We start from the raw sequence: 111,706 nt of genomic DNA, 5'->3' as shown, positions 1-111,706 counted from the left end.
GCGGAAGGTCGGGCGGAGGACCCGTGCGGGAGCCGGGCGGAGGGTCGGCCGAGGGGGCCGCGCGGGAAGTGGAGGAGGCCGTCGTCGCCGGGTTCCTCCTCGCGCTCGGGGCGATGGGGGTACGGGAGCGGGTCGCGTACCTCCTGCACGACGGGTTCGGGCTGGCGCCCGGGGAGACCGCCCGGGTCATGGGCGGCACCCCGGACGGGGCCGCCCGCCGCGCGCGCGGGGCCCGGCGGCGGCTGCGCGGCGGTGCCGGTGGCGACGGGGCGGACGGGGGCGCGCGGCGGACGGCGGAAGCGTTCCTGCGGGCGGCCCGCGCGCGGGACGCCGTCGCGCTCGCCCGGCTGCTGGATCCGGAGGCGGTGGCGTACGGCGCGCGGGGCCCGGTGCACGGGGCGCCTGCCGCGGCCCTCGCCGCGGCCGGCTTCGCCCGGCGGGCGGCGCGGCTGCGGCCCGCGCTGCTGGCGGGCGGGGTCGGGGCGGTGGCCTTCGAGGACGGGCGGCCGGTCGCGGCGGTGGCCCTCGGGTTCCGCGGGGCGCGGATCGTCCGGCTGGAGTTCACCACCGGCGAGGAGCACGTCCGCGCCCTGGCGCCGGTCTTCCCCGACCGGTGAACCGACCGGTGAACCGTCCGGGGAGTCGTCCGGGGAGTCGTCCGGTCAGCGGCGGACCGCGCGCAGCACCACGAACTTCGGGTCGCTCGCGACCAGTTCGGAGTTGCCGAAGATCCGGCGGAGGGTGGCGTGGTAGCCGAGGTGGCGGTTGCCGACGACCCACAGTTCGCCGCCGGGGCTCAGGGCGCGGCGGGCGTCGGCGAACATCCGGCGGGCGGTGCGGTCGGTGGTCGCCTGGTGGCTGTGGAAGGGCGGGTTGTTGAGGACGAGGTCGAGGGAGCTCTCGGGGACGTCCGCGAGCCCGTCGCCGACGGTGAACCGCGCCGGGCGGCCGGCGCCCAGGTGGGCGCGGAAGTTGGCCTCGGCGGAGGCGACGGCCTGGTACGACTCGTCGGTGAAGAGGAGTTCGGCGTCGGGTTCGGCGAGGGCGACCGCGAGGCCGACGACGCCGTTGCCGCAGCCGAGGTCGGCGACGCGGGCCGCGCCGAGGCCGCGGGGCAGGTGGCCGAGGAGGAAGCGGGTGCCGATGTCGAGGCGGTCGGCGCAGAAGACGCCCGCGTGGTTGGTGACGGTGCGGCCGGCGAGGGCGCGGGCCGGGGTGTCGCCGGGCAGGTCGTAGCGGTACGGCCACGGGTTCGGGCCGGGCGCGGCGGCCGGGTCGGGGGTGGTGTGGATCAGCCGGGCCTTCTTCACCGCGAGGGAGGTGCGGGTGGGGCCGAGGATCCGCTCGAAGAGGCGGAGGGTGGAGGTGTGGATCTCCTTCACCATGCCGGTGCCGGCGACGACGGTGCCGGGGTGGACGGCGGGCGCGAGCCGGTGGAGCTGGTCCTCCAGGAGCGCGAGGCTCTTGGGGACGCGGACGAGGAGGACGTCGATCCGGTCGGGCGGCGGGTCCTGGGTGGTGAGCAGCCGGACGGCGCCGGGGGCGGCGCCCGCGCGGGCGAGGTTGGCCCGGGTGGCCTCCCGGCCCAGGTACGAGTCGGAGATCTGGACGAGGCCGCCGGCCCCGGCCGCGTGCAGGGCGGTGGCCAGGGCGCCCCAGCGGTCGCCGAGGACGGCGACGGTGCCGGAGAGGTCGGTGCCGGCCTCGGCCAGGTGGTTCAGCAGGTACTCGTCGGCCGCGTCCCAGGCGCGCAGCGGATCGCGCGGGTCCTCGGGGTGGCGGGTGAGCGGGTGGGTGCCCCATGACGTGGTCAGACGGTTCATCGTGCTCTCAGGCTAGCCGGTCGGACCGGACCGGCACGCCGCCCCGGGGACCGGCCCCGGGCGCGTACGCCCCCGGTGCGCACGTGCCCCTTTGCCCGTACGGCCCCGGCGGCGGGGTCAGCGCAGGGCCGGGGCGTCGAGGTGGAGGTGCCAGGCGCCGGGGCGGCCGACGAGGGTGACGGTGGAGAGGGGGCGGACGTCGACGCTCCAGTAGGTGGCGGGAGCGGCCCGGAGGGCGTAGACGAGGGCGGCGCGGACGACGGCGGGCTCGGCGACGGCGACGACGGTGACGTCACCGGCGGCGGTGTCCTCGGCGGGGCGGGTGTCGAGCCAGAGTCCGATGCGGGTGATGAAGGCGAGCAGGGGTTCGCCGCCGTGCGGGGCGGAGCGGGCGTCGGAGAGCCAGGCGTCGACGGCGGCCGGTTCGAGGGCGGCGACCTCGGCGAGGGTGAGGCCGCGCCAGCGGCCCATGTCGCAGTCGCGCAGGGCGGGCTGGGCGAGCGGGGCGTAGCCGAGGGCGGTGCCGGTGGCACGGCTGCGGAGGGTCGGGGAGCAGTAGCGGAGTTCGGCCGAGCCGAGCGGCAGGAGCGCGGGCGCGGCCTGCTGCACCTCGTACCAGCCGGCCTCGTCGAGGGGCCGGTCGTCGTCGAAGCGTTCGGCGAGCAGGGAGGAGCTGCGCGCCGCGGCGACCAGCGTGACCCGAACACCCATGGCCGCGATCGTGGGGCCGGTGGCGCGCCGGGTCAAGGGGTGGTGCGGAGGGGGCCGGGAGGCCCGGGTTCACTGCTGCCCGAGAGCCATCCACTTGTCCGGATTTCGCAGTGGCGTGAATCCGACCTTCTCGTAGACGCCGTGGGCGTCGGCGGTGGCGAGCATGATCCGGCGCAGCCCGTACGGCTCCAGGTGGTCGCGGACGGCGGTGGCGAGGGCGGTGCCGAGTCCGGTGCCGCGGGCCGGCCGGTCGACGTAGACGTCGCAGAGCCAGGCGAAGGTGGCGTAGTCGGTGACCACGCGCGCGTACGCCGCCATCGCGCCGGTCTCGCGGTGGTACGCGCCGAAGTTGAGCGACCCCGCGATGGCCAGGTCCTGCTTCTCCCGAGGTCGGCCGTGGGCCCAGTACGCGTCGGTGGAGAGCCAGTGGTGGACGCGGGCGGCGTCGAGGCGGGCCGGGTCGGCCGAGATCTCGTACGTCCCGTGGACGGCGGCGGGCACGGGGAGGGGGGTCTCGCTCATGGGCGAAGGATGTCAGGGGGCGGGGAGGGTGTCAGGCGCGTTTCGCCTGCCGGACGGCCGCCGGGCCGGGGCGGCCGGGCGCCGGGCCGGGCCGCCCCGGGTCACGGAAGGAGTTCGTCCACCGCGGTCCGCAGCCGGCGCACGCCCTCGGCGATCTCCGTGGGCCCGGCGACACCCGCGAAACTCAGCCGGATGTGGCCGGCCGGGGGCTCGGCGCAGAAGTAGGGGCGGCCGGGGGCGGCGGCGGCCCCGGCCCGCAGGGCGGCGGCGAGGAGCGCGGCCTCGGGCAGGGCGTCGGGGAGCCGCAGCCAGAGGTGGTGGCCGCCGGAGGGGACGTGCGGCAGGGCGAGGGCGGGCAGGTGGCGGGCGACGGCGGCGGCGAGGGTGTCGCGGCGGGCGCGCAGCTCCTGGGAGACGGTCCGCAGGTGGCGGGGCCAGGCCGGGGAGCCGACGAGTTCGAGGGCGGCCTCCTGGAGGGGGCGGGGGACGAAGAAGCTGTCGACGACCTGGATGGCGCGGAGCCGTTCGAGGACGGGGCCCCGGGCGGCGAGCGCGCCGACCCGGAGGCTGGGCGAGGTGATCTTGGTGAGGGAGCAGACGTGGACGACGACGCCGTCGGGGTCGTCGGCGGCGAGGGTGGGCGGCAGCGGTCCGGCGTCCTCGTGGGCGAGGCGGCGGGCGAAGTCGTCCTCGACGACGAAGGCGCCGGCGGCGCGGGCGATGCGGACGACCTCGCGGCGGCGGGCGGGCGGGAGGGCGGTGCCGGTCGGGTTCTGGAAGAGGGGCTGGCAGACGAGGGCGCGGGCACCGGTGGCGCGGAAGGCGGCTTCGAGGAGGTCGGTGCGGATGCCGTCGGCGTCGGTGGGGACGGGGACCGGGCGCAGTCCGGCGGCGCGGGCGACGGCGAGCATGCCGGGGTAGGTCGGGGACTCGACGAGGACCGGGGTGCCGGGGGCAGCGAGGGCGCGCAGGGCGGTGGTGAGGGCGGACTGGCCGCCGGCGGTGATGAGGACCTCGGCGCCGGTGACGCCGCCGCCGATCTCGCGGGCGAACCAGGCGCGCAGTTCGGCGAGGCCGTCGGTGGGCGGGCGGCCCCAGGCGCCGGGGCGGCGGCCGGCGCGGGCGAGGGCGGCGGAGAGGGCGCGCTCGGGCTGGAGGGAGGGGTGGAGGTAGCCGCCGTTGAACTCGACGACGCCGGGCGGGGGCGCGGCGAGGGTGGCGAGGACGCCGGAGGCGTCGACGGCGCGGGGGCCGACCCCGGCGGCGGCGTCGGCGCTGAGGGCGAGCTCCTGCCAGGAGGTGTCGCCTGCGGTGGCGGGCGCGGGGGCGTCGGCCTTGAAGGCGCCCGCGCCGGGGCGGGTGACGACGAGGCCCTCGGCGGCGAGCCGGGCGAGGGCGCGGGTGACGGTGACCGGGGAGACGCGGTAGCGCTCGACGAGGACCCGGCTCGACGGGAGCTTTCCACCAGGAGAGTAGCGGTCGAGCTCGCTCTTCAGCGATTTCACCAGTTCCGCGACACTGCTACTCTCGTTCATGAGAGCACACGATAGCGCTACTGCCCCGACGACGATAGCGGTCGCCCCCGCACCGGCCGCCGTCCCGGCCCCTCCCGCCCCCGCACCGGCTCCCTCTCCGGCCGCCTCCGCGGACCCGGGCCCGGCTGCCGTCCTCGCCTCCTCCCCCGCCCCCGCACCGGCCCCCGGCCGGGCCGGGCGGCAGGGCGTCCTGCTCGCCGCGCTCGGCGTGGTGGCCTTCTCGCTGACCTTCCCCTCGACCGTCTGGGGCCTGGAGAGCTTCGGCCCCTGGTCGCTGGTGGCGGTGCGCTCCGTCCTCGCCGCGCTGATCGCCGGCGCCTTCCTGCTCGCGGGCCGGGTGCCGCTGCCCGACCGCCGCCACCTGCCCGGACTCGCGGTGGTCGCGGGCGGGGTGGTGATCGGCTTCCCGCTGCTGACCACGCTGGCGCTGCGGACCTCGACGACCTCGCACGCGGCCGTCGTCGTCGGCCTGCTGCCGCTCACCACGGCCGTCCTCGCGGCGCTGCGGACCGGCCGCCGCCCGTCCCGCGCCTTCTGGGCCGCCGCCGTGGCGGGCGCCGCAGTGGTGCTCGCCTTCACCGTCCAGCAGAGCGGCGGCGCCCTCTCCGCCGGTGACCTGTACCTCTTCGGGGCCCTGCTGGTCTGCGCGGCCGGCTACACCGAGGGCGGGCGGCTGGCCCGGCTGATGCCGGGCTGGCAGGTGATCGGCTGGGCGCTGGTGCTCTGCCTGCCGCTGACGCTCCCCGCCTCGGCCGCGGCGCTCGCCCTCGAACCGGTGCGGCTCACCGCCCACGGCGTCGTCGGCCTGGTCTGGGTGGCCGCCGGCTCGACCTTCTTCGGCCTGTACGTCTGGTACCGGGGGATGGCCGCCATCGGCATCCCCCGGGCCAGCCAGCTCCAGCTCGCCCAGCCGCTGCTGACCCTGGTCTGGGCGGTCCTCGTGCTGGGCGAGTCGCTGCCGGCCGCCGCGCCGCTCGCCGCCGTCGGCGTCCTCGTCTGCATCGCGGCGACCCAGCGCGCGAAGGACTGACCCGGCCACCGGCACGGCACCCCCGGGTGACCTGCGCCACAATGGGAGACGGAGCCCTGACGATGGAGCCCTTACGGGGGACGAGGAGGTCACCCGATGCAGGCGAGCGTGGGCGACACACTGCTGGTGCACGGCCGGACCGTCGGTCAGCACGACCGCACGGCCCAGGTCGTCCAGGTGCTCGGGGAGCACGGCGCTCCCCCGTACCGCGTGAAGTTCGAGGACGACGGCCACGAGGCGCTGATGTCGCCCGGCCCCGACACCGTCGTCCGCCACCGCGAGGACCCGGCGCGCTGAGCCCTCCCGCCCGCCGCCCGCCCCACCGGCGCGGCGGGCGCCCCCGGCCGTCCGCGCGGCGGGCGGCCCCGGCCATCGGCGCGAAGGGCCGGGCCGTCACGCGTAGTGGTCCTCCACCAGCCGGGCGAAGGCGCCGATCCGGTCCTTCGCCACGTCCTGCGCCGCGAAGAAGCAGTGCCCGTCGACGGCGGTCCGCCGCTCGGCGAGCGCGAGGTGCCGGGAGAGCTCCGCCGGGTCCCGCCAGGCCGCCGCCTGCGCCGGGTCGCCCGCCTTGTAGAGCGCCTCGCCGATCCGCAGGCCGACGCCGGTCCCCCGTACCGTCGCGTTCCACCAGTCCAGGAGCACCGCGTAGTCGGCGCCCGGCTGGCCGATGTGCCAGTACAGCTGCGGCACGATGTGGTCAATCCAGCGCTCCTGGACCCACTTGCGGGTGTCGGCGTAGAGGTCGTCGTAGGTGCCCACCCCGGCGCGGGTGTCGGAGCCCCGCGGGTCGGCGGAGCGGTTGCGCCACACCCCGAAGGGGCTGATGCCGAACTCCACCCGCGGCTTGACCGCCTTGATCCGGGCGCCCATCTCGGAGACCAGGAGGTCGGTGTTGTGCCGCCGCCAGTCGCTCCGGTCGGCGAAGCCCCCGCCGTGCTCCGCGTACGCCGCGTCGTCGTCGAAGCGCTGCCCGGCGACGGGGTACGGGTAGAAGTAGTCGTCCCAGTGGACCGCGTCGACGTCGTAGCGGCGGACCGCGTCGAGCATGGCGTCCTGGACGAAGCGCCGGACCTCGGGCAGGCCCGGGTTGTAGTAGAGCTTCCCGCCGTGGGTCACGGTCCACTCCGGGTGGAGCCGGGCCGGGTGGCCGGGCGCGAGCCGGGCCGGGTCGGCGTGGGTGGCGACCCGGTACGGGTTGAACCAGGCGTGCAGCGCGAGGCCACGGGCGTGCGCCTCCTCCACGGCGGTGCCCAGCGGGTCCCAGCCCGGATCGCGCCCCTGGGTGCCGGTGAGGCACTGCGCCCAGGGCTCGTACCGCGAGGGCCAGAGCGCGTCGGCGGTGGGCCGCACCTGGAGGACGACCGCGTTGAGCCGGCGGGCGGCGGCCCGGTCGAGGTGGCCGAGGAGCTCGGCCCGCTGCTGCCCGGCGGTGAGGCCGGGACGGGACGGCCAGTCCCGGTTGGCGACGGTCGCCACCCACACGCCCCGGAAGCCTTCCGCGCGTCCGGGCCACCCGCGCGCCGGACGGCGGTCGACCGCTCCGGAGACGTCCGCTCCCAGGAGGGCGAATGCCGCTCCCGTTGCGGTCGTCACGAACCCTCTTCTCCCGATAGGCCGCACTTGTACCCCTCTGCTGTCGGATACGTCACATCCCCCGGGCCAGCATGCACCCTCTCCCCGATCGATCATCGCGTGATTCGGAGTACCGTCGGGGGGTCGAGGCGGACGTACCGGAATCACACGGGGGCCCGCCGCCAGCAAAGAGCGAAAGGCACGAGGTGACGGACTCCATGGCCGACATTGAGCGCGTCGGAGTGGTGGGCTGCGGGCAGATGGGCGCGGGCATCGCCGAAGTGTGTGCCCGCAGCGGCCTTGAGGTGAGGGTCGCCGAGACCACCGGCGAGGCGCTGGAGATCGGCCGCACCCGGCTGCTCAACTCGCTGACCAAGGCCGCCGAACGCGGCAAGATCAGCGAGGAGGAGCGCGACGCGGCGCTGGCCCGCCTCAGCTTCACCACCGACCTGGGCGAGTTCGCCGACCGCGACCTCGTCATCGAGGCGGTCGTGGAGAACGAGCAGGTCAAGACCGAGATCTTCCAGGTGCTCGACCAGGTCCTCACCCGGCCCGACGCCATCCTGGCCTCGAACACCTCCTCCATCCCGCTGGTGAAGCTGGCCGTGGCGACCTCCCGCCCCGACCACGTCATCGGCATCCACTTCTTCAACCCGGCCCCGGTGCAGAAGCTGGTCGAGCTGATCCCCGCCCTCACCACCTCCGAGGGCACGATCAGCCGGGCGCAGGGCTTCGCCGAGAAGCTGCTCGGCAAGCACGCGATCCGCGCCCAGGACCGCTCCGGCTTCGTGGTGAACGCGCTGCTGGTTCCGTACCTGCTCTCCGCGATCCGGATGTTCGAGTCCGGCATCGCGAGCCGCGAGGACATCGACAACGGCATGGAGTACGGCTGCGCCCACCCGATGGGCCCGCTGAAGCTCTCCGACCTCATCGGCCTCGACACGATCGCCTCGATCGCGGACTCGATGTACTCCGAGTTCAAGGAGCCGCTGTACGCCGCTCCCCCGCTGCTCCAGCGGATGGTCGACGCGGGCCGGCTCGGCCGCAAGTCCGGCTCGGGCTTCTACGTCTACCCCTGACGCGCCCCCTTCCGTACGGCCCGCCCTCCCGCCCCGGGAGCGCGGGCCGTACGGCTGCTCAGCCGAGCCGCAGGTGGTGGAGGAGGAGCAGGCCGGCCGCCGTGTTCGCGGCCGGGACCTCGCCCCGGGCGATCAGCTCCGGGACCTCCTTGAGCGGCACCCAGGCGCGCCGGGAGGACTCGAAGGCGTCGGCCGGCGGGCCGATCCTGACCGCCCGGTCGGTCCAGTACAGGTGGTGGCGGGCGTCGCTGAGCCCGTTGGAGGGCTCGACGGTGAGCAGCGGGCGGAGCGGGCCGGGCCGCCAGCCGGTCTCCTCCTCCATCTCGCGGGCGGCGGCCGCTTCGAGGCCCTCGCCGTCCTCGACGACGCCGGCCGCCAGCTCCCAGCCCCAGCTGTCGGTGATGAAGCGGTGGCGCCAGAGCAGCAGGACCTCGTCGGCGTCGTTGACGGCGGTCGCGGCGGCGACGGGGCGGAGGCGGATCAGATAGTGGTCGAGGCGGCGGCCGTCCGGGAGTTCGACGTCCGCGAGGTTCACCCGGAACCAGCGGTTCTCATAGACAGGGCGCTCACTTCTTTTCGTCCACTGCACGTTTTTGCCACCTTCCGACTGATCGGAGTGCATTCGGTGGCCATATCGCAGCAGGCAAACGGTCACAACGGAACGCGCAACGCCCCGTCGATCAGCTCCGCCGCCTCCCGCGCCTCCCCCGCGTCGCAGGCCAGCAGCTCCTCCCGGGCCTCCCGCAGCCGCTCCCGCAGCCGCCGCGACTCCATCCCGCGCGCCCGCTCCGTCATCTCCACCGCCGTCCGGGCCGCCGCGTCGGCCTCGCCCCGGCCCAGCTCCACCCGGCAGAGCAGCGCCAGCCGGTGCACCCGGCCCCGGTCGTGCGACGGCGCCCCGACCGCCCGCGCCGCGTGCTCGTACGCCCCCGGGAGATCACCCATACTGAGGAGGGCCTCCGCCACCTGCACGTTGACGAGACCCGGCTGCACGTACCCCGTCTCGGCCGGTTCCGCCGCCGGCACGATCCGCTCCGCCGCCGTCTCCGCCCGCCGGATCCGCTCCAGCGCCGCCGACCCGTCCCCCAGCCGCGCGTACGCCTTCGCCTGCATCGCCGTCAGATCGGCCGCCAGCGCCGGACTGATCGTCCCGTCCGCCGCCCGCAGCGCCGCCTCCGCGAACGCCACCGCCTGCCGGAACTCCCCCAGGAACAGCGACTGGTTGACCATCAGCGCGATCACATAGGCGCCGAACGCCCGGTCCCCGCTCGCCTTCGCCAGCCGCAGCGCCTGGTGGAAGTAGCGCTGCGCCAGTCCGTGCGCGTCCGCGTCGTAGGCGCAGATCCCCGCCACCGCCACCAGCCCGCCGGTCGCCCGGTGCAGCGCCCGCCCCAGCGCGTCGCTGTACGAGCCGCGCAGCCGGGGCGCCGCCTCGGTGGTGAGGAAGCCGACGATCCGGGCGCGCGTGGCGATGCCGCCCGTCCTCCGGTACATCTGCTCGTAGTGCGTCCGGGCCGCGCCGAGCAGGGCGATGTCCGCGGGGCCCACCCGGGCGGGACCGGACCGGGACACGTCCGCGTCCTCCGGCGGGTTCTCCCACTCCCACACCGGGATGACGGCCGGCGTGCCGGTCACCGCCGGCGCCGCCGCCAGGTACGGGCGCTGCTGCTCGTCGGAGCGCCACAGCGCGGTCGCCCGGTCCACGAAGCCGGAGAGCGGAGTGCCGGGCGCGGGCGGCGCGCCGCCGGGCACTCCGAGCCCGACGTCGTCGAGGGTGACCGGCCGGCGCAGCCGCTCCGCGAGCACCTCGCAGAGCAGGTCCGGCACCTGGCCGCGCGGCCGCTGCCCCTTCAGCCACCGGGCCACGGCGGTGTGTTCGTACCGCAGGGCGAGTCCCCTGGCCCGCCCGGCCCGGTTCACCCGGTCGGCGAGCCCCGCGTGCGAGACGCCCGCCTCGTCCAGGAGGGCGTCGAGCAGGGTGTTGGGCTGCATGGCCCCTCCGGTCACTCGGTGGACTCAGCGTAGCGGGGGGTTCGCGGGCACTCGGGCCGTTTTCGCACGGGGTGTGAACCGAGTACCCGTTCTTCCGGTCCGCGCACGCTGCCGCCGCCCGCCCGGCACCGGTTGACTGAACTCCTCGCCGGTCAGGCGAGGAAGACCGGGCCGCCGGCTCCCCCCTCGAAACAGTGCGGCCGCCCGGTCCGCGCCGCCCGCCCCGCCGATCTGCCCGACGCTCCGTGGCGGGACGGGCGGCGCCGCACCCCGGACCCTCCGCTCAGCAGTGGGTGGAGGGAGCGGGCCGGGGACGGCGCAGCCCGGGTTCGGCGGGCTGCGCCGGCACCCGGACCCGGTCGTTGCGGAGCGCGAGCAGCGCCACGTCGTCGGCGAGCCGGCCGCCGGTGTGCCGCAGCAGCGCCTCGTGCACCTGCCGGACCAGCGCCGCGGGCGCCCGCTCCCCGCCCCGGGCGAGCGCCGCCTCCAGGGCGAAGAAGCGGCCCCGCCGGTCCCGGGCCTCCTCCGCCCCGTCCGTGTACAGCACCAGCGTCTCGCCGGGCAGCAGCCGGGCGCCGGTGTCCGGGACGAGCGCGGCCGGCAGCGGCAGCACCCCCAGCGGCGGCAGCGGCTCGCCCACCGCCAGCCGCTCCACCCGGTCGCCGAGCCGGTACGGCTCCGGATGACCGCAGTTGAGGACGGCCAGCCGCCCGTCCGGCCGGACCTCCAGGAGCAGCAGCGTCACGAACTCCTCCGCGACCGGATGGGCCGGCGCGCCACCGCCCGCCGCCGGGTGCTCGTCGCGTGCCCGCTCCCGCAGGTGCCGCTGGAGCGCCCGCTCCAACCGCCGCAGCACCCCGCCGAGTTCGGCCTCGTCGTGGGCGGCCTCCCGGAAGCTCCCCAGCACCGCGACGACCGCGCCCAGGGCGGCCAGCCCGTGCCCCCGTACGTCCCCGATCACCACGCGCACCCCGTACGGCGTCGCCACCGCCTCGTACAGGTCGCCGCCCACGGTGGCGCCGCGCGAGGCCGACAACTGCCCGGCGGCCAGGGCGAGTCCGTCGAGCCGGGCGGGCGGCGGGCGGAGCAGCACCTGCTGGGTCGCCTCCGCGACCGCCCGCACCCCGGCCAGCTCGCGGCGCAGCCGCCGCCGCGCCACGAGCAGCAGCCCGGCGCCCACGGCCAGGAAGACGGCGCTGGTGAGGATCCGCACCGGCATCTCCGGCTGCCGGGCCAGCGGACAGCCGAACTTCCACGCCACGGCCAGGACCCCCCACCCGACCGGAAGCCCGTACGGGGCCACCCCGCGGAACCGGGACGCGCCGGGGAGGTGCGCCGGACGACGGACGGCCCGGCTGATACGGCTGGTACGGATCATGTACGGCCCTTCCCGAGCCCCGACAGCACCCGAAGGCCCTGCGGCACACAGGCCCGCTCCTGTGGCCGGGACGATTGTGCCGACCACCCCGTCCGCCACGGAACACCCCCCGGCGATCTCACCCGAAGGAGTGAGCGCCCTCCCTCCGCCGCCCTCCGCCAGGGCCGCGCCACGGGCACATCATTGGCGTCCTCGCGCGTGCGAACGAATCCCGGGCACCCCGGAGTCCTCTCCGAGCGGGCTCGGGATCAGCGTGTCCACGCCTGCCGCATGTGGTCCCTGCTCTCTCCCGGCGCCTCTATCCGATCGAACTCGTGCGCGTTCATCCGGTACAGGACGTCGATGCCGTAGCGGTGCAGAAGCGCCACGTCGGAATCGACGGGCCTGCTCGGGAAGAGCGCGCTGAGGCGCTCGACCTCCTCCGGCCCGTGCGGGGCGTAGTCGAGGAGCTGTCCCAGGGCCATGCGCACGTGGCGGTGGTCGCTGTCGCTCTTGGCCTCGATGAGTTCGGGGCCCTCGCCTCCGACGACGTACAGGTCGGTGATGCCGGCGGGCGTCTTCAGCCGGCTCACGTCGAGATCGCCGAGGGTCTCCTTGTATTCGGTGACCAGCAGGGACTCGGCACGGCGCACCACTATCTCGCGCTCTTCCCTGCGGTAGGTGGTCTTCTCCGTGTGCACGCCCTCCACGGGCACGATCTTCCCCTTGGAGATGAGCTGTGCCACCTCCTTGTCACGGGCGAGCGCGCGCCGGTTCTCGCCGATGGTCCTGATGCCCAGCCCGTCCAGGATTTCCTCGGCCTTCTCCCCGCGCAGAACACGAAGTCCCATGAAGTTGTCACCGGCGTTGAAACTGGGAAGAGCCCAGATCTCCTCGTACGGAATATCGACGGGCCTGAAGGAAAGCAGGCTGTACACGTTCAGCCAGCTTCCGTTCTTCGGGTCCTTCTCCCACATAGCGTCGGCGAAGCCCGCGTTCCTGAACGTGACTCCGATCTCTCCGATGCCACGCACCTTCTTCTGCCCCGTGAAAAGAACCACGTCTCCGGACCCGAGCAGCGACATGTTCCTGTCCTGCGCGGCCGTCGCACCCCAGAAGCGGGCCCGGTCCGACGAGTGCGCGTTCAGGAGCCTCGCATGCTCCTCTTCGGTCAGGGCCTTTCCGCACTTCCCCCTGCCGAACTCCACCTCCTGATCCAAGGTGTCCCGCCAGTGCCGCCTGGCCGCCGGATTTCCGTAAGACGGCTGGATCGCAACGTGCAGCATTCCGCTTTCCCTCTCATGAATCCGATAACCATTCACATCGACGCGTGAACATCGATGCTGCCACATGGACGTCCGGGACGGAGAAATGGTTGTACGACAGCGGAAGAAGTTCTTCCGCAAAGCGGAGGGCCGCCCCGGAAGTGATTCCGGGGCGGCCCTCCGTGGGTGGTGCCGGGGTGTCAGGCGCCGCGCAGGGCGGCGCCGGTGTGCTCGGCGGCCAGGGCGACCGCGGCGTCGCGGGCGGCGGTGGCCTCCTCGACGGTGAGGGTGCGGTCCGCGGCGCGGAACCTCAGCGCGTACGCCAGGGACTTCTTGCCCGCGCCGACCTGGTCGCCGGTGTAGACGTCGAACAGGCGGATGGACTCCAGGAGTTCGCCCGCGCCCTCGGTCAGGTACCGCTCGACGTCGGCGGACGGGACGCTCGCGTCGACGACGAGGGCGACGTCCTGGGTGGCGACCGGGAAGGAGGAGATGCGGGGGGCCTTGACCGGGCCCTCGCTCGCCGCCTCCAGGACGTCCAGGTCCAGCTCCATCGCGCAGGAGCGGGCCGGCAGGCCCAGCGCCTTCACGACGCGCGGGTGCAGCTCGCCGCCATGGCCGGCGAGGGTCGCGACCCCGTCGACCTCCACGTGGAAGGCGGCGCAACGGCCCGGGTGCCACGGGGCGTGCTGGTCGGCGCTGATGATCAGCTCGGCGCCGGCCTCGGCGGCGATCAGGCGGGCGGCCTGGATCGCGTCGGCCCAGTCGGACGGACGGCCCTTGCCCCACCAGCCGGCCTGCTCGCGGGCGCCGGCGAGGACGACGGCGGCGCGGCGCGGCTGCCGGGGCAGCGCGGCGTTGACGCCGGCGATCTCCTCGCCGGTGGGACGGCGGTCGACCGGGAGGCGGACCGCGACCTTCGGCTCGCCCTCGGGCCGGAAGACGAGACCGGTCTCGAAGAGGGCCAGGTCGTGGCTGCCGCGGCTGTCGTTGCGGCGCAGCGCGGCGAGCAGGCCGGGGAGCAGCGTGGTGCGGAGCGCGGGCTCCTCGTCGGAGAGCGGGTTGACGAGGGTGACGACCCGGCGGCGGGCGTCGTCCGCGTCGAGGCCGAGCTGGTCGAGGGCCTGCTGCCCCAGGAAGGGGTAGTTCAGCGCCTCGACGTAGCCGGCGCCGGCGAGCGCGCGGCCGACCCGGCGGTGGACGCGCTGGCGCTCGGTGAGGCCGCGGCCGGCCGGGGGCTTCGGCAGCGTGGAGGGCAGGTTCTCGTAGCCCTCCAGCCGGATGACCTCCTCGGCGAGGTCGTTCGGCTCGTTCAGGTCGGGGCGCCACGAGGGCACCGTGACGATCAGCTCGTCCTGGCCGTAGACGTCGCAGCCGACCTCCTGGAGGCGGCGGACGACGGTCTCGCGGCCGTACGCCACGCCCGCGACCTTGTCCGGGTGGTTCGCCGGCAGGGTGATGGTGCGCGGCGCGGACGGGGCGGCGACCTCGGTGACGCCCGCCTCGGCGGTGCCGCCCGCGAGCAGCACCAGCAGGTCGACGCAGCGCTGGGCCGCGGCGGCCGCGGCCTGCGGGTCGGCGCCGCGCTCGAAGCGCTTGGACGCCTCGGAGGACAGCTTGTGGCGGCGGGCGGTGCGGGCGATGGAGATGGCGTCGAAGTGCGCGGCCTCGACGACGACCTCGGTGGTGCCGGTGACGGCGCCGGTCTCGGGGTCGGTCACCGGGTCGGCGATCTCGGTGTTCGCGCCGCCCATGACGCCTGCGATGCCGATGGGGCCGCTGTCGTCGGTGATGACCAGGTCGGCCGCGTCGAGGACGCGGACGGCGCCGTCGAGGGTGGTGATCTTCTCGCCGGCCTCGGCGCGGCGGACCCCGATGGGGCCGTCGATCCGGGTGCGGTCGTAGGCGTGCAGCGGCTGGCCGAGCTCCAGCATCACGTAGTTGGTGATGTCGACGGCGAGCGAGATCGGGCGCATGCCCGCCTTCTGGAGGCGGCGCTGGAGCCAGATCGGGGACCGGGCCTCGGGGTCGAGCCCGACGACGGTGCGCGCGGTGAAGCGGTCGCAGCCGATCGGGTCGGCGATCCGGACCGGGTAGCCGTACGCGTTCGGCGCGGGGACGTCGAGGAGGGCCGGGTCGCGCAGCGGCAGCCCGTAGGCGATGGCGGCCTCGCGGGCGACGCCGCGCATCGAGAGGCAATAGCCGCGGTCCGGGGTGACGGCGATGTCGAGGACCTCGTCGTACAGCTCCAGGAGGACGGTGGCGTCGAGGCCGACCTCGTGCTCCGGCGGCAGGACGATGATCCCGTGGTTCGGGTCCTCGCCCATGCCCAGCTCCTCGCTGGAGCAGATCATGCCGCGCGAGACCCGGCCGTACGTCTTGCGCTCGGCGATGCGGAAGTCGCCGGGCAGCACGGCGCCGGGGAGGGCCACGACGACCTTGTCGCCGACGGCGAAGTTCCGGGCGCCGCAGATGATCTCCTGGGGCTCGCCGGTGCCGTTGGCGGTGCCGACGTCGACGGTGCAGAAGCGAATGGGCTTCTTGAACTCCGTCAGCTCCTCGATGGTGAGGACCTTGCCGACCGCGAGGGGACCGGTGAGGCCGGCGCCGAGCCGCTCGACGGTCTCGACCTCCAGGCCGGCGGAGATGAGTGTGGCCTGGACGTCTCGGCCGGTCTCCGTCGCCGGCAGGTCGACGTACTCCCGCAGCCAAGAAAGCGGGACCCGCATCAGATCTCCATCCCGAACGGCCGGGTGAACCGGACGTCACCCTCGACCATGTCTCGCATGTCTTCCACGTTGTGGCGGAACATCAGCATCCGCTCGATGCCGAACCCGAAGGCGAATCCGCTGTACTTCTCCGGGTCCACGCCGCAGGCGACGAGCACCTTCGGATTGACCATGCCGCAGCCGCCGAGCTCGATCCAGCCCTCGCTGCCGCAGGTGCGGCAGGGGCGCTCGGGGTCGCCGACGGACTCGCCGCGGCAGACGTAGCAGAGCATGTCCATCTCGGCGGACGGCTCGGTGAAGGGGAAGAAGTTCGGGCGGAGCCGGGTCTTCATGTCCGGCCCGAAGAGCGCCTGGACCATGTGGTCGAGGGTGCCCTTGAGGTCGGCCATGGTGAGGCCCTCGTCGACGGCGAGCAGCTCGATCTGGTGGAAGACCGGGGTGTGCGTGGCGTCGAGCTCGTCGGTGCGGTAGACGCGGCCGGGGCACACCACGTAGACCGGGGGCTCCCGGTCGATGAGGGTGCGGGCCTGGACCGGCGAGGTGTGGGTGCGCAGCACGACGCCGGACTCGTCGCCGGTGGTGCCCTCGGGGCCCTGGACGAAGAAGGTGTCCTGCATCTGGCGGGCCGGGTGGTCCGGCACGAAGTTCAGCGCGTCGAAGTTGAACCACTCGGCCTCGACCTCGGGGCCCTCGGCGACCTCGTAGCCCATGGAGACGAAGACGTCCGCGACGCGCTCCATGAGGGTGGTCAGCGGGTGGCGGGCGCCGGCCGGGATCCGGTCGTACGGCAGGGTGACGTCGACGGCCTCCTCGACGAGGACGCGGGCGTCGCGCTCGGCCTCCAGTTCGGCCTGGCGGGCGGCGAGCGCCTTGGAGACGGCACCGCGGGCCTGGCCGACGAGCTTGCCGGCCGCGGCCTTGGCCTGCGGGGGCAGCGCGCCGATCTCGCGGTTGGCGAGGGCGAGCGGCGAGGTGCCGCCGGTGTGCGCCGTCTTCGCGTGCGCGAGCGCGTCGAGGTCGCCGGCGGCGGCGAAGGCGGCGAGCGCCTCGTCCCGCATGCGCTCGATCTCTTCCGGTTTCAAGGCTTCGACCTCGACCGGGTCGTACGACTTATTGGGTGCCGACATTTCTTCCCGTGTCTTCCGTTGGGCTTGGCTGGGGCGACCCCCGCTCGACGACAAGGGCGCAAACGTGCCAAAGGACGAGTCTAACGGGGTGCGGGGCGACGGGTGAGCCCGTGGGGGTCCCGGCGGGGGGGCCTCGGCGCGGTCCGTCTCGCGGGGCGAGACGTCAGGCGAGGTGGGCGGGGACGCCGACGGGCAGGATAAATCGGAACTCGGCGCCGCCGCGGGGGCCGCGTCCGACGGTGATGGTGCCGCCGTGGGCCTCGACGAGGCCCTTGACGATGTAGAGGCCGAGGCCGGTGCCGCCGCGCTTGCTGCCGCGCCAGAAGCGGGTGAAGACGCGGTTCATCGACGCCTCGGGGATGCCGGGTCCCTCGTCGCTCACGGTGACCTCCGTCCCCTCGTCCGTCCCGCCGGTCCCGGCGCGCCGCCCCCGGTGGGCGGGCGCCACCTCGATGGTGACGGTTCCGGCGCCGTGGCGCACCGCGTTTTCCAGGAGGTTGCCGAGGATCTGGTCGATCTTGTCGGGGTCGGCCCAGAGCGCGGGCAGTCCGGGCCGGATCCGGACGAAGAAGCGGTCCGGGGACTGGCCGCCGGTGGTGTGGACGTGGACGTGCCGGCCGACGGCGGCGGTGATGTCCACGAGCTGGCGGCGGACCTCCAGGCGGCCGGAGTCGATGCGGGAGATGTCGAGGAGTTCGGCGATGAGCCGCTTGATGCGGCCGGCGTCGGCGTCGACGGTCTCCAGCATGAGCCGCTTCTGCTCGTCGGTGAACCGCTCCCACTTGCTGAGGAGGGTGGCGGTGAAGCCCTTGACGGAGGTGAGCGGGGAGCGCAGTTCGTGGGCGACGGTGGCGATGAGCTCGGCGTTGCTGCGCTCGGAGCGGCGGCGGGCCTCGGTGCCGCGCAGCGAGACGACGATCCGGCGGACGGGTCCGGTGGGGTGCTCGCGGACGTACCGGGCGGAGACGAGGACCTCGCGGCCGCCGGGGAGGAGCAGGTTGCGCTCGGGCTGGCCGCGCCGGGTGGCGAGGCCGCCGTACGGGTCGGTGAGGCTCCACCAGCGGTGGCCCTTGAGGTCCTCCAGGGGCAGCACCCGGTCGAGCGGGAGGCCGACCGCCTCGGCGGCGGGGAGGGCGGTGATGCGGCTGGCGGCGGCGTTGAAGCAGACGACGGTGCCGCTCTCGTCGGCGACGACGAGCCCGTCGGGCAGGTCGTCGGGCCCGATGCCCGGCCAGGACGCGGGCGGGTGCGCCTCGGCGCCGTGTCCTGGTGCGGACCGCGCGGGACTGTCCGTGCCGGCCGTCATATCCCCGTCTCCCACCCCTCCGTGTACCGCAGTGGGCCCCGAGTGCGTCACTCTACTGGGCGAGGGTGACCAACGGGAGCCGGAAGGGCACACCGCGTGGCCGGATCCCGACGGTCCGGAGCGGTCCGGGGGTGCTGCCGGGGGGGGCGTCAGGCGGTGCGGCGGGGGCGCTGGGCGCGGGCGGAGGCGTACAGGCAGACGGCGGCGGCGGTGGCGAGGTTGAGGCTCTCGGCCTTGCCGTGGATGGGGACGCGGACGACGGCGTCGGCGAGGGCGCGGGTCTCCTCGGGCAGGCCCCACGCCTCGTTGCCGAAGACCCAGGCGGTGGGGCCGCCCATGGTGCCGGCGTCGAGTTCGTCGTCGAGGTCGTCCTGTCCGGCGCCGTCGGCGGCGAGGATGCGGACGCCGGCGCCCTTGAGGCCGGCGACGGCCTGTTCGACGGGGACGCCGACGGCGACGGGGAGGTGGAAGAGGGAGCCGACGGAGGCGCGGACCGACTTGGGGTTGTAGAGGTCCACGGAGGCGTCGGTGAGGATCACCGCGTCGGCTCCGGCGGCGTCGGCGCAGCGCAGGACGGTGCCGGCGTTCCCGGGGTCGCGGACGTGCGCGAGGACGGCGACGAGCTTGGGGCGCGCGGCGAGGATCGTCTCGAAGGGCGAGTCGAGGAAGCGGCAGACTCCGACGAGGCCCTGCGGGGTGACGGTCTGGGAGACCTCGGCGAGGACGGTGTCGGAGGCGTGGTGGACGCGGGCTCCGGCGGCGCGGGCGGCGTCGACGATGTCGGCGTACCGCTCGGCGGCCTCGACGGTGGTGAAGAGTTCGACGAGGGTGGGGGTGCCGTCCGGGCCCCGGTGCGCGACGGCCTCGCGGACGGCCTGCGGGCCCTCGGCGAGGAAGAGGCGGTCCTTGCCCCGGAAGTTGCGCTTGGCGAGCCGCCGGGCGGCGACGACGCGCGGGGAACGCGGGGAGATCAGCTCGGGGGTGGACATGTCGCGGGGGCTCTCTGTCTCGTCGGAGGCGCGGCGGGGGCGTCGGCGGGGGTCCGGCGGGGCGGGTCCGGCCGGTCGGCCCGCCGGGCGGGCGGCGCGGTGGGGCGGCGTACGGGGGCGGTCAACGCGCCGGACCCGCAGGCGCGGGGCCTGCGGGTCCGGGCAGAGGTACTGCGGCCTGGATGATCAGGCGGCGGCCTTCGGGGCGTTGACGTCCGCCGGCAGCGCCTTCTGGGCGACCTCGACGAGCGCCGCGAACGCGTTGCTGTCGTTGACGGCCAGCTCGGCGAGGATCTTGCGGTCCACCTCGATGTTGGCGGCCTTCAGACCCTGGATGAGGCGGTTGTACGTCATGCCGTTCTGGCGGGCAGCGGCGTTGATGCGCTGGATCCAGAGCTGGCGGAAGTCACCCTTGCGCTTCTTGCGGTCGTTGTAGTTGTAGACCAGCGAGTGGGTGACCTGCTCCTTGGCCTTGCGGTACAGGCGCGAACGCTGACCGCGGTAGCCGGAGGCCTGCTCGAGGATCGCCCGGCGCTTCTTGTGGGCGTTGACTGCCCGCTTGACGCGTGCCACTTCTTACTCCTTGTAGCGGGGCCGTGGTGTGTTCACACGACCCGGAAAACGGATGGGTCCCGGTCTTGGCCGGATGCCCTCGCTCTAGAGAGGGCGGGAGATCAAGCTCAGATGCCCAGCATCTTCTTGATCTTGGCGGCGTCACCCGGGGCCATCTCGGCGTTGCCGGTGAGGCGACGCGTCAGCTTGGACGACTTGTGCTCGAGCAGGTGGCGCTTGCCGGCGCGCTCGCGCAGGATCTTGCCGGAGCCGGTGACCTTGAAGCGCTTCTTGGCACCGGAGTGCGTCTTGTTCTTCGGCATAGCGCCGTTATCTCCTCGTCAGTGGCGCTCCCCCGGTGCGGACACCGGCCAACCGGGAGCGTCAATTCTTGGTGTGGTGGTGCCGGGCGGAATCCGGGGGCCGCCACGGGGACGGCCCCCTCGGATCACGCCTCGGCGTTCTCGGCCGACGTGTCGGCCGAAGCCTCCTCGGCACCGGCCTCCGGAGCCGCCTCGGGCGCGATGCCCTGGCGCTCCGCCTTGCGCGCGGCCTGAGCCTCACGCGCCTCGGCCATGGCCTCGGTCTTCTTCTTGTGCGGGCCCAGAACCATGATCATGTTCCGGCCGTCCTGCTTCGGGTTGGACTCGATGAAGCCAAGCTCCTGCACGTCCTCGGCGAGGCGCTGGAGAAGCCGGTAGCCGAGCTCGGGCCGAGACTGCTCACGACCACGGAACATGATCGTGATCTTGACCTTGTCACCCTGCTTGAGGAACCGGACGACGTGACCCTTCTTGGTGTCGTAGTCGTGCGGGTCGATCTTCGGGCGGAGCTTCATCTCCTTGATGACCGTGTGCGCCTGGTTCTTGCGCGCCTCACGGGCCTTCATGGCCGACTCGTACTTGAACTTCCCGTAGTCCATGAGCTTGCACACGGGCGGACGGGCGTTCGCCGCGACCTCGACCAGATCGAGGTCGTACTCCTGCGCGAGCTCCAGGGCCTTGGCAAGCGGGACGATGCCCACCTGCTCGCCGCTGGGGCCGACAAGACGCACCTCGGGAACGCGAATCCGCTCGTTGATGCGGGGCTCGGCGCTGATGGATCCTCCTCGGTAGCACCACGCGACCGCCTGGGCGGACGGACACGTCACTTCGACTGCGTTGGGACCAACCGAGCGGGCGCACGAAAAATGCCCCGACGGGACACAGGCGGGGCTCCAAAAAGACCGGAGCACCACCACGTCGATCGCGGGGCGCATCGGACGGTTCCATCGTCCGTACGGAACGATGGGGACCGCCTGACCGGTGACCCGCCGCCCGTGAGAGCGGTCAGGTGGGAGATCGGAGCCTCCACTTGTGGGCCGGGCACATAGGTGTCCGGCCGGTCGTCACACCAGGTTAGCAGGACCCGCCGGTCGGCGCGAACCGCCCGCCCGCTTATCGTGTGGGGCATGAGCGAGACCCCCCAGAACGAGACCCCGACCGACCCCGAGACCCCCGACTTCGAGGCCATGACCCGCGACATCGCCGAGGTGCCGGCGGTCGAGGTCATCGTGACCGTCGCCGTCAACCTGATGAGCGCCGCCGCGGTCAAGCTCGGCCTCACCGAGGAGGGCGACGCGCACAAGGACCTCGACGAGGCCCGCAAGCTGATCCACGCGCTCGCCGGCCTCCTCGACGCGAGCACCACGGAGATCTCGTCCTTCCACGCGGCGCCGCTGCGGGACGGCCTGAAGTCCCTCCAGCTCGCCTTCCGCGAGGCGTCCCTCGTCCCCGACGAGCCGGGCCAGGGTCCGGGCGAGAAGTACACCGGCCGCGTCTTCGGCTGACGGCCCCGCGGGACCGGGGCCGTACGGGATCTCTCGTACGGCCCCGGTCCCGCCGGGTTTCAGTCCCGTACGTAGAAGGGCTCGCCCGGGGGCGTGGCCGTGACCGGCAGCAGGGCCAGGTCGAGGCCGCGCACCAGGCGGGCCCTCAGCGTCTCGTCGGCGGCCAGCGCGGAGGCCACCCGCCGGGCCGCCTCCGCGGGGGCCGCGCCGTCGGCGAGGACCAGGGCGAGGGTGCCGTCGGCGGCGCCGGGGCCCAGGTGGGCGCGGAGCACGGCGGGCTCGGCGGCGACCGCCGCGCGGACCGCGTCCCGCACCGCCGGGTCGTCCAGCGGGTCGGTGCTCGCACGTCCCTCGGCCAGGGCCACCAGGGCCGGGCCGCTCACCTGGTACGGCACCGGGCCGGCCATGTCGAGGACCAGGGTGTCGGCCTTCTCGTGGACGAGGGCGGCCAGCGCCTGGTGGAGCGGGACGGCGACGGGCCGGGCCCGCGGGTCCCACAGCGCGAGCGCGGCGGTCGAGGTGAAGGCGGGCAGGCCGCGCCGGTCGCCCGCGGTCAGCGTCGGCACCGCCATGTCGCTGGTCTTCTCCCGCTTGAGCCCGGTCTCCGGGTCGGTCTCCACCTCGCCGAGGACGGCGACGACGGGGACGAGGAGCCGGGCTCCGCGCAGCGCCTCCAGGACCGGGCCGTGGGCGGTTCTGTCCTCCGCCCAGGCCGCCAGGGCCGCGGTGAGCGCCGGGTCGGCGGTGCCGTCGTCGTCGGAGAAACCGGGGTCGGGGATGTTCTTGAGCTCCACGCCCCGAGCGTAGCCGCCGGGGCGCGGGGCGCCGTCCGGCGGGTGGTCAGCGGGGCGCGCGGCCGGCCCGGTGCAGGACCACGGCGGCCAGCAGGAGGAGCGCGCCGAGGCCGCCCGCGAGGGGGGCCAGCAGGCCGGGCGTCCAGCCCTCCTCCTCCGCCGGGCGCGGCCCGGAGCCGAAGTACTGGCCCCGGTAGCCGGCGGTCGCGGTCTTCGGGTCGACGGCCTCCAGGGTCGCGGCGGCCTCCAGGGCGGCGGCCGGGTCGACCGTCCCGTACCCCTTGGCGTCGCTGCGGCCGCCGTCGGGCCGGTCCCGGGCGGTGTCCACGAGGAGCCGCTTGACCTGGGCGGGGGTGAGGTCCGGGTGGGCGGAGCGGACCAGGGCGACGGCGCCGGAGACGAAGGCGGCGGCGGCGCTGGTGCCCCAGCCCTCGTAGTAGCGGCGGTCGGGGTCGGCGATGACGACGTCGACGCCCGGGGCGCTGACCGTGGCGTACCAGCGTCGGGTGGAGAAGGAGGCGCGGGTGCCGTAGCGGTCGACGGCGGTCACCGCGATGACGCCGGGGTAGGCGGCCGGGTAGGAGATGTGGTCGCCCTTCTCTCCGCCGTTGCCCGCGGAGGCGACGACGGCGACGCCCTTCGCCAGGGCGTACTGCACGGCGGCGTCCTCGCCCGGGTCGGGGTGGGCCGACTCCGAGTCGTCGCCGAGGGAGAGGTTGATGACGTCGGCGCCCTGGTCGGCGGCCCAGCGGATGCCCTGGGCGAGGGCGGTGCCCCGGGTCTTGCGGGCCTTGTCGCGGTCCTTGTCCTTGCCTTCGAGGATGACGCGGACGGGCAGGACGCGGACGGACGGGGCGATGCCGAGGACGCCGCTGTCGTCGCCGTGGCCGTGGCCGTGCCCGGCGATGATCCCGGCCATCGCGGTGCCGTGCCGGGCCCAGGCCGGGTCGCCCTCGGCGGCGCCGAAGCCGATGAAGTCCTTGCCCGGCAGGACCGAGCCGATCAGGTCGGGGTGGTCGGCGTCCACGCCGGTGTCGAGGACGGCGACGGTGATCCCCTCGCCCTTGGTGGTGCGCCACGCCTCCTCCGTGCGGAGGGCCTCCAGGCCCCACTGCCGGTCGCGGATCGCGTCGGCGCGGGCCGTGCCGGCGGTCGCGGGCAGCACGGCGAACGCGGCGGCGAGCACGACGGCGGCGGGGGCGGTGAGCGCGGTGCGCGCCCGGCGGCGGACGGTGGCGCGGGGGCGGGGCCTGCTCACCGCTGCTCCTCTTCCTGCGCGGCGGTCCGCGCGGTGGCGCGGAGCTGCTTCTCCAGGCCCTCGGTGATGCCGAGGGCCTCGTGGCCGAGGCCGGACTGGGCGACGGCGTCGCTCCGGCCCTTCTTCATCGCCTGGTCGGCGGGGACCGGGGCGGGGAAGGTGCGGCCGTCGGCGAAGCCGGAGACGGCCGTGACGACGACCGGCAGGTCGGTGGGGGCGGTCGCCCACCAGGCGGCCCGCTGGGCGGGGCCGAAGGCGGCGGCGACGGTCCCGGCGCCCGGGAGGGCGGGCGGCACGTCCTGGCCCAGCCGGGCGGCGAGCTTCCGGCCGTCCAGGGCGCGCTGGGCGGTCACGTCGGCGCGGGTGAAGACCAGGCCGACGGTGAGGACGCTGGTGGCGGTGGCGTCGGTGTACGTGGCGCGCAGCACGCGCTCGCAGCCGAGCGGGCGCACGGCGGCGAGCAGCCGGGGGGCGAGGCTCGCGGCGGTGCAGGGCGCGTCGGGGGCGACGACGACCCGGGTCCAGGTGCGGGCGGAGGGTCCGGGGCCGCCCTGGGGGGCGGTGAGGGTGCGGGGGAAGAGGGTGTCGACGGGCGCGTCGTGCCAGAGCCGCTGGGTGACGGCGTATCCGGCGGGCTCGGCGGACCGGCCGTTCCCGGACGCGGCGAGCCACACCCCGGCGAGCGCGCCGCCGATGAGTCCGACGCCGAGCACGACGCAGGCGCCGACGGCCACCGCCCGTCCGCGCGCCCGCGCCTCGCGCACGGGCCGCAGCCGGGTGGTCGTCTCGACGGGCGCCTCGGCCCCGCCGCCGTACCGGGGGTACCCGCCCACGGGCCGCAGCCGCGTGGTCGTCTCTACGTCCTCCCGCCCGGGGGGCCGGGGAGGGGTGGGGCCGGTCGGCCGCTGCGGCCCGGGGCCGGCCGGTGGGCGGGCGGGCGGGACGGGCATGCGGGCCGGGGGCGCGGCCGGAGTCCGGGCGGGGGCCGGGGCAGAGGCCGAAGGCGGGGCCAGGGCGGAGGGCACGGCCGGAGTCCGGGCCGGGGCTTGGGGCTGGGCAGAAGCCGAAGGCCGGGCCGGAAGGGAGGTTGAGGGCGGGGTCGGGGGCCGGGCCGGGGTGGAGGTGGGGGTCGGTGCGGGGGCCGGGGGCTGTTCCGGGGCGCCGGTGAGTGCGGTGAGGCCGCTGACCGGTGCGGGGCGGTGCTTCTCGCCGTCGGTGGGCGCGGCGGTCCGGGGCCCCGCCGGGTCGGCGGGGGGCGCGGTCCGGGGGCCGGGCACCACGGACCGGGCCGGGGTACGTCCTTCCCCGGCCTCGGGCCGCCCGGCACCGGCCTCCCCCCACGGCTTTCCGGGGCCGGGCGCGACCGCCCCCCGGGGCCGGGCGCCGGCCGGGGGCGCGGGGCGCTGCGGGGCGGGGGCCGCCGGGGGCCGGGAGGGGCCGGGCGGGGGCGGGGTGGTGCCGGATCGCGGGGCGGCGGGCGGCGCCGTGCGGCCGGGGTCCGGGGTGTCGGAGGCCGCCCGGGAGGGCCCTGCGGGGGGCTGCGGGGCCGCCGGGGGAAGGGGGGTGCCGGAGGCCGGGGACGGCCGGGCCGGGGCAGGGGCGCCCGGGGCGCGGGAGGGTCCCGCGGGGGGCTGCGGAGGGGTCGGGGAAGGGGAGGCGTCGGGGGTTTTCGGGGGGTGGAGGGCCTCGGTGATGCGGGAGGGGCGGGGGTTGTGTTCGCTGGTCATCCCGCCCCCTGCTGCCGCCGACAATGCCCGCCACTCTACGGCCTGTTCCCGGGCGCGCGGGAACGCAGGGGTACCCACCCCCCTGACCGTCTGGCAAGCTCGGGCCATGACTCCCCGTGCCGCCGACCGGGCCCGGTACGACCGGGCCACCGCCGCCCTCGACGCGCCGCTGGCGCTCGTCGATCTGGAGGCGTTCGACGCCAACGCGGACGATCTGGTGCGGCGGGCCGCCGGGAAGCCGGTCCGGGTGGCGAGCAAGTCGGTGCGGTGCCGGGCGCTCCTGGAGCGGGTCCTCGGGCGGGAGGGTTTCGCCGGGGTCATGTCGTTCACGCTGGCGGAGTCGCTGTGGCTGGCGCGGGCCGGGTTCGAGGACGTGCTGCTGGCGTATCCGTCGGCCGACCGGGCGGGTTTCGCGGAGCTGGCGCGGGACCCGAAGCTCGCCGCCGCGGTGACGGTGATGGTGGACGACGTGGCGCAGCTGGACCTGATCGACGCGGCGCGGGCCGGCGGCGCCGAGGCGGTGCGGGTCTGCCTGGAGATGGACACGGCGCTGAGCCTGCTGGGCGGCCGGGTGCGGGTCGGGGCGCGGCGGTCGCCGCTGCGGTCCCCGGCCCAGCTGGCGGAGCTGGCCCGTTCGGTGGTCCGGCGGCCGGGGTTCCGGCTGGTCGGGCTGATGGCGTACGAGGGGCACGTGGCGGGGGTCGGGGACGCGGTGGCGGGCCGGCCGCTGCGGTCGCGGGCGGTGCGGGCGATGCAGGCGGCGGCCCGCCGGGAGCTGGCCGGGCGGCGGGCGGCGGTGGTCGGGGCCGTACGGGCGGTGGCTCCGGAGCTGGAGTTCGTGAACGGCGGCGGCACCGGCAGCGTGCAGCACACGGCGGCGGAGGCGGCGGTGACCGAGGTCGCGGCGGGGTCGGGGCTGTTCGTGCCGCGCCTCTTCGACGACTACACGTCCTTCACGGGCCGGCCCGCCGCGCTGTTCGCACAGCCGGTGGTGCGGCGGCCGGGGGTGGGGGTGGTGACCGTGCTGGGCGGCGGCTATCCGGCGTCCGGCGCGGCCGGGAGGGACCGGCTGCCGGTCCCGTACCTCCCGGAGGGGCTGCGCTACGACCCGAGGGAGGGGCCCGGCGAGGTGCAGACCCCGCTGCTCGGCTCGCCCGCCGACGACCTGCGGATCGGCGACAAGGTGTGGTTCCGGCACGCGAAGGCCGGGGAGCTGTGCGAGCGGTTCGAGAGCCTGTGCCTGGTGGTGGGCGACCGGGTCGTGGACACGCTGCCCACCTACCGGGGCGAGGGCCGCACGTTCCTGTAGGGGCTAGAGCGGGGTGACGTACGCGCCGGAGATGCCGCCGTCGACGAGGAAGTCGGTGGCGTTGACGAAGGACGCGTCGTCGCTGGCGAGGAAGGCGACGGCGGCGGCGATCTCGTCGGCGCGGGCGAAGCGGCCGACGGGGATGTGGACGAGGCGGCGGGCGGCCCGTTCGGGGTCGGCCGCGAAGAGTTCCCGCAGGAGCGGGGTGTCGACGGGGCCGGGGCAGAGCGCGTTGACGCGGATGCCCTCGCGGGCGAACTGGACGCCGAGTTCGCGGGACATGGCGAGGACGCCGCCCTTGGAGGCGGTGTACGAGATCTGGCTGGTGGCCGCGCCCATGACCGCCACGAAGGAGGCGGTGTTGATGATGGAGCCCCTTCCCTGGCGGCGCATGTAGGGCAGGGCGGCCTTGCAGCACAGGTAGACGGAGGTGAGGTTGACGTCCTGGACGCGCTTCCACGCCTCCAGGCCGGTCTCCAGGATGGAGTCGTCGTCGGGCGGGGAGATGCCCGCGTTGTTGAAGGCGATGTCGACGGAGCCGTAGGTCTCGAAGGCGGTGCGGAAGAGCGCCTCGACCTCGTCGGGGTCGGTGACGTCGACGCGGACGAAGGTGCCGCCGACGGCTTCGGCGGCGGCCTTGCCGGTCTCCTCGTCGATGTCGCCGCAGACGACGTGCGCGCCCTCGGAGGCGAGGCGGCGGGCGGTGGCGAGGCCGATGCCGCTGCCGGCGCCGGTGATGACGGCGGTCCGGCCGGTGAGGCGGCGGCAGACGTTCTCTTCGGTGGTCATGCGGTCAGCCTTCCGTGCTGATGAAGACGTTCTTGGTCTCGGTGAAGGCGGTGAGGGCGTCGGGGCCGAGTTCGCGGCCGAGGCCGGACTGGCGGAAGCCGCCGAAGGGCGTCCAGTAGCGGACGCTGGAGTGGGAGTTGACGGAGAGGTTGCCGGCGCGGACGGCGCGGGAGGTGCGCAGGGCGCGGCCGATGTCGCGGGTCCAGACGGAGCCGGCGAGGCCGTACGGGGTGGCGTTGGCGAGGCGGACGGCGTCGGCCTCGTCGTCGAAGGGGAGGACGACGGCGACGGGGCCGAAGATCTCCTCGACGGCGCAGGGGGCGTCCTCGGGGACGCCGGTGAGGACGGTCGGCGGGTACCAGAAGCCGGGGCCCTCGGGGGCCTTGCCGCGGAGGGCGACCGCGTCCTCGGGGACGAGGGAGCGGACGCGGTCGAGCTGGGCGCGGGAGATGAGCGGGCCCATCCGGGTGCGCGGGTCCATGGGGTCGCCGACGACGACCTCCTCGATCGCGGGGGCGAGCAGTTCCAGGAAGCGGTCGTACGCGCTCCGCTGGACGAGGACGCGGGTGCGGGCGCAGCAGTCCTGGCCGCTGTTGTCGAGGAAGGCGGCGGGGGCGGCCGCGGCGGCGGCCTCGATGTCGGCGTCGGCGAAGACGATGTTGGGGCTCTTGCCGCCGAGTTCGAGGGTGAGGCGCTTCACCTGGTCGGCGCACCTGGCCATGATCGCCTTGCCGGTGCGGGTGGAGCCGGTGAAGACGATCTTGGCGACGCCGGGGTGGGTGACGAGGGCGTCGCCGGCGACGGGGCCCTCGCCGGGCAGGACCTGGAAGAGGTGCTCGGGCAGGCCGGCCTCCAGGGCGAGGGCGGCGAGGCGGAGCGCGGTGAGGGGGGTGGTCTCGGCGGGTTTGAGGAGGACGGCGTTGCCCGCGGCGAGGGCGGGGGCGGCGGCCCAGGCGGCGATCGGCAGGGGGAAGTTCCAGGGGGCGATGACGCCGACGACGCCGAGGGGTTCGAGGAGGGTGACGTCGAGGCCGCCGGGGACGGGGATCTGGCGGCCGTTCAGGCGCTCGACTCCCCCGGCGGCGTAGTCGAGGAGGTCGCGGACGTTGCCGGCCTCCCAGCGGGCGTCGCCGAGGAGGTGGCCGGCCTCGCGGACCTCCAGGAGGGCGAGTTCCTCGATGTGGGCGTCGACGACGGAGGCGAAGCGGCGGAGCAGCCGGGCCCGGTCGGCGGGGGCGGCGGCGGCCCAGGCGTGCTGGGCGGCGGTGGCGCGGGTGACGGCGGCGTCCACGTCGGCGGGGGTGGCGGCGGGGACGGTGGCGACGGTCTCCTCGGTGGCGGGGTTGAGGACCCGCAGGAGCGTCCGGGGTTCCGGGGGGCCGCCCGGATCGTGCGGGTCGTACCGGTCGTACGGTTCCTGTGGTTCCTGTGGTTCCTGGAGCAACGGGGCCGGTCCTCTCCGGGAGGGCGTGCGGGGGCGGGGCCTCAGAGGCGTTCGAAGGAGCGGCGGAGTTCCCAGTCGGTCACCGCGGCGTCGAAGGCGGCGAGTTCGACGCGGGCCATGGTCCGGTAGTGGGCGACGACCTCGGGGCCGAATGCCTCCTTGGCGATCTCGCTGGTCTCCCAGAGTTCGGCGGCCTCGCGCAGGGTGGTGGGGACGTGCGGGTGGTCGGCGGTGTAGGCGTTCCCGGCGCAGGGCGGCGGGAGTTCGAGGCCCCGCTCGACGCCGTGCAGGCCGGCGGCGATCATCGCGGCGACGGCGAGGTAGGGGTTGGCGTCGCCGCCGGGGACGCGGTTCTCGAAGCGGGTGGAGGGGCCGTGGCCGACGACGCGGAAGGCGCAGGTGCGGTTGTCGTGGCCCCAGGCGACGGCGGTGGGGGCGAAGGAGCCGGGCTGGAACCGCTTGTAGGAGTTGATGTTGGGGGCGTGCAGGAGGGTGAGGTCGCGCAGGGCGGCGAGCTGTCCGGCGAGGAAGTGCCGCATGAGGGGGGACATGCCGTGGGGATCGTCGCCGGGCATGGCGTTGGCGCCGTCGGCGTCCTGGAGGGAGAGGTGGACGTGGCAGGAGTTGCCCTCGCGCCGGTCGTACTTGGCCATGAAGGTGAGACAGACGCCTTCCTGGGCGGCGATCTCCTTGGCGCCGGTCTTGTAGACGGCGTGCTGGTCGCAGGTGGTGAGGGCCTCGTCGTAGCGGAAGGCGATCTCGTGCTGGCCGGGGTTGCACTCGCCCTTGGCGGACTCGACGGTGAGTCCGGCGGCGGCCATCTCGTTGCGGATGCGGCGCAGGAGGGGTTCGACGCGGCCGCCGCCGAGGATCGAGTAGTCGATGTTGTACCGGTTGGCGGGGGTGAGGTCGCGGTAGCCGGCGTCCCAGGCCTGTTCGTAGGTGTCCTTGAAGACGATGAACTCCAGCTCGGTGCCGACCTGGGCGGTGAGGCCGAGGGCGGCGAGGCGGTCGAGCTGGCGGCGCAGGATCTGGCGGGGCGCGGCGTCGACGGGGCTGCCGTCGGCCCAGGTCAGGTCGGCGGTGACGAGGGCGGTGGCCTCGTTCCAGGGGGTGCGGCGCAGGGTGCTGAGGTCGGGGCGCATGGCGAAGTCGCCGTAGCCGCCGTCCCAGGAGGAGAGGGCGTAGCCGTCGACGGTGTTCATCTCGGTGTCGACGGCGAGGAGGTAGGAGCAGCCCTCGGTGCCGTGGGCGAGGACCTCGTCGAGGAAGAAGGGGGCGGCGAACCGCTTGCCCTGGAGTCTGCCCTGCATGTCGGGGAAGGCGAGGACGACGGTGTCGATCGCGCCGCCGGCCACGAGGGCGCGCAGTTCCTCGACGGTGAGCGGGGGTGTGCGGTCTGCCACGGGACGACTCCTCGTTCGGCCTGCCGGGGACCAAAAGGTACGGGCCGGGACCTTTGGTTGGGAAGGGTGCCGGAAGGGGGTGGCGCGAAGGTGATCCGTACGGGTGAACCGGTGGGGCCGGCCGCCCGGCGGGGCGGGGCGGGGGGCGTACGGGCGGGGGTGGGGGCGGCCGCGTACGGCCCCGGTCCCGGCGGCGCGTTCTACAGTCGGCGCACGGTCCGCGAACCCCAGGGAGGCAGTCCCGTGGCCAAGCCGCTCATCGGTGTGACGACCTATCTGGAACGGGCCCGGTGGGGGGTGTGGGACATGCCGGCGGCGCTGCTGTCGGCGCGCTATCCCCGGTTCGTGCGGGAGGGCGGGGGGCTGGTGGTGATGCTGCCGCCGGACGCGCCGGAGGAGGCCGCCGCGGTGGTGGCCCGGCTGGACGGGCTGCTGGTGGCGGGCGGCGCGGACGTGGAGCCCGCGCGGTACGGGGCGGCGCCCGATCCGCGGACCGGTCCGCCGGCGCGGGAGCGGGACGCGTGGGAGCTGGCGCTGATCGGGGCGGCGCTCGACGCGGGCACGCCGCTGCTGGGGGTCTGCCGGGGGATGCAGCTGCTCAACGTGGCGCTGGGCGGGACGCTGACGCAGCACCTGGACGGGCACATGGGGGAGGTGGGGGTGATGGGGCGGCACGTGGTGAAGCCGGTGCCGGGGACGCGCTACGAGGCGCTGGTGCCGGAGGCGGCCGAGGTGCCGGCCTACCACCACCAGGCGGTGGACCGGCTCGGCGCGGGCCTGGTGGTCTCGGCGTACGCGGAGGACGGCACGGTCGAGGCGGTGGAGCCGGACGGCTCCGCCTGGGTCCTCGGGGTGCAGTGGCATCCGGAGATGGGCGGGGACCCGAGGCTGGCGCGGGGACTGGTGACGGCCGCGCGGGGCTGAGGAACGGGGGCCCGGCCGGGCCGGGGGCCGGGAACGGGACCGGTGCCGGGGCCGGGAGGAAGGGGGCGCGGGGCGGCCGGGGTGGGCGGTCCGGCCGCCCCGCGGTTCGGGGGGCCGGTCAGACGGCGGCGGCGGTCGCGGCGACCGAGCGGCGGCCGAGGAGCACGTAGAGGGCGGTGGTGACGGCCATGCCGACGGGCAGGGAGAGGTCCATGCCGACGGCGGCGGCGACCGGTCCGGTGTAGACGCTGTCGACGCAGAGGGCGCCGGCGGTGAGGCCGCCGAGGAGGGCGGTGATGCCCGCCCCGTGGAAGCCGCCGGTGTACCAGAAGGGGCCGGCGGGGGTCTCGTCGGCGAGTCCTGCGGCGTCGTAGCGGTTGCGGCGCAGCACGATGTCGGTGGCGTACAGGCACATCATCGGGCCGGTGAGGACGGTGATGACCTGGAGGGCGTTGCTGACGGTGTCCAGGAAGTCGGAGACCAGCAGGCCGTAGAGGGTCAGGGCGACGGCGACGGTGCCGTCGAAGAGGACGCTGACGGTGCGCCGGATCCTCAGGCCGACGGCCTGGAGGGCGAGTCCGGCGCTGTAGGCGGTGAGGGCGTTGATGGCGATGGTGCCGAGGACCAGGGCCAGCAGGAAGACCGGGGAGAACCAGCCGGGCAGGATCTCCTGGAGCGCGTTCTGCGGGTCGCCCATGTCGACGGCGGTGGCGGCGAGGGCGCCGAGCGAGCAGACCACGACGCTCGGCACGAACGCGCCGAGCGCGGTCCAGCCCACGATGGCGCGCCGGGAGCTGGCGCGCGGCAGGTAGCGGGAGAAGTCGGCGCTGGTGGTGTACGAGAGCGGGCCCGAGGCGATCATCGTGGTGCAGGCCAGGAGGGTGGCCCACAGGGCCGTGCCGGAGAGCCGGTCGGCGGGGGCGTACGAGAAGTCGGCGTGCCGCGCGACGGCGACGGCGACGACGAGGAAGGCGGCGCTCAGGGCCAGGGTGATCGGCAGGTACAGCTTGATGATCAGGGCGTGGCCGTAGACGCTGATGGTCAGGGTGAGCGCGGCGATGACCACGACGACCGCGACCTCGACGGGGGTGTTGAGCGGGATGCCGGTCTTCTCGACGAGGGCGAAGGCGGCGGTCGCGGCGGCGGCGAGGTTGAGCGCGAAGTAGCAGACCGAGACGAGCCAGCCGCCGACGGCGTTGTTCACGCGGTTGCCGAGGACGCCGTAGAGGGCGCGGGTGATGACCTCGCTGGGCGCGCCGACGGCCGGGCCGGAGGTGGCGAGGACGCCGGTGAGGACCCAGAAGAGGTTGCCGACCACGATCACGCCGAGGGCCTGCCAGAGGGTCAGGCCCATGAACACCAGGGTGCCGCCGATGACGAGGCTGAGGTAGTTGACGTTCGCCGCGGCCCAGACGGAGAACAGCTCGCGGGGGTGCCCGTGGCGTTCGGAGTCGGGGATGTGGTCGATGCCGTGGGCCTCGATGCGGCCGGGCCGGTCGGCCGGCAGGGGTGCCCGCTCGCGCTCTGTCCCGGGGCACGGGTCGGGGATCGTGGAAGCCATGCGGCCCTCCGGTGCGTGATTGCCCACCTGGTTGCTTATTGGTCGCACACTCAATAGCATCCCCGGTATGTCGTCAAGCGTTCAGCGCAAGCGAATCCGGAAATCACCCGAGGCCAGGCGGGCGGAGATCGTGGCCACCGCCGCCCGGATCGCCCTCGCCGAGGGCCTGGAATGCGTCACCCTGCGGCGGGTCGCCGAGGAGCTCACGGTCCGGCCCGGACTGATCAGCCACTACTTCCCGTCCGTCGAGGACCTGGTGGCCGAGGCGTTCGCCATGGCGGCCACCGGAGAGCTCGACTCGCTGCTGCCGGCCGAGCGGCCGGACGGCACCCCCGTCCAGTACCTGGCCCGCTACTTCGCCCTGTCGTCCGGCGACGCGTACGACGACATCAGCCGCCTCTGGATCAACGCCCGCCACCTCAGCCGCTACCGTCCGGTCCTGCGCGAGCGGGTCGTCCGGATGGAGCTCGCCTCCGACGACCGGCTGGAGGCCCTCATCCGCGAGGGCACCGGCCTCGGCGAGTTCCGCACCGACGACGCGCGCTCCGCCGCCGTCCAGATCCTCGTCGTCCTCGACGGCCTCGGCGCCCACGCCAACTCGGACCGCACCGACCGCCCGGCGGTGATCGCCCGTCTGGCCCTCACCACCGCCGAGCGCGCCCTGGGCCTCCCCCACGGCACCCTCGACGCCCCCGGCGCCACCGGCGGCCTGCCCCTGGACTTCTCCCCCGCCGAAGCGGCGGAAGCCGCCGTGGACCGGGCCGCCGCCGACGCCCTGACCGACACTGGAACCTGACCGGACCCGATGGGGTACGGCTCCGCTCCCGGGACCGGAGCCGTACCCGTACCCCCCGCAGGAGCCGCGCCCGGACCGGAGCCGTATCCGCGTCCGGGTCCGGGTCCGGTCCGGTGTGTCCGTCCCGCTCGTACCACCCCCCGCAAGGAGCACCATCGTGTCCACCCGGCTCGTCCTCCACTCCGCCCGCCTGCTCGACCCCGGCACCGGGGGCCCGCTCGCCGCGAGCGCGCTCGCCGTCGGCGCGGACGGGCGGATCTCCGCGCTCGGCGACGACCGCGAGGTGCGGGCCCTCGCCGGACCCGGGACGACCGTCGTCGACCTCAAGGGCGCCGTCGTCACCCCCGGTCTCGTCGACGGGCACACCCACCCGGTGACCGGCGCCGAGCTGACCGGCGGCCTGGACCTCTCCCCCTGCGCCGACCTCGACGCGGTGCGGGAGGCGCTCGCCGCGGAGGTGCGCGGGCTCGCGCGCGGCGCCTGGCTGTTCGGCTGGGGCCTCGACCCGAACGTCTTCGGTGACCTGCCCGTCGGCGTCGCGCCCTTCGACGCCGTCCTCGACGGGGTCCCCGCCTTCCTGCTCCTCTTCGACGCCCACTCCGCGCTCGCCTCCCGCCGCGCCCTGGAACTCGCCGGCGTCGACGGCCCCCGCACCTTCGCCCAGGCCTCCGCCGAGGTCGTCTGCGACGCCGACGGCCGCCCCACCGGCCTCCTCCTGGAGGACGGCGCCTGCGAGCTGGTCGAGCGCGTCGCCCCCCAGCCCACCCGCGCCGAACGGCTGGAGGGGCTCGCCGCCGCCCTCGACGCGATGGCCGCGGCCGGCCTGACCGGCGGGCACGTCATGGACGCCAACGGCGACAGCCTCGACCTGTACGCCGAGCTCGACGCCGCCGGGCGGCTGCCGCTGCGGCTGCGGGTGGCGCCCTGGTGCCAGCCCGGGACCGACGCCGACGGGGTGCGGGAGCTGGTCGAGCTCCAGCGGCGGGGCGGGGCCCTGTGGCGGGTCGCCGGCGTGAAGCTGTTCATGGACGGCACCATCGACAACGGCACGGCCTGGCTGGAGCGGCCCGACCGCCACGGCGAGTCCACCCACGCCTTCTGGCCCGACCCGGCCGCGTACACCGGGATCATCGGCGCACTGCACCGGGCGGGGGTGCCGACCGCCACCCACGCCATCGGCGACGCGGCCGTCCGCCACGTCCTCGACGCGGTCGAGAAGGCGCGGGCGACCGGCGGCGACCCGGCGGTGCGCCACCGGGTCGAGCACATCGAGACCGTGCCCGACGACACCCTGCGCCGCTTCGCCGAGCTGGACGTCATCGCTTCCATGCAGCCCACCCACTGCTGCGACTTCACCCGCGCCGACCACACCGACAACTGGTCGCGCCGGCTCGGCGAGGAGCGCGCCGGGCGCGCCTGGCGCTGCCGGGACCTGGTGGACTCCGGGGCGACCGTGGTGCTGGGCTCGGACTGGCCCATCGCGCCCTTCCCGCCGCTGGGCGTGCTGGGCGGGGCCGTGCACCGGCGCCCCACCCGCGACCTGACGCAGCCGCCGCACGGCCCGGAGCAGGCGCTGACCCCGCTGGAGGCGCTGCGCGGGCTGACCACGGGCGCGGCGCGCGCGGCGGGCGAGGAGCACCTCGCCGGCCGGCTCGCCGTCGGCCACCGCGCCGACCTCACCGTCCTGGCGGCCGACCCGCTCACCGTCCCGGCGACGGAGCTGCCCGACGTCCCGGTCCTCCTGACCGCCGTCGACGGCCGGCTCACCCACCGGGCGGCGGAGCTGTAGGTCCCCCCGCCCCTTCCTTCCGGCGGAGGGGCCGTCAGCCGGCCGGGCGCGCCCTCGTCAGCGAGAGGAGGTCGCGGGCCGGGCCGGTGGGCCGGTGGCCGGTCGGCCAGACGGCCCGCAGGTCGCGGGCGAGCCGGACGCCCGCGACGGGCACCGCGACCAGCCGCCGGGAGGACAGCTCCTCGGTGATGGCCAGTTCGCTGAGGACCGCCGGGCCCGCCCCGCTGACCGCCGCCGCCTTCACGGCGGTGGTGGAGGCCAGTTCCAGGAGCGGGCGCGCCAGGCCCCCGTGCCGCGCGAGGGCCGCGTCGAGGACCTGCCGGGTGCCGGAGCCGCGCTCCCGCAGGATCAGCGGGGCGGCGGCCAGCTCGGCCGGGTCGATCGGGGCCCGGCGGCGGGCCCAGGGGTGGCCGGGCGCGGTGACCACGGCGAGCCGGTCGTGGGCGACGACGGTGCCGTCGAGTCCGTCCGGCACGGCCAGCCCCTCCACGAAGCCGAGGTCCGCCTCCCCGGCGAGCAGCCGCTCGGCGACCGCCGCCGAGTTCCCGGCCTGGAGCGAGACGGCGGTGTCCGGGCGTTCGGCGCGCAGCGCGATCAGCCAGCCCGGCAGCAGGTACTCGGCGATCGTCATGGACGCGGCGACCCGCAGCCGCGAGTCCCGGCGCCCGCGCAGCGCCTGCACCCCCGCGTCGAACGCCTCGGCCGCCTCCACGATCCGCCGCGCCCAGTCGGTGACCAGCGCGCCCGCGTCGGTGAGCCGGGAGCCGCGCGGGGAGCGGTCCACCAGGGCGACGCCGAGCTGGCGCTCCATCGACCGCACCCGGCTGCTGGCGGCGGGCTGGGTGATGCCGACCTCGCGGGCGGCGGCGCCGAGGCTGCCGTGCCGGGCGACGGCGAGGAGCAGTTCGAGCGCGCCGAGGTCGGGGACGCGGTGGGAGAGGTGCGCGGTGACCGGCCGCCCCGTGCCCGCGCCCCGGCCGCCGCCCCCCGAAGCCGCCAGGATCGCCGCCGCGGCCGTACTCCGCCCCGCATCGGATCCACTGTCCGGAACCGATCCGCCGTCCGTGCCGCCCGCCGTGCCGTCGTCCCCGTCCGGGCCCGCGCCCCGCTTCCCGCTCATAAAGCCAGCTTATGACGTCATAGCCGCGTGATCCCTGGTGGGGCGGGCGCGGGAGCGGGACGGTGGAGCCATGGCAAGCCTCGCACTCCCCCGGTCCCACCCCCGCCCCGAGCCCCGCACCGGCCCCGGTTCCGGCGCCGGAGGCGGGCCGTCCCGTTCGGTGCGGCACCTCGGGCCCAACTGGTACGCCGCCGTGATGGGCACCTCCGTCGTCGGCACCGCCGGGGCCGCGCTGCCGGTCTCCGTGCCCGGCCTGCGCACCGTCTGCACCGGCGTCTGGGCGCTCTCCCTCGCGATGCTGCTGACCCTGCTCACCGCCCGCGCCGCGCACTGGCACCGCCACCGCGACCAGGCCCGCGCCCACCTCCTCGACCCGGCGGTGGCCCCGTTCTACGGCTGCCTGTCGATGGCGCTGCTGGCCGTCGGCGGCGGGACGCTGACGCTCGGCCGGGACTGGATCGGGCTGCCCGCCGCGGTCGCCGCCGACGCCGTCCTCTTCACCGCCGGTACGGCGATCGGGCTCGCGGCGGCGGTGGCGGTGCCGTACCTGATGGTGGTCCGGCACCGGATCGACCAGGCGTCCCCGGTGTGGCTGCTGCCGGTCGTCGCCCCGATGGTGTCCGCCGCGGTCGGCCCGCTGCTCCTGCCCCACCTGCCCGAGGGGCAGCCCCGGCAGACCCTCCTCCTCGCCTGCTACGCCATGTTCGGGATCAGCCTGCTCGCCACCCTGGTGATGCTGCCGCTGGTCTTCGGCCGGCTGGTCCTGGACGGGCCGCTGCCGCTCGCGCTCACCCCGACGCTCTTCCTGGTGCTGGGCCCGCTGGGCCAGTCGACCACCGCCGCGAACGCCTTCGCGGACTCCGCCGCCGGGGTGCTGCCCGAGCCGTACGCGCACGGCTTCGGCGCCTTCGCCGTCCTGTACGGCGTGCCCGTCATGGGCTTCGCGCTGCTGTGGCTGGCGCTGGCCGGGGCGATGGTGGTGCGGGCCCGGCGCGCGGGCATGGGCTTCGCGATGACCTGGTGGGCCTTCACCTTCCCGGTCGGCACCTGCGTGACCGGCGCCGAGGGCCTGGCCCGCCACACCGGTCTGGACGCCTTCCGCTGGCTGTCCGTCGCCCTGTACGCGCTCCTCGCGGCGGCCTGGCTGGTGGCCGGGGCCCGCACCGCGCGCGGGCTGCTCAGCGGAGCGCTGCTCGCAGGGCCCGCGCGAGCTCCCGGGGCGCCCGTGCCAGCGACGGCCCGTACCAGGTGAGCATCCGCCCGTCGACGAGGGCGGCGGCGGCCCCGGGGAACGCCTCGGGGCCGTCGTCGGCGGTGAAGCGGTACGGCTCGTCGGGCAGGACCACCAGGCGCGGCCCGGCCGCGTTCAGCTCGTCGAGCGGGACCTTCGGGTAGCGCTCGGGGTGGTCCGCGTAGAGGTTGCGGACGCCGAGGCGGGCGAGCAGGTCGCCGGCGAAGGTGTCCCGGCCGACGACCATCCACGGCCGGCGCCAGATCGGCACGACGGCGGTGATCCCGTCCCCGACCGGTTCGACGGCGGCCCACGCCTCCTCCGCCTCCGCGAGCCAGCGCGGCCGGGGCGCGCCGCAGGCCGCGACGACGCCGGCGAGGGCCGCGAGGCCCTGGTCGAGGGTGCGGACCTCGGTGAGGAGGACCTCGGCGCCGCCGGCCCGCAGGGCGTCGAGGTCGGGGGCGCGGTTCTCCTCCTCGTTGGCGAGGACGAGGTCGGGGCGGAGCGCGAGGACGGCGGGCACGTCGGGGTTCTTGGTGCCGCCGATCCGGGCCACGTCGAGCCCGGCCGGGTGGGAGCACCAGTCGGTGGCGCCGACGAGGACGCCCGGCGCGCTGACCGCGACGGCCTCGGTGAGCGAGGGCACGAGCGAGACGACGCGGGGGGCCCGGCCCCGGACGGCGCTCACTCCTCCTCGGCTTCGACGTGCTCGGCGACCGCGACGACGAGGAGCCGGGTGCCGGGCTCGGTGGAGCGCCAGCGGTGCCGGACGCCGCCGGAGAGGTAGAGGGTGTCGCCGCGGACCAGCCGGTGGGCGCGGCCCTCGGCCTCGACCTCGACGGCGCCGTCGGTGACGTACAGCAGCTCGTCGTTGCGGTGCTGGAACTCGCCGCCCGCGTCCACCTCGCCGGTGAACTCCAGGGCGTGCAGCTGGTGCCGGCCGCGGACCAGGCGGCGGACGCCGTCGGGCAGCCCCTCGGTGCCCTCGTCGGCGCGGACGACGGCGATGGTGCGGGCGGCCTCGGCGGCGGCGACGAGCTCGCCGGAGGTGGTCTCCAGGGCCTCGGCGACGAGTTCGAGGGAGCGGCGGCTCGGCCGGGCCCGCTCGTTCTCGATCTGGCTGAGGAAGGGGACGGAGAGGCCGCTGCGGGAGGCGACGACGGCCAGGGTCAGCCGGAGGGAGCGGCGGCGCCTCTTGACGGCGGCCCCCACGCGGACCGATTCCTTGTCGTCCATGTCGGCTTCCCTCCCTCGTACCCCGTCGTACCGGCTGGTTACCTGAACCTTACGCAGCTTTGGGCCGGGGTTTCTCGTCGTGGCGAAAAGGGATGGTCGCCGACCACGGTCGGCGACCATCCCTTTTCGGCCGGTAAGTCTCCCGGCGGGTCTTCCGGCCCGGAGCGGACCGGCGCCCGTGAGGCCCCCGGTGGGGGGCGGGGACCTCACGGACCGCCCCGGTGGGTGCGTCGTGGGGCGGATCCTCACGGGCCGCCCCGGCGGGGGCGTCGCGGGGCGGGGCTCGCACGGCCGGCCCCGGCGGGGGCTACTGCGGGGCGAGCTTCTCCGCGAGGCCGGGCTGGGCGTCGAGCCAGGCGCGGACGGCCTCCTGCTCCTTGCCCTTGCCGGTGCTCTGGATCTTCTCCTCCAGGCCGGTGAGCTGCTTCTCGGTGAGCGAGAAGTCCTTCAGCCAGGCGCCGACCTCGGGGTTGTCCTCGGTGAAGCCCTTGCGGGCCAGGGTGTGGACGCCGTCGCCGGTGCCCCAGACGCCCTTCGGGTCGGCCAGCTTGGTCAGCTCGTGGGCGGAGTAGGCCCAGTGCGGCGACCAGAGGGTGACGACGACCGGTTCCTTGCGGTCGTAGGCGCGCTTCAGCTCGGCGAGCATGCCGGGCGTGGAGCCGTCGACGACCTGGTACTCGCCCTCCAGGCCGTACTCCTTGAGCACCTTGTCCTTGAGGATGCCCATCATGCCCGCGCTGGGCTCGATGCCGATGATGCGGCCCTTGAAGCGGTCGCCCTTGCCCTTGAGGTCGGCGAGGGACTTCACGTCCTTCACGTACGAGGGGACGGACAGCTCCAGGGAGGTGGGGCCGTACCAGGAGCCGAGGTCCTCCAGCTTGTTCCCGTACTTCTCCAGGTACTGGGCGTGGGTGACGGGCAGCCAGGCGTCGGTCTGGAAGTCGAGCTGCCCGCCGGCCAGGCCGGTGTAGAGCGCGCCCGCCTCCAGCTGCTTGGTCTCCACCTCGTAGCCGCGGCGCTCCAGGAGCTCCTTCCACAGGTAGGTGGAGGCGATGCCCTCGTCCCACGGGATGTAGCCGATGCTGAGCTTCTTGCCGTGGCCGGCGCCCTGCGCGGCGGCGGTGGTGGAGGTCGGGCCGGAGCCGCCGAGGAAGCCGGCGCCGCCCGCGGCGAGCGCGAGGACGACGATGCCGACGAGGGCCGTGACCGGCTGCGGGCGGTGCGCCCACAGCCGGGCGGCGCTGCGCCGGGAGGCCGCGGCGCGGGCCTTGGCGAGGGCACGGCGGCCGAGCGGGGAGACCTGGCGGCCCAGCGCGCCGGTCATCCGGTCGAGGTACATGGCGAGGACGACGATGGAGACGCCCGCCTCGAAGCCGAGGCCGATGTCGACGTTGCCGATGGCGCGGTAGACCGCGCCGCCGAGCCCGCCGCCGCCGACCATGCCCGCGATGACGACCATGGAGAGGCCCAGCATGATGACCTGGTTGACGCCCGCCATGATCGTGGGGACGGCGAGCGGCAGCTGCACGCGGACCAGGGTGTCGCGCGGGGTGGTGCCGAACGCCTCGGCGGCCTCGACGAGTTCCGCGTCGACCTGGCGGATGCCCAGCTCGGTCATGCGGACGCCGGGCGGCAGCGCGAAGACGATGGTGGCGATGATGCCGGGGACGACGCCGACGCCGAAGAAGATGATGCCGGGGATGAGGTAGACCATCGCCGGCATGGTCTGCATGAAGTCGAGGACGGGCCGCAGCACGGCGCTGACCGTCTTCGACCGGGCCGCCCAGATGCCGAGCGGGACGGCGATCACCAGGGTGACGAGGGTGGCGACGAGGACCAGCGAGAGGGTCGCCATCGCCTCGTCCCACAGCTGCACGGAGTCGACGAGCGCGAGGCCCGCGAAGGAGAGCAGACCGGCGGCGAGGCCGCGCAGCCACCAGGCGACGACGGCGAGGATGCCGGCCAGCAGCAGCGGGTGCGGCGCCGACAGGACGGCGTCGATGCCGTCGTACAGGCCGGTGATGCCGCCGCTGACGGCGTCGAACAGCCAGGAGAGCCGGGCCTGGAGCCAGTCGACGGAGCTGTCGACCCAGGAACCGAGGGGAAGCCTAGGCACCGGCCGCCACCCCCTCCGCCGAAGCCCCGCCCATCACGGCGAGCAACTTCTCCTTCTGTACGACTCCGAGGGCGGAGCCGGCGTCGTCGTGCACGACCACCGGGTGCGGGCCCGCGGCGGCGAGCGCGCACAGGTCGGCGAGGAGCGTGTCCGGGCCGACGACCGGGGCGTCGGGGTCGAGCGGGCCGTCGGCCGGGCTCATGACGGCGGCGGCGGTGAGCACCCGGGAGCGGTCGACGTCCTGGATGAAGGAGGCCACGTAGTCGTCGGCGGGCCGCACGAGGATGTCCTCGGCGGTGCCCAGCTGCACGATCCGGCCGCCGCGCATGACGGCGATCCGGTCGCCCAGGCGCATGGCCTCGTTGAGGTCGTGGGTGATGAAGACGATGGTCTTCTTCAGCTTCTTCTGGAGCACCAGGAGCTGGTCCTGCATGTCGCGGCGGATCAGCGGGTCGAGCGCGCTGAACGACTCGTCCATGAGGAGCAGGTCGGCGTCGGTGGCGAGCGCGCGGGCCAGGCCGACGCGCTGCTGCATGCCGCCGGACAGCTCGTCCGGCCAGGACTTCTCCCAGCCGGCCAGGCCGCACAGCTCCAGCGCCTCGGCGGCGCGCTTCTCGCGCTCGGCGGGCGCCACGCCCTGGACCTCCAGGCCGTAGGCGGCGTTCTCCAGGACGGTGCGGTGCGGGAAGAGCGCGAAGTGCTGGAAGACCATGCTGACGCGGCGGGCCCGGACCTCGCGCAGCGCGCGGGGGGAGAGCGCGGTGAGGTCGTCGCCGTCGAAGACGACGCGGCCCGCGGTCGGTTCGAGGAGGCCGTTGAGCATCCGCAGCAGGGTCGACTTGCCGGACCCGGAGAGGCCCATGACGACGAAGATCTGGCCCGGTTCGACGGTGAACGACGCGTCGACGACGGCCGCGGTGACGCCGTCCTCCCGCAGTGCTTCGCGGTCGGCGCCGTCCGCGAGGGCGCGGACGGCGGCGGATTCGTCGGCGGGGCGTCTGCCGAACACCTTGAACAGGTGGTCGGCCTGGAGCCTGGACACATTCACCTCACGGGTAGCAGGGAGCACGGTCCGACACCCCCGCGACCGAACCGTGGAGCGGCGCGGGATCGGCCCGCGACACCCGTCGCGTACGAGACCCACTGCATGTGGCCCCGTACCGGGTCCGCTCCGGACTCGCGCCTGCCCCGGCCCTCCGGGGGCAAACCCGAAGGTGACGGGGGTCACGATGGGGTGCGGGATCCGGCGCGGGGCGGGTCGCCGGGACGGCCGTTGCCGGGGGGGGGTGCGGGCCGTCGGGACGGGCACTGTCGGTGGGGTGCGGGTCGTCGGGACGGGCGCTGTCGGTGGGGTGCGGCATGATCGGGGGGTGACGCGACGCCTGATGCTCCTGGACACCGCCAGCCTCTACTTCCGCGCGTACTTCGGCGTGCCGGACTCCGTCCGGGCCCCGGACGGGACGCCGGTGAACGCCGTGCGCGGACTCCTCGACTTCATCGGACGGCTGGTCCAGGACCACCGGCCGGACTCCCTGGTGGCCTGCTGGGACGACGACTGGCGGCCCCAGTGGCGCGTGGACCTCATCCCCTCCTACAAGGCGCACCGGGTCGCCGCCGAGACCGCGTCCGGCCCCGACGAGGAGGAGATCCCGGACACCCTCTCCCCGCAGGTGCCGGTCATCGAGGACGTCCTCGCCGCGCTCGGCATCGCCCGGATCGGGGCGGCCGGCTTCGAGGCGGACGACGTGATCGGCACCCTGACCGCGCGGGCGGAGGGCCCGGTGGACATCGTCACCGGCGACCGCGACCTCTTCCAGCTCGTCGACGACGCCCGGGCGGTCCGGGTGCTCTACCCGCGCAAGGGCGTCGGCGACTGCGACCTGGTGGACGACGGGCTGATCCGCGCGAAGTACGGGGTGGCGCCCGACCGGTACGCGGACTTCGCCGCCCTGCGCGGGGACGCCAGCGACGGCCTGCCCGGCGTGAAGGGCATCGGCGAGAAGACGGCCGCGCAGCTGATCGGCGAGTACGGCGACCTGGCGGGCGTCCGGGCCGCGGCCGGGGACCCGGCGTCGAGGCTCACCCCGGCCAAGCGGCGCGGGATCCTGGAGGCGGCGGCCTACCTGGACGTGGCGCCGACCGTGGTCCGGGTCGCGCGGGACGTGCCGCTGCCGGAGTTCGACCCGGCGCTGCCGGCCGCGCCCCGGGACCCGGCGGCCCTGGAGGCGCTGTCGGCCCGCTGGGGCCTGGGCGGGGCGGTCGGCCGCCTGCTGCCGGTCCTGGCGGAGGCCCGGGACTGAGCCCGGGGCGCCCGGGTGTGGCGGATACGACGGGACGCGCGCCGCAGGGGATGCTAACTTAGGCATACCTAAGTCCGAGGGGTGTCCGGGCGGCTCCGCGCCGTCGGCGCCGTACCGTCCTCCAGGAGAGTCCGCCGTGGCAGAGCAGCCGGCCCGCAAGGCCCCCAGGGCCACCGAAGCGCACGTGGTGCGCACCGAGCGGCTCACCCCGCACATGGTGCGGATCGTCCTCGGCGGCCCCGGTCTGGACGGCTTCGACGCCGGCGCCTTCACCGACCACTACGTGAAGCTGCTGTTCGCCCCCGAGGGCGTGTCCTACCCGGAGCCGTTCGACATGGAGGGGATCCGGGAGGCGTTCCCGCGCGAGCAGTGGCCGACCACCCGTACGTACACCGTGCGCGCCTGGGACGCGGACCTGCACGAGCTGACCCTCGACTTCGTGGTCCACGGCGACGAGGGCCTGGCCGGTCCGTGGGCGGCCCGCGCCCGGGTCGGCGACACCGTGCGCTTCCTCGGCCCCGGCGGCGGCTACGCGCCGGACCCGGCGGCCGACTGGCACCTCCTCGCCGGTGACGAGAGCGCGCTGCCCGCGATCGCGGCGGCCCTGGAGCGGATGCCCGCCGGCACCCGGGTGCACGCCTTCGTCGAGGTCGAGGACGCCGCCGACGAGCAGGAGTTCGCCACGGCGACGGGCGTCGAGGTGACCTGGCTGCACCGCTCGGGCCGCCCGGTCGGCGAGACGGTCGTGGAGGCGGTCCGCGCCCTGGACTTCCCGGCGGGCGACGTGCACGCCTTCGTCCACGGCGAGGCGGGCTTCGTGAAGGAGCTGCGCCGCCTGCTCCGCATGGAGCGCCAGGTGCCGCGCGAGCGGCTGTCCATCTCGGGCTACTGGCGCCTGGGCAAGACGGACGAGGGCTGGCGCGCGATCAAGCGCGACTGGAACGAGCGGGTGGAGCGGGAGCAGGAGCACCAGCAGGCCGCCTGACGGCCCCGCTCACACCGGCCGCACGCCCGGCGGAGGGGCGGAGGGGACACCCCCTCCGCCCCTCCGCCTTTCCGTGCCCCACTCCCCCCGCTCCCCTTACTCCTCCCGCTCCCCCGGCTCCGCCTCCCCGCACCGGTCGCCGTCCCCGGCCTCTTCCTCCGGGCCGCCGTAGAGGCGGGACGAGGCGTCTATCTGGGCGAGGCGGCGCAGCGCGGCGAAGAGCGCGTCGCCGAGGACCGTCCCTATGGCGACGCTCTCGACGAGTTCCTCGCGGGCGACGTGGCGCCCGACGTACTCCAGGTCGGCGCGGGCGACCAGCTCCGCCGCCTCCGCGTAGGCGGGGAGGACCTCGGCGAACCGCTCGTGGCCGACGGAGCCGAGCGCGGCGAGGGCCACGGCGAGCGCCTCCCCGGCCGCGCTGCCGGGGTAGCCGCGCCAGCCCCGGGCGGTGAGCAGTTCGCCCACGCGCTCGCGAGCCTCGACGAGCCCGTCCCCGGCCTCCTCCCCCCCGCCGTACCGGGGGACCATGCGCTCCGCCGCCTCCCCCAGGAGGTCATGGACGGGGCGCTCCGGGTCGTCGACGGCGGCGATCACCTCGCCGACGGAGGCCACGGAGAGCCCGCCGACTTCGATGAGGGCCCGGATCAGGCGGAGCCGCCGTACGTGCGTCTCTTCGTACGCGGCCTGGTTCGGGCTCGTCAGCCGGCCGGGCGGAAGCAGCCCCTCCCGTACGTAGAACTTGATCGTGGGCACCGAAACCCCGGCCCTGCGGCTCAACTCACCGATGCGCAACGTGCGTTCACCTTTCTCCTGCCTTCCGGGCCTTGCCGGACCCCCCTCCATCATAGATAGTGGGACTATCAGATAGCGGCAAGTGCCACTATCCATAATGACAACGGGGGGAATCCGTATGTCCGAGCACGCCCGCACACCCCTGCCCATATCCGGGGAGGCGCCCGAACGGAGCCGCCTCCACCGCCCGCTCCTCTGGTTCGCCGCCGCCATGGCCATCTTCGCCCTCGTCAGCGCGGGCGGCATCCTCCTCGACGACCGCACGCTCCTCGGCGCGCCGATCTGGTCCAAGCCCTTCAAGTTCGCGGTGTCGTTCGTCGCCTACGCGCTCTCGCTCGCCTGGATGCTCAGCCTGTTGCCGCGCGGACGCCGGGCCGGCTGGTGGGCCGGCACCGTGGTCACCGCCGCCAGCGCGATCGAGATGGTCCTGATCACCCTCCAGGTGATCCGCGGCCGCCAGAGCCACTTCAACCACTCCACCCCCTTCGACAACGCGGTCTTCCAGGCCATGGGCGGCACCGTCGCCGTCCTCTGGACCGGCGCCCTGGTCATCGCCGTCCTCCTGCTGCGCGCCCGGTTCCTCGACCGCGCCACCGCCTGGGCCGTCCGCCTCTCCTCCCTCATCGCCCTCGCGGGCGCCGCCGTCGGCTTCCTGATGGTCCGCCCCACCCCCGACCAGCTCACCGCCACCGACCCGCCCATCGTCGGCGCCCACAGCGTCGGCGTCCCGGACGGCGGCCCCGCCCTCCCCGTCACCGGCTGGGCGGCCACCGGCGGCGACCTGCGCATCGCCCACTTCTTCGGCATGCACGCCCTCCAACTGATCCCGCTGCTGCTCCTCGTCCTCGCCGCCCTGGCCCCCCGCTTCCCCCGCCTCGCCGACCCCGCCGTCCGGCTCCGCCTGGTCCTCACCGCCTCCGCCGCCTACACCGCCGCCTTCGCCCTCCTCACCTGGCAGGCCCTCCGAGGACTGCCCCTCCTCCACCCCGACACCGCCACCCTCACCGCGGCCGCCACCCTCGCCGTCCTCACCGCGGCAACCACCCTCCTCTCCCTCCGCACCCGCACCCCCGCACCCGCCTCCCCGCCGGAACCGGGCGCGGGGACCCCCTCCACCCCGAGGCCGAGCCGAACGACATCGGCCTGACGACGGAGCGGCACCCGCTGGGCGGCGGGCCCTGGGACAGGGCCCGCCGGACCGCGCGCCCCGGCGCGGGCTCCGGCCGTCAGCCCCGCTTCCGTACTGTGGCCGTCACTTCCCGGTCGGGCTGGAGGGTGAGGCCGGGCACCGGGAGGATCTCGCCTGCGGTGAGGTCCAGGTCGTAGCGGCGGGAGAGGACGGCGAGGACGAGGACCGCCTCGACGAGGGCGAAGCGGGTGCCCAGGCAGACGCGGGGCCCGCCGCCGAAGGGGTACCAGGCGTACTCGGGTATCTCCTCGGCCGTCCCGCCCTCCCCGTCGGCGAGCCAGCGCTCGGGGCGGAACTCCTCGGCGTCCGCGTACCAGCGCGGGTCGCGGTGGGTGGCCCACTGGCTGGACCAGACGCGGGTGCCGGCCGGGACCGGGGTGCCGCCCAGGGTGGCGCCCTCCCTGGCGACGCCGGTGAGGAGCCAGATCGTCGGGTAGAGGCGCAGGGTCTCCTTCACCACGGCCTGGGCGTAGGGCAGCGAGGCGTAGTCGTCGTGGCCGGGCTCGTGGTCGGCGAGGACCCGGTCCAGCTCCTCCGTCAGCGCCCGGCGGGCCCGCTCGTTCCGGGAGAGGAGGTACCAGGCCCAGACGAGGGTGGAGCTGGTCGTCTCGTGGCCGCCGACGTAGAGGGTGACCGTCTCGTCGCGGATCTCCCGGTCGGAGAGGTGGGCGCCGGTCTCGTCCCGGGCGGTCAGCAGCCGGCTGAGCAGGTCGGGCCGGTCCTCGCCGCCGTCCCGGTGGCGGGCGACGACGCGGGAGACCTCGGCGTCGATGACGGCGACGGCCCGTTTGATGCGGGCCCGGCCCGGGGTGGGCACCCAGTCCGGCAGCACCGCCCCGAGGCCGCTGAACTCGGCGCCGATCTCCTGCTGGGCGACGTCCATCGCCCGGCCGATGGCCTCCGCGTCGATGGCGGTGTCCACGCCGAAGATGGTGCGGACGGCGATGAGCTGGGTGAGGGCGGTCATCTCCTTCTTGACGTCGATCCGATGCCCGTCGCTCCAGCGGTCGGCGAGCGCGACCGCGCACTCCGCCATGGTGGCCGCGTAGGAGCGGACCTGTTTGGGGCGGACGGAGGGCTGGACCAGGGAGCGCTTGCGGCGCCAGTCGCGGCCCTTGGCGACCACCACCCCGTTGCCGAGCAGGGTGCGGACGGCGATGCCCAGGTCGGGGTGGTCGAAGGTGTCCTCCATGCCCGTGAGCAGTTCCCCGATGTGGTCCGGGTGGGCGATGAAGAGGGCGGGGCCCGGGCCGAAGCGCCAGCGGACGAGGTCGCCGCGCTCCCGCAGCCGTTCGAAGAAGGCCAGGGGGTTCTTGCCGAACTCGGGGAGGTTGCCGAGCAGGGGCACGCCGCGCGGCCCCTCGGCGAAGGCGGCGGCCGGTCCCGGCCGGTCCTCCCGGTCGGCGCCGGTCTCGGCGCCGGTGTGCGTGGTCACCTGGGTCCTCCCCCAACTCCCGTTCCCTGCGTGCGATTCCATGCAAGCGGACCGCGGCACACCACGCCACCCCTGTGGACGACGCCCTGTGGAAAACCGGTGGGGCAAGCCGCCCGGAAACACGGAAGAACCCACGGACGCGCGAGGGCGAGGGCCCTGCGCGGAGGCCCCCTACGAGCCGCCCGGAAAGCACGGAAGGGCCCGCGGCGGTCGCCCGCCGCGGGCCCTTCCCCGGTCCCGGAGGAGCCGGTCGTGCCGTCTTCCGCGTCAGCCCACCGAGCTGTACGCCACCACGCCCCGCAGCAGTGCCTCCACGGCCTTGCGGGCGTTCTTGGCGACCGTACTGCCCTCCCGGGGCGCGGCCGCCGCGATCTGTCCGAGGACGTCGATGACCTGCTTGCACCAGCGGACGAAGTCACCGGCGGGCATGTCGGCCTCGCGCAGCACCTCGTCGAGGCTCTTGTCGGAGGCCCACTGGTGGGCGGCCCAGGCGAAGCCGAGGTCGGGCTCGCGCTGGCCGACGCCCTCCGCCTGGTTGATCTTGAAGTCCTCTTCCAGGGCGTCGAGCCGGCCCCAGATGCGGACCATCTCGCCGAGTGCCGCCTTGGCCTTGCCGCCGGGCACCTTGGGCGCCACGGCGTCGTCGGCCTGCCGCGCCTCGTAGACGAGGGCGGAGACGCAGGCGGCGAGTTCGGCCGGGGAGAGTCCTTCCCAGACGCCTTCGCGCAGGCACTCGCTGGCGAGCAGGTCGAGTTCGCCGTAGAGGCGGGCGAGCCGCTTGCCGTTGTCGGTGACCTCGTCGCCGCGCAGGTAGTCGAGTTCGGTGAGGAGCGCGACGATCCGGTCGAAGGTGCGGGCGATGGTGTTGGTCCGGCCCTCGATGCGCCGCTCCAGCTGCTTGGTGTCGCGCTGGAGCCGGTGGTACCGCTCGGCCCAGCGGGCGTGGTCCTCGCGCTCGTCGCAGCCGTGGCAGGGGTGGGCGCGGATGGCGGTCCGCAGCCGGGCGATCTCGCGGTCGTCGGCGGCGCCGGAGCGCTGTTTGCGGTGCCGGCCCGGGTCGATGTGCCCGGCCTTGGAGCGCAGGGCGGAGGCGAGGTCGCGGCGGGACTGCGGGGAGCGCGGGTTGAAGCTCTTGGGGACGCGCATCCGCTCCAGGGCTTCGACCGGGACGGGGAAGTCGATGGAGGCGAGCCGCTTGACCTGGCGCTCGGCGGTGAGGACGAGGGGCCGGGGGCCGTCGTGGTGCTCGAAGCCCCGGTGGCCGTTGGTGCGGCCGGCCGGGATGCCGGGGTCGAGGACGAGGGCGAGTCCGGCGAACTTGCCGGTCGGCACGTGGATGATGTCGCCGGGCTTGAGCTTCTCCAGGGAGGCGGCGGCCTGGGCGCGCCGCTGGGCGGCGCCCTGCTTGGCGAGTTCGGTCTCGCGGTCCTTGAGGTCGCGGCGGAGCCCGGCGTACTCCTCGAAGTCGCCGAGGTGGCAGGTCATGCCCTCGCGGTAGCCCTCCAGCCCTTCCTCGTTGCGCTGGACCTGGCGGGAGATGCCGACGACGGAGCGGTCCGCCTGGAACTGGGCGAAGGAGGTTTCGAGCAGTTCGCGGGAGCGGTGCCGGCCGAACTGGTCGACCAGGTTGACCGCCATGTTGTACGAGGGGCGGAAGCTGGAGCGCAGCGGGTAGGTGCGGGTGCCGGCGAGGCCGGCGAGGTGGCCGGGGTCGAGGCCGCGCTGCCAGAGGACGACGGCGTGGCCCTCGACGTCGATGCCCCGGCGGCCGGCGCGGCCGGTGAGCTGGGTGTACTCGCCGGGAGTGATGTCGGCGTGCTGCTCGCCGTTCCACTTGACGAGCTTCTCCAGGACGACCGAGCGGGCGGGCATGTTGATGCCGAGGGCGAGGGTCTCGGTGGCGAAGACGGCCTTGACGAGGCCGCGGACGAACAGCTCCTCGACGATCTCCTTGAAGCGGGGGAGCATGCCGGCGTGGTGGGCGGCGATGCCGCGCTCCAGCCCTTCGAGCCATTCGTAGTAGCCGAGGACGTGGAGGTCCTCGTCGGGGATGGCGGCGGTGCGCTCCTCGACGATCTCGCGGACCCGGAGGCGGGCCGCGTCGTCGTTGAGCCGCAGGCCGGCGTGGAGGCACTGCTGGACGGCGGCCTCGCAGGCGGCGCGGCTGAAGATGAAGGTGATGGCGGGGAGCAGGCCCTCGGCGTCGAGGCGCTCGATGACCTCGGGGCGGCCGGGGGTCCAGATGCGGGAGCGCTGGCGGCGCTCGCGCTCGCGGTCGGCCTCGCGGACCATCTTGCCACGGCGGCGGTCGCGCGGGTTGTAGGTGCGCGAGTTCTCGGTGTGGGCGAGGCGGAGGAGGTCGGGGTTGACCTCGCGGCGGCCGGAGCCGCGGCCCCCGTGGTCGGTCTCCTCCTCGAAGAGGTCGTACATCCGCCGTCCGGCGAGGACGTGCTGCCAGAGCGGGACGGGCCGGCTCTCGGAGACGATGACCTCGGTGTCGCCGCGGACGGTGTCGAGCCAGTCGCCGAACTCCTCGGCGTTGGAGACGGTCGCGGAGAGGGAGACCAGGGTGACCGACGCGGGGAGGTGGATGATCACTTCCTCCCAGACGGCGCCCCGGAAGCGGTCGGAGAGGTAGTGGACCTCGTCCATGACCACGTAGCCGAGGCCGGAGAGGGCCTGGGATCCCGCGTAGAGCATGTTGCGGAGGACCTCGGTGGTCATGACGACGATCGGGGCGTCGCCGTTGACGCTGTTGTCCCCGGTGAGGAGGCCGACCTTGTCGGCGCCGTACCGCTTGACGAGGTCGGCGTACTTCTGGTTGGACAGCGCCTTGATGGGTGTCGTGTAGAAGCACTTGCGGCCCTGGGTGAGGGCGAGGTGGACGGCGAACTCGCCGACGATGGTCTTGCCGGAGCCCGTGGGGGCGGCGACGAGCACGCCCTTGCCCGCTTCGAGGGCCTGGCACGCCTCGATCTGGAAGGGGTCCAGACCGAACTCGTACAGGTCGCGGAAGGGGGCCAGCGCGGTGGCCTGCTCTGCGTTGCGCGCGCGGGCGGCGGCGTACGCCTCGGCTGGGGTGAGGTCCTCTGTCATCTTGTCTTCGAGCCTACCCGCCCCCTCCGACAGTGACGCGATCTTTATGAAGGGGATGCCGGGGGCGCGAGGACGCGCAGCGCGCCGGGGACGCACTCGACGGTGAGGGGCAGCGGGCCGAGGGGTTCGCCGTCCGCGTAGCCGGTGGTGGCGGGCGCGTCGAGGGTGACGGAGCGGACGCGGTGGGTGGTGACGGCGGGGTGGTCGAGGTGGGTGCCCCGGTAGACGCGGGGGAAGACCTTGAGGAGGGTGGCGCGGTCGACGTCGCCGACGACGGTGACGTCGAGGAGTCCGTCGTCGGGGCGGGCGTCGGCGCAGATCCGCATGCCGCCGCCGTAGGAGGTGCCGTTGCCGACGGCGACGAGGGTGGCGGGGGTCTCGACGGTGCGTCCGCCGTCGAGGACGAGGCGGTAGGGGACGGCCTTGAAGGCGGCGAGTTCGGCGAGGATCGCGAGGTCGTACTTGAACCGTCCGGCGGGCAGCCGCATCCGGTTGCCCCGGTCGTTGACGCGGGAGTCGAAGCCGGAGGCGAGGACGGTGCCGTACCAGCGGGGGCCGGTGGGGGTGGTGACGCGGCCGAGGTCGACGGTCCGGGGGCCGTCGCCCTTGAGGAGGGCGGCGGTGAGGCGGGCCGCGGCGGCCGGGGCGCGGACGGGCAGGCCGAGGGTGCGGGCGAAGTCGTTGCCGGTGCCGACGGCGACGACGCCGAGGGGTGTGGGGGTGCCGGCGACGGCCTGGAGGGCGAGGGAGACGAGTCCGTCGCCGCCGACGGCGACGAGGGCGCCGGTGCCGGCGTCGACGGCTTCGCGGGCGCGGCGCAGGGCGTCGGCGGCGTCGAGGCCGAGGACGGTGCGGACGCGGTGGCCGGCTTCCCTGAGGGCGTCGGCGGCGGGCCGGGCGGCGCGGGCACCCCGGCCGCGGCCCGCGGTGGGGTTGACGAAGAGTGTGATGTCGCTGGACATGGCGGGGTCCCCCCGGACGGTGTCTGGGGGGACCCTACAAGACCGGCCCGTCGGACCGTAACCGGTGGTTCGTGCCGGTCACGGCGGTGGCGGCTCAGGTGATGTCGTCGTATCCGCCCGTGCGGTGGGCACGGGCCCCGTCGGAGTCGCCGGTGGCCTGCTCGGGCAGGGGACGGGCGGCGGGGACGGGCTCGGGGGTGAGGTCGAGCGACGAGGCCTCGTCGTCGGAGAGCTCGGCGTCGGGGTTGTTGCGGTCCCGTCGCCGGTCGTTGAGGAGGGAGAAGCCGACGGCGGCGAGGTAGAGCAGGGTGATCGGCCCGGCGAGGGCGATCATGCCGACGGGGTCGGTGGTGGGGGTGATGACGGCGCCGAAGACGAAGACGCCCATGATCACTCCGCGCCACCAGCGGGCCATGCGGCGGCCGCTGAGGACTCCGGTGAGGTTCAGCATGACGAGCACGAGCGGCAGCTCGAAGGCGAGGCCGAAGACCAGCACCATGCGCAGGGTGAAGTCGAGGACGTCACCGAGCGAGAGGATGTTGGCGGAGCCCTCGGGCGTGAGGCTGATGAGGACCTTCACGCTGATGGGCAGGATGAGGTACGCCAGGTAGGCGCCGGCTCCGAAGAGGGGCACGGCGGCCGCGACGAAGGCGTACGTGTACTTCTTCTCCTTCTTGTGCAGTCCGGGCGCGACGAAGGCCCAGAGCTGGTACAGCCAGACGGGGCTGGCGACGACCAGACCGGTCGTGAGCGAGACCTGGATGGTCGTGCTGAAGGGGGCCATCAGCGTGTTGAAGGAGACGATGGCGCAGTTTCCGCCGTTGCTGATGGTGCCGTTGGTGCAGGTGGGCACCGACTTGGTCAGGAACTGCATGAGCTCCTCGCTGTACACGAGGGCCACTATGGTGACCGCGGCGATGGCCAGGATGCCCTTCGCCAGGCGGTTGCGGAGTTCACGCAGGTGCTCCACGAGGGGCATCCGGCCCTCGGGGTCCTTCTCCTGCTTGCGGGCGGACTTGAGCAACCCACGTCCTCATCTCGGTGCGGCAGCCGCCGCCGGCTCGCGGCGGCCGCGGCGGGGGCGGGTCAGCGCTTGGTGGTGTCCGTGGGCTCGGCCACGGGGCGCGAGCTGGTGACGTCGCCGGGGGCGGCCTGGATGGTCCGGGGGGCGGCGGTCTGCTGCTCCGGCGCGGCGGGCTGCGGCGGGTCGGCGGGGGCGCTCTGCTGGTCCTCGGCCTTCATCGCCTTGGCCTCGCTCTTGAGGATGCGGGCGGACTTGCCCAGCGAGCGCGCCATGTCCGGGAGCTTCTTGGCACCGAACAGCAGGATGACGACGACGAGGATGAGAATGATCTCGGTGGGGCCGAGCCTACCCATAGCTTTTACCTTCTTCACCGAGGCGACAGTGGTGTGCGTGCCCGGCCGGTCGGACATGCGTCCGGCCACCGCGCTGCCTGCGATCGTAACCCGCACGAGTAAACGCGGGGCAATGCCCGTGCGTACTCCCGCTTGCGTCCGAGGGTGCCCGACCCGGGGGACCCGGTGCGGGACCCGACACGCGACTCAGGGCAGGGAACGGCCGGTTCGGGCCAGTCCGCCGGCCGCGGTCTCCAGTTCTTCGGCGGCGCGCTGGATCCGTTCTGTGGTGACGGCCACTTGGCGGCCGAGGCGCCGGACCTCCAGGAACACCCGGACGGCGAGGGTGCCGAGGACGGCGAGGCCGAGGAAGCCGAGGGCGATGGCGAGCATGGGCCAGAACATGTGCCGAGCCTAGCCTTTGGCCGGTACGGCGCGGTTCAGGCGGTGGTGTGGAGGCGGAGGGTGCGGACGCCGCCGCCGGTGAGGAGTTCGACGATGCGGTCTCCGGCGGGCTTGCGGACGGCGCTGCCGCACTCGGGGCAGGTAAAGGAGTAGAAGGTGGTGCGGCGGCTGGCTCCGATGGCCAGGCGCAGGGCGCCGGCGGTGAGTTCGAAGCGGCGGCGGCAGTCGGGGCAGGCCGCTTTGAAGAGGACCGGGGCCACCGTCGCCATACCGGGCATCACGGACATTTCCCTCAACTCTCTCTGCTCCGGGCCTTGCCGGACCCCGCGGGGTCCGGCCGGATGCTCCCGGGCGGGACCCGCGGTGTCCGTGGGTACGTCATGAACAGCGCCGCCCGCGCCGCGGGCGTCACACCCGGCCGCGCCCGCTCCCCCGCGCGAGGGAGCGGTCCGGCGGCCGTACGGGATCGGCTCAGGCCTCCTCGTACGCGGCGAGCGCGGCGGCCGCGGCCGTCCGGGCGCTGTCGGCGAGCCCGGTCGGCGAGACGATCCGGCCGTCGCGGCCGAGCCGCAGCGCGAGCCGCCGCAGCGAGGCCGGGTCGGGGGTGCGCAGGGTGATCCGCAGTCCGCCGCCGGGCAGCTCCTCGGCCCGGTCGTGCGGGTAGTACTCGGCGACCCAGCGGCCGCCGGGCTCCACCTCGACCACCACCTCCGGGTCGTCCGCCGACGGCTGGACCAGCCCCTCGGAGAGGTCGCGCAGCTCCAGCTCCGGCGGGGCGGCGGCCTCGTCCAGGATGCGGATCTCGGCGACCCGGTCGAGGCGGAAGGTGCGGCGCGCCTCGGAGAGCCGGCACCACGCCTCCATGTAGGTGTGGCCGACGGCGAAGAGGCGGATGGGGTCGACCTCGCGCTCGGTCAGCTCGTCGCGGGCCGGCGAGTAGTAGCGGACCCAGAGCCTGCGGCGCTCGGAGATGGCCCGGTCCACCTCGGCGAAGACGCCGCCCTCGGCCTCGAAGGTGACCGAGAGGCGGGCGCTCGCGCCGGCCGCCTCGCCCGCGGCGGCCTCCAGCTTGGCGGTGGCCCGGACCAGCGCGTCCCGGTCGCCCTCGCGCAGCCCGGGGAGGGTGGCGACGGCGCGGGCGGCGACGAGCAGCGCGGTGGCCTCGTCGGCGGCGAGCCGCAGCGGCTCGGCGACGTCGTCGGGGTTGTGCCACCAGATCCGGTCGCCGTCGGTGTCGATGTCGAGCAGGTCGCCGCCCCGGAAGCTGGTGCCGCACATGGGCAGCACGTCGAGGTCGGAGATCAGCTCGTCCTCGGTGATGCCGAAGGCGCGGGCCACGTCGGCGACGTGGGCGCCGGGGCGCTCGCGGAGGTAGGTGACGAGGGAGAGCATCCGCCTCGTCTGGTCGATCGCGTTGGCAGCCATGCGGTCCGTCTTCCCCTCAGCCCTTGGCGACGGCGCGCAGCCGCTCCACCACGCCGGCCCGCAGGTCGGCCGGTTCCAGTACGACGACGTCGGGGCCGAACTCGACCAGCCAGGCGTCGAGGCCGTGCCCGTACGGGATCTCCAGCTCGTCCCAGCCGTCGGCGCCCTCGCTGGTCTCGGTGGCGCGGGCCCGCAGCGGGTAGCCGCAGCCGGTCCGCAGCCGGATGCGGGCGGAGCGGGTGGCGGTCTCGCCGGCCCAGCTCTCCACCGTCTCGCGGACGGTGACGGCGTCGGGCACGGGCGCGGTGAAGGCGCCGGCCCGGGAGCGGACCCGGCCGGAGATGCGGGAGAGGCGGAAGACCCGCTCGGCGCCGCGGTCGCGGTCCCAGCCGGCCAGGTACCAGTGGCCGCGCCAGCACTCCAGGGTCCAGGGCTCGACGTGCCTCGGCTCGGGGCGGGCCGCGTTGGACTTGTGGTAGTCGAAGACGACGGGGCGGCGGTCGCGGCAGGCCAGCATGAGCGGCTCGAAGGCGGCCTCCCGGACGGGGATGCGCGGTTCGAGGGCGCTGGGCTGGAGGTCGTACGCGTCCTCCGCCTCGGGCATGCCGGCGGCGCGCAGCTTCTGGAGGGCGCCGCTGGCGGCGCCGGCGAGCCGGGCCTGCTGCCAGACCTTGGCGGCCAGGCCGAGGGCGGCGGCCTCCTCGGCGTCGAGGGTGATCGGCGGGAGGCGGTTGGAGTCGCGGCGGGCGAGGTAGCCGATCTCGCCGTCGAGGTTCTCCACGGTCTCGATCACGAGGCCCAGCTCGCGGAGGTCGTCCTTGTCACGCTCGAACATGCGGTTGAAGGCTTCGTCGCCGCTGGCCTCCAGATAGGCCTCGATCGAGCCGCGCAGTTCGCGCTTGCTCAGCGCGCGGCGCGTCCCGAGCAGGCACAGCGCGAGATTCATGAGCCGCTCGGCCTTGGCAATCGCCATGGACGCCTTGCACCCTCTTCCCCGGTTCCGTTCTCGGACGTCCGACCGTACCGCCCCGGGGTGTCCGGACAAAAGCCGAGGGCCCCCGCCGCGGAGGCGGGGGCCCTCGGCCGGTGCGTGGGGCCCGGTCAGGGCTTCTTCACGGCCACCAGGTCGCAGACGAAGATCAGCGTCTCGCCGGGACCGATCTTGCCGCCCGCGCCCTGGTCGCCGTAGGCGAGGTGGGCGGGGATGACGAGCTGGCGGCGACCGCCGACCTTCATGCCCTGGACGCCCCGGTCCCAGCCCTGGATGACCATGCCGACGCCGAGCTGGAAGTCGAGCGGACCGCCGCGGTTCCAGGAGGCGTCGAACTCCTCGCCGGAGTCGAAGGAGACACCGACGTAGTGGACCTTGACGAGGTCACCGGCGGCGGCGGTCTCGCCGTCGCCCTCCCAGATGTCCTTGATCTCCAGGTCGGCCGGCGGCTCGCCGCCCGGGAAGTCGACCTCGGGCTTCTCGATGCTCACTGCTGTGTGCTCCTCATAGCGATGAACCGCGCGGACGACGGTCCGCGCGACCCCGACAACCTACCGTGCGGCGGTGCGGGGCGCGCGGTGACCGCTACTGCTTGGCCAGGATGTCGACGGTGAAGACGAGGGTCGAGTTCGCCGGGATCGGACCCTGCGCCTGGTCGCCGTAGCCGTCGGCCGGCGGGACGACGAGCAGCACGCGGCTGCCGACCTTCTTGCCCTCCAGGCCCTTGCTCCAGCCCTGGATGACACCGGCGAGCTGGAAGGTGGCGGGGGCGCCGCGGTCGTACGAGCTGTCGAACTTCTTGCCGTCCTTCCAGAGCACGCCCTGGTACTGGACGGTCAGGGTGTCGGTGGCCTTGACCGCCTCGCCCTTGCCCTCGATGACGTAGTTCGAGACGAGCGCCTTCGGCGGGTCGTTCTTGGGCACGGTCAGCGACGGGGCCTTGCCGTCGGTGTTGGTGCCGACCTTGGGCAGCTTGGCGTCGGTCTGCGGGACCTCGGTGCCCTCGGCGGACTTCGGGACCGTGGTCGCCTTCAGGATGTCGACGACGAAGACGAGGGTGGCGCCGCCCTTGATGCTCGGGGGCGAGCCCTGCTCGCCGTAGCCGAGCTCCGGCGGGATGCCGATCTCGACGCGGCTGCCGACCTTCTGGCCCTTCAGCCCCTGGTCCCAGCCCTTGATGACCTGGCCGGCGCCGAGGGTGAGGGTGAACGGCTCCTTCTTGTCGAAGCTGTTGTCGAAGGGGGTCGTCGAGTCCCAGGTCTGACCCAGGTAGTTGACCTGGAGGGCGTCGCCGTCCTTGGTCACCGGGCCGTCGCCCTCGCTGATGACGTTGACCTTGAGGTCCTTCGGCGGGTCGCCCTCGCCCTTGGCCAGGGTGGGCTTCTCCCCGAACTTCGCGCCCGCGGTGATGGCGGGCAGCCCGTTGGTCATCGAGGCGTTATCGGAGCCCTTGTCTTCGCTGCCGCACGCCGCTGTGGAGAGCAGCAGCAGCGGGACGACGATAAGGCCGGCAAGTCGGCGCACGTGTTCCTCAGATCTCAGACGGCACAGTAGTTGTCCCGACACTCTAGGGGACCCGCCCGTGACGTCCAGGGCCCCGCACGCCGTGCGCGCGGGGCCCCGATCCGATCGTGCGACCGTCCTACATACCGGCGATCAGCTTCTCCACCCGGTCGTCCACCGAGCGGAACGGGTCCTTGCACAGGACCGTGCGCTGCGCCTGGTCGTTGAGCTTGAGGTGGACCCAGTCGACCGTGAAGTCCCGGCGCTGCTCCTGGGCGCGGCGGATGAAGTCGCCGCGGAGCCGGGCCCGGGTGGTCTGCGGGGGCACCGACTTGCCCTCGAAGATCTTCACGTCGTTGCAGATCCGGGCCGCCTGCCCGTTCTTCTGGAGCAGGTAGTACAGCCCGCGGCGGCGGTGGATGTCGTGGTACGCGAGGTCTATCTGGGCGACCCGCGGGTTCGACATGGTCATGTTGTGCTTGGCCCGGTACCGCTCGATGAGCTTGTACTTCATCACCCAGTCGATCTCCGTCTGGATGCGGTCCAGTTCCTCCTGCTCGATCGCGTCGAGCGTGCGGCCCCACAGTTCGAGCACCTGGGCGACCGTGCCGGAGCGGATGCCGCGCCGGTCGACGAAGTCAGACGCCTTCTCGTAGTACTCGCGCTGCACCTCCAGCGCCGACGCCTCCCGGCCGCTGGCCAGGCGCACCTTGCGCTGGCCGGTGATGTCGTGGCTGACCTCGCGGATCGCCCGGATCGGGTTCTCCAGGGTCAGGTCGCGCATCACCGTGCCGGCCTCGATCATCCGCAGCACGAGGTCGGTGGCGCCGACCTTGAGCAGCATCGTCGTCTCCGACATGTTCGAGTCGCCGACGATGACGTGGAGCCGGCGGTAGCGCTCCGCGTCGGCGTGCGGCTCGTCCCGGGTGTTGATGATGGGCCGGGAGCGGGTGGTGGCGGAGCTGACGCCCTCCCAGATGTGCTCGGCGCGCTGGGAGACGCAGTAGACGGCACCGCGCGGCGTCTGGAGCACCTTGCCGGCGCCGCAGATCAGCTGACGGGTGACCAGGAAGGGGATGAGGATGTCCGCGAGCCGGGAGAACTCGCCGTGCCGGGCGACGAGGTAGTTCTCGTGGCACCCGTACGAGTTTCCGGCCGAGTCGGTGTTGTTCTTGAAAAGGTAGACGTCGCCCGCGATTCCCTCCTCGTGCAGGCGGCGTTCGGCGTCGACGAGAAGTCCTTCCAGAATGCGCTCGCCGGCCTTGTCGTGGGTGACGAGTTCGATCACGTCGTCACATTCCGGTGTGGCGTATTCCGGATGCGAACCCACGTCGAGGTACAGGCGGGCGCCGTTCCGCAGGAACACATTGCTGCTGCGGCCCCATGACACGACACGGCGGAAGAGGTACCGCGCCACTTCGTCAGGAGACAGTCGGCGCTGTCCCCTGAACGTGCACGTGACGCCGTACTCGTTCTCCAGCCCGAAAATGCGGCGGTCCATGTCTGAACATTACGCCTGACGGCCTGCCCTGAAACCGGGTTGGGCGTTTCCGTTTCGATCATTTTCCGATCAGAGGGCGTTCTTTTCGGTGTGTACGGGGCTCGCGCCGCCCCCGCGGACGGCGTGTCGCGAGCCCTTCCCGGGCGCGTCGGGGTCGCCGAGCACCCGGCCGGTGGCGAGCAGCACCAGCAGGGCGACCAGGCCCCCGACACCCGCCACGGCGAATCCGGCCCGCGTCCCGGCCAGTTCCAGGGCGGGCCCCGCGGCGGCCGAGCCGAGGGCCGCGCCGACCCCGAAGGTGGTCACCAGCCAGGAGAACGCCTCGGTCACCGTGCCCGCCGGGGCGTGCCGGTCCACCACGATGAAGGCGCAGGCCAGGACGGGGGCGAGGAAGACGCCCGCGAGGGCCGCGAGGCCCGTCATGGCGAGCGGCCCGGGGGTGAGGACCAGCGGCAGGTAGCAGACCGCCAGGAGCAGGACCAGGACCCGCAGCCGCCCCTCGGGGGCACCCGTCCACCGGCGGGCGCCGTAGAGGACGCCGCCGAGGAGCGCGCCGAGGCCCAGGGCGGCCATCAGCCAGCCGTAGACGGAGGGGGTGCCGCGCTCGTCCGCGTAGGCCATGGCGGCGACCGTGATGGAGCCCAGGGCCAGGCCGACGAAGAAGAAGGAGCCGAGCAGCGCCAGCAGTCCGGGCGAGCGCAGGGCCCCCAGCCAGTGCGCCTCCCTGGGCGCGGAGCGCCAGGCCCGGGAGGGCTCGGAGAGCACCACGGAGAGGGCGCCGAGGACGCCGAGGGCGTTGACGACCAGGAGGGCGGCGGCGGGCGACCGGACGGCCACCAGGAGGGTCACCAGGAGCGGGCCGACGGTGAACATGACCTCCTGGGCGACCGCGTCCAGGGCGTACGCCCGGTGGACTCGGTCCTCGCGGCCCAGGACGCTCGGCCAGAGGGCGCGCAGCCCGCCCTCCAGGGGCGGGGTGAAGAGTCCGGCGAGGACGACGGCGGCGTAGGCGAGCGGGAGGTTGCCGAGGCCGGTGAGGGCGAAGAGGGCCATGCCGAGGGCGGAGAGGACGGCGGCGGGGAACTGGACGCGCGGCTGGCCCTTGAGGTCGACGGCCCGGCCGAGGAGGGGCTGGCCGATCGCGTTGGCGACGCCGTACGCCGCGACCAGGCCGCCGGCCAGGCTGTAGCTCCCGCCCTGGTCGCGGACGAAGAGGGTCATGGCGATGGGGCCGGTGCCGTTGGGCAGCCGGCCGACCAGGGTGCCGACGAGCAGCCGGAGCGCGTGCGGCGCCCCGAGGATGTCGCGGTAGCCGCCGCGCGCCGTGGCCTCGGTGGCCATGCGGGTCTCCCCTCCGTCGGCCCATGCCGAGGTTTTACGTATAACTTCCGTGGTCATACGTACCATGGCGCCGGGACGGGGGTCCACCCCGCGTTCCGGAAACCCCCGCCCACCGAACGAGAGCGCCCGGCCGCCGGACGGGCGCCGCGCCCCACCCGGAGGCCCCGTGCACACCCCCGAACCGGTCACCGGCGCCCGTCCCACCAGCCGGGACGTGGCCCGCGCCGCCGGGGTCTCGCAGGCCACCGTCTCCCTCGTCCTCGGCGACAAGTGGCGGGGCCGCGTCTCCGAGCGGACCGCCGGCACCGTCCGCGAGGCCGCCCGCGCCCTCGGCTACCGGCCCAACCTCGCCGCCCGCAACCTCCGGCTCGGCCGCACCCGCACCGCCCTGCTCGTCGTCCCCGCCCTCACCAACGAGTTCTTCGCCCACGTGTACACCGGCGCGGCGGCCGTCGCCGCCGACCACGGCTTCGGCGTCGTCCTCTACCCCTCCCCCGACGGCACCGGCCCCGCCCGGGACCCCTTCGCCTCTGCCCAGGCCGCCCTGGACGGCGTCCTCGCCTCCTCCATGGCCACCGAGGCGCTGGCCGCCTTCCGGACCACCGACCTGCCCCTCGTCATGCTCGACAGCGACCCGGCGGCGCCCGGCGCCGCCGCCCACGTCAACCTCGACGTCGCCGAGGGGATGCGCCTGGTCACCACGCACCTCCTGGCCCTCGGCCACCGGAGCTTCCTGCACCTGGCCTCCGCCGCGCCCTCCTGGACCTTCGACGTGCGGGCCGCCGTCCTCGCCGAGGCGCTGGGCGGGTCCGGGGTGCGCACCGTCCGCGCGCCCCTGAACGTCGCCGACGCCCGGGAGGCCGCCGGCCGCGCGCTCGCCGCGCCCGGCCCCCGGCCCACGGCCGTGATCTGCGACGACGACATCCTCGCGGCGGGCGTCTGCAAGGCCGCCCGGCGGCTCGGGCTGCGGGTCCCGGAGGACCTGTCGGTCACCGGCTTCGACGACATGGCCCTCGCCACGGCCGTCGAGCCGGAGCTCACCACGGTCCGGCTGCCCGCCGAGGAGTTCGGCCGCCGGGGCATGGAGGCGCTCCTCGCCGTCCTGGCGGGCGCGCCGCCGCGCCCGGCCGTCCTCCCCGTCGAGCTGGTCCCGCGCGGCTCCACGGCCCCCGCCCCGGCCGCCTGAACCCCACCGGGCGCCCGGCGGGCCCCGGACGTCCGGCGGTGGCGCGTCCGGGCATGCCGGAGGGGCCCGGTCCACCCGGACCGGGCCCCTCCGTGAGCCGTCCTACTCCTCCGTCTCCGGAGCCTCGTCCGACGGCTCGTCCGTCTTCGCCCGCGCCGCGTCGTCCGCCTCCAGGAGACGGACCAGTTGCCGGCCGACGATCCGCTTGAACTTCCGCTGCTGCGGACGCGTCCGGTCCAGGACCGCCACCTCCAGGCGCTCCGCGGGGATCTCCCGCTCGGTGCCGTTGGTGTCCCGGGAGAGCGCCTGCACCGCCAGCTTCAGCGCCTCCGCCAGCGACATCCCGTCCCGGTGCCGCTGGTCCAGGAAGGAGCTGATCTGCTCCGCGTTGCCGCCCACGGCGACCGAGCCGTGCTCGTCGACGATGGAGCCGTCGTGCGGCAGCCGGTAGATCTGGTCGCCGGCCGGCTCGGTGCCGACCTCCGCGACGACCAGCTCCACCTCGTACGGCTTCTCGCCGGCGCTGGAGAAGATCGTGCCCAGCGTCTGCGCGTAGACGTTGGCCAGGCCGCGCGCGGTGACGTCGTCCCGGTCGTAGGTGTAGCCGCGCAGGTCGGCGTAGCGGACGCCGCCGATGCGCAGGTTCTCGTACTCGTTGTACTTGCCGGCGGCGGCGAAGCCGATCCGGTCGTAGATCTCGCTGAACTTGTGCAGGGCCCGCGAGGGGTTCTCGCCGACGAAGACGATGCCGTCGGCGTACTGGAGGACCACGAGGCTGCGGCCGCGCGCGATGCCCTTGCGGGCGTACTCCGCGCGGTCGGCCATGGCCTGCTGGGGTGAGACGTAGAACGGTGTCGACACCGGCGCTCGTCCCTTTCTTCTGGGCTGTGAGGGGGCGACGTGCGGATCAGAGCAGGGCGGCGCGCGGTCCGTCCGGCTGCTCCAGACGCCGCTCGGTGACGGAGCGGGCCAGCGCGGAGGACTCGTCCTCGGTGAGCCTGCGGAAGCCCTCTTCGGTGATGACGGTGACGATCGGGAAGATGCGGCGGGCCAGGTCCGGGCCGCCGGTCGCGGAGTCGTCGTCCGCCGCGTCGTACAGCGCCTGCACGACCAGCGTGGTCGCCTGCTCCTCGGTGAGGTCGCCGCGGTACAGCTTCTTCATGGAGCCGCGGGCGAAGATCGAGCCCGAGCCGGTGGCGGCGTACCCGTGCTCCTCGGAGCGGCCGCCGGTCACGTCGTAGGAGAAGATCCGGCCCTTCTCCCGGCCCTCGTCCCAGCCCGCGAAGAGGGGCACGACGGCCAGGCCCTGCATGGCCATGCCGAGGTTGCCGCGGATCATCGTGGAGAGGCGGTTCGCCTTGCCCTCCAGGGAGAGCGTGGCCCCCTCCACCTTCTCGAAGTGCTCCAGCTCCAACTGGAAGAGCTTGACCATCTCCACGGCGAGACCGGCGGTGCCGGCGATGCCGACCGCGGAGTACTCGTCCGCCGGGAAGACCTTCTCGATGTCGCGCTGCGCGATCATGTTGCCCATGGTGGCGCGCCGGTCGCCCGCGAGGACCACGCCCCCGGGGAAGGTCGCCGCCACGATCGTCGTGCCGTGCGGCGCCTCGACGATCCCCTCCGGAAGCCTCCGGTTGCCCGGGAGGAGGTCCGGCGAGTGCTGGCCGAGGAAGTCGATGAAGGAGGACGAGCCCGGCGTCAGGAAGGCGGCCGGTAGGCGCCCGGTGCGATCAAAATTGGCTTCCACACGGTTCCTTCCACATAAGCGGCTGCACGCCCGATGACGTCCGGCCGATCCTTGAACTGTCCCGGTGCGGCCTCGTGGCCGGAGCACCGTACGCCCCGGACCCTACCCGCCCCGTGATCATGCTCCGCGTGCTCCGCCCGGCGGCCGGGCGGAGGCGGCGGCTCCGCCCCGGGGCCGTCCGGCCCGTCCCGCCCGGCCCCGGTGACGCCGTACGTCCACCGGAGGCGTCCCGTCCGGGGAAGGCCCCCGCGGGCCCGGTCCCCGGCGGAACCGCCCGGGACGCCGCTACTCGCCGCCCTTTTGCACGAAGGACCGCACGAACTCCTCGGCGTTCTCCTCGAGTACGTCGTCGATCTCGTCGAGGACCGAGTCCACGTCCTCGCTGAGCTTCTCCTGGCGCTCCTTGAGGTCGGAGTTCGCCTCCGCGGTCGTCTCCTCGACCTCTTCCGTGGAACGCGTCGCCTTCTGCTGTCCGCCGCCGGTGTCCTTGGTCGCCATTTCCTCACCCCGCTCGAATCGGATCGCTCAGACAGGTGCTGCCGGGTCTCTCAAGATCAGACCCTACAAGCCGGGGCCGACATCGGCCCCGTATTTCCCCAACGTCCGGGCACTGCTTCCATGATTCCCAGGGCCCGTGTATTTCAGGCCCGAATTCCGGTCCCGGATCAGCCGCCGGCGAGGATCCTGACGAGTTCCTCCGCCGTGCGGCAGCGGTCCAGGAGACCGCCCACGTGGGCCTTGGTGCCGCGCAGCGGCTCCAGGGTCGGGACGCGCTGGAGCGAGTCCCGGCCCGGCAGGTCGAAGATCACCGAGTCCCAGGAGGCGGCGGCCACGTCGTCGGCGTACTGCTCCAGGCAGCGGCCCCGGAAGTAGGCCCGGGTGTCCTCCGGAGGGGCCGTCTCGGCGCGCCCCACCTCGGCGTCGTCCAGGAGCCGTTTCATCCGGCCGCGGGCCACCAGGCGGTTGTAGAGCCCCTTGTCGGGCCGCACGTCCGCGTACTGGAGGTCCACCAGGTGCAGCCGGGCCGCGTCCCAGTCGAGGCCGTCGCGGCGGCGGTAGCCCTCCATGAGCTCCCGCTTGGCGATCCAGTCCAGCTCGCCGGCCAGGCTCATCGGGTCGCTCTCCAGCCGGCCCAGGGTGTCCTCCCAGCGGGCCAGCACGTCCTTGGTCTGCTCGTCGGCGTCGGAGCCGTAGCGCTCGTCCACGTACTTCCTGGCCAGCTCGAAGTACTCCATCTGGAGCTGGACCGCGGTGAGCGTCCGGCCGCTGCGGAGCGTGACCAGATGGCGGAGGTCCGGGTCGTGGGAGACGTGGTGCAGGGTGCGGACCGGCTGGTCGACGGCGAGGTCGACGGTGATGAAGCCGTCCTCGATCATGGAGAGGACCAGGGCGGTGGTGCCCAGCTTCAGGTAGGTGGAGATCTCGGAGAGGTTGGCGTCCCCGATGATCACGTGCAGCCGGCGGTACTTCTCGGCGTCGGCGTGCGGTTCGTCGCGGGTGTTGATGATCGGGCGCTTGAGGGTGGTCTCCAGGCCGACCTCGACCTCGAAGTAGTCGGCGCGCTGGCTGATCTGGAAGCCGTCCTCGCGGCCGTCCTGGCCGATGCCGACCCGGCCGGCGCCGGTGACGACCTGGCGGGAGACGAAGAAGGGCGTCAGGTGGCGCACGATGTCCGAGAAGGGGGTCTCCCGCCTCATCAGGTAGTTCTCGTGGGTGCCGTAGGACGCGCCCTTGTTGTCGGTGTTGTTCTTGTAGAGGTGGATCGGCTGGGCGCCGGGGAGCTGGGCGGCGCGCCGGGCGGCCTCGGCCATGATCCGCTCGCCGGCCTTGTCCCAGAGGACGGCGTCGCGCGGATTGGTGACCTCGGGGGCGCTGTACTCGGGGTGGGCGTGGTCCACGTAGAGCCGGGCGCCGTTGGTGAGGATCACGTTGGCGAGGCCGATGTCCTCGTCGGTGAGCTGGCTGGAGTCGGCGACCTCGCGGGCGAGGTCGAAGCCCCGGGCGTCCCGCAGCGGGTTCTCCTCCTCGAAGTCCCAGCGGGCGCGGCGCGCCCGGTGCATCGCCGCGGCGTAGGCGTTGACGATCTGGGACGAGGTGAGCATGGCATTCGCGTTCGGGTGTCCGGGGACGGAGATCCCGTACTCCGTCTCGATGCCCATTACTCGCCGTACGGTCATGCGGCCCTCCTTGCCCGGCGGCGCTCAGTGCGCGACTCGGCGGTACCCAAGAGCCTAGAGCGGCTCCGCGCTGGTGGGGAGATCACTTGCGTCTTTTCCCGGTGGCCCCGGGAGGTTTTTCCGAGCTGAATGCGACGGCTGCGGACGCCCGGTTTCCGGACATCCGCAGCCGGTGTGCGCTTTTACAGGTACTGACCGGTGTTGGCCACCGTGTCGATGGAGCGTCCGGTGTCCGCGCCCTGCTTTCCGGTGACGAGGGTGCGGATGAAGACGATCCGCTCGCCCTTCTTTCCGGAGATGCGGGCCCAGTCGTCCGGGTTGGTGGTGTTGGGCAGGTCCTCGTTCTCCTTGAACTCGTCCACGCACGCCTGGAGGAGGTGGGAGACGCGGATGCCCTTCTGGTCGTGGTCGAGGAATGCCTTGATGGCCATCTTCTTGGCCCGGTCGACGATGTTCTGGATCATCGCGCCGGAGTTGAAGTCCTTGAAGTAGAGGACTTCCTTGTCGCCGTTGGCGTACGTGACTTCGAGGAAGCGGTTCTCCTCGGATTCCGCGTACATCTGCTCGACGACGGACTGGATCATTCCGTGCGCGGCGGCCGCCTTGGAACCGCTGTGCTCGGCGATGTCGTCCGCGTGGAGCGGAAGGTTGGCGGTGAGGTACTTCGCGAAGATGTCCTTCGCCGCCTCGGCGTCCGGACGCTCGATCTTGATCTTCACGTCGAGCCGGCCGGGGCGGAGGATCGCGGGGTCGATCATGTCCTCGCGGTTGGAGGCGCCGATCACGATCACGTTCTCCAGGCCCTCGACGCCGTCGATCTCGGCGAGGAGCTGGGGGACGATGGTGTTCTCCACGTCCGAGCTGACGCCCGATCCGCGGGTGCGGAAGAGGGATTCCATCTCGTCGAAGAAGACGATGACGGGGGTGCCCTCGCTGGCCTTCTCACGGGCCCGCTGGAAGACCAGGCGGATGTGCCGCTCGGTCTCGCCGACGTACTTGTTGAGCAGCTCGGGGCCCTTGATGTTGAGGAAGTAGGACTTCCCCGCGGGCCGGCCGGTGACCTCCGCGACCTTCTTGGCCAGGGAGTTGGCGACGGCCTTGGCGATGAGCGTCTTGCCGCAGCCGGGCGGCCCGTAGAGCAGGATGCCCTTGGGCGGCCTGAGCTCGTGCTCCTTGAACAGGTCGGGGTGGAGGTACGGGAGCTCGACCGCGTCGCGGATCAGCTCGATCTGGTTGCCCAGGCCGCCGATCTTCTCGTAGTCGACGTCCGGGACCTCTTCGAGGACGAGCTCCTCGACCTCGCTCTTGGGGACGACCTCGTAGACGTAGCCGGACCTGGAGTCGAACAGCAGGGCGTCGCCGGGGCGGATGGTCACGTCCAGCAGAGGCTCGGCGAGCCTCACCACCCGCTCCTCGTCGGTGTGCCCGGTCACCAGGGCGCGCTCGCCGTCCTCAAGGATCTCCTTGAGGGTGACGATCTCCCCGGCGCGCTCGAACTCCATGGCCTCGACCACGTTGAGCGCCTCGTTGAGCATGACTTCCTGGCCGCGCCGGAGCTCGTCGAGCTCGACGCCGGGACTCACGTTCACCCGGAGCTTGCGGCCCCCGGTGATGATGTCGCACGTGCCGTCCTCGTTCGCCTGCAGGAAGACACCGAAGCCGGCCGGCGGCTGCGCGAGCCGGTCGACCTCCTCCTTGAGGGCCACGATCTGGTCGCGGGCCTCCCGGAGAGTACTGGCGAGCCGCTCGTTCTGCGCGGACACGCCGGCCAGGTTGGTCTGCAGCTCGACGATCCGCTCTTCGAGAATCCTCGTGTGTCGCGGAGAGTCGGCGAGCTTGCGGCGCAGGACGGCGATTTCCTGCTCGAGATAGGCAACCTGGCCGGCAGGGTCTTCAGACCCCCGCCCCGGCCGGATGCCGCGGTTGATGTCGTCGTCGTGGGCTGCCACGGTCCTCACCTCCTCCAAGGGGAGCTGGACGCATCCTGACCCTACCTGCGTGGGTGGTGATTGAAACCCCTAGATCAAAAAGACTCCGGGGTGTGTCCGATCTTCACCCTTGCGCTTCCCCTTCTCGTCAGGGGAATACCCACCCTTCACGCTCTGAAAGCGGGCGGTTGTATCGTCGTGTGGGGCCAACACCCGCCGGTGGCGGCCCCAATTGTCGGCGGAACAGAAACGGCGGAAGAAGATGAGCGTGCAGCACGAGGCTCCGGCCACGGGTTCCGAGGAGGCCCTGGAGGTCTGGATCGATCAGGACCTGTGCACCGGGGACGGGATCTGCGCGCAGTACGCTCCCGAGGTCTTCGAACTGGACATCGACGGGCTCGCGTATGTGAAGAGCGCGGACGACGAGCTGCTCCAGGAGGCCGGGGCGACGACGCCGGTGCCGCTGCCGCTGCTCCAGGACGTGGTGGACTCGGCGAAGGAGTGCCCGGGGGACTGCATCCACGTGCGGCGGGTCCGGGACCGCGTCGAGGTGTACGGCCCCGACGCGGAGTGACGGCTCAGGCGCCGCGCGCCTCGGGGCCGGCGGAGCGGACGAAGGCGCCGCCCTTCCAGTCCCAGGCGACCTGCTCCTTCTCGTCGGGGCAGCAGCTGGGGACGTCGGGGGACGAGTAGCCGAGCAGGGTGGCGCGGACGGTGCCGTCGCGGACGGTCAGGCCGGTGACGCTGCGCTGGTCGCCCGGTTCGACGAGGGTGGCCACCACGCGCGCGGTGCCGTCGCGGCCGCCGGTGAGGACGTAGAGCCCGGCGGGCGGGGTTCCGGATCCGGCTTCGCAGTGTACGACCGCAACGGTCTCGGGCTTCCCGTCGCCGTCGAGGTCTCCGGTGGCCCGCTGGGCGACCTTGTGGGGCGCGCCGCCGCATCGGATCGGGTAGGCGGCCGTGCCGGCGTCCGGGGCCGGGGCGGAGGCGGTGGCTCCGGAGGCGGCCCGGGCGGCGGGTGAGCCGGCCTCGGCGGGGCGGGGCGAGAGGAGCCCGGCGAGGGCGACGACCGCGGCGGTGGCGGTGGCGACGGCCAGCCAGTGCGCCGGCCGGGTGTGGGTGTGTGCGAGGTCCACGAGGTCCGGGGCGGCGGAGGGCTGCACGCGAGACGTCTCCTGTGAGGGTCGTGCCGAGGGGTTGCGGGCATCGTGCCACACGTCACAGGGCGGCGGAACCTCCGGGGTGCCGCGGGACCCGGGCGGGTGGGCGCGGATGCGGCGGCGCCGCCGTCCGGTCTCCCCGGGCGGGGAGGGTCGGGCGGCGGCGCCGTCGGGTTTCTGCCGGGGTGTCAGCCCTTGTTGGGGCCTTCGTAGTCGTCACCGTAGGCGCCCTTGGCGGGGCGGCGGCGGCGCATCGGGGGCTCGACGCCGTCCGCGAGGCGGCGGGCGGTGACGAGGAAGCCGGTGTGGCCGATCATGCGGTGGTCGGGGCGGACCGCGAGGCCCTCGACGTGCCAGTTCCGGATCATGGATTCCCAGGGCTGCGGTTCGGCGTAGCAGCCGATCTCGCGGATGGACTCCACGGTGCGGGCGAGCTGGGTGGTGGTGGCCACGTAGCAGCAGAGGATGCCGCCGGGCACCAGCGACTTGGAGACGGCCTCCAGGCACTCCCAGGGGGCGAGCATGTCGAGGATGACCCGGTCGACGTCGGTGTCCGTCAGGTTGTCCTGGAGGTCGCCGACGGTGAGCTGCCAGGCCGGGTGGGGGCCGCCGAAGTAGCGTTCGACGTTGCCCTTGGCGATCTCGGCGAAGTCTTCGCGGCGCTCGTAGGAGTGCAGCATGCCGCTGTCGCCGATGGCGCGGAGCAGGAAGCTGCTGAGCGAGCCGGAACCCACGCCGGCCTCCACGACGCGCGCGCCGGGGAAGATGTCGGCGAAGGCGAGGATCTGTCCCGCGTCCTTCGGGTAGACCACGGCGGCGCCGCGGGGCATGGACAGGACGTAGTCGGGGAGCAGGGGGCGCAGCGCGAGGTAGGCGACGTTTCCGGTGGTGCGGACAACGCTGCCCTCGGGAGCGCCGATCAGCTCGTCGTGGGGGAAGGAACCCTTGTGGGTGTGGAAGTTCTTTCCCTCTTCGAGCGTGAACGTGTAGTGGCGGCCCTTGGGGTCGGTCAGCTGAACCTGGTCCCCGACCTTGAAGGGCCCGCGCCTGCGGGCGGCACCGGTCGGTTCGGACATGTGACCAGAGTACCGGTGTTACGAGGAGGGTCGTGCCATGGCTTTGACGAAGGCGCGCTCCACGTCGGTGGTGGCGAGGACGCCGTAGATCTCGCCGGTCTCCTCGACGACCAGGTACTCGGTGGCGGGGGTGGTGCGGAGGTGGTCGAGGAGGGGCTGGCCGGTGAGTTCGGCGGGGACCCGCATGCCGTCGGTGAGGTCCTGGGCGAGGGTGGAGACGGCGACCCAGGGGCGGCGGTGCTGGGGGACGGCGGCGAGGGCGCTCTCGCGGACGATGCCGGTGGGCTCGCCGGCGCCGTCGACGACGACGAGGCCGCGGGCGCCGGCCTCGTTGGCGCGGCGGAGGGCTTCGGAGAGGGGGGTGTCGGGTGCGACGGGGACGGCGCGGCGGGTGAGGGTGCGGGCGCGGAGCTCGGGGAGGTGCTCGCGCAGGCGGGCCATGCGGAGGCTGTTGCCGGCGCCGGTCCAGATGATGGCGGCGAGGATGGCCGCGAGGAGGGCGTCGGTGACGGTGGTGAAGCCGCCGATGTCGGCGGTGGAGTTGCCGAGCCAGCCGGTGCGGGTGAGGAGGGGGAGGCCGATGAGGACGGTGACGGCGAGGGCGCGGCCGACCCAGGCGGCGGCGATGGTGCCGGTCATCGGCTTGCCGGTGATCTTCCAGACGATCGCGCGGAGCATCCGGCCGCCGTCGAGGGGGAGGCCGGGCAGGAGGTTGAAGGCCGCGACGATGAGGTTGGAGATCATCAGGCCGGCGAGGAGGACGCCGGGGACGGTGCCGGGGGTGACGGCGAGCATGGCGAGGTAGAAGACGCCGGCGAGGACGAGGGAGAGGAGGGGGCCGACGAAGGCGAGGACGAATTCGCGGCCGGGGGTCTCGGTCTCCTTCTCGATCTCGGAGACGCCGCCGAAGAACTGGAGCTGGATGCGCCGGACGGGGAGCTTGAAGCGGAGGGCGGCGATGGTGTGGGCGAGTTCGTGGACGAGGACGGAGGCGTAGAAGGCGACCGCGAAGAAGAGGGAGACGAGGTAGCGGGCCGCGCCGAGTTCGGGCAGGACCCGTTCGATCTGGTCGCCGAAGACCCAGGTGATGAGCGCGGCGACGAGGAACCAGCTGGGGGCGACGTAGACGGGCACGCCGAAGGGCCGGCCCATGAGGATCCCGCCGCCGGGTTCCTTGGCGCGCTGCGGCTTGGGCTCGTCCTGGTTCACGGGTTCCTCTCGTCGCCGGGGGCGACCGCGCCGCTGCGTCACGGATCGATCATGCTGCGCGACGGGTCATGTCCCGATGGTATGCGGATCACTGTCGGTGGCGGGTCGTAGGGTCGGTGTCATGAGTACGAGCGAGCGGCTCCCGCAGGGACCCCGGGCACCCATGTCGTTGTCGCCGTCGCGGGCGAGCGATTTCATGCAGTGCCCCTTGTTGTACCGGTTCCGGGTGATCGACCGGCTGCCGGAGAAGCCGAGCGAGGCGGCGACGCGGGGCACGCTGGTGCACGCGGTCCTGGAGCGCCTCTTCGACGATCCGGCGGCGGAGCGGACGGTGCCGCGGGCGAAGTCGATGGTGCCGGGGCAGTGGGAGCGGCTGCTGGAGTCGCGGCCGGAGTTGGGCGAGCTGTTCGCGGACGATCCGGCGGGCGAGCGGCTGGGGCGGTGGCTGGCGGAGGCGGAGTCGCTGGTGGAGCGCTGGTTCACGCTGGAGGATCCGTCGCGTCTGGAGCCGGCCGAGCGCGAGTTGTTCGTGGAGGCGGAGCTGGATTCGGGGCTGCGGTTGCGCGGGGTGATCGACCGGGTGGACGTGGCGCCGTCGGGCGAGGTGCGGATCGTCGACTACAAGACGGGGAAGGCGCCGCGGCCGGAGTACAGCGAGGGCGCGCTGTTCCAGATGACGTTCTACGCGCTGGTGGTGTGGCGGCTGAAGGGGGTGGTGCCGCGCCGGCTCCAGCTGGTCTACCTGGGCAGTGGGGACGTGCTGACGTACGACCCGGTGGAGGCGGACCTGCGGCGGGTGGAGCGGAAGCTGCTCGCGCTGTGGGACGCGATCCGGACGGCGACGGAGACGGGTGACTGGCGGCCCCGGCCGACGAAGCTGTGCGGCTGGTGCGACCACCAGGCGGTGTGTCCGGAGTTCGGGGGGACTCCCCCAACGTATCCGCTGGAGATCGTTTCCGCGCGCCCGCCGGAGTCGGGCGAATCGGGGCAGGGCAGAATGGGCGGGGACCGGACCGCCTCGTGAAGGAGCCCTTGTGACGATTCGCGTCCTGCTGGTGGACGATCAGCCGCTGCTGCGTACCGGTTTCCGGATGATTCTGGAGGCGGAGCAGGACATCGCGGTGGTCGGTGAGGCCGGTGACGGGCTACAGGCGCTGGACCAGGTGCGGGCGCTCCAGCCGGACGTGGTGCTGATGGACATCCGGATGCCGCGGATGGACGGGGTGGAGGCGACCCGGCAGATCACCGGGCCGGGTCGGGACGGGCCGGCGAAGGTGCTGGTGCTGACCACCTTCGATCTGGACGAGTACGTGGTGGAGGCGCTGCGCGCGGGGGCGAGCGGCTTCCTGCTGAAGGACGCCCCGGCGGTGGAGCTGGTGCAGGCGATCCGGGTGGTGGCGGCGGGCGAGGCGATGCTGGCCCCGTCGATCACGCGGCGGCTGCTGGACAAGTACTCGGCGCATCTGCCGACGGGCGAGGAGCAGGTGCCGGACGCGCTGGCGCGGCTGACCGACCGCGAGGTGGAGGTGCTGAAGCTGGTGGCGCGCGGCTTGTCGAACGCGGAGATCGCGGCGGATCTGTTCGTCAGCGAGACGACGGTGAAGACGCACGTGGGCCATGTGCTGACGAAGCTGGGGCTGCGCGACCGGGTGCAGGCGGCGGTGTACGCGTACGAGAGCGGTCTGGTGCGGCCGGGGGGCAACGGCCAGTAGCCGGTCGGCGGCATGGGGAAGGGCCCGGCGCGGGTGCGCCGGGCCCTTCCCCTTATTTCTCCCCCCGGTGGCGGGTGCCGTTCCGGGTCAGGCGGTGGAGGCCCGGCTCAGCTCCCACAGGAGCAGGTCGGAGGAGGTGGTGAGGGCGTAGTCGACGCCGTTGATGTCGTCGCGGGCGGCGACGTACTGCTTGCCCTGCCAGAGGGGCAGGACGGGGACGTCCTGGGCGACGATCTTCTGGATCTGCCGGTAGACGGGGGTGGCGGCGGCGCGGTCGGCCTGGCGGCGGGACTGCGGCAGGAGGTGGTCGCGGACGGCGGCGTTGACGTAGGGGGTGCCGAGGAAGTTGTCGGCGTCGAGGAAGGGGGCGATGTAGTTGTCGGGGTCCGGGTAGTCGGGGAACCAGCCGAGGCCGTAGACGGCGTAGTCGCCGCGCTTCTGGGCGGGGCGGAACTCGGACCAGCCGGTGCCCTTGACGGTGACGTCGAAGAGTTCGCTCGCGATGAGCTGGTTCTTCAGCGTCTCGAACTCCTGGGCGGTCTCGGTGCCGTAGTGGTCGGTGGTGTAGTTGAGGGTGAGCTTGACCGGGGTCTTGACGTCCGCCTTGCGCAGGAGGGCGGCGGCGCGGTCGCGGTCGCCGTCGCCGTACTCCTCGTAGAAGGGGGTGCTGTGGCCGGAGACACTGGAGGGGATCAGCGAGTAGAGGGGTTCGGCGGTGGGGCCGTAGACCCGGTTGACGAGGGCGCCGCGGTCGATGACGGCGGCCATGGCCTGGCGGACGGCCTTCTCCTGGACGGTGGGGGCCTTGGTGTTGAAGCCGAGGTAGCGGATCTCCAGGCCGGGGACCTCGGCGACGCGGATGCCGGTCTTCGGGTTCTCGGTGAGGTCGCGGACCTGCTGCTGGGAGAGGGAGCGGGCCATCATGTCGATGTCCTTGCTCTCCAGGGCCTTGCCCATGGCGCCGGCGTCGGCGTAGGCGCGGAGTTCGACCTTGTCGTTCTGGGGGTCGATGTCGCCCTTGTAGCGGGGGTTGCGGGTGAAGACGAAGCGGGTGGCCTGGTCGCCGTCGTGCTGGGCGGTGAGGGTGTACGGGCCGGAGCCGTCGACCTGGAAGCCCTCGCGGAGCTTGTCGGGGGCGTACTTGTCCTTGTCGAGGATGCCCGCGACGGGGGTGGAGAGCTTGTACGGGAAGGTGGCGTCGGGCGCGTTGAGGTGGAAGACGATCTCGCGGTCGCCCTTGGTCTCGACGGTGTCGACGGTCGAGAGGAGGGCGGCGGCTCCGTTGTCGGCGTCGATCTTCCGGACCCGGTCGATGGAGTACTTGACGTCCTCGGCGGTGAGCGGGGCGCCGTCGGCGAAGGTGAGGCCGGGGCGCAGGACGCAGCGGTAGCTCTCGCTGGCGGTGTCGGAGAAGGCGCAGTTCTCGGCGGCCTCGGGGACGGGCTGGCCGCCGCCGCGGGGCACGTGGAGCAGGGTCTGGACGGTCTGGCGCAGGATGTTCCAGGTGCCGGTGTCGTAGGCGAAGGCCGGGTCGAGCGGGGCGGGCGCGTCCCCGGTGGCGACGAACTGGTCGGTGGTCCCGACGACGATGGCTCTGCTGTCCTCCCCGGTGCCGCAGGCGGCGAGGAGGGGGGCGAGCAGTCCGGCCACGGCCGGCAGCACCAAGGTCTTGCGGTTCATCAAGGGACGTTCTCCTCAGCCGGCCTGGGGTGCAGCGGTCACGGCACTCCGCCGCGGTCCGCCCGGTCGGGGCGGGAGCGATCGGGCCGGAGTTGCGATCGTCCTGGGGTTTCCCGGCGGCAGGGGTGTGCGCCGGTGCACCGGTGGGGGCGGTGGAGTCCTCGCGAAAGGTTAGTGCGCGGGGCCGGTCCGGCCGGACGGGGCGGCGCGGGAGGGATGAGCGCAGAGTGATCATGAATGCGCCGGTTTCGATATTCATGCACCCGAATGCGGGGACAGGAGGGTACGAAACGGGTCGGAAGGTGCGCCGGATCTTCGTGTTCCGGGCGGGAAACGGCGACGGGCCACTCACCGGCGAGCACGCTGGGTGAGCAAGCTCACGTGCTCGCCCTCTGGTGGGCGGCCCGGATCGGTCGCGCGGGAGGGTCGGGAAAGGGCCCCGGGGCACTCGGCCGAGGGGGGCCGGGGGCCCGGAGGAGGCGCCCGGGGGCTCAGCCGGAGACGAGGGTCCGCAGGAAGGGGACGTCGACCTCTTCGAGGGAGCGGACCACGACCCGGCCGGGCAGCGGCGGGATCGGCGCCACGGAGGGCACGGCGACGACCCGGCAGCCGGCCGCCTCGGCGGCGGCGACGCCGGTCGCGGTGTCCTCGATGACGGCGCACAGGGCCGGGTCGGCGCCGACGCCGCGCGCGGCGGTCAGGTACGGCTCGGGGTGCGGCTTGGTCCGGACGACCTCGTCGCCGGCGACGGTGAGGTGGAAGCGGTCGCGGCCGACGGACTCCAGGACCCGGTCGATGATCCGCCGGTGGGAGGCGGAGACGAGGGCGGTGGGGATGGAGTGGCGGGCGAGGTCGGCGAGGAGGCGCTCGGCGCCGGGCATGAGCGGCACGCCCCGGTCGATGCGGCGTTCGAAGCGGTCGTTGAGCAGCACGGTCAGCTCGTCGAGGGTGATGTCGGCGCCGGTGGACTCGATGAGGTAGCCCGCGCTGCGGGTCATCGGGCCGCCGACCACGACATCCCGCCACGCCTCGTCGAGCCGGTGCCCGAGGTCGGCGAAGACCTCGACCTCGGCGTCCCACCAGAAGCCCTCCGTGTCGACGAGGGTCCCGTCCATGTCGAGGAAGACCGCCTGGAGGGCGGAGCTGCCGTTGGCGTGGAGCAGGGAAGCGGGGACCGTACTGGTCATCCGGCACACCTCCATGGAGGGACGAGAAGGCCGGCCCCCACTCCCCGGTACGGGGAGGAGGACCGGCCTGCACTGGACCGACAAGTGTACGTCTCCGGCACACCGGACGCGGGCACATATCCGCGTGCCGCAGGTCACCGTGTCGCCCGGCGGTCCCGGACGCCACCGGAGCCCCGGGCCGGAGGCCGAGGTCCGGGGCCGGACGCCGTCACCGGGGCCGGGCGCCGTCAGCGGAGCCCCGGGCGGGCGACCTCAGCGGGCGTTGAAGTACTTCGCCTCGGGGTGGTGGAGGACGATGGCGTCGGTGGACTGCTCCGGGTGGAGCTGGAACTCCTCGGAGAGGTGGACGCCGATCCGCTCGGGCCGCAGCAGTTCCGCGATCTTGGCGCGGTCCTCCAGGTCGGGGCAGGCCCCGTAGCCCAGCGAGAAGCGGGCGCCCCGGTACTTGAGCGCGAACATGTCCTCGACGGCCTCCGGGTCCTCGCCGCCGAAGCCCAGCTCGGCGCGGACGCGCGCGTGCCAGTACTCGGCGAGGGCCTCGGCGAGCTGCACGGACAGGCCGTGGAGTTCGAGGTAGTCGCGGTAGGAGTCGGCGGCGAAGAGTTCGGCGGTGGCCTCGCCGATCTTGGAGCCGACGGTGACGACCTGGAGGCCGACGACGTCGGTCTCGCCGGACTCCTCGGGGCGGAAGAAGTCCGCGAGGCAGAGGCGGCGGCCCCGGCGCTGGCGCGGGAAGGTGAAGCGGGTCCGCTCGTTGCCGGAGTCGTCCAGGATGATCAGGTCGTCGCCCTTGGAGACGCAGGGGAAGTAGCCGTGGACGACGGCCGCCTCCAGCAGGTTCTCGGTGTGCAGCCGCTCCAGCCAGCCGCGCAGCCGGGGCCGGCCCTCCGTCTCGACGAGCTCCTCGTAGGTCGGGCCGTCGCCGGTGCGGTTCTGCTTGAGGCCCCACTGGCCCTTGAAGAGGGCGCCCTCGTCGAGCCAGGAGGCGTAGTCCTTGAGCGGGATGCCCTTGACGACCCGGGTGCCCCAGAACGGCGGGGTGGGGACGGGGTTGTCGGTGGCGGTGTCGGAGCGGCCGCCGGGCTCGGGCTCCTCGACCTGGAGGGCGGCGGCGCCCTTGGCGACGCGGCGCTGCTTCAGTTCGGGAAGTACGGCTCCGGGGACGCCGCGCTTGACGGCGNTCTCGTGGAGGTCCTGTTCGACGTAGGCCCGGGTCAGGGCGGCGCCGCCGAGGATGACCGGGTACTTCGCGGCCAGCTCGCGCTGGTTGAGCTCCTCCAGGTTCTCCTTCATGATCACCGTGGACTTCACCAGCAGACCCGACATGCCGATGACGTCGGCCCGGTGCTCCTCGGCCGCCTCCAGGATCGCGGACACCGGCTGCTTGATGCCGATGTTCACCACGTTGTAGCCGTTGTTGGACAGGATGATGTCCACCAGGTTCTTGCCGATGTCGTGGACGTCGCCGCGGACGGTCGCGAGCACGATCGTGCCCTTGCCGTCCGCGTCCGACTTCTCCATGTGCGGCTCCAGGTGCGCCACCGCGGTCTTCATCACCTCGGCCGACTGGAGCACGAACGGCAGCTGCATCTGCCCCGAACCGAACAGCTCACCGACCGTCTTCATCCCGTCGAGGAGCGTGTTGTTGACGATGTCGAGGGCCGGGGTGGTGGTCAGGGCCTCGTCGAGGTCGGCCTCCAGGCCGTTCTTCTCGCCGTCGATGATCCGCCGCTTGAGCCGCTCCTCCAGGGGCAGCGCCGCCAGCTCCTCGGCCTTGCCCGCCTTGAGGGACTTGGTCGTGGCGCCCTCGAAGAGGGCCATCAGCTTCTGGAGCGGGTCGTAGCCCTCGCGCCGCCGGTCGTGGATGAGGTCGAGGGCGGTGGTGACCTGCTCCTCGTCGAAGCGGGCGATGGGGAGGATCTTGGAGGCGTGGACGATCGCGGAGTCGAGGCCCGCCTTCACGCACTCGTCGAGGAAGACCGAGTTCAGCAGGATGCGGGCGGCCGGGTTGAGGCCGAAGGAGATGTTCGACAGGCCGAGCGTCGTCTGCACCTCGGGATGCCGGCGCTTCAGCTCGCGGATCGCCTCGATGGTGGCGACGCCGTCCTTGCGCGACTCCTCCTGACCGGTGCAGATCGTGAAGGTCAGCGTGTCGATGAGGATGTCCGACTCGCGGATCCCCCAGTTGCCGGTGAGGTCGTCGATGATCCGCTCGGCGATCTCGACCTTCTTCTCCGCGGTACGGGCCTGGCCCTCCTCGTCGATCGTGAGGGCGATGAGGGCGGCGCCGTGCTCCTGGGCCAGTGCGGTGACCTTGGCGAAGCGGGAGTCGGGCCCGTCGCCGTCCTCGTAGTTCACCGAGTTCAGGACGGCGCGCCCGCCGAGCTTCTCCAGACCGGCCCGCAGGACGGGCACCTCGGTCGAGTCCAGCACGATCGGCAGCGTCGAGGCGGTCGCGAACCGCCCCGCCAACTCCTCCATGTCCGCGACGCCGTCACGGCCCACGTAGTCCACGCACAGGTCCAGCATGTGCGCGCCCTCGCGGATCTGGTCCCGCGCCATCTCCACGCAGTCGTCCCACCGGCCCTCCAGCATGGCCTCGCGGAACTTCTTCGAACCGTTCGCGTTCGTCCGCTCCCCGATCGCCAGGTACGAGGTGTCCTGCCGGAACGGGACGGTCTGGTAGAGGGAGGCGGCGCCCGGCTCGGGGCGGGGCTCGCGGACGGCGGGCGTGAGGTCCTTGACCCGCTCGACGACCTGGCGCAGGTGCTCGGGGGTCGTACCGCAGCAGCCGCCGACGAGGGAGAGGCCGTAGTCGCGGACGAAGTTCTCCTGGGCGTCGGCGAGTTCGGCCGGGGAGAGCGGGTAGTGGGCGCCGTCGGAGGTGAGGACGGGCAGGCCCGCGTTGGGCATCACCGACAGCGGGACGCGGGAGTGGCGGGCGAGGTAGCGCAGGTGCTCGCTCATCTCGGCCGGGCCGGTGGCGCAGTTCAGGCCGATCATGTCGATGCCCAGCGGCTCCAGCGCCGTCAGGGCCGCGCCGATCTCCGAACCGAGCAGCATCGTGCCGGTGGTCTCCACCGTGACGGAGACGATGAGCGGCACGTCCGCGCCGAGGGCTTCGAGGGCGCGGCGGGCGCCGATGACCGACGCCTTCGTCTGGAGCAGGTCCTGGGTGGTCTCGACGATCAGGGCGTCGGCGCCGCCGGTGAGGAGCCCCTCGGCGTTCTGCTGGTAGGCGTCGCGCAGGACCGTGTACGGGGCGTGGCCGAGGGTCGGCAGCTTGGTGCCGGGGCCGATGGAGCCGAGGACCCAGCGCTGGCGGCCGTCGGCGGCGGTGAACTCGTCGGCGACCTCGCGGGCGACGCGGGCGCCGGCCTCGGAGAGCTCGTGGACCCGGTGGGCGATGTCGTACTCGCCCAGGGCGGCGTGGTTGGCGCCGAAGGTGTTGGTCTCGACGCAGTCCACGCCCGCGGCGAAGTACTCGCGGTGGACGGAGGCGACGATGTCGGGCCGGGTCAGGCTGAGGATCTCGTTGCAGCCTTCGAGGTTCTCGAAGTCCTCAAGGGTGGGGTCCTGGGCCTGGAGCATGGTTCCCATGGCTCCGTCGGCGACGACGACACGGGTGGCGAGTGCCTCGCGGAGCGCGGCGGCGCGGCTCCGGCTGTCGGCGGAGGCGGACGGGGACGGCGACGAGGCCATGAAGGGACTCCCTGGGATGCGACGGCTGTCGGCTTTGCGCCCTGGGCACAGGGTGCACGGGGCCAGAGTAACCGGGGTTCGGCCGGGGTGGACACGGCGTCCCACGGGACGGACGGCATCCTGGGTGCGGGTACTCCCGGTACGGCCCCTTCTTCGACGACACTGTCAGATGCGAGGCAAGGTCGGCATCGACCGATAGTGTTCAGCATTGTCGAACAGCGGTATGCGTGCGAGGGCACGAGGGAGAAGGACCGGGCGATGGCGAAGAACATCCAGTCGCTTGAACGGGCGGCGGCCATGCTGCGACTGCTCGCGGGCGGCGAGCGCCGGCTGGGCCTGTCCGACATCGCGTCGTCACTGGGGCTCGCCAAGGGGACCGCCCACGGCATCCTGCGCACCCTCCAGGCGGAGGGCTTCGTGGAGCAGGACGCGCCCTCGGGGCGGTACCAGCTGGGGGCCGAGCTGCTGCGGCTGGGCAACAGCTACCTGGACGTGCACGAGCTGCGGGCGCGGGCCCTGGTGTGGACGGACGACCTGGCGCGGTCCAGCGGCGAGAGCGTGCACCTGGGGGTGCTGCACCAGCGGGGCGTGCTGATCGTGCACCACGTCTTCCGCCCGGACGACAGCCGCCAGGTGCTGGAGGTGGGGGCGATGCAGCCGCTGCACTCCACGGCCCTGGGCAAGGTGCTGTCGGCGTACGACCCGGTGGCGCACAGCGAGGCCCTGGAGGTGGAGCGCGAGCCGTTCACACCCCGGACGGTGACGGGGCTCGGCGACTTCGAGTCGCTGCTCGACCTGACCCGGGCGCGCGGCTGGGCGGCGGACGTGGAGGAGACCTGGGAGGGCGTGGCGTCGGTGGCGGCGCCGATCCACGACCGGCGGCGGATGCCGGTCGGCGCGGTGGCGGTGACGGGCGCGGTGGAGCGGCTGTGCCCGGCCGGGGAGCTGCGGCCGGAGCTGGTGGCGGCGGTGCGGGACTGCGCGCGGGCGGTCTCCCGCGACCTGGGGGCGGGCCGCTTCTGACTCCGCGCGGGGCCGTACGAGCCCTCGCGCGCAGGACCCGCGCGCCCTCCCGCGCACAGAGGCGGGCACCCCCGCGCGCAGGACCGGCGCGCCCGCGCGCCCCGGCCCGCCGCGCCTCCGCGAGCACGGTCGGTGAGTCGCCCCGTACCAGCGAGAACCCGTCGGTAACGATCCCGTCATCGGCGGGTTTTTCGTTTCCCGGACCCTTGACGCACGGTGAACCCCGGGGCAAAACTTCCGTTCATCGGTCGGCATTGCCGAACACTTAACGGCATTACGCGCTAGAGTGTGGCAGTGCCCAGGGCCGTGGACGCCCTCACACGAGGGCGCGGACCACCCGGACGAACCGGGAATCCGCCTTCCCCTGGACGAAGGACAAAGGAGTCGCGGGTGTCCAGCTCCGACATCTTCCTCGGCGAGACCATCGGTACCGCCGTACTCATTCTTCTCGGCGGCGGCGTCTGTGCCGCCGTGACGCTCAAGAGCTCCAAGGCCCGCGGCGCGGGCTGGCTGGCGATCACCTTCGGGTGGGGCTTCGCCGTCATGACGGCGGTCTACATGACCGCTTCCCTCTCCGGCGCCCATCTGAACCCCGCCGTCACCCTCGGCATCGCGATCAAGGACGGCTCCTTCGGCGACGTCCCGGTCTACCTCGCCGGCCAGCTGCTCGGCGCGATGATCGGCGCCGCGCTCGTCTGGGTCGCCTACTACGGCCAGTTCCGGGCCCACCTCACCGACCCGGAGACCATCGGCGACAAGCCGATCGAGGGCCCCGGCCCGGTCCTCGGGATCTTCTCCACCGGCCCCGAGATCCGGAACACCTGGCAGAACCTCGCCACCGAGATCATCGGCACCGTCGTCCTGGTCCTGGCCGTGCTCACGCAGGGCCTCAACGACAGCGGCAAGGGCCTCGGCCCGCTCGGCGCCCTCATCACGGCCTTCGTCGTGGTCTCCATCGGCCTCTCGCTCGGCGGCCCGACCGGCTACGCGATCAACCCGGCGCGCGACCTCGGCCCGCGTATCGTGCACGCACTGCTGCCCCTCCCGAACAAGGGCGGCTCCGACTGGGGCTACGCCTGGATCCCGATCGCCGGCCCGCTGGTCGGCGGCGCCCTCGCCGCGGGTATCTACAACCTCGCGTTCGCCTGAGCCGTACGGGCCCGCCACCGGGGCCCCGAGCCGTCCCTCCCCGCCTTCCCTTGGAGCACACCGTGACCGACGCCCACACCGCCGGCCCCTTCATCGCCGCCATCGACCAGGGCACCACCTCGTCCCGCTGCATCGTCTTCGACAAGGACGGCCGGATCGTCTCGGTCGACCAGAAGGAGCACGAGCAGATCTTCCCGAAGCCGGGCTGGGTCGAGCACGACGCCACCGAGATCTGGACCAACGTCCAGGAGGTCGTCGCCGGCGCCATCGTCAAGGCCGGCATCACCGCCGCCGACGTCAAGGCCATCGGCATCACCAACCAGCGCGAGACCACGCTGATGTGGGACAAGAACACCGGCGAGCCCGTGCACAACGCGCTCGTCTGGCAGGACACCCGCACCGACGCCCTCTGCAAGGAGCTCGGCCGCAACGTCGGCCAGGACCGCTTCCGCCGCGAGACCGGCCTCCCGCTCGCCTCCTACTTCTCCGGCCCGAAGGTCCGCTGGCTCCTCGACAACATCGAGGGCCTGCGCGAGCGCGCCGAGCGCGGCGACATCCTCTTCGGCACCATGGACTCCTGGGTCATCTGGAACCTCACCGGCGGCACCGCGGGCGGCGTCCACGTCACCGACGTCACCAACGCCTCCCGCACCCTCCTGATGAACCTCCACGAGATGGCCTGGGACGAGCGCATCCTTCAGTCGCTGGACATCCCGGCCGCCGTCCTCCCCGAGATCCGCTCCTCCGCCGAGGTGTACGGCACGGTCCGCGGCGGCATCCTCGACGGCGTCCCGGTCGCCTCCGCCCTCGGCGACCAGCAGGCCGCCCTCTTCGGCCAGACCTGCTTCGCCGAGGGCGAGGCCAAGTCGACGTACGGCACCGGCACCTTCATGCTGATGAACACCGGCGACAAGATCATCAACTCCTACAGCGGGCTGCTGACCACCGTCGGCTACCAGATCGGCGAGCAGAAGCCGGTCTACGCGCTGGAGGGCTCCATCGCCGTCACCGGCTCGCTCGTCCAGTGGATGCGCGACCAGATGGGCCTGATCAAGTCCGCCGCCGAGATCGAGACCCTCGCCTCCTCCGTCGAGGACAACGGCGGCGCCTACTTCGTCCCCGCCTTCTCCGGCCTCTTCGCCCCGTACTGGCGCTCCGACGCCCGCGGCGTGATCGCCGGCCTCACCCGGTACGTCACCAAGGCGCACATCGCCCGTGCCGTCCTGGAGGCCACCGCCTGGCAGACCCGCGAGATCACCGACGCCATGACGAAGGACTCCGGCGTCGAGCTGACCGCGCTCAAGGTCGACGGCGGCATGACCTCCAACAACCTGCTGATGCAGACCCTCTCGGACTTCCTGGACGCGCCCGTGGTGCGCCCCATGGTCGCCGAGACCACCTGCCTCGGTGCCGCCTACGCCGCCGGCCTCGCCGTCGGCTTCTGGCCCGACACCGACGCCCTGCGCGCCAACTGGCGCCGTGCGGCCGAGTGGACGCCCCGCATGGACGCCGGCAAGCGCGACAGCGAGTACAAGAGCTGGCTCAAGGCCGTGGAGCGCTCCATGGGCTGGCTCGAAGAAGAGAAGTAGTGACGAGGAGTAGACCGAGATGACCACCCCGCAGACCGTCCCCGCCCTCGGCACCCGCCCGGCCGCGGGCTCCCTCCCGACCCGCGCCGAGACCAGAGAGCAGCTCTCCCGGGCGACGTACGACCTCCTCGTCGTCGGCGGCGGCATCCTGGGCATCTCCACCGCCTGGCACGCCGCCCAGGCCGGTCTGCGGGTGGCCCTGGTGGACGCCGGCGACTTCGCCGGCGCCACCTCCTCCGCCTCCTCCAAGCTCCTCCACGGCGGCCTGCGCTACCTGCAGACCGGCGCGGTCAAGCTGGTCGCCGAGAACCACTTCGAGCGGCGCGCCGTCTCCCGCCAGGTCGCCCCGCACCTGGCCAACCCGCTCACCTTCTACCTGCCCGTCTACAAGGGCGGCCCGCACGGCGCCGCCAAGCTGGGCGCCGGGGTCTTCGCGTACTCCGCCCTCTCCGCCTTCGGCGACGGCGTCGGCCACCTCCTCTCCCCCGCCCGCGCGGCCCAGGACGTGCCCGAGCTGCGCACCGAGAACCTCAAGGCGGTCGCCGTCTACGGCGACGACCAGATGAACGACGCCCGGATGGCGCTCATGACGGTCCGCGCGGCCGTCGACGCCGGCGCCGTCGTCCTCAACCACGCCGAGGTCACCGGCCTGCGCTTCACCCGGGGCCGGGTCACCGGCGCCGAGCTGCGCGACCGGACCGACGGCACCGAGTTCGGCACCACCGCCCGGCTCGTCCTCAACGCCACCGGCCCCTGGGTCGACCACCTGCGGAAGATGGAGGACCCGAACGCGGCCCCCTCCATCCGCCTCTCCAAGGGCGCCCACCTGGTCCTGAAGCGGACCTCCCCGTGGAAGGCCGCGCTCGCCACCCCGATCGACAAGTACCGGATCACCTTCGCCCTCCCCTGGGAGGACATGCTCCTGCTCGGCACCACCGACGAGGAGTACGAGGGCGACCCGGGCGAGGTCGCGGTCACCGAGAAGGACACCGCCCAGATCCTGGACGAGGCCGCCTTCTCCGTCCGCGACCAGCAGCTCTCGCGCGACCTGATCACGTACTCCTTCGCGGGCCTGCGGGTGCTCCCCGGCGGCCCCGGCGACACCTCCAAGGCCAAGCGCGAGACCGTCGTCACCGAGGGCCGCGGCGGGATGCTGTCGGTGGCCGGCGGCAAGTGGACCACCTTCCGGCACATCGGCCGCACCGTCATGAAGAAGCTGGAGTCGCTGCCGGGCCACCCGCTCGGCGAGGACCACGAGCCGGTCTCCGCGCTCCCCAAGCGGCTCCCGCTGCCCGGCGTCGCCAACCCGAACGCGGTCGCCCACCGCCTCCTCGTCGACGGCCCGGCCCCCGGCCCCCGGATGGCCGCCGACACCGCCCGGCACCTCGCCACCCACTACGGCTCGCTCTCCTTCGACATCGCGCGCATGGCGAACGAGAACCCCGAGCTGGCCCGCCGGATACACCCGGACGCGCCGGAGATCTGGGCCCAGGTCGCCTACGCCCGCGACCACGAATGGGCCGAGACCGCCGACGACGTGCTGCGCCGCCGCACCACCCTGACCATCCGCGGCCTCGCCACCGACGAGGTCCGCGCCGGGGTCGAGGCGATGCTGCGCGCCGAGTAGCCGCGCACGCGCGCGGGGCCGGGCGCCCCGGGTCCACCGCGCACGCGCGCGAGGGGCGGCCCTTCCCGCACGGGGGCCGCCCCTCGCGCGCGTGCCGCACGGGGCCGGGGACGGCGGCCTCGCGCGCGTGCCACACGCCCGCCACACCGCCGCAACACCGGACGAGCACAGTTGAACCATGAAATTCCAGGTGCTCTCGATCGTCCCCCACTCCCCGCACCCGCTCACCGGTGAACTCCCCAGCGCCGCCGACCGGCTGGAGCAGGTGGTGGAGCTCGGCGCCGAGGCCGAGCGGCTCGGCTTCGACGCGTACGCGATCGGCGAGCGGCACGCCGGGCCGTTCCTCTCCTCCGCGCCCACCGTGCTCCTCGCCGCCCTCGCCGCCCGCACCTCCCGCATCCGGCTGCTCACCGGCGTCACCGTGGTCGCGATCCTCGACCCGGTCCGGGTCGCCGAGGACTACGCGACCCTGGACCAGCTCTCCCGGGGACGGCTCGAACTCGTCGTCGGCAAGGGCGCGGAGGCCGGCCACTTCGACCTCTTCGGCCTCGACGAGAGCCGGCAGTGGGAGCTCCAGGAGGAGCGGTACGAGCTCCTGCGCCGGCTGTGGACCGAGGAGGGCGTCGACTGGGAGGGCGCCTCGCGGCCCCCGCTGCGGGGCGTCACCACGATCCCCCGGCCGTACGCGGGCCCGCCGCGGATCTGGCACGGCTCGGCGACCAGCCTCCGCTCCCCCGAACTCGCCGCCCGGCACGGCGACCCCCTCTTCACCGCCAACGCGATCCAGCCGCGCGAGGCGTACGCGCGGCTCATCGCCCACTACCGCGAGAAGTTCGAGGAGTACGGCCACGACCCCGCGCACGCGCGCGTGGCGGCCGGTTCCGGCGGACTGCTCGTCGCCGACACCCCCGAGCTGGCGGTGCGCCGGTACAAGGAGCTGTACGAGGCGAAGGTGGCGCAGAGCTTCCGGCCGCACCTGGCGGGCCGGACCGGGTACAACACCCCGTTCCGCACGATCGAGGAGGCCGTCGCGGACGGCCCGCAGCTGATCGGCTCCCCGGAGCAGATCGTCGAGAAGGTCCTCGACTTCCACGCCCACTACGGCCACGACCTCCAGTCCGTCACCGTGGACGGCTTCGGGCAGTCGACCGCCGAGCAGGCCGAGACGCTCCAGCGGTTCGCGGAGGAGATCGCGCCGGTGCTCAGGAAGGAGGCGCCGAGCACTTTGTGGGAGTCGTGAGCGGTCCGTGTGCGCGGGCCGGTTCATGGGTAGCCGATCAGGGCCGCAAGGGTTTTCGGGCCTGACCGAGGGCTGCGGACGGACGACCGGAAAGCCGTAAGGTTGCTCCGTACGACACGAACTTCGAAGAAGGAGGCGCTGGGTGATCGAGCTCGAGGGGGTACCCGAGCTGATCGACCCGGTCATGGTGGCCGCGTTCGAGGGCTGGAACGACGCCGGCGACGCCGCCTCCACCGCGGTCGCTCATCTGGACCGGGAATGGAAGGGCGAGGTCTTCGCCGCGCTCGACGCTGAGGACTACTACGACTTCCAGGTCAACCGCCCGACGGTCTTCCTGGAGAACGGCGCCCGCAAGATCACCTGGCCGACGACCCGGCTCTCGGTGGTCCGGATCGGCGGCGAGAAGCCGCGCGATCTGGTGCTGGTGCGCGGCATCGAGCCGTCGATGCGCTGGCGCTCCTTCTGCAACGAACTGCTCGGCTTCGCGCACGAGCTGGGCGTGGAGATGGTGGTCATCCTGGGGGCGCTGCTCGGCGACACCCCGCACACCCGGCCGGTGCCGGTCAGCGGGGTGACCTCCGACCCGGACCTGGCGCGCACGATGGACCTGGAGGAGACCCGGTACGAGGGTCCGACCGGGATCGTCGGCATCCTCCAGGAGGCGTGCACGCACGCGGGCGTGCCGGCGGTCAGCCTGTGGGCGGCGGTCCCGCACTACGTGTCGCAGCCGCCGAACCCGAAGGCGACGCTGGCGCTGCTGAACCGGCTGGAGGACCTGATCGGGCTGCGCATCCCGCTGGGCGAGCTGCCCGAGGACGCGCGGGCGTGGCAGCTGGGCGTGGACCAGCTTGCGGCGGAGGACAGCGAGGTCGCCGAGTACGTGCAGACGCTGGAGGAGGCCCGGGACACCGCCGAGCTGCCGGAGGCGTCGGGCGAGGCGATCGCCCGCGAGTTCGAGCGCTATCTGCGGCGGCGGGAGCCGGGCACGGGGCCGGGCGCCGGTCCCGGGGTGGCGACGGAGAGCGGGGACACCTCGTACCTGCGGGACCCGGGCAGCGGCCGGGCCCGCCCCCCGAAGCCCGAGCAGGCGGAGCGCCCGGAGGCCGAGGCGGGGCCGGAGCCGGAGACAGGACCCGGGCCGGAGTCCGGGGCGGCGCCCGACACGACTCCCGAACCGGATTCCGGGCCGGAGTCCGGGGCGGCTCCAGGGCCGGATTCCGGGGCCGATCCGGAGACAGGCCCGGGGGCGGACCCCGAGGCGGGTCCCGGGACCGGATCGGGGGCCGAGGAGCGGTCCGGTGGGGCCGAGGGGTCCGACAAGGGCTGAGAGAGCGGTACGGGGAAGGGGCGGGACCGGTGGTGACCGGTCCCGCCCCTTCCTCTCGTCCCGTTCCGGGTGCCGCTAGAGGGCGACGCCGAGGAGCGCGTCCACCGTGCGGGAGACGAGGCCGGGCGCGGCCTCGTCGGCGCCACCGTCCGCCTCCTGGCGGGCGGCCCAGCGGTCGACCGCGGCGAGCGCGGCCGGAGTGCCGAGGTCGTCGGCGAGCGCCTCGCGGACCTCCTCGACGAGGGCGTCGGCGGACGGGCCGTCGGGCCGGGAGACGGCGGCGCGCCAGCGGTCGAGGCGCTCCACGGCGTCGGCGAGGACCTGGTCGGTCCACTCCCAGTCGGCGCGGTAGTGGTGGGCGAGGAGGGCGAGCCGGATGGCGGCCGGGTCGACGCCCTCGCGGCGGAGCGCGGAGACGAAGACCAGGTTGCCCCTGGACTTGGACATCTTCTCGCCGTCCAGGGCGACCATGCCGGCGTGGACGTACGCCGAGGCCATGGGGAACTCGCCGGTGAGCGCCTGGGCGTGCGAGGCGCCCATCTCGTGGTGCGGGAAGATCAGGTCGGAGCCGCCGCCCTGCACGTCGAAGCCCATGCCGAGGTGGTCGAGGGCGATGGCGACGCACTCGATGTGCCAGCCGGGGCGGCCGGGGCCGAGGCTGCCGCCGTCCCAGCTGGGCTCGCCCTCGCGGGCGGCCATCCACAGCATCGGGTCGAGCGGGTTCTTCTTGCCGGGCCGGTCGGGGTCGCCGCCGCGCTCCGCGGAGAGGTGCCGCATCAGCTCGTCGTCGTAGTGCGAGACGCCGCCGAAGTGCGGGTCGGCGTCGACGGAGAAGTAGACGTCGCCGTCGAGCTCGTAGGCGGCGCCGGAGTCACGGAGCCGTTCGACCAGCGGGATGATGGACGGTATCGACTCGACCGCGCCGACGTAGTGCCGCGGGGGCAGCATCCGCAGGGCGGTCATGTCCTCGCGGAAGAGGGAGGTCTCGCGCTCGGCGAGCGCGGTCCAGTCGACGCCGTCGCGGATCGCGCGCTCCAGGAGCGGGTCGTCCACGTCCGTCACGTTCTGGACGTAGTGCACCTGCCGCTTCGTGTCGAGCCACACGCGCTGCACGAGGTCGAACGCGTTGTAGGTCGCCGCGTGACCCATGTGGGTCGCGTCGTACGGCGTGATGCCGCAGACGTAGATACGGGCGACGGGACCGGGGGCGAGGGTCACTCGTCCACCGGTCGCGGTGTCGTGGATCCTGAGGTCGCGGCCCTTGCCGGGAAGGGCGGGGACCTCGGAAGCGGGCCAGGCATGCATGACCCGAGCGTAACCGGACAGCCGTTTCAGATACGAACCGGATCCGGAATCTTGTCCGATCGGGCACCCTTGCGGGTGGGCGAGGGGTGTGCATACCCCCCAGGGGTCCGGAGGAGCGCCGGGCGGTGTGGCCGAAACCATACGCTCCGGGACCTGTCCGGCGGGTCTTCGCGGGACAGGCCCTAGGCCGTGTCCGGCGGCCTAGACGGGCGGCCAGGGGATCGCGGGCCACTCCCCGGAGGGTTCCGGGTGCCGCCCGGAGGCCAGCAGCGCCGCCACCCGGTCCCGTACGGCGGCCACCTCGGCGTCCGTGAGCAGTTCGCCCAGCCGGGTGGCGAGGGGGCCGCCGGGGGCCAGCGTCCGGGCCAGCCCGCCGAGGACCTCCACGGCCTCGGCCGGCAGCTCCTCGCCCGCCCAGCCCCACAGCAGGGTGCGCAGCTTGTCCTCGGTGTGGAAGGAGACGCCGTGGTCGATGCCGTAGAGCCGACCGCCGGGGGCCGGGAGCAGGTGGCCGCCCTTGCGGTCGCCGTTGTTCATCACCGCGTCGAGGACGGCGAGCCGGCGCAGCGCGGGGGTGTCGGCGTGGACGAGGAGCGCGGTGCGGCCCTCCCCCACCTCAGCGGGGCCGATCGCCCGCCAGCCCTCGCCGGCCTCCTCGTCCTCGGTGAGGGCGAGCAGCCGGGCGCCGGGGTCGGCCTCGATCCAGAGCTGGACCATGCCCTCGCCGTACGGGCCGTCGCGGAGGACCGTCGGCGGGACCAGGCCCCAGCCGGTGGCCTCGGAGAGCGCGTACGCGGCGACCTCGCGCTCGGCGAGGGTGCCGTCGGGGAAGTCCCACAGCGGCCGCTCCCCCGCGACCGGCTTGTAGACGCAGGCGGCCTCGCGGCCCCCGTGCGCGACGGTGCAGTACAGGACGGCGTTGGACGCCTCGCCGACCCGGCCGCGCACGGTCAGTTCGCCGCGGGCGAGCAGTTCGGTGTCCGGCGGGAGCTCGGGACCGCTCATGCGCCGCGACGGTATCCGTTCTGGCGGGGGCAGACGTGGCCCTCCGGGTCCAGCGGCAGGCTGCACAGCGGGCACGGCGGCCGGCCGGCGTTGACCACGTCCAGGGCGCGCTTGGCGAAGGAGCGGGCCTGGGCGCCGCTGAGCCGGACGCGGAGCATCGGCGGGCCGTTCTCCTCGTCCTGGAGCAGCCGCTCCTCGGCCGCGGCGAGGTCCTCCTCGGACTCCGCGTCGAGTTCGACGAGGGCCTGCGCCTCGACGATCATGCGCTGTTCCTCGCCGTCCCAGGCGAGCGCCATGGTGCCGACCCGGAACTCCTCCTCGACGGGGGTGTCGAGGGGGGCGGTGTCGGCGCTGTCGGCGGGGGCCACGGCGGGCACCGGAGCGTTGCCCCCGGTGCGGCGCAGCACCTCGTCGAGGAGTTCGTCGATGCGCTCGGCGAGCGCGGCGACCTGGGCCTTCTCCAGGGCGACGCTGGTGACCCGGCCCGCGGCGGACGCCTGGAGGAAGAACGTCCTGCGGCCAGGCAGTCCGACCGTGCCGGCCACGAAACGCTCCGGCGGGTCGTAGAGGAACACCTGACGGGACACTCTCCCGGCTCCCTTGACTGTCGACTGTCGTACTACGGCGGCGGGTCCACCCTACTGCGCGGGAGGATCACGGTGCGCCCGCGCCGCCCCCCACCTCCGCCGCCCCGCCGTTTCCGGCCGTCTCGCGGGGGGCGAGGGCGGCCAGGTCGCCGGTGTCGCCGAGGCGGACCAGGAAGGGCCGCAGCCGGGTGTAGCGGATCACGGTGAGGGAGCAGGGGTCGACGTGGATCCGCTGGAAGAGGTCGAGGTGGAGGCCGAGGGCGTCGGCGACGAGGGACTTGATGATGTCGCCGTGGGAGCACAGGGCGTAGACGGCGTCCTCGCCGTGCTCGGCCTCGATCCGGGCGTTCCAGTCGCGGACCGCCGCGACGGCCCGGTCCTGCATGGCGCGCATGGACTCGCCGCCGGGGAAGGCGGCGGCGGAGGCGTGCGCCTGGACGACCTCCATCAGGGGCTCGTCGTTGAGTTCGGCGAGCTTGCGGCCCGACCAGTCGCCGTAGTCGCACTCGTTCACCCGGTCCTCCACGTGCAGCGGGAGGCCGGGGCGGGCGTCCAGGAGCGGCTGGAGGGTCTCCCGGCAGCGCTGGAGCGGGCTGGAGACGGCGGCGGCGAGCGGGATGCCGGCGAGCCGGCCGGGCAGGGCGGCGGCCTGCGCGGCGCCGCGCTCGTCGAGTGCCACGCCCGGCGTGCGGCCGGCGAGCAGTCCGGAGGTGTTGGCGGTGGAGCGTCCGTGCCGGACGAGGATCAGCGTGGCCATGCCGGCCAGCCTACGGCGCACGCGCGCGGGGCGGCGGGCCGAGGCGGGGACGCGCACATGCGTACGACGGGCGGGGCGGGGGAGAATACGGCCCGTGATCGTCGACTCAGCCCTCTACCGCGACGGACGCCGGACGGATCCTCCGGGCGACCTCTCCCAGGCCCTGGCCGAGGCGCGGGCCGCCGGCGACGCCTTCCTGTGGGTGGGGCTGCACGAACCGTCGGAGGCCGAGTTCGCCCACGTGGCCTCGGAGTTCGCGCTGCACCCGCTGGCCGTCGAGGACGCGCTGAAGGCGCACCAGCGGCCCAAGCTTGAGGTGTACGACGACTCGCTGTTCGTGGTCCTCAAGCCGGTCGTGTACGAGCCCAGGAGCGACCGGGTCTCGTCCGGGGAGCTGATGCTGTTCCTGGGCGACTCGTTCGTGGTGACCGTGCGCCACGGGGTGGGCGCCCCGCTGGCGGCGGTGCGCAAGCGGCTGGAGGCCGAGCCGGGGGTGCTGCGGCACGGGCCGACGGCGGTGCTGTACGCGGTGAGCGACGCGGTGGTGGACCACTACCTCGACGTGGCGGGCGAGCTCCAGGTGGACCTGGAGGAGCTGGAGGCCGACGTGTTCGCGCCGGACGGCGCCGGGGCCGTACCGGCGAACACCGCGGAGCGGATCTACACGGCGAAGCGGCAGGTGCTGGAGTTCCGGCGGGCGAGCGGTCCGCTGGCGGGGCCGATGTCCCGGCTCGCGGCGGGCGCGGTGCCGTTCGTGAACGAGGCGTCGCAGCCCTTCTTCCGGGACGTGGACGACCACCTGCTGCGGGCCAACGAGCAGGTGGAGGGGTTGGACCGGCTGCTGTCGGACGTGCTGTCGGCGCACCTGGCCCAGATGGGGGTGCGGCAGAACGACGACATGCGGAAGATCTCGGCGTGGGCGGCGATGGCGGCCGTGCCGACGATGGTGGCCGGGATCTACGGCATGAACTTCGACCACATGCCGGAGCTGCACTGGGTGTGGTCGTACCCGGTGGTGATCGTGGTGATGGCCGGGATCGTGACGGCCCTGTACCGGATGTTCAAGCGGCGCGGCTGGATGTGAGCCCCCGCGCGCGGGCGGGGGCCGGGCGGGTCAGAAGGCGGGGGCGGGGACGGCGGGGCCGCCGAGGGCGTCGCGCCGTTCGGGCATCCGCAGGTCGACCATCCGGTGCCAGCCGGCCGCGCGCTCGTACGCGTGCACCCCGTGGATGCCGACGGCGAGCACCGCGCCCTTGGGCCGGGACCAGCCGAGGAGGCGGCCCATGTGGCGCATGACGGCGAGGCTGACGTCCCGGTAGACCCCGATCTCGGCGAGCGCCGACGCGCGCAGGGTGCGCTGGATGAGCCGGCCGTGGCCCGCGCGGGCGAGGCGGAGCAGTTCCTCGTGGCAGTAGGCGAGGTGGTTGTCCTCGTCGGCGCAGATCATGCGGAGCGCCTTGCCGAGCTCCGGGTCGTCGCCGAAATAGGTGACCAGGAGTCGCATCTGGGCGGCGGCGCGCTCCTCGGTGACCCGGCTGTGGGCGAGGTAGACGACGACGTCCTCCTCGGTGAGGGGCTCGTCGCGGCGGAGCTTGTCGTGGGCGAGGCCGATGCCGCGCCGCTCCAGGAGCATCGTGTAGTCGGTGTCCGGCGGCACCGGCACGGGGGTGAGGCCGCGCTTGCGCATCAGGGCGTTGAAGATCCGGCCGTGCTTGTCCTCGTCGGCGCCGTGCCGGGTGATCTTCGGCGCGAGGTCCCGCATGCCGGGGGCGACGAGGGCGGCGATCCGGGCGTTCTCCCAGCCTCCCTGGGACTCGCCGCTGGCGGCGATCGAGCAGAAGAGCCGGAAGGACTCGTCGTCGTCGATGATTTCCTGGAACAGGCTCCTGGCCGTGAGCATCGCTGCCACCTCCCTGCGGACGTCCGCACTCCGCGCGTCCGGGAGACCGAGTCAAGTGCGGTCCGGTCCTGCGGGCAACAGGAGGGCCTCGGCGCATCGGCCGAAAGAGTGAGCGCGCGGGCCGTAACCGCGAGCGCCCCCACGCGTTGAAAGACGTGACGGCCGTGGCGGGGAAGACACCCCGAGCCCCCACCACGGCCGCAGAAACCTCTCTCCGCCCTCCGGTGTTACGCCAGTCCGGCCCGCTCCAGCGCCTGCACCCCGGCCCGCAGCGCGGTCAGGCGCTTGTCGAGGGTGAAACCGGCCGGGGCGAGGGTCAGGGTGGTGACCCCGGCCTCCGCGTAGGCGGCCATCCGGTCCGCGATCCGCTCCACCGGGCCGAGCAGGGCGGTCTGGTCGATCAGGGTGCGGGGCACGGCCGCCGCCGCGCCCGCCTTGTCGCCGGCCAGGTACTTGTCCTGGATCTCGGCCGCCTCCTTCTCGTACCCCATCCGCCCGGCGAGCTGGTTGTAGAAGTTCTGCTTCCGGCTGCCCATGCCGCCCACGTACAGGGCGGTGTACGGGCGGAAGACGTCGGCGAGGGCGTCGACGTCCTCGCCGAGGGCGAGCGGCAGCGTCGGGCAGACGTCGAAGCCGTCCATGGTCAGACCGGCCTTCTCGCGGCCCGCCCGTAGGGGGCGCAGGGCGGTCTCCTCCAGGTGCTCGGCGGAGGGGAAGATCAGCAGGGCGCCGTCGGCGATCTCGCCGGTCTGCTCCAGGTTCTTCGGGCCGATCGCGGCGATGTAGAGCGGGATGTGCTCGCGCTGCGGGTGGACCGTCAGCTTGATCGGCTTGCCGGGGCCGCCGGGCAGCGGCAGGGTCCAGTGCTCGCCGTCGTGGGTGAGCCGCTCGCGGGACATCGCCTTGCGGACGATCTCCACGTACTCGCGGGTGCGGGCCAGCGGCTTGTCGAACTTCACGCCGTACCAGCCCTCGGAGACCTGCGGTCCGGAGACGCCGAGGCCCAGGCGGAAACGGCCGCCGGAGAGCGAGTCCAGGGTGGCGGCCGTCATCGCCGTCATGGCCGGCTGCCGGGCCGGGATCTGCATGATCGCGGAGCCGACGTCGATCCGCTCCGTCTTCGCCGCCACCCAGGACAGCACCGTGGGCGCGTCCGAGCCGTACGCCTCCGCCGCCCAGCAGACGTCGTAGCCGAGGCGGTCGGCCTCCTGGGCGACGGCGAGGTTGTCGCCGTCCATGCCGGCGCCCCAGTAGCCGAGATTGATGCCGAGCCGCATTTCCACGCACCCCTTACCCATCGGTAACGTCTCTCGATCCGGACTCTAGCGCCCGCTCCCCGGATCCGTCAGGAGGCGGCGGGCGGACCGTCGTCCACAGGTTCCGTCCACAGGCCCCCTCCGTCCGGGGTCCCGGCCAGTAAGGTCCCGCCCATGGAGCAGAGGCATCTCGGACGTACCGGCCTGCGCGTCTCGCGCATCGGGCTCGGCACGCTCACCTGGGGGCGGGACACCGACGAGCACGACGCGGCCGACCAGCTGAAGGCGTTCTGGGACGCGGGCGGCACGCTCGTGGACACCGCCGACGTGTACGGCGGCGGCGAGGCGGAGCACCTGCTCGGGCGGCTGATGGAGCGGCTGGTGCCGCGGCGGGACCTGGTCCTGTCCACCAAGGCCGGCAGCGTGCCCGACCCGGACCGGCGCACCGACGGCTCGCGCGGGCACCTCCTCGCCGCGCTCGACGCCTCCCTGGACCGGCTGGGCACGGACCACGTCGACCTGTGGCAGCTGCACGCCTACGACCCGCACACGCCGCTGGAGGAGTCGCTCCAGGCCCTCGACATAGCGGTGCGCAGCGGCCGGGCGCGGTACGCGGGCGTGGCGAACTTCTGCGGCTGGCAGCTCGCCAAGGCCGGCACCTGGCAGCTGGCGGGCGACCGCACCCGGCTCGCGGGCGCCCAGTTGGAGTACTCGCTGCTCCAGCGGGGCGTCGAGCGGGAGGTGCTGCCCGCCGCGATCGACCTCGGCATGGGGCTGCTGCCCTCCTCCCCGCTGGGCCGCGGGGTCCTCACCGGGAAGTACCGCGGCGGGACCCCGGCCGACTCGCGGGGCGCGTCGGAGGCGCTGGCGCCGTTCGTGGAGCCGTACCTCGACGAGACGGCGAGCCGGATCGTGGAGGCGGTCAGCACCGCCGCCGACGGGCTCGCCACGACCCCGCTGCACGTGGCGCTCGCCTGGGTCCGCGACCGGCCCGGCGTCACCGCGCCGATCATCGGCGCGCGCACGGCGCGCCAGCTCGGCGCGGCCCTGTCGGTGGAGAGCCTTAGTCTTCCTGACGAGATCTGCCGGGCGCTGGACGACGTGTCGGCGCCCGTGCACCGCTATCCGGATCACGACTGGAGCACCTTGTGACCGAGCCTTCCGGGGGAACCGCGCCCGAGGCACCCGAGGACGGGGCGCCGCCCGCCGAGCCGGAGGAGAAGACCCCCGCGCCCGACACCACCGGGGGGACCACGGCCCTGGAGAGAGACGGGGAGGCCGGGGGGCCCGAGGGGATCGGGGGACCCGAGGAGGCCGGGGAGACCGGGGGTGCCGGGGCCGCCGACGCCGACGGGGAGATCGGCGGAGCCGACGGGGCCGAGGACGCCGACGAGGCGGAAGGAACCGAGGGGACCGCGGGCGCCGACGGAGCCGAAGGCGACAGCCAGGCCGGAGGAGACGGCGGGAGTGGGGGTACCGACGGAGCCGAGGGTGACAGCGAGGCCGGAAGCGCCGACGGGGCCGGGGACGTCGGCGAAGCCGAAGGTGCCGACGGGGTCGAGGAAGCCGGTGGTGCCGGGGAAGCCGGTGGGGCCGAAGGGGCCGGCGGGGCCGGCGGGGCCGGCGGGGCCGGCGGGCCGAGTGAGGCGGAGGCCGAGCTGGCGGCGCAGCGGGAGTTCCGGGCGAGGATCGAGGCCCGGAAGGCCGAGAAGTCCGGGCCGGTGGCCGGCGGGGCCAAGCTGAGCGGTGCCGCCGCCGACCTGCTCGCCGCCGTCCGGGCCGTGGAGGGCGGGGCCGCCGCCCCCAGGGTCCTCGCCGAGGACGCCGCGCCCGAGCCGCCGCGCCCGGTCGCCGCGCCCGCCGGGGCCCGTCCGGCCACCCCTGCGGCGGCGCCCGCGCCCACGGCCGGGGCCCTCGCCGGGGTGCGCGAGGTCCTCGCGCGCGGCGGCGCGCCCGAGACGCTGGCCGGGCCGGTCGCCGCCGCGCTCGGCGAGCAGGCCGCCGGGCTCCTCGCCGAGGACCCGTGGCAGCTGCTCGCCGTCGCCGGGATCCTCCCCGAGCAGGCCGACGGCTTCGCACGGGCACTGCTCGGCGGCGCCTGCGGGCCGGACGACCCGCGCCGGACCGTCGCCCTGACCGTGTGGCTGCTCGACCGGGCCGCCCTGCGCGGCCACACCGCGCTCACCGCCGACGACGTACGGGCCGGACTCGCCCGGCACGGCGTCCCCGACCCGGAGGCGGCCGTGGAGACCGCGGTCTCCGAGGGCGCCGCCCTCCTCTTCCAGGAGGAGGAGCCGGAGCCGCCCGAGCCCGACGGCGAGGAGGACGGGGACGGGGGGACGGCGGAGCCGGACGCGGCGGCCGGGCCCGCCGAGCCGCCGCTGCTCGGCCTCGACCGGTACGCCCTCGCCGAGGAGAGCCTCGCGGAGGGGCTGGCCCGGCTGGTGCGCACGGTCACCGCCGAGGAGTGGGACGGCGGCGAGCTGGAGCGGGCCGCCGGCGGCCACGGCCTGGTGCTGCACACCGGCGGCGAGGCCGCCCGCGCCGAGCCGTACGCGCTGGCCGCCGCCGCGCGCGAGCGCGGGCTGCGGGCCCTGGTCGCGGTGCACGACGCGGAGCGCGTCACCGACGCCGAGCGGGCCGCCGGGACCGTGGTGTCGCTCGCCGCGCTGCTCGCCGGCACGGCCGGGCCGGGACGCGACGAGGAGGGGAACCTCGCGCTGGACCTGCTGGTGGTGGCCGACGCGCCCCGGCTGGACGTGGAGACGGGCGCGGTGCTCGTCGAGGCCCTGCCGGACGGCTGCCGGCTCGTCCTCGGCGGGGACCCGGAGGTCCTGGGCTCCGCCGGGCCCGGCGCGGTCTTCGCGGACGCGCTGGCGGCCCGGGTCTGCCCCCGGGTGGCCTCCCGCCGCCCGGACCCGGGGCCGCTGGGCGAACTGGTCTCGGGCATCGGGATCGGGGAGCTGAACCAGGTGGCGGCCCCCGGCAAGGAGGTCGTGATCGTCCCGGTCCGGGACGCGGGCGAGGCCGTGCACCGCACGGTCCAGCTGGTCGCGGACTCGGTACCGCGCGCCTTCGGGGTGCCCGCCGGGGAGGTCCGGGTGATCACGGTCGGCCACGGCGGCGCGGCCGGCACCCGCGCCCTGAACGCGGCCCTGAAGCAGCGGCTGAACCCCGGCCCCGGCCGCTTCGGCGGCTACGACCCGGGCGATCTGGTGGCGTACGCCCCGGCACCCGGCCGGACGGTGGCGGGCACGGTCCTGGGGGCCGGCGCGGAGGGCCTGCGGCTGCGCACCGGGGACGGCGAGGTCGTCGTGCCGAAGGAGCGGGTGGAGCCGGAGCTGCGGCACGGCTGGGCGCTGACCGCGCACCAGGCGGCCGGCGGCCGGTGGCCCGCGGTGGTCGCGGTGCTGCCGGGCGACGCCGCGCCGGGGCTGAGCCGCCCGTGGGTCTACACGGCCTTCGGCCGGGCGGAGCGCCACCTGTCGGTCGTGCACGGCGTGGACCAGGCGCTGCCCCGGGCGGTGGCCGAGGTCACGGCCCCGGCCCGGACGACCCGGCTGCGCCCGCTCCTGGAGGGACTGCTCGCCGCGCCCGGCGAGGAGTAGCCCCGGGGGCGGCGACACGCCGGAGGGCCGGAACACCGCACATGGTGTTCCGGCCCTCCGGCGTCCTCCCCGGCGGTGCCGGGTTCAGTCGTCGCCGTCCCCGTCGTCAGGGCCCTCGTCGTCGTCCTCGTCGTCGAAGACGGAGCTGATGTCGAAGCGGCAGACGATCCGCTCCGGGTCGGCCTGCTCGAAGGGGGCGGCGAGCCACTCCCCCGGCTCGGGGAACTCCCCCGCGGCGGTGACCCACACCGTGGAGTCGCCCTCCTCCAGGCCGAACTCCTTGTGCCGGGAGGCGATCTCGTCGGGCTCGTACTCCCCGAAGAGGACGCCGATCGCGGCGGCGGTGCCGCGGGGCCCCTCCTCGTCGTGGTCGAGGTCGGCGACGCGCCGGGCCTGGGCGGCGAGCCGGCGCGGTTCGGCCACCGCGTAGTCGCGGCGGATCAGCACGCTGAGGGCCTGGGGTTCGTCAGGTCCGGCATAGGGGGGCAGCCCGTCGTCGGCTCCGGGGATCTCGAAGGGGGTCACCTCGTCGTAGCGGTCGTAGAGGAGTTCGTCATAGGTCTCGGCGGCCGCGGCCAGGGCGTTGAACGCCTCGTACACCGCCGTGTCGTCGTCCCCGGTGCGGCGTTCGACCGCCGCGAGGTGGCGGTCCAGTGCGGTCTTGACCGCCTCCGCGGCGGCACGTACCTCGGCAGCGGTGGGCTGCGCAGCATCAGACATGGGACAGACGCTATCCGTACCGGGCCGGTACCCGCACAATAGATGGCGATGCCGGAATACGAATTTGTCGATGTGTACGTGCCGCGAGGGACCTCCCGCAAGGAGACCACGCGGCTCCTGACCGACCACGCCGAGTACGGACACTGGGAGTTGGACCGGCTGACCCTGCGCCGGGACGGCAGCCGCAGGGTGCGGTTGAAGCGGCGGATCATCCGCCAGCTCCGCGCGACCTGGTGATAGTGACGGAAGACGGAAGAGGGGCCCCGCGGTGTGCGGGGCCCCTCCGTCGTCTCCGTACCCGGCGCGGTGGTCAGGCGCCGCGGCGGGAGCGGCGGTAGACCAGCGAGCCCGCCAGGAGCAGTCCGGCGGCGGCCGGGACGATCAGGCCGAGGGGCGCGTCCGCGCCGGTCTCGGCCAGTTCCTCGTGGGAGGGCGGGGGCGTGAGCTGCGGACCGGGGTGGTTCGGGCTGCCGCTCGGGCCGGGGGTGCCCGGCGTCCCCGGCGTGGTGGGCGTGCCGGGGGTGCCGGGAGTGGTCGGGGTCTCCGGCGTGCCGGGGGTGGTCGGGGTGCCGGGAGTGGTCGGCGTGCCCGGGGTGGTGGGGGTGCCGGGCGTGGTGGGCGTCCCGGGGGTCTCCGGGGTCTCCCCGTAGCCGCCGGGCTCCTCCCCGTACCCTCCGGGCTCCTCCTCGCCGTATCCGCCGTCGTCGGGTTCGACGCCGTTCCCGCAGTCGTTGCCGCCGGCGGCGTTGCCCAGGCCGATGCCGGTGACATCGTTGCCACAGACGTTGACGGGGGCCTCGACCGGCACCACGACGGTGTTGCCGGACGCGACCCCCGGGGATCCGCTCGCGTGTCCGCTTCCGGACGAGCCGGGGCGGGCCTGGGCGGGGACGTTGGCGCAGGAGTTGCCCATCGCCGGGTTGAGGACGCCGACGGCGTTGACCGTGTTCCCGCAGGCGTTGATCGGGGCGTGGACCGGGACCTGGACGGTGTTCCCGGACGCGATGCCCGGGGAGTTCGCGGCCGAACCGTTCGCGGCGGAATCCGCCTGTGCGATGCCTCCGCACAGCGCGAAGACTCCGCCGGCCGCCGCGACGGTGATGATGCTCTTGCGCGTGACCTGTCGCATAGCTTGCTTACCTGCCTTCTCGGCATTCGCCTGATCGGCGTGGGTCGTGAGCCACCGGGCCCGTGCCCGGGGCGGAATGGCCACCGGCCCCGGAGTGCATGGCACGCACTCCGGGGCCGGACCGGCTCACCCCCTCAGGGGGCGGGACACAACGTCAGGCGTTGACGCAGGTGTTGCCGAAGGCGGGGTTCAGCAGGCCGATCACGGAGACCGTGTTGCCGCAGAGGTTCACCGGCACGTGGACCGGGACCTGGACGACGTTGCCCGAGAGGACACCGGGGGAACCGATGGCCGCACCCTGGGCACCGGCGTCGGCGACGGCCATGCCCGCGCCAGCGAGAACCAGACCGCCCGTGGCAGCCGCAGCAGCGACGACCTTCTTGATCATTATTCCTCCTAGTTGACAAGTGCGGCCCCAGCCGCGGACCGCATCTCCTGTAACGAGGGGGAGGGAAGGGGGCTACGAGGCCCCGGGCGCATTCACTCTTTCCGGTCAGCGGTGGGACGGGCGGACGATTTCCGTCCGCCCGTCGCCTCCGGTGCCGCCCCGGCCGGGCGGGGGGGTCAGCAGGCGTCGAGGAAGCGGTCCAGGACGCGGACGCCGAACTTCAGGCCGTCGACCGGGACCCGCTCGTCGACGCCGTGGAACATGCCGGCGAAGTCGAGCTCCGGCGGGAGCTGGAGCGGCGCGAAGCCGAAGCAGCGGATGCCGAGGTCGTCGAAGGACTTGGCGTCGGTGCCGCCGGAGAGCATGTACGGCACGGCGCGGGCGATCGGGTCCTCGGCGCGCAGGGCGACCTGCATGGCGTCGACGAGGGCGCCGTCGAAGCTGGTCTCCAGGGCCCGGTCGCCGTGCACGTCCTCGCGCTTCACGCGCGGGCCGAGGATCCGGTCGAGGTCGGCGAGGAACTCCTGCTCGTAGCCGGGCAGGAAGCGGCCGTCGACGTGAGCGGTGGCCTGGCCGGGGATCACGTTCACCTTGTAGCCCGCGCCGAGCATGGTGGGGGCGGCGGAGTTGCGCAGGGTGGCGCCGACCATCTTGGCGATGCCGCCGAGCTTGGCGAGGGTGCCGTCCATGTCCTCGGGGTCGAGCGGGGTGCCGAGGGCGTCCGAGAGCTCGTCGAGGAAGCTGCGGACGGTCTTGGTGACGCGCACCGGCCACTGGTGGCGGCCGAGCCGGCCGACGGCCTCGCAGAGTTCGGTGATGGCGTTGTCGTCGTTGGTCATCGAGCCATGACCGGCCGTGCCCTCGACGGTGAGGCGCATCCAGTGCATGCCCTTCTGGGCGGTCTCGACCAGGTAGAGCCGCAGGTTCTCGTTGACGGTGAACGAGAAGCCGCCGACCTCGCCGATCGCCTCGGTGACGCCGTCGAAGAGGTCGCGGTGGTGGTCGACCAGGTGGCGGGCGCCGTAGGTGCCGCCGGCCTCCTCGTCGGCGAGGAAGGCGAGGACGATGTCGCGCGGGGGCTTGCGGCCGCTGCGCAGCCGGTCGCGGACGACCGCGAGGGTCATCGCGTCCATGTCCTTCATGTCGACGGCGCCCCGGCCCCAGACGCAGCCGTCGGCGATCTCGCCGGAGAAGGGGTGGTGGGTCCAGTCCTCGGCGTTGGCCGGGACGACGTCGGTGTGGCCGTGGATGAGGAGCGCCGGGCGGGAGGGGTCCTCGCCCTCGATGCGGGCGACGGTGGAGGCGCGGCCCTTGTGCGACTCGATGATCCTCGGTTCGAGGCCGACCTCGGCGAGCTTCTCGGCGACGTACTCGGCCGCCGCCCGCTCGCCCGGACCGGAGTGGTCGCCGTAGTTGCTGGTGTCGATGCGGATGAGGTCCCGGCACAGGTCGACGACCTCGTCCTCACCCGAGACGGTCCGGCCGGTGTTCGACTCGCTCACGCTGCTTCCTCCCACTCCGTGCCCCACGTGCCTGCCGGCGGGGTCGCTCCCCATCCTCCCGCGCCGCCGCCCCGGAGGCGCAAGGGCGTCCACCCGCCGACACACCGCTGTCACATGCCGAGACCGGAGGGGCGGGCGGGGCGGGCGGTGTGCGCGGGGCGGGCGGGAAGGTGGTGATCGACCACTCCGAATGTTTGCTATGGTTTTCCTCGTCGGAACGGCCCAGGGCCGCGAGACACACACCCTGTCCGGGTGGCGGAATGGCAGACGCGCTAGCTTGAGGTGCTAGTGCCCTTTATCGGGCGTGGGGGTTCAAGTCCCCCCTCGGACACCAGAAGAAGTCCCGGTCGAGTCTCTCGACCGGGACTTTCTCGTGTGCGCGGTCGCGCGCGGGGCCGGTGCGGACGAGGTGAGGCGGAGCGGTGCGGAGGAAGAGGGTGCCGGCCGCGCCGCTGCCCCAGCGGGGCGGGGTCGATCCGGTGCGGGTCAGGCTGCCGGGCGGCGCGGAGGGCTCCTGGGCGACCGTGGGGGATTTCCTGCTCGGGCGGTACGGGGCGGCCGTGGGCGCGGAGCGGGTCGGGGCGATGCTGGCGGAGGGGCGCTTCGTCGGGGCCGACGGGCGGGCGGCGGTGGCCTCGGAGCCGTACGAGGCGGGGCGGTGGCTGTGGTTCCACCGGGATCTCCCGGTGGAGGAGCCGGTGCCGTTCGGGATCGGGGTGGTGTACCGCGACGAGCGGATCCTGGTGGCGGACAAGCCGCACTTCCTGGCGACGGTGCCGCGCGGACGGCACGTGGCGCAGACGGCGCTGGCGCGGCTGCGCGAGGAGCACGGGCTGCCGTTCCTCCAGCCCGCGCACCGGCTGGACCGGCTGACGGCGGGGCTGGTGCTGTTCGTGGTGCGGCCGGAGGACCGGGGGGCGTACCAGGTGCTGTTCAAGGAGCGGCGGGTGCGCAAGGGGTACGAGGCGGTGGCGGCGTACGACCCGGGGGTGGCGCTGCCGGTGACGGTGCGCAGCCGGATCGAGAAGGAGCGCGGGGTGCTCGCGGCGCGGGAGGTGCCGGGCGAGCCGAACGCGGTGAGCCGGATCGCGCTGGTGGAGCGGCGGGGCGGGCGGGGGCGGTACCGGCTGGAGCCGGAGACGGGGCGGACGCACCAGCTGCGGGTGCACATGAACGCGCTGGGGCTGCCGATCCTGCACGACCCGCTCTTCCCGGTGGTGCGGGAGGACGGGCCGGAGGACTTCGGGCGGCCGTTGCAGCTGCTGGCGCGGACGCTGGAGTTCTCCGACCCGTTCACGGGCGGGGAGCGGCGGTTCGAGAGCCGGCTCTCGCTCAGTGGCCTCGGCTGATCCACTCCTGGAGGTGCGGGGCCTCCGCGCCGATGGTGGTGGAGTCGCCGTGGCCGGTGCGGACCACCGTCTCGGGCGGCAGGGTGAGCAGCTTCCCGCGGATCGAGTCGACGATCGTGGGGAAGTCCGAGAAGGACCGGCCGGTGGCGCCGGGGCCGCCCTGGAAGAGGGTGTCGCCGGTGAAGACGGTGCCCAGTTCGGGGGCGTACAGGCAGATCGCGCCGGGGGCGTGGCCGGGGGTGTGCAGGACCGTCAGGTCGGTGCCGGCGATGGTGAGGACCTGGCCGTCGGCGAGTTCGCCGTCGGGGCTGTGGTCGGGGTGGGTGAGCTTCCACAGCGGCTGGTCGGCGGGGTGCAGCAGGACGCGGGCGCCGGTGGCGGCGGCGAGCGCGGGGGCGGCGCCGACGTGGTCGTCGTGGGCGTGGGTGCAGACGATGGCGCGCAGGGCGCGGCCGTCGAGGGCGGCGAGGATCGCGGCGGGGTCGTGGGCGGCGTCGATGACGATCGCCTCGGTGTCGTCGCCGACGATCCAGACGTTGTTGTCGACGTCCCAGGTGCCGCCGTCGAGGCTGAAGGTGCCGGAGGTGACGAGGTGGTCGACGCGGGCGGTCATCACAGCACCACCACCGAGCGCAGCACGTCGCCCTCGTGCATGCGGGCGAACGCCTTCTCGATCTCGTCGAGGGAGATGGTCTCGGTGACGAAGGCGCCGAGGTCGATGCGGCCCTGCCGGTGGAGGTCGATGAGCATGGGGAAGTCGCGGGACGGCAGGCAGTCGCCGTACCAGGAGGACTTGAGCGCGCCGCCCCGGCCGAAGACGTCGAGCAGCGGCAGTTCGAGCCGCATCTCGGGGGTGGGGACGCCGACGAGGACGACGGTGCCGGCGAGGTCGCGGGCGTAGAACGCCTGCCGGTACGTCTCCGGGCGGCCGACCGCCTCGATGACGACGTCGGCGCCGAAGCCGCCGGTGAGGGCGCGGATCGCCTCGACGGGGTCGCCCTCGCGGGAGTCGACGGTGTCGGTGGCGCCCATCTCCTTCGCCTTGGCGAGCTTCCGCTCGTCGATGTCGACGGCGATGACCTTCGCGGCGCCGGCCAGCCGGGCGCCGACGATCGCGGCGTCGCCGACGCCTCCGCAGCCGATGACGGCGACGGTGTCGCCCCGGGAGACGTTCCCGGTGTTGATCGCGGCGCCGATGCCTGCCATGACGCCGCAGCCGAGGAGGCCGGCGATCTCGGGGGCGACGGCGGGGTCGACCTTGGTGCACTGGCCGGCGGCGACGAGGGTCTTCTCGGCGAAGGCGCCGATGCCGAGGGCCGGGGAGAGCTCGGTGCCGTCGAGGAGGGTCATCCGCTGCTTCGCGTTGTGGGTGTCGAAGCAGTACCAGGGGCGGCCCCGGCGGCAGGCGCGGCACTGGCCGCAGACGGCGCGCCAGTTGAGGATCACGTAGTCGCCGGGGGCGACGTCGGTGACGCCCGCGCCGACGGACTCGACGATTCCGGCGGCCTCGTGGCCGAGGAGGAACGGGAACTCGTCGTTGATCCCGCCCTGCTTGTAGTGGAGGTCGGTGTGGCAGACGCCGCACGCCTGGATCGCGACGACGGCCTCGCCGGGGCCGGGGTCGGGGACGACGATCGTCTCGACCCGCACCGGCTCGTTCCGACCGGGGGCGATGACCCCCCGCACGTGCTGTGGCATCGCTGACTTCCCTTCGGACGAGCGGATCTTGTGGGCCTCCTGTCGTACCACTATCTCCCGATAAAAGGCGAGTCCCCGAAGGGTCGCGCCCGTGAGGGGGCCGGTGGCCGGGGAGGGGTCAGGGGGCGAGGACGTCGAGCTCCCGGAGGGCTCCGACGGCGATCTCGCGGGTGAGCGCCTCGGCGCGGTCCGCGTCGCGCTCGCGGACGGCCTCGGCGACCTGGACGTGGAGGGTGACGGCGGCCGGGTCGGGGTCCTCGAACATGACGTGGTGGTGGGTGCGGCCGGTGAGGACCTCGGCGACGACGTCGCCGAGGCGGGCGAACATCTCGTTCCCGGAGGCTTCGAGGACGATCCGGTGGAAGGCGACGTCGTGCACGAGGTACGCGTCGAGCTGGCGTCCGCGCGAGGTGGCGACCATGCCGAGGGCCCGCTCGGTGAGGTCGCGGCACTGCTCGGGGGTGGCGTGCAGGGCGGCGAGGCCGGCCGCGACGGGTTCGACGGCGGAGCGGAGCACGGTGAGGGAGCGGAGCTGGCGGGGGCGGTCGGCGCCGGCCAGGCGCCAGCGGATGACCTGGGGGTCGTAGACGTTCCAGCTGGGGGTGGGCTGGACGGTGACGCCGACCCGGCGGCGGGACTCGACCAGGCGCATGGACTCCAGGACGCGGACGACCTCACGGACGACGGTCCGGGAGACGTCGAAGCGCTGGGCCAGCTCGTCGGTGCGCAGGACCGTGCCGGGCGGGTACTCGCCGGCGGTGATGGCCAGGCCCAGGGCGGCGAGCACGTGCGAGTGGAGCCCCGGGGCCGGTGTCGTCATGGTGACCAGCCTATGCGGGGCGGCCGGAGTGATCACATCCAGGAATTAAAAGTACGACTTTTATGTCACAGACTCTTGAATACGTCGTACCCAATGGGTTTCATGAGCGCGACGGACCGGTGTCGCAAGGACAGCGACGGCGCCGGGACGGCACCGATGTCGAAGAGGACAGCGAGGCACTCCCCCATGAGCACCACCCCCCACCCCGCCGCTCCCCCGGTCGTCGTCGTCATGGGCGTCGCCGGGACGGGCAAGACGACGATCGGCCCGCTGGTCGCCGGGGCGCTCGGCCTTCCGTACGCGGAGGGCGACGACTTCCACCCGGCGGCCAACGTGGCCAAGATGTCGGCCGGCGTGCCGCTGGACGACGCCGACCGGGGGCCGTGGCTCGACGCCATCGGCGCCTGGGCGCACGGCCGGGCCGGGCACGGCGGAGTGGTCAGCAGCTCCGCGCTCAAGCGGGTCTACCGCGACCGGCTGCGGGCCGCCGCGCCCGGGGTCGTCTTCCTGCACCTGACCGGCGAGCGGGCGCTCATCGAGGCCCGGATGGCCGCGCGCAAGGGGCACTTCATGCCCACCGCGCTGCTCGATTCGCAGTTCGCCACCCTCCAGCCGCTGGAGGAGGACGAGCTCGGCGTCGCCGTCGACGTCTCCGGGACGCCGGAGGAGATCGCGGCCCGCGCGGTGGCCGCGCTGCGCGGCGCCCGCGGCTGAGCCCTCCCCCGCGTCCCGTACCCCCGTCCCCCCTTTTTTCCTGCCCCCTTCAACCCCCAAGGGACCCACCGTGACCAGTCTCAGCGTCGAGACCCTGGCAGCGGACGCCGTCGAGCCGATCACTTCGGCGGGCAACGCCCAGCTGGGCATCGCCGTCCTCGCCGGCATCGCCGTCATCGTCCTGCTCATCACCCGGTTCAAGCTGCACGCGTTCCTGGCCCTGACCATCGGCTCGCTCGCGCTCGGCGCGTTCGCCGGTGCCCCGCTGGCCGACACCATCAAGTCCTTCACCGCCGGCCTCGGCAGCACCGTGGCCGGGGTGGGCGTGCTGATCGCGCTCGGCGCGATCCTCGGCAAGCTGCTCGCTGACTCGGGCGGCGCCGACCAGATCGTCGACACGATCCTGGCCCGGACCCGGAAGGGCGCCATGCCCTGGGCGATGGTCCTGATCGCCTCGGTGATCGGGCTGCCCCTCTTCTTCGAGGTCGGCATCGTGCTGCTGATCCCGGTGGTCCTCATGGTCGCCAAGCGCGGCAACTACTCGCTGATGCGGATCGGCATCCCGGCCCTCGCCGGCCTGTCGGTGATGCACGGGCTGATCCCGCCGCACCCCGGGCCGCTGGTCGCGATCGACGCCGTCGGCGCCAATCTGGGCGTCACCCTCGCCCTGGGCCTGGTCGTCGCGATCCCGACGGTGATCATCGCCGGTCCGCTGTTCTCCCGGTATGCCGCCCGCTGGGTGGACATCCAGGCGCCCGAGCGAATGATCCCGGAGCGGCCCTCGGCCGACCTGGAGAAGCGCCCCGGCTTCGGCGCCACCGTCGCCACCGTGCTGCTGCCGGTGGTCCTGATGCTGGTGAAGGCGCTCGTCGACATCGTCGTGGACGACCCCGAGAACGGGGTGCAGAAGGTCACCGACGTCATCGGCTCGCCGCTGATCGCGCTGCTCGCCGCCGTGATAGTGGCCCTGTTCACGCTGGGCCGGGCGGCCGGCTTCGGCAAGGAGCGGCTCTCCTCGACGGTCGAGAAGTCGCTGGCGCCGATCGCGGGCGTGCTGCTGATCGTCGGCGCGGGCGGCGGCTTCAAGCAGACCCTCATCGACATCGGCGTCGGCCAGATGATCCTGGACTTCTCCAAGAACTGGTCGATCCCGGCCCTGCTGCTGGCCTGGCTGATCGCGGTCGCCATCCGGCTCGCCACCGGTTCGGCGACGGTCGCGACGATCTCGGCGGCGGGGCTGGTGGCGCCGCTGGCGGCCGGCATGTCCACCGGGGAGACGGCGCTGCTGGTGCTGGCGATCGGTGCCGGTTCGCTCTTCTTCAGCCATGTGAACGACGCCGGGTTCTGGCTGGTGAAGGAGTACTTCGGGATGGACGTCGGCCAGACGGTGAAGACCTGGTCGGTGATGGAGACGATCATCTCGGTCGTCGGCATCGTCTTCGTGCTGCTGCTGTCGCTGGTGATGTAGCGGGGCGGCGGTCGTCCGCGAAGGGCCCCGGGGCGTGTCCCCGGGGCCCTTCCGGCGTCGTCCGGGGCCTTTCCCTCCTGTCCCGGGAGGCTTCCGGGCGGCTTGCTCAGGCCACGGCCTTCGCGGCGGCCCGTCCGGCCGCGCGCCCGGAGAAGATACAGCCGCCCAGGAAGGTGCCCTCCAGGGAGCGGTAGCCATGGACGCCGCCGCCGCCGAAGCCGGCCGCCTCGCCCGCCGCGTAGAGGCCGGGGAGGGGTTCGCCCGTCTCGGTGAGGACCCGGGAGGAGAGGTCGGTCTGGAGGCCGCCGAGGGACTTGCGGGTGAGGATGTTGAGGCGGACGGCGATCAGCGGGCCGGCGGCGGGGTCGAGGATGCGGTGCGGGGCGGCGGTGCGGATCAGCCGGTCGCCGAGGTAGCCGCGGGCGCCCCGGATCGCGGTGATCTGGAGGTCCTTGGTGAAGGGGTTGGCGACCTCGCGGTCGCGGGCGGTGACCTCGCGGCGCAGCGCGTCCTCGTCGATCAGGTCGAGGCCGGTGATCCGGTTCATGCCCCGCACCAGGGCGGCGAGGTCCTTCTCGACGACGAAGTCGGCGCCCCGGTCCATGAACGCCTTCACGGGGGCGGGGACGTCGGCGCGGGCGCGGCCGAGGACGCCCCGGACGGACTTGCCGGTGAGGTCGGGGTTCTGCTCGGAGCCGGAGAGGGCGAACTCCTTGCCGATGATCCGCTGGTCGAGCACGAACCAGGTGTGGTCGTGGCCGGTGCGCATGATGTGGTCGAGGGTGCCGAGGGTGTCGAAGCCGGGGAAGAGCGGAACGGGGAGCCGTCGGCCGGTGGCGTCGAGCCAGAGGGAGGAGGGGCCGGGCAGGATGCGGATGCCGTGCCGGGCCCAGATCGGGTCCCAGTTCTCGATGCCCTCCGTGTAGTGCCACATCCGGTCGCGGTTGACGTGGTGGGCGCCGGCCCGCTCGGCGATGCCGAGCATCAGGCCGTCGACGTGGGCGGGGACGCCGGAGAGCAGCTTCGCGGGCGGGGTGCCGAGGCGGGCGGGCCACTGGGCGCGGACCAGGTCGTGGTTGCCGCCGATGCCGCCGGTGGTGACGATCACGGCCTGGGCGCGCAGGGCGAAGGAGCCGGTGGCGGTACGGCCGCTGGCGGTGCCGCGCGGGGCGTCGGAGGGCTCCAGGATCTCGCCGGAGACGGTGTCGAGGACGCCGGCGGTACGGCCGAGGGCGGTGACGCGGTGGCGGAAGCGGAAGGTGACGAGCCCGCGGGCGACGCCCTCGCGGACCGTGCGCTCGAAGGGGGCGACGAGGCCGGGGCCCGTACCCCAGGTGATGTGGAAGCGGGGCACCGAGTTGCCGTGGCCGGTGGCGTCGTAGCCGCCGCGCTCGGCCCAGCCGACGACGGGGAAGAAGCGGACCCCGCGCGCGTGCAGCCAGGCGCGCTTCTCGCCGGCGGCGAAGTCGACGTACGCCTCCGCCCAGCGGCGGGCCCACGCGTCCTCGGGGCGGTCGAAGCCGGCGGTGCCCATCCAGTCCTGGAGGGCGAGGGCGTGGCTGTCCTTCACGCGCAGCCGGCGCTGCTCGGGCGAGTCGACCAGGAAGAGGCCGCCGAAGGACCAGTGGGCCTGGCCGCCGAGGGACTGCTCGGGCTCCTGGTCCAGGAGGATCACGGAGCGGCCGGCGTCGACCAGTTCGGCGGTGGCGACGAGACCGGCGAGGCCGGCCCCGATCACGATCACATCGGCGTCGTAGGGCATGGACCGCATCTTGGATACACGGATGTATCGAGTCAACCGTTCCGGCGCCCTCACCCCCTCCCGTTTTCTAATGTCGGGCATTAATATGGGGGCATGGCAAGGACGTCAGGACCCGAGACCCGGGAGAAGCTCATTCGCGCGGCGGAGGAGCTCTTCGCTTCCCGGGGCGTCGACGGGGCACAGCTGCGGGACATCACCCGGCTCGCCGGACAGGCCAACCCCTCCGCCGTCCAGTACCACTTCGGCTCCCGCGCCGGGCTCCTGGACGCCGTCATGGCCGGCCGCCAGGAGCGCACCGAGCGGGTCCTGCGGGCCCTGCCCCGCGAGGCCGACGAGGACGTCCGGACACTGGTCACGGCACTGGTCACCGCCGAGGCGAGCGAGCTGCGCACCGACCGGGGCCGCCGCTGCCTGCGGGTCTCCGCGCAGCTCAGCCACGAGAGCGGCGTGCGCACCGGCGCCCCCCACCCCACCCTCGCCGGGACCGCCTACTGGGCGCTGATCGAGCGGATCGCCGCCCGGCTGGCCGACGGCGGGCTGCCCGGGCCGCTGCTCCGGGAGCGCCTCGACCTGGCGCTCACCGTCGTCGGCGCGGCCTTCGCCGACCGCGCCCGGCAGTACCTCGACGGGGTCGAGCCGCTCATCGACGAGCCGCTGTTCCTGGCCGACCTGGTCGAAACCACCACCGCACTCCTCGGGGCCCCGCGGCCCCGGGGCGCCTGAGAAGGCGACGGCACCACCCCGAAAGGACCCCCCTCATGAACGACCTCACCGGCAAGACCGTCCTCATCACCGGCGGAGCGCGCGGCCTGGGCGCCGAGGCGGCCCGCCTCGCCGTGGCCTCCGGCGCCCGCGTGGTCATCACCGACGTGCTCGACGAGGACGGCCGGGCCACCGCCGAGTCCCTCGGCGACCGCGCCCGGTTCTTCCACCACGACGTCACCTCCGAGGAGGAGTGGGCGGCGGCCGTCGCCTTCGCCGTCGCCGAGTTCGGCGGTCTGCACGGCCTGGTGAACAACGCCGGCATCTCCACCGGCACCCTGCTGGAGTCCGAGTCCGTCGAGCACTTCCGCAAGGTCCTCGACATCAACCTCACCGGCGTCTTCATCGGCATGCGGACCGCGATCCCGGCGATGCGGGAGGCCGGCGGCGGCTCCATCGTCAACATCTCCTCGGCGGCCGGACTGATGGGCCTCGCGCTGACCGCCGGCTACGGCGCCTCCAAGTGGGGCGTGCGCGGCCTGACGAAGATCGGCGCGGTCGAGCTGGGCACCGCGGGGATCCGGGTCAACTCGGTCCACCCGGGCATGACGTACACCCCGATGACCGCCTCGGTCGGCATCCGGCGCGGTGAGGGCAACTACCCCAACACGCCGATGGGGCGGGTCGGCGAGGCCGACGAGATCGCCGGTGCGGTGGTCTTCCTGCTCTCCGACGCCGCCTCGTACGTGACCGGCGCCGAGCTGGCCGTCGACGGCGGCTGGACCACCGGCCCGACGGTCAAGTACGTCATGGGGCAGTAGTCCCGTCCGGCGCCGGTGCTTTCATGGGGGCATGAACGCCTCCGAGGAGATGCACGACGTCGTCGACGAGCGGGACCGGGTGGTCGGACGGGCCCCGCGCGGCGAGGTGTACGCGCGGGGCCTGGTCCACCGCTGCGTCTTCGTCCGGGTCCGGGACGCGGAGGGCCGGTTCTTCGTCCACCGCAGGACCGCCGGCAAACTGCTCTTCCCGTCGATGTACGACCCGTTCGTCGGCGGGGTCGTCGCCGCCGGCGAGTCCTATGACGACGCGGCGCTGCGCGAGGCCGAGGAGGAGCTGGGCGTCTCGGGGCTGCCCCGGCCCGAGTTCGTCCTCAAGTTCCTGTACGACTCCGGCGGCGTGGCCGGGAAGTGGTGGTCCGCCGTCTACGAGGTCCGCTGCGACCCGCCCGTGCGGCCGCAGGCCGAGGAGGTCGCCTGGCACGCCTTCCTCACCCCGGACGAGCTGCGCGAACGGCTCTCGGACGACGGGCCGGAAGCGTGGGAGTGGGTCCCGGACGGGCTCGCCGCGCATGACCGCCTGGTGGCGCACCTCGGCCGTTAGGGTTCGGGCGTGAGCGATTTCGTACAGAGTCTGCGGCTGTGGTTCGCCCCGCGGCGGATCCGGGACGAGGGCGAGACCCCCGACTACCGCTTCTCCCTCGCCAACGAGCGGACCTTCCTCGCCTGGATCCGCACCGCGCTCGCGCTCATCGGCGGCGGCTTCGCCGTCGACCAGTTCCTGCCGGACCTGCGCTGGGCGGTCCGGGTCGGGCTCTCGCTCGCCCTGCTCGCGGCCGGTGTGCTGTGCGCGCTGCGCGCGGTCAACCACTGGATCCGCTGCGAGCGGGCCATGCGGCGGGGCGAGGACCTGCCGGTCTCCCGCTTCCCGGCCGTGCTGAGCCTCACCGTGGCCGTGGTGGCCGTCGCGATGGTGGTGCTCGTGGTCTTCGGCCGGGCCGGCTAGTGGCCGCGTCCGGCGCCGGGGCGCGCGATCCCGGGCTCCAGCCGGAGCGGACCCGGCTGGCGTGGCGGCGGACGACCCTGTCGTGCACGGTCGTGGCGGTGCTCGGCATCAAGCTGGCCCTGCTCGACGGCGCGACGGCGGCGGGGATGACCGGGCTGGCCCTCTCCGCGCTGCTGTGGATCGGCTTCCTCGCGGTCGCGCACCGGCGCATCCGCTCCCTGGACACCCCCCGCCCGCGCGTCCTCTCGCACCGGGGCGCGCTGATCGCGGCCGGGTGCACGGTCGCGCTGGCGGTGTGCGGGGCGGCGCTGATCTGGTGAGGCCGGGGGCCCTC

103 protein-coding genes, 1 tRNA gene and 1 pseudogene (2 of these 105 only partly in view) are annotated in these 111,706 nt (G+C 73.9%); 36 read left to right on the top strand and 69 right to left on the bottom strand.

What is annotated here, in order from left to right; translation table 11 throughout:
- On the top strand, positions 1 to 617 hold the 3' portion of the coding sequence (locus tag IE219_RS11950; RefSeq protein WP_229849729.1) for an RNA polymerase subunit sigma-70. Its footprint begins 265 nt before the window's first position; only the last 617 of its 882 coding nucleotides appear in the window; its start codon lies off the left edge, out of view; the stop codon is at positions 615 to 617.
- A gap of 45 nt (positions 618 to 662) precedes the next feature.
- Here IE219_RS11950 and IE219_RS11945 read toward each other — a convergent pair whose 3' ends face one another.
- The 4 genes from IE219_RS11945 to IE219_RS11930 all read right to left on the bottom strand — a co-directional run bounded on the left by IE219_RS11945 (position 663) and on the right by IE219_RS11930 (position 4,591).
- A complete protein-coding gene (locus tag IE219_RS11945) occupies positions 663 to 1,823 on the bottom strand; it encodes a methyltransferase (RefSeq protein WP_189976619.1) in 1,161 nt (386 codons plus the stop codon).
- A gap of 117 nt (positions 1,824 to 1,940) precedes the next feature.
- Positions 1,941 to 2,534, bottom strand: a complete 594-nt coding sequence (locus tag IE219_RS11940; RefSeq protein WP_189976618.1) for a histidine phosphatase family protein — start codon at positions 2,532 to 2,534, stop codon at positions 1,941 to 1,943.
- Between the two features lie 69 nt (positions 2,535 to 2,603).
- Positions 2,604 to 3,056, bottom strand: a complete 453-nt coding sequence (locus IE219_RS11935) for a GNAT family N-acetyltransferase (protein WP_189976617.1) — start codon at positions 3,054 to 3,056, stop codon at positions 2,604 to 2,606.
- Between the two features lie 101 nt (positions 3,057 to 3,157).
- Entirely contained in the window at positions 3,158 to 4,591 is a 1,434-nt protein-coding gene (locus tag IE219_RS11930; RefSeq protein ID WP_189976616.1) for an aminotransferase-like domain-containing protein, read from the bottom strand.
- On the opposite strand from IE219_RS11930, the gene IE219_RS11925 reads away from it, so the two are divergent.
- Positions 4,590 to 5,621, top strand: a complete 1,032-nt coding sequence (locus IE219_RS11925) for a DMT family transporter (protein WP_189976615.1) — start codon at positions 4,590 to 4,592, stop codon at positions 5,619 to 5,621. The genes IE219_RS11930 and IE219_RS11925 overlap by 2 nt on opposite strands.
- 96 nt (positions 5,622 to 5,717) lie before the next feature.
- Positions 5,718 to 5,918, top strand: coding sequence for a DUF1918 domain-containing protein (locus IE219_RS11920; protein ID WP_189976614.1), 201 nt, complete (start codon positions 5,718 to 5,720; stop codon positions 5,916 to 5,918).
- Between the two features lie 96 nt (positions 5,919 to 6,014).
- Here IE219_RS11920 and IE219_RS11915 read toward each other — a convergent pair whose 3' ends face one another.
- The gene (locus IE219_RS11915) at positions 6,015 to 7,241 is read right to left on the bottom strand and encodes a glycoside hydrolase family 10-like protein (protein WP_444545643.1); all 1,227 of its coding nucleotides are present in this window, start codon (positions 7,239 to 7,241) and stop codon (positions 6,015 to 6,017) included.
- 170 nt (positions 7,242 to 7,411) lie between these two features.
- Here IE219_RS11915 and IE219_RS11910 point away from each other — a divergent pair, with 170 nt between their 5' ends.
- Positions 7,412 to 8,272 (top strand): 3-hydroxybutyryl-CoA dehydrogenase, encoded by an 861-nt coding sequence (locus IE219_RS11910; protein WP_189976612.1) that lies wholly within the window; start codon positions 7,412 to 7,414, stop codon positions 8,270 to 8,272.
- Positions 8,273 to 8,330: 58 nt separating this feature from the next.
- Here IE219_RS11910 and IE219_RS11905 read toward each other — a convergent pair whose 3' ends face one another.
- The 11 genes from IE219_RS11905 to infC form a co-directional block, all read right to left on the bottom strand.
- The gene (locus IE219_RS11905) at positions 8,331 to 8,861 is read right to left on the bottom strand and encodes an NUDIX domain-containing protein (protein ID WP_189976611.1); all 531 of its coding nucleotides are present in this window, start codon (positions 8,859 to 8,861) and stop codon (positions 8,331 to 8,333) included.
- A gap of 62 nt (positions 8,862 to 8,923) precedes the next feature.
- Positions 8,924 to 10,264 (bottom strand): NsdA family TPR-like regulatory protein, encoded by a 1,341-nt coding sequence (locus IE219_RS11900; protein ID WP_189976610.1) that lies wholly within the window; start codon positions 10,262 to 10,264, stop codon positions 8,924 to 8,926.
- Positions 10,265 to 10,547: 283 nt separating this feature from the next.
- Complete coding sequence (locus IE219_RS11895; protein ID WP_189976609.1) at positions 10,548 to 11,642, bottom strand: PP2C family protein-serine/threonine phosphatase; 1,095 nt, start codon at positions 11,640 to 11,642, stop codon at positions 10,548 to 10,550.
- A 248-nt stretch (positions 11,643 to 11,890) separates the two neighbouring features.
- Complete coding sequence (locus IE219_RS11890; protein WP_189976608.1) at positions 11,891 to 12,829, bottom strand: hypothetical protein; 939 nt, start codon at positions 12,827 to 12,829, stop codon at positions 11,891 to 11,893.
- Between the two features lie 257 nt (positions 12,830 to 13,086).
- Positions 13,087 to 15,615, bottom strand: coding sequence for a phenylalanine--tRNA ligase subunit beta (gene pheT / locus IE219_RS11885; protein WP_189976607.1), 2,529 nt, complete (start codon positions 15,613 to 15,615; stop codon positions 13,087 to 13,089).
- Entirely contained in the window at positions 15,615 to 16,742 is a 1,128-nt protein-coding gene (gene pheS / locus IE219_RS11880; protein WP_189976606.1) for a phenylalanine--tRNA ligase subunit alpha, read from the bottom strand. Before pheS ends, pheT begins: the two co-directional genes overlap by 1 nt.
- A 163-nt stretch (positions 16,743 to 16,905) precedes the next feature.
- A complete protein-coding gene (locus IE219_RS11875) occupies positions 16,906 to 18,048 on the bottom strand; it encodes a sensor histidine kinase (RefSeq protein ID WP_189976605.1) in 1,143 nt (380 codons plus the stop codon).
- Between the two features lie 149 nt (positions 18,049 to 18,197).
- Complete coding sequence (locus tag IE219_RS11870; RefSeq protein WP_189976604.1) at positions 18,198 to 19,037, bottom strand: TrmH family RNA methyltransferase; 840 nt, start codon at positions 19,035 to 19,037, stop codon at positions 18,198 to 18,200.
- 186 nt (positions 19,038 to 19,223) lie between these two features.
- Positions 19,224 to 19,610, bottom strand: coding sequence for a 50S ribosomal protein L20 (gene rplT / locus IE219_RS11865; RefSeq protein WP_189976603.1), 387 nt, complete (start codon positions 19,608 to 19,610; stop codon positions 19,224 to 19,226).
- Positions 19,611 to 19,717: 107 nt separating this feature from the next.
- The gene (gene rpmI, locus IE219_RS11860; RefSeq protein WP_015032399.1) at positions 19,718 to 19,912 is read right to left on the bottom strand and encodes a 50S ribosomal protein L35; all 195 of its coding nucleotides are present in this window, start codon (positions 19,910 to 19,912) and stop codon (positions 19,718 to 19,720) included.
- 125 nt (positions 19,913 to 20,037) lie between these two features.
- Positions 20,038 to 20,847: a translation initiation factor IF-3 gene (infC, locus tag IE219_RS11855; RefSeq protein ID WP_229849727.1), complete on the bottom strand. Its 810-nt coding sequence runs from the start codon at positions 20,845 to 20,847 to the stop codon at positions 20,038 to 20,040.
- A 192-nt stretch (positions 20,848 to 21,039) separates the two neighbouring features.
- On the opposite strand from infC, the gene IE219_RS11850 reads away from it, so the two are divergent.
- Positions 21,040 to 21,417, top strand: a complete 378-nt coding sequence (locus IE219_RS11850) for a DUF1844 domain-containing protein (RefSeq protein WP_189976602.1) — start codon at positions 21,040 to 21,042, stop codon at positions 21,415 to 21,417.
- Positions 21,418 to 21,476: 59 nt separating this feature from the next.
- On the opposite strand, the gene IE219_RS11845 is transcribed toward IE219_RS11850, so the two are convergent.
- The 3 genes from IE219_RS11845 to IE219_RS11835 are packed head-to-tail and all read right to left on the bottom strand — an operon-like array spanning position 21,477 to position 24,302.
- Positions 21,477 to 22,211 carry an SseB family protein gene (locus tag IE219_RS11845; RefSeq protein WP_189976601.1) on the bottom strand — a complete coding sequence of 245 codons (735 nt, stop codon included), beginning with the start codon at positions 22,209 to 22,211 and terminating at the stop codon, positions 21,477 to 21,479.
- Between the two features lie 46 nt (positions 22,212 to 22,257).
- Complete coding sequence (gene mycP / locus IE219_RS11840) at positions 22,258 to 23,469, bottom strand: type VII secretion-associated serine protease mycosin (RefSeq protein ID WP_189976600.1); 1,212 nt, start codon at positions 23,467 to 23,469, stop codon at positions 22,258 to 22,260.
- Positions 23,466 to 24,302, bottom strand: coding sequence for a hypothetical protein (locus tag IE219_RS11835; protein ID WP_229849726.1), 837 nt, complete (start codon positions 24,300 to 24,302; stop codon positions 23,466 to 23,468). The genes mycP and IE219_RS11835 overlap by 4 nt, the downstream gene beginning before the upstream one ends.
- Before the next feature lie 1,000 nt (positions 24,303 to 25,302).
- Between IE219_RS11835 and IE219_RS11830 the strand changes: the two genes are divergently transcribed.
- Positions 25,303 to 26,505, top strand: a complete 1,203-nt coding sequence (locus tag IE219_RS11830) for an alanine racemase (protein ID WP_189976599.1) — start codon at positions 25,303 to 25,305, stop codon at positions 26,503 to 26,505.
- 3 nt (positions 26,506 to 26,508) lie between these two features.
- On the opposite strand, the gene IE219_RS11825 is transcribed toward IE219_RS11830, so the two are convergent.
- From IE219_RS11825 to IE219_RS11815, 3 genes are all read right to left on the bottom strand, one after another.
- A complete protein-coding gene (locus IE219_RS11825; RefSeq protein ID WP_189976598.1) occupies positions 26,509 to 27,294 on the bottom strand; it encodes a 3-oxoacyl-ACP reductase in 786 nt (261 codons plus the stop codon).
- A 4-nt stretch (positions 27,295 to 27,298) separates the two neighbouring features.
- A complete protein-coding gene (locus IE219_RS11820; RefSeq protein WP_189976808.1) occupies positions 27,299 to 28,651 on the bottom strand; it encodes an aldehyde dehydrogenase family protein in 1,353 nt (450 codons plus the stop codon).
- A gap of 128 nt (positions 28,652 to 28,779) precedes the next feature.
- A complete protein-coding gene (locus tag IE219_RS11815; protein ID WP_189976597.1) occupies positions 28,780 to 30,144 on the bottom strand; it encodes a glutamine synthetase family protein in 1,365 nt (454 codons plus the stop codon).
- A 243-nt stretch (positions 30,145 to 30,387) separates the two neighbouring features.
- Here IE219_RS11815 and IE219_RS11810 point away from each other — a divergent pair, with 243 nt between their 5' ends.
- On the top strand, positions 30,388 to 31,068 hold the full coding sequence (locus tag IE219_RS11810; RefSeq protein ID WP_189976596.1) for a gamma-glutamyl-gamma-aminobutyrate hydrolase family protein: 681 nt from the start codon (positions 30,388 to 30,390) through the stop codon (positions 31,066 to 31,068).
- Positions 31,069 to 31,186: 118 nt separating this feature from the next.
- On the opposite strand, the gene IE219_RS11805 is transcribed toward IE219_RS11810, so the two are convergent.
- A complete protein-coding gene (locus IE219_RS11805) occupies positions 31,187 to 32,629 on the bottom strand; it encodes a purine-cytosine permease family protein (protein WP_189976595.1) in 1,443 nt (480 codons plus the stop codon).
- A gap of 67 nt (positions 32,630 to 32,696) precedes the next feature.
- On the opposite strand from IE219_RS11805, the gene IE219_RS11800 reads away from it, so the two are divergent.
- Both IE219_RS11800 and IE219_RS11795 read left to right on the top strand, forming a co-directional pair.
- Positions 32,697 to 33,425 (top strand): TetR/AcrR family transcriptional regulator, encoded by a 729-nt coding sequence (locus tag IE219_RS11800; RefSeq protein WP_189976594.1) that lies wholly within the window; start codon positions 32,697 to 32,699, stop codon positions 33,423 to 33,425.
- A 157-nt stretch (positions 33,426 to 33,582) separates the two neighbouring features.
- A complete protein-coding gene (locus tag IE219_RS11795; protein WP_189976593.1) occupies positions 33,583 to 35,214 on the top strand; it encodes an amidohydrolase in 1,632 nt (543 codons plus the stop codon).
- Positions 35,215 to 35,248: 34 nt separating this feature from the next.
- On the opposite strand, the gene IE219_RS11790 is transcribed toward IE219_RS11795, so the two are convergent.
- The gene (locus IE219_RS11790; protein ID WP_229849725.1) at positions 35,249 to 36,334 is read right to left on the bottom strand and encodes a LysR family transcriptional regulator; all 1,086 of its coding nucleotides are present in this window, start codon (positions 36,332 to 36,334) and stop codon (positions 35,249 to 35,251) included.
- Positions 36,335 to 36,404: 70 nt separating this feature from the next.
- Here IE219_RS11790 and IE219_RS11785 point away from each other — a divergent pair, with 70 nt between their 5' ends.
- The gene (locus IE219_RS11785; RefSeq protein WP_189976592.1) at positions 36,405 to 37,586 is read left to right on the top strand and encodes a TDT family transporter; all 1,182 of its coding nucleotides are present in this window, start codon (positions 36,405 to 36,407) and stop codon (positions 37,584 to 37,586) included.
- On the opposite strand, the gene IE219_RS11780 is transcribed toward IE219_RS11785, so the two are convergent.
- The 4 genes from IE219_RS11780 to IE219_RS11765 form a co-directional block, all read right to left on the bottom strand.
- Positions 37,513 to 38,253 (bottom strand): helical backbone metal receptor, encoded by a 741-nt coding sequence (locus tag IE219_RS11780; protein WP_189976591.1) that lies wholly within the window; start codon positions 38,251 to 38,253, stop codon positions 37,513 to 37,515. The two genes, IE219_RS11785 and IE219_RS11780, sit on opposite strands and share 74 nt — an antisense overlap.
- Positions 38,250 to 38,801, bottom strand: coding sequence for a helix-turn-helix domain-containing protein (locus tag IE219_RS11775; protein ID WP_189976590.1), 552 nt, complete (start codon positions 38,799 to 38,801; stop codon positions 38,250 to 38,252). The genes IE219_RS11780 and IE219_RS11775 overlap by 4 nt, the downstream gene beginning before the upstream one ends.
- 307 nt (positions 38,802 to 39,108) lie before the next feature.
- Positions 39,109 to 40,917 carry an ABC transporter permease/substrate binding protein gene (locus tag IE219_RS11770; RefSeq protein ID WP_189976589.1) on the bottom strand — a complete coding sequence of 603 codons (1,809 nt, stop codon included), beginning with the start codon at positions 40,915 to 40,917 and terminating at the stop codon, positions 39,109 to 39,111.
- Complete coding sequence (locus IE219_RS11765; RefSeq protein ID WP_189976588.1) at positions 40,910 to 41,959, bottom strand: quaternary amine ABC transporter ATP-binding protein; 1,050 nt, start codon at positions 41,957 to 41,959, stop codon at positions 40,910 to 40,912. The genes IE219_RS11770 and IE219_RS11765 overlap by 8 nt, the downstream gene beginning before the upstream one ends.
- Before the next feature lie 343 nt (positions 41,960 to 42,302).
- Between IE219_RS11765 and IE219_RS11760 the strand changes: the two genes are divergently transcribed.
- A complete protein-coding gene (locus tag IE219_RS11760) occupies positions 42,303 to 43,217 on the top strand; it encodes a 5'-3' exonuclease (protein ID WP_189976806.1) in 915 nt (304 codons plus the stop codon).
- A gap of 136 nt (positions 43,218 to 43,353) precedes the next feature.
- A complete protein-coding gene (locus tag IE219_RS11755; protein ID WP_189976587.1) occupies positions 43,354 to 44,202 on the top strand; it encodes a siderophore-interacting protein in 849 nt (282 codons plus the stop codon).
- Between the two features lie 96 nt (positions 44,203 to 44,298).
- Here the strand turns inward: IE219_RS11755 and IE219_RS11750 are convergent, their stop codons facing one another.
- Entirely contained in the window at positions 44,299 to 44,955 is a 657-nt protein-coding gene (locus tag IE219_RS11750; protein ID WP_373298813.1) for a MerR family transcriptional regulator, read from the bottom strand.
- 250 nt (positions 44,956 to 45,205) lie between these two features.
- On the opposite strand from IE219_RS11750, the gene IE219_RS11745 reads away from it, so the two are divergent.
- Positions 45,206 to 46,141 carry a hypothetical protein gene (locus IE219_RS11745; RefSeq protein ID WP_189976805.1) on the top strand — a complete coding sequence of 312 codons (936 nt, stop codon included), beginning with the start codon at positions 45,206 to 45,208 and terminating at the stop codon, positions 46,139 to 46,141.
- A 79-nt stretch (positions 46,142 to 46,220) separates the two neighbouring features.
- Here IE219_RS11745 and IE219_RS11740 read toward each other — a convergent pair whose 3' ends face one another.
- From IE219_RS11740 to IE219_RS11680, 13 genes are all read right to left on the bottom strand, one after another.
- Positions 46,221 to 47,618 (bottom strand): cytochrome P450, encoded by a 1,398-nt coding sequence (locus IE219_RS11740; RefSeq protein ID WP_373298812.1) that lies wholly within the window; start codon positions 47,616 to 47,618, stop codon positions 46,221 to 46,223.
- Positions 47,619 to 47,885: 267 nt separating this feature from the next.
- Entirely contained in the window at positions 47,886 to 50,714 is a 2,829-nt protein-coding gene (locus IE219_RS11735) for a DEAD/DEAH box helicase (RefSeq protein WP_189976584.1), read from the bottom strand.
- A 44-nt stretch (positions 50,715 to 50,758) separates the two neighbouring features.
- A complete protein-coding gene (locus tag IE219_RS11730) occupies positions 50,759 to 51,676 on the bottom strand; it encodes a diacylglycerol kinase (RefSeq protein ID WP_189976583.1) in 918 nt (305 codons plus the stop codon).
- Between the two features lie 94 nt (positions 51,677 to 51,770).
- Complete coding sequence (tatC, locus tag IE219_RS11725) at positions 51,771 to 52,700, bottom strand: twin-arginine translocase subunit TatC (RefSeq protein WP_506004925.1); 930 nt, start codon at positions 52,698 to 52,700, stop codon at positions 51,771 to 51,773.
- Between the two features lie 62 nt (positions 52,701 to 52,762).
- The gene (gene tatA / locus IE219_RS11720; RefSeq protein WP_189976803.1) at positions 52,763 to 53,053 is read right to left on the bottom strand and encodes a Sec-independent protein translocase subunit TatA; all 291 of its coding nucleotides are present in this window, start codon (positions 53,051 to 53,053) and stop codon (positions 52,763 to 52,765) included.
- A 186-nt stretch (positions 53,054 to 53,239) separates the two neighbouring features.
- Complete coding sequence (locus tag IE219_RS11715; protein ID WP_189976582.1) at positions 53,240 to 53,437, bottom strand: hypothetical protein; 198 nt, start codon at positions 53,435 to 53,437, stop codon at positions 53,240 to 53,242.
- A 35-nt stretch (positions 53,438 to 53,472) separates the two neighbouring features.
- Positions 53,473 to 53,724, bottom strand: coding sequence for a CpXC domain-containing protein (locus IE219_RS11710; RefSeq protein WP_189976581.1), 252 nt, complete (start codon positions 53,722 to 53,724; stop codon positions 53,473 to 53,475).
- Positions 53,725 to 53,908: 184 nt separating this feature from the next.
- On the bottom strand, positions 53,909 to 54,862 hold the full coding sequence (locus IE219_RS11705) for a helix-turn-helix transcriptional regulator (RefSeq protein ID WP_189976580.1): 954 nt from the start codon (positions 54,860 to 54,862) through the stop codon (positions 53,909 to 53,911).
- 16 nt (positions 54,863 to 54,878) lie between these two features.
- Positions 54,879 to 55,835, bottom strand: a complete 957-nt coding sequence (locus IE219_RS11700; protein ID WP_189976579.1) for a helix-turn-helix transcriptional regulator — start codon at positions 55,833 to 55,835, stop codon at positions 54,879 to 54,881.
- A 128-nt stretch (positions 55,836 to 55,963) separates the two neighbouring features.
- Positions 55,964 to 56,344 carry an FKBP-type peptidyl-prolyl cis-trans isomerase gene (locus tag IE219_RS11695; RefSeq protein WP_189976578.1) on the bottom strand — a complete coding sequence of 127 codons (381 nt, stop codon included), beginning with the start codon at positions 56,342 to 56,344 and terminating at the stop codon, positions 55,964 to 55,966.
- 94 nt (positions 56,345 to 56,438) lie between these two features.
- Positions 56,439 to 57,377 carry an FKBP-type peptidyl-prolyl cis-trans isomerase gene (locus IE219_RS11690; protein ID WP_189976577.1) on the bottom strand — a complete coding sequence of 313 codons (939 nt, stop codon included), beginning with the start codon at positions 57,375 to 57,377 and terminating at the stop codon, positions 56,439 to 56,441.
- A 118-nt stretch (positions 57,378 to 57,495) separates the two neighbouring features.
- Positions 57,496 to 58,857: a Pup--protein ligase gene (gene pafA / locus IE219_RS11685; RefSeq protein WP_189976576.1), complete on the bottom strand. Its 1,362-nt coding sequence runs from the start codon at positions 58,855 to 58,857 to the stop codon at positions 57,496 to 57,498.
- A gap of 69 nt (positions 58,858 to 58,926) precedes the next feature.
- Positions 58,927 to 60,198 (bottom strand): MFS transporter, encoded by a 1,272-nt coding sequence (locus IE219_RS11680; protein WP_189976575.1) that lies wholly within the window; start codon positions 60,196 to 60,198, stop codon positions 58,927 to 58,929.
- A 166-nt stretch (positions 60,199 to 60,364) separates the two neighbouring features.
- On the opposite strand from IE219_RS11680, the gene IE219_RS11675 reads away from it, so the two are divergent.
- Complete coding sequence (locus IE219_RS11675) at positions 60,365 to 61,384, top strand: LacI family DNA-binding transcriptional regulator (protein ID WP_229849724.1); 1,020 nt, start codon at positions 60,365 to 60,367, stop codon at positions 61,382 to 61,384.
- A gap of 102 nt (positions 61,385 to 61,486) precedes the next feature.
- Here IE219_RS11675 and prcA read toward each other — a convergent pair whose 3' ends face one another.
- The 6 genes and pseudogenes from prcA to arc form a co-directional block, all read right to left on the bottom strand.
- Positions 61,487 to 62,245: a proteasome subunit alpha gene (prcA, locus tag IE219_RS11670; RefSeq protein ID WP_189976574.1), complete on the bottom strand. Its 759-nt coding sequence runs from the start codon at positions 62,243 to 62,245 to the stop codon at positions 61,487 to 61,489.
- 46 nt (positions 62,246 to 62,291) lie between these two features.
- Positions 62,292 to 63,131, bottom strand: a complete 840-nt coding sequence (gene prcB / locus IE219_RS11665; RefSeq protein WP_189976573.1) for a proteasome subunit beta — start codon at positions 63,129 to 63,131, stop codon at positions 62,292 to 62,294.
- Positions 63,083 to 63,262: pseudogene (locus IE219_RS31685) on the bottom strand (endonuclease domain-containing protein); the annotation flags it as partial. The gene prcB and the pseudogene IE219_RS31685, both read right to left, overlap by 49 nt.
- Positions 63,263 to 63,416: 154 nt before the next feature.
- On the bottom strand, positions 63,417 to 63,629 hold the full coding sequence (locus IE219_RS11655; protein ID WP_189976572.1) for a ubiquitin-like protein Pup: 213 nt from the start codon (positions 63,627 to 63,629) through the stop codon (positions 63,417 to 63,419).
- 167 nt (positions 63,630 to 63,796) lie between these two features.
- Entirely contained in the window at positions 63,797 to 65,308 is a 1,512-nt protein-coding gene (gene dop / locus IE219_RS11650) for a depupylase/deamidase Dop (RefSeq protein ID WP_189976571.1), read from the bottom strand.
- A 182-nt stretch (positions 65,309 to 65,490) separates the two neighbouring features.
- Positions 65,491 to 67,257, bottom strand: a complete 1,767-nt coding sequence (gene arc / locus IE219_RS11645; RefSeq protein WP_189976570.1) for a proteasome ATPase — start codon at positions 67,255 to 67,257, stop codon at positions 65,491 to 65,493.
- A gap of 241 nt (positions 67,258 to 67,498) precedes the next feature.
- Here arc and IE219_RS11640 point away from each other — a divergent pair, with 241 nt between their 5' ends.
- A complete protein-coding gene (locus IE219_RS11640) occupies positions 67,499 to 67,810 on the top strand; it encodes a ferredoxin (RefSeq protein WP_189976569.1) in 312 nt (103 codons plus the stop codon).
- Between the two features lie 4 nt (positions 67,811 to 67,814).
- Here the strand turns inward: IE219_RS11640 and IE219_RS11635 are convergent, their stop codons facing one another.
- The 3 genes from IE219_RS11635 to IE219_RS11625 form a co-directional block, all read right to left on the bottom strand.
- Complete coding sequence (locus tag IE219_RS11635; protein WP_189976568.1) at positions 67,815 to 68,399, bottom strand: hypothetical protein; 585 nt, start codon at positions 68,397 to 68,399, stop codon at positions 67,815 to 67,817.
- A gap of 185 nt (positions 68,400 to 68,584) precedes the next feature.
- Positions 68,585 to 69,472, bottom strand: coding sequence for a tRNA (adenine-N1)-methyltransferase (locus IE219_RS11630; RefSeq protein WP_189976567.1), 888 nt, complete (start codon positions 69,470 to 69,472; stop codon positions 68,585 to 68,587).
- 18 nt (positions 69,473 to 69,490) lie between these two features.
- Positions 69,491 to 70,624 (bottom strand): site-2 protease family protein, encoded by a 1,134-nt coding sequence (locus tag IE219_RS11625; RefSeq protein WP_229849733.1) that lies wholly within the window; start codon positions 70,622 to 70,624, stop codon positions 69,491 to 69,493.
- 178 nt (positions 70,625 to 70,802) lie between these two features.
- Between IE219_RS11625 and IE219_RS11620 the strand changes: the two genes are divergently transcribed.
- Together IE219_RS11620 and IE219_RS11615 are read left to right on the top strand one after the other, a co-directional pair.
- Positions 70,803 to 71,705, top strand: coding sequence for a RecB family exonuclease (locus tag IE219_RS11620; RefSeq protein WP_229849723.1), 903 nt, complete (start codon positions 70,803 to 70,805; stop codon positions 71,703 to 71,705).
- Positions 71,706 to 71,715: 10 nt separating this feature from the next.
- Positions 71,716 to 72,393 (top strand): response regulator, encoded by a 678-nt coding sequence (locus IE219_RS11615; RefSeq protein WP_189976564.1) that lies wholly within the window; start codon positions 71,716 to 71,718, stop codon positions 72,391 to 72,393.
- An 87-nt stretch (positions 72,394 to 72,480) separates the two neighbouring features.
- On the opposite strand, the gene IE219_RS11610 is transcribed toward IE219_RS11615, so the two are convergent.
- The 3 genes from IE219_RS11610 to metH form a co-directional block, all read right to left on the bottom strand.
- The gene (locus IE219_RS11610; RefSeq protein WP_189976563.1) at positions 72,481 to 74,073 is read right to left on the bottom strand and encodes an ABC transporter substrate-binding protein; all 1,593 of its coding nucleotides are present in this window, start codon (positions 74,071 to 74,073) and stop codon (positions 72,481 to 72,483) included.
- A gap of 491 nt (positions 74,074 to 74,564) precedes the next feature.
- Positions 74,565 to 75,260, bottom strand: coding sequence for an HAD family hydrolase (locus IE219_RS11605; protein WP_189976562.1), 696 nt, complete (start codon positions 75,258 to 75,260; stop codon positions 74,565 to 74,567).
- 252 nt (positions 75,261 to 75,512) lie between these two features.
- Entirely contained in the window at positions 75,513 to 78,962 is a 3,450-nt protein-coding gene (gene metH, locus IE219_RS11600) for a methionine synthase (protein WP_189976561.1), read from the bottom strand.
- A gap of 258 nt (positions 78,963 to 79,220) precedes the next feature.
- Between metH and IE219_RS11595 the strand changes: the two genes are divergently transcribed.
- The 6 genes from IE219_RS11595 to IE219_RS11570 all read left to right on the top strand — a co-directional run bounded on the left by IE219_RS11595 (position 79,221) and on the right by IE219_RS11570 (position 86,917).
- Positions 79,221 to 79,985, top strand: coding sequence for an IclR family transcriptional regulator (locus tag IE219_RS11595; RefSeq protein ID WP_189976560.1), 765 nt, complete (start codon positions 79,221 to 79,223; stop codon positions 79,983 to 79,985).
- 390 nt (positions 79,986 to 80,375) lie between these two features.
- Positions 80,376 to 81,134: an MIP/aquaporin family protein gene (locus IE219_RS11590; protein WP_189976559.1), complete on the top strand. Its 759-nt coding sequence runs from the start codon at positions 80,376 to 80,378 to the stop codon at positions 81,132 to 81,134.
- Positions 81,135 to 81,196: 62 nt separating this feature from the next.
- On the top strand, positions 81,197 to 82,723 hold the full coding sequence (glpK, locus tag IE219_RS11585) for a glycerol kinase GlpK (protein WP_189976558.1): 1,527 nt from the start codon (positions 81,197 to 81,199) through the stop codon (positions 82,721 to 82,723).
- 19 nt (positions 82,724 to 82,742) lie between these two features.
- Positions 82,743 to 84,350, top strand: coding sequence for a glycerol-3-phosphate dehydrogenase/oxidase (locus tag IE219_RS11580; protein WP_189976557.1), 1,608 nt, complete (start codon positions 82,743 to 82,745; stop codon positions 84,348 to 84,350).
- Between the two features lie 178 nt (positions 84,351 to 84,528).
- A complete protein-coding gene (locus tag IE219_RS11575) occupies positions 84,529 to 85,590 on the top strand; it encodes an LLM class flavin-dependent oxidoreductase (protein ID WP_189976556.1) in 1,062 nt (353 codons plus the stop codon).
- A 142-nt stretch (positions 85,591 to 85,732) separates the two neighbouring features.
- Positions 85,733 to 86,917, top strand: a complete 1,185-nt coding sequence (locus IE219_RS11570) for a PAC2 family protein (protein WP_189976555.1) — start codon at positions 85,733 to 85,735, stop codon at positions 86,915 to 86,917.
- A 75-nt stretch (positions 86,918 to 86,992) separates the two neighbouring features.
- Here IE219_RS11570 and mshC read toward each other — a convergent pair whose 3' ends face one another.
- The 4 genes from mshC to IE219_RS11550 all read right to left on the bottom strand — a co-directional run bounded on the left by mshC (position 86,993) and on the right by IE219_RS11550 (position 90,571).
- Positions 86,993 to 88,222 (bottom strand): cysteine--1-D-myo-inosityl 2-amino-2-deoxy-alpha-D-glucopyranoside ligase, encoded by a 1,230-nt coding sequence (gene mshC, locus IE219_RS11565; protein ID WP_189976554.1) that lies wholly within the window; start codon positions 88,220 to 88,222, stop codon positions 86,993 to 86,995.
- Positions 88,223 to 88,423: 201 nt separating this feature from the next.
- The gene (locus tag IE219_RS11560; protein ID WP_189976553.1) at positions 88,424 to 89,227 is read right to left on the bottom strand and encodes an SCO1664 family protein; all 804 of its coding nucleotides are present in this window, start codon (positions 89,225 to 89,227) and stop codon (positions 88,424 to 88,426) included.
- On the bottom strand, positions 89,224 to 89,814 hold the full coding sequence (locus tag IE219_RS11555; RefSeq protein ID WP_189976552.1) for a DUF3090 domain-containing protein: 591 nt from the start codon (positions 89,812 to 89,814) through the stop codon (positions 89,224 to 89,226). The genes IE219_RS11560 and IE219_RS11555 overlap by 4 nt, the downstream gene beginning before the upstream one ends.
- Before the next feature lie 67 nt (positions 89,815 to 89,881).
- Positions 89,882 to 90,571: a histidine phosphatase family protein gene (locus tag IE219_RS11550; protein WP_189976551.1), complete on the bottom strand. Its 690-nt coding sequence runs from the start codon at positions 90,569 to 90,571 to the stop codon at positions 89,882 to 89,884.
- Positions 90,572 to 90,656: 85 nt separating this feature from the next.
- Here IE219_RS11550 and IE219_RS11545 point away from each other — a divergent pair, with 85 nt between their 5' ends.
- Positions 90,657 to 91,655, top strand: a complete 999-nt coding sequence (locus IE219_RS11545) for a magnesium and cobalt transport protein CorA (protein WP_189976801.1) — start codon at positions 90,657 to 90,659, stop codon at positions 91,653 to 91,655.
- A 30-nt stretch (positions 91,656 to 91,685) separates the two neighbouring features.
- Here IE219_RS11545 and IE219_RS11540 read toward each other — a convergent pair whose 3' ends face one another.
- Positions 91,686 to 92,471 (bottom strand): ferritin-like domain-containing protein, encoded by a 786-nt coding sequence (locus IE219_RS11540; RefSeq protein WP_189976550.1) that lies wholly within the window; start codon positions 92,469 to 92,471, stop codon positions 91,686 to 91,688.
- A 227-nt stretch (positions 92,472 to 92,698) separates the two neighbouring features.
- On the bottom strand, positions 92,699 to 93,748 hold the full coding sequence (locus IE219_RS11535; protein ID WP_189976549.1) for an LLM class F420-dependent oxidoreductase: 1,050 nt from the start codon (positions 93,746 to 93,748) through the stop codon (positions 92,699 to 92,701).
- A gap of 153 nt (positions 93,749 to 93,901) precedes the next feature.
- Between IE219_RS11535 and IE219_RS11530 the strand changes: the two genes are divergently transcribed.
- The gene (locus IE219_RS11530) at positions 93,902 to 94,879 is read left to right on the top strand and encodes an aldo/keto reductase (RefSeq protein ID WP_189976548.1); all 978 of its coding nucleotides are present in this window, start codon (positions 93,902 to 93,904) and stop codon (positions 94,877 to 94,879) included.
- The gene (locus IE219_RS11525; protein ID WP_229849722.1) at positions 94,876 to 97,335 is read left to right on the top strand and encodes an ATP-dependent DNA helicase; all 2,460 of its coding nucleotides are present in this window, start codon (positions 94,876 to 94,878) and stop codon (positions 97,333 to 97,335) included. The genes IE219_RS11530 and IE219_RS11525 overlap by 4 nt, the downstream gene beginning before the upstream one ends.
- 84 nt (positions 97,336 to 97,419) lie before the next feature.
- Here IE219_RS11525 and IE219_RS11520 read toward each other — a convergent pair whose 3' ends face one another.
- Entirely contained in the window at positions 97,420 to 98,055 is a 636-nt protein-coding gene (locus IE219_RS11520; RefSeq protein ID WP_189976547.1) for a hypothetical protein, read from the bottom strand.
- A gap of 48 nt (positions 98,056 to 98,103) precedes the next feature.
- Between IE219_RS11520 and IE219_RS11515 the strand changes: the two genes are divergently transcribed.
- Positions 98,104 to 98,292, top strand: coding sequence for a DUF5703 family protein (locus IE219_RS11515; protein WP_189976546.1), 189 nt, complete (start codon positions 98,104 to 98,106; stop codon positions 98,290 to 98,292).
- A gap of 73 nt (positions 98,293 to 98,365) precedes the next feature.
- On the opposite strand, the gene IE219_RS11510 is transcribed toward IE219_RS11515, so the two are convergent.
- The 3 genes from IE219_RS11510 to IE219_RS11500 all read right to left on the bottom strand — a co-directional run bounded on the left by IE219_RS11510 (position 98,366) and on the right by IE219_RS11500 (position 101,074).
- Positions 98,366 to 99,184, bottom strand: a complete 819-nt coding sequence (locus IE219_RS11510; RefSeq protein ID WP_189976545.1) for a chaplin — start codon at positions 99,182 to 99,184, stop codon at positions 98,366 to 98,368.
- Between the two features lie 154 nt (positions 99,185 to 99,338).
- Positions 99,339 to 99,572 (bottom strand): chaplin ChpH, encoded by a 234-nt coding sequence (gene chpH / locus IE219_RS11505; protein ID WP_030218232.1) that lies wholly within the window; start codon positions 99,570 to 99,572, stop codon positions 99,339 to 99,341.
- Positions 99,573 to 99,748: 176 nt separating this feature from the next.
- A complete protein-coding gene (locus IE219_RS11500; protein WP_189976544.1) occupies positions 99,749 to 101,074 on the bottom strand; it encodes a M20/M25/M40 family metallo-hydrolase in 1,326 nt (441 codons plus the stop codon).
- 246 nt (positions 101,075 to 101,320) lie between these two features.
- Here IE219_RS11500 and IE219_RS11495 point away from each other — a divergent pair.
- Positions 101,321 to 101,408, top strand: a tRNA-Leu gene (locus IE219_RS11495).
- Positions 101,409 to 101,496: 88 nt separating this feature from the next.
- On the top strand, positions 101,497 to 102,423 hold the full coding sequence (locus IE219_RS11490) for a pseudouridine synthase (RefSeq protein ID WP_189976543.1): 927 nt from the start codon (positions 101,497 to 101,499) through the stop codon (positions 102,421 to 102,423).
- On the opposite strand, the gene IE219_RS11485 is transcribed toward IE219_RS11490, so the two are convergent.
- The 3 genes from IE219_RS11485 to IE219_RS11475 form a co-directional block, all read right to left on the bottom strand.
- Complete coding sequence (locus tag IE219_RS11485; RefSeq protein WP_189976542.1) at positions 102,407 to 103,036, bottom strand: MBL fold metallo-hydrolase; 630 nt, start codon at positions 103,034 to 103,036, stop codon at positions 102,407 to 102,409. The genes IE219_RS11490 and IE219_RS11485 overlap by 17 nt on opposite strands.
- Positions 103,036 to 104,121 (bottom strand): S-(hydroxymethyl)mycothiol dehydrogenase, encoded by a 1,086-nt coding sequence (locus IE219_RS11480; protein WP_189976541.1) that lies wholly within the window; start codon positions 104,119 to 104,121, stop codon positions 103,036 to 103,038. The genes IE219_RS11485 and IE219_RS11480 overlap by 1 nt, the downstream gene beginning before the upstream one ends.
- A 118-nt stretch (positions 104,122 to 104,239) precedes the next feature.
- Positions 104,240 to 104,941: a FadR/GntR family transcriptional regulator gene (locus IE219_RS11475; RefSeq protein WP_189976540.1), complete on the bottom strand. Its 702-nt coding sequence runs from the start codon at positions 104,939 to 104,941 to the stop codon at positions 104,240 to 104,242.
- Positions 104,942 to 105,127: 186 nt separating this feature from the next.
- Between IE219_RS11475 and IE219_RS11470 the strand changes: the two genes are divergently transcribed.
- Together IE219_RS11470 and IE219_RS11465 are read left to right on the top strand one after the other, a co-directional pair.
- Positions 105,128 to 105,655 carry a gluconokinase gene (locus tag IE219_RS11470; protein ID WP_189976539.1) on the top strand — a complete coding sequence of 176 codons (528 nt, stop codon included), beginning with the start codon at positions 105,128 to 105,130 and terminating at the stop codon, positions 105,653 to 105,655.
- A gap of 70 nt (positions 105,656 to 105,725) precedes the next feature.
- A complete protein-coding gene (locus IE219_RS11465; protein ID WP_189976538.1) occupies positions 105,726 to 107,123 on the top strand; it encodes a GntT/GntP/DsdX family permease in 1,398 nt (465 codons plus the stop codon).
- A 106-nt stretch (positions 107,124 to 107,229) separates the two neighbouring features.
- Here IE219_RS11465 and IE219_RS11460 read toward each other — a convergent pair whose 3' ends face one another.
- Entirely contained in the window at positions 107,230 to 108,885 is a 1,656-nt protein-coding gene (locus IE219_RS11460; RefSeq protein ID WP_189976537.1) for an FAD-binding dehydrogenase, read from the bottom strand.
- 93 nt (positions 108,886 to 108,978) lie between these two features.
- Between IE219_RS11460 and IE219_RS11455 the strand changes: the two genes are divergently transcribed.
- From IE219_RS11455 to IE219_RS11435, 5 genes are read left to right on the top strand one after another with little or no spacing between them, the layout of a single operon-like run.
- A complete protein-coding gene (locus IE219_RS11455; RefSeq protein ID WP_189976536.1) occupies positions 108,979 to 109,608 on the top strand; it encodes a TetR/AcrR family transcriptional regulator in 630 nt (209 codons plus the stop codon).
- Positions 109,609 to 109,643: 35 nt separating this feature from the next.
- The gene (locus IE219_RS11450; protein WP_189976535.1) at positions 109,644 to 110,408 is read left to right on the top strand and encodes a glucose 1-dehydrogenase; all 765 of its coding nucleotides are present in this window, start codon (positions 109,644 to 109,646) and stop codon (positions 110,406 to 110,408) included.
- A 31-nt stretch (positions 110,409 to 110,439) separates the two neighbouring features.
- Positions 110,440 to 110,970 (top strand): NUDIX hydrolase, encoded by a 531-nt coding sequence (locus IE219_RS11445; protein ID WP_189976534.1) that lies wholly within the window; start codon positions 110,440 to 110,442, stop codon positions 110,968 to 110,970.
- Positions 110,971 to 110,979: 9 nt separating this feature from the next.
- Positions 110,980 to 111,372, top strand: coding sequence for a YidH family protein (locus IE219_RS11440; RefSeq protein WP_189976533.1), 393 nt, complete (start codon positions 110,980 to 110,982; stop codon positions 111,370 to 111,372).
- Complete coding sequence (locus IE219_RS11435) at positions 111,372 to 111,692, top strand: DUF202 domain-containing protein (RefSeq protein WP_189976532.1); 321 nt, start codon at positions 111,372 to 111,374, stop codon at positions 111,690 to 111,692. The genes IE219_RS11440 and IE219_RS11435 overlap by 1 nt, the downstream gene beginning before the upstream one ends.
- A gap of 12 nt (positions 111,693 to 111,704) precedes the next feature.
- Here the strand turns inward: IE219_RS11435 and IE219_RS11430 are convergent, their stop codons facing one another.
- Positions 111,705 to 111,706 carry a 2-nt sliver of an NADP-dependent oxidoreductase gene (locus IE219_RS11430; RefSeq protein ID WP_189976531.1) on the bottom strand. Its footprint extends 928 nt past the window's final position, so only 2 of the gene's 930 nt are visible here; its start codon lies beyond the right edge, outside the window — the gene reads right to left on this strand; only part of the stop codon is in view: it crosses the right edge, with 2 bases visible at positions 111,705 to 111,706.

Origin of the sequence: Streptomyces termitum, assembly GCF_014650175.1 — a bacterium.
Lineage (GTDB): Bacteria > Actinomycetota > Actinomycetes > Streptomycetales > Streptomycetaceae > Streptomyces > Streptomyces termitum.
Note: the sequence above shows the minus strand (reverse complement) of the source record. Positions and strands in the feature narration are given on the sequence as shown.

What these genes read in the sequence shown, in the direction of transcription:
- IE219_RS11790 (WP_229849725.1), bottom strand. Translation starts at nt 36,334, where the DNA reads ATGAGCGGGAAGCGGGGCGCGGGCCCGGACGGGGACGACGGCACGGCG.
- pheS (WP_189976606.1), bottom strand. Translation starts at nt 16,742, where the DNA reads ATGTCGGCACCCAATAAGTCGTACGACCCGGTCGAGGTCGAAGCCTTG.
- IE219_RS11610 (WP_189976563.1), bottom strand. Translation starts at nt 74,073, where the DNA reads ATGAACCGCAAGACCTTGGTGCTGCCGGCCGTGGCCGGACTGCTCGCC.
- IE219_RS11735 (WP_189976584.1), bottom strand. Translation starts at nt 50,714, where the DNA reads ATGACAGAGGACCTCACCCCAGCCGAGGCGTACGCCGCCGCCCGCGCG.
- IE219_RS11480 (WP_189976541.1), bottom strand. Translation starts at nt 104,121, where the DNA reads ATGCCACAGCACGTGCGGGGGGTCATCGCCCCCGGTCGGAACGAGCCG.
- IE219_RS11760 (WP_189976806.1), top strand. Translation starts at nt 42,303, where the DNA reads ATGCTCCTGGACACCGCCAGCCTCTACTTCCGCGCGTACTTCGGCGTG.
- dop (WP_189976571.1), bottom strand. Translation starts at nt 65,308, where the DNA reads ATGACCGTACGGCGAGTAATGGGCATCGAGACGGAGTACGGGATCTCC.
- IE219_RS11630 (WP_189976567.1), bottom strand. Translation starts at nt 69,472, where the DNA reads ATGTCCGAACCGACCGGTGCCGCCCGCAGGCGCGGGCCCTTCAAGGTC.
- IE219_RS11595 (WP_189976560.1), top strand. Translation starts at nt 79,221, where the DNA reads ATGGCGAAGAACATCCAGTCGCTTGAACGGGCGGCGGCCATGCTGCGA.
- tatA (WP_189976803.1), bottom strand. Translation starts at nt 53,053, where the DNA reads ATGGGTAGGCTCGGCCCCACCGAGATCATTCTCATCCTCGTCGTCGTC.
- IE219_RS11715 (WP_189976582.1), bottom strand. Translation starts at nt 53,437, where the DNA reads ATGTTCTGGCCCATGCTCGCCATCGCCCTCGGCTTCCTCGGCCTCGCC.
- IE219_RS11625 (WP_229849733.1), bottom strand. Translation starts at nt 70,624, where the DNA reads ATGGGCCGGCCCTTCGGCGTGCCCGTCTACGTCGCCCCCAGCTGGTTC.
- IE219_RS11925 (WP_189976615.1), top strand. Translation starts at nt 4,590, where the DNA reads ATGAGAGCACACGATAGCGCTACTGCCCCGACGACGATAGCGGTCGCC.
- IE219_RS11830 (WP_189976599.1), top strand. Translation starts at nt 25,303, where the DNA reads ATGACTCCCCGTGCCGCCGACCGGGCCCGGTACGACCGGGCCACCGCC.
- IE219_RS11875 (WP_189976605.1), bottom strand. Translation starts at nt 18,048, where the DNA reads ATGACGGCCGGCACGGACAGTCCCGCGCGGTCCGCACCAGGACACGGC.
- IE219_RS11745 (WP_189976805.1), top strand. Translation starts at nt 45,206, where the DNA reads ATGGCCATCTTCGCCCTCGTCAGCGCGGGCGGCATCCTCCTCGACGAC.
- IE219_RS11620 (WP_229849723.1), top strand. Translation starts at nt 70,803, where the DNA reads ATGAGTACGAGCGAGCGGCTCCCGCAGGGACCCCGGGCACCCATGTCG.
- IE219_RS11935 (WP_189976617.1), bottom strand. Translation starts at nt 3,056, where the DNA reads ATGAGCGAGACCCCCCTCCCCGTGCCCGCCGCCGTCCACGGGACGTAC.
- IE219_RS11910 (WP_189976612.1), top strand. Translation starts at nt 7,412, where the DNA reads ATGGCCGACATTGAGCGCGTCGGAGTGGTGGGCTGCGGGCAGATGGGC.
- IE219_RS11535 (WP_189976549.1), bottom strand. Translation starts at nt 93,748, where the DNA reads ATGCGGCTCGGCATCAATCTCGGCTACTGGGGCGCCGGCATGGACGGC.
- IE219_RS11945 (WP_189976619.1), bottom strand. Translation starts at nt 1,823, where the DNA reads ATGAACCGTCTGACCACGTCATGGGGCACCCACCCGCTCACCCGCCAC.
- IE219_RS11530 (WP_189976548.1), top strand. Translation starts at nt 93,902, where the DNA reads ATGGAGCAGAGGCATCTCGGACGTACCGGCCTGCGCGTCTCGCGCATC.
- IE219_RS11640 (WP_189976569.1), top strand. Translation starts at nt 67,499, where the DNA reads ATGAGCGTGCAGCACGAGGCTCCGGCCACGGGTTCCGAGGAGGCCCTG.
- IE219_RS11800 (WP_189976594.1), top strand. Translation starts at nt 32,697, where the DNA reads ATGTCGTCAAGCGTTCAGCGCAAGCGAATCCGGAAATCACCCGAGGCC.
- chpH (WP_030218232.1), bottom strand. Translation starts at nt 99,572, where the DNA reads ATGATCAAGAAGGTCGTCGCTGCTGCGGCTGCCACGGGCGGTCTGGTT.
- IE219_RS11455 (WP_189976536.1), top strand. Translation starts at nt 108,979, where the DNA reads ATGGCAAGGACGTCAGGACCCGAGACCCGGGAGAAGCTCATTCGCGCG.
- IE219_RS11540 (WP_189976550.1), bottom strand. Translation starts at nt 92,471, where the DNA reads ATGCTCACGGCCAGGAGCCTGTTCCAGGAAATCATCGACGACGACGAG.
- IE219_RS11445 (WP_189976534.1), top strand. Translation starts at nt 110,440, where the DNA reads ATGAACGCCTCCGAGGAGATGCACGACGTCGTCGACGAGCGGGACCGG.
- IE219_RS11560 (WP_189976553.1), bottom strand. Translation starts at nt 89,227, where the DNA reads ATGAGCGGTCCCGAGCTCCCGCCGGACACCGAACTGCTCGCCCGCGGC.
- IE219_RS11475 (WP_189976540.1), bottom strand. Translation starts at nt 104,941, where the DNA reads ATGACGACACCGGCCCCGGGGCTCCACTCGCACGTGCTCGCCGCCCTG.
- IE219_RS11520 (WP_189976547.1), bottom strand. Translation starts at nt 98,055, where the DNA reads ATGTCTGATGCTGCGCAGCCCACCGCTGCCGAGGTACGTGCCGCCGCG.
- IE219_RS11870 (WP_189976604.1), bottom strand. Translation starts at nt 19,037, where the DNA reads ATGTCCACCCCCGAGCTGATCTCCCCGCGTTCCCCGCGCGTCGTCGCC.
- IE219_RS11700 (WP_189976579.1), bottom strand. Translation starts at nt 55,835, where the DNA reads ATGGCGATTGCCAAGGCCGAGCGGCTCATGAATCTCGCGCTGTGCCTG.
- IE219_RS11785 (WP_189976592.1), top strand. Translation starts at nt 36,405, where the DNA reads ATGGCAAGCCTCGCACTCCCCCGGTCCCACCCCCGCCCCGAGCCCCGC.
- IE219_RS11460 (WP_189976537.1), bottom strand. Translation starts at nt 108,885, where the DNA reads ATGCCCTACGACGCCGATGTGATCGTGATCGGGGCCGGCCTCGCCGGT.
- IE219_RS11580 (WP_189976557.1), top strand. Translation starts at nt 82,743, where the DNA reads ATGACCACCCCGCAGACCGTCCCCGCCCTCGGCACCCGCCCGGCCGCG.
- IE219_RS11805 (WP_189976595.1), bottom strand. Translation starts at nt 32,629, where the DNA reads ATGGCTTCCACGATCCCCGACCCGTGCCCCGGGACAGAGCGCGAGCGG.
- IE219_RS11485 (WP_189976542.1), bottom strand. Translation starts at nt 103,036, where the DNA reads ATGACCGCCCGCGTCGACCACCTCGTCACCTCCGGCACCTTCAGCCTC.
- IE219_RS11510 (WP_189976545.1), bottom strand. Translation starts at nt 99,184, where the DNA reads ATGCGACAGGTCACGCGCAAGAGCATCATCACCGTCGCGGCGGCCGGC.
- IE219_RS11850 (WP_189976602.1), top strand. Translation starts at nt 21,040, where the DNA reads ATGAGCGAGACCCCCCAGAACGAGACCCCGACCGACCCCGAGACCCCC.
- IE219_RS11775 (WP_189976590.1), bottom strand. Translation starts at nt 38,801, where the DNA reads ATGGACGACAAGGAATCGGTCCGCGTGGGGGCCGCCGTCAAGAGGCGC.
- IE219_RS11575 (WP_189976556.1), top strand. Translation starts at nt 84,529, where the DNA reads ATGAAATTCCAGGTGCTCTCGATCGTCCCCCACTCCCCGCACCCGCTC.
- infC (WP_229849727.1), bottom strand. Translation starts at nt 20,847, where the DNA reads ATGCGCCCCGCGATCGACGTGGTGGTGCTCCGGTCTTTTTGGAGCCCC.
- IE219_RS11930 (WP_189976616.1), bottom strand. Translation starts at nt 4,591, where the DNA reads ATGAACGAGAGTAGCAGTGTCGCGGAACTGGTGAAATCGCTGAAGAGC.
- IE219_RS11515 (WP_189976546.1), top strand. Translation starts at nt 98,104, where the DNA reads ATGCCGGAATACGAATTTGTCGATGTGTACGTGCCGCGAGGGACCTCC.
- IE219_RS11900 (WP_189976610.1), bottom strand. Translation starts at nt 10,264, where the DNA reads ATGCAGCCCAACACCCTGCTCGACGCCCTCCTGGACGAGGCGGGCGTC.
- IE219_RS11680 (WP_189976575.1), bottom strand. Translation starts at nt 60,198, where the DNA reads ATGGCCACCGAGGCCACGGCGCGCGGCGGCTACCGCGACATCCTCGGG.
- IE219_RS11705 (WP_189976580.1), bottom strand. Translation starts at nt 54,862, where the DNA reads ATGGCTGCCAACGCGATCGACCAGACGAGGCGGATGCTCTCCCTCGTC.
- IE219_RS11940 (WP_189976618.1), bottom strand. Translation starts at nt 2,534, where the DNA reads ATGGGTGTTCGGGTCACGCTGGTCGCCGCGGCGCGCAGCTCCTCCCTG.
- pheT (WP_189976607.1), bottom strand. Translation starts at nt 15,615, where the DNA reads ATGCGGGTCCCGCTTTCTTGGCTGCGGGAGTACGTCGACCTGCCGGCG.
- IE219_RS11450 (WP_189976535.1), top strand. Translation starts at nt 109,644, where the DNA reads ATGAACGACCTCACCGGCAAGACCGTCCTCATCACCGGCGGAGCGCGC.
- IE219_RS11895 (WP_189976609.1), bottom strand. Translation starts at nt 11,642, where the DNA reads ATGATCCGTACCAGCCGTATCAGCCGGGCCGTCCGTCGTCCGGCGCAC.
- IE219_RS11605 (WP_189976562.1), bottom strand. Translation starts at nt 75,260, where the DNA reads ATGACCAGTACGGTCCCCGCTTCCCTGCTCCACGCCAACGGCAGCTCC.
- IE219_RS11825 (WP_189976598.1), bottom strand. Translation starts at nt 27,294, where the DNA reads ATGACCACCGAAGAGAACGTCTGCCGCCGCCTCACCGGCCGGACCGCC.
- rpmI (WP_015032399.1), bottom strand. Translation starts at nt 19,912, where the DNA reads ATGCCGAAGAACAAGACGCACTCCGGTGCCAAGAAGCGCTTCAAGGTC.
- mshC (WP_189976554.1), bottom strand. Translation starts at nt 88,222, where the DNA reads ATGCATGCCTGGCCCGCTTCCGAGGTCCCCGCCCTTCCCGGCAAGGGC.
- pafA (WP_189976576.1), bottom strand. Translation starts at nt 58,857, where the DNA reads ATGGACCGCCGCATTTTCGGGCTGGAGAACGAGTACGGCGTCACGTGC.
- IE219_RS11920 (WP_189976614.1), top strand. Translation starts at nt 5,718, where the DNA reads ATGCAGGCGAGCGTGGGCGACACACTGCTGGTGCACGGCCGGACCGTC.
- IE219_RS11730 (WP_189976583.1), bottom strand. Translation starts at nt 51,676, where the DNA reads ATGTCCAGCGACATCACACTCTTCGTCAACCCCACCGCGGGCCGCGGC.
- IE219_RS11550 (WP_189976551.1), bottom strand. Translation starts at nt 90,571, where the DNA reads ATGGCCACGCTGATCCTCGTCCGGCACGGACGCTCCACCGCCAACACC.
- IE219_RS11470 (WP_189976539.1), top strand. Translation starts at nt 105,128, where the DNA reads ATGAGCACCACCCCCCACCCCGCCGCTCCCCCGGTCGTCGTCGTCATG.
- IE219_RS11710 (WP_189976581.1), bottom strand. Translation starts at nt 53,724, where the DNA reads ATGTCCGTGATGCCCGGTATGGCGACGGTGGCCCCGGTCCTCTTCAAA.
- IE219_RS11655 (WP_189976572.1), bottom strand. Translation starts at nt 63,629, where the DNA reads ATGGCGACCAAGGACACCGGCGGCGGACAGCAGAAGGCGACGCGTTCC.